At 71.8% G+C, this 115,343-nt stretch carries 96 protein-coding genes and 1 pseudogene (2 of these 97 running past the window's edge); 30 read left to right on the plus strand and 67 right to left on the minus strand.

Annotated features, from left to right (window positions below):
- On the plus strand, nt 1-590 hold the 3' end of the coding sequence (locus ABTW95_RS06170; RefSeq protein ID WP_500225127.1) for an acyl-CoA synthetase. 970 nt of this gene lie to the left of the window's left edge; the window shows 590 of its 1,560 coding nt (coding positions 971-1,560); the start codon falls outside the window, past its left edge; the stop codon is at nt 588-590.
- Nucleotides 591-680: 90 nt separating this feature from the next.
- Nucleotides 681-2,411, plus strand: a complete 1,731-nt coding sequence (locus ABTW95_RS06175) for a tannase/feruloyl esterase family alpha/beta hydrolase (RefSeq protein WP_500225129.1) — start codon at nt 681-683, stop codon at nt 2,409-2,411.
- A 124-nt stretch (nt 2,412-2,535) separates the two neighbouring features.
- Here ABTW95_RS06175 and ABTW95_RS06180 read toward each other — a convergent pair whose 3' ends face one another.
- From ABTW95_RS06180 to ABTW95_RS06210, 7 genes are read right to left on the minus strand one after another with little or no spacing between them, the layout of a single operon-like run.
- Entirely contained in the window at nt 2,536-7,953 is a 5,418-nt protein-coding gene (locus tag ABTW95_RS06180; protein ID WP_500225132.1) for a non-ribosomal peptide synthetase/MFS transporter, read from the minus strand.
- Entirely contained in the window at nt 7,950-9,092 is a 1,143-nt protein-coding gene (locus ABTW95_RS06185) for a 2-oxo acid dehydrogenase subunit E2 (protein ID WP_500225134.1), read from the minus strand. Before ABTW95_RS06185 ends, ABTW95_RS06180 begins: the two co-directional genes overlap by 4 nt.
- Nucleotides 9,085-10,080, minus strand: a complete 996-nt coding sequence (locus ABTW95_RS06190; RefSeq protein WP_500225136.1) for an alpha-ketoacid dehydrogenase subunit beta — start codon at nt 10,078-10,080, stop codon at nt 9,085-9,087. Before ABTW95_RS06190 ends, ABTW95_RS06185 begins: the two co-directional genes overlap by 8 nt.
- A complete protein-coding gene (locus ABTW95_RS06195; protein WP_500225139.1) occupies nt 10,080-10,991 on the minus strand; it encodes a thiamine pyrophosphate-dependent dehydrogenase E1 component subunit alpha in 912 nt (303 codons plus the stop codon). The genes ABTW95_RS06190 and ABTW95_RS06195 overlap by 1 nt, the downstream gene beginning before the upstream one ends.
- 3 nt (nt 10,992-10,994) lie before the next feature.
- The gene (locus ABTW95_RS06200) at nt 10,995-12,248 is read right to left on the minus strand and encodes a glycosyltransferase family 4 protein (protein WP_500225141.1); all 1,254 of its coding nucleotides are present in this window, start codon (nt 12,246-12,248) and stop codon (nt 10,995-10,997) included.
- Nucleotides 12,245-13,522 carry a glycosyltransferase gene (locus tag ABTW95_RS06205; protein ID WP_500225142.1) on the minus strand — a complete coding sequence of 426 codons (1,278 nt, stop codon included), beginning with the start codon at nt 13,520-13,522 and terminating at the stop codon, nt 12,245-12,247. The genes ABTW95_RS06200 and ABTW95_RS06205 overlap by 4 nt, the downstream gene beginning before the upstream one ends.
- An 11-nt stretch (nt 13,523-13,533) precedes the next feature.
- Complete coding sequence (locus ABTW95_RS06210; protein WP_500225144.1) at nt 13,534-13,833, minus strand: phosphopantetheine-binding protein; 300 nt, start codon at nt 13,831-13,833, stop codon at nt 13,534-13,536.
- Between the two features lie 624 nt (nt 13,834-14,457).
- Between ABTW95_RS06210 and ABTW95_RS06215 the strand changes: the two genes are divergently transcribed.
- Entirely contained in the window at nt 14,458-16,269 is a 1,812-nt protein-coding gene (locus tag ABTW95_RS06215; RefSeq protein ID WP_500225146.1) for a glycoside hydrolase family 15 protein, read from the plus strand.
- Nucleotides 16,266-16,754, plus strand: a complete 489-nt coding sequence (locus tag ABTW95_RS06220) for a hypothetical protein (protein ID WP_500225149.1) — start codon at nt 16,266-16,268, stop codon at nt 16,752-16,754. The genes ABTW95_RS06215 and ABTW95_RS06220 overlap by 4 nt, the downstream gene beginning before the upstream one ends.
- A 28-nt stretch (nt 16,755-16,782) precedes the next feature.
- Here ABTW95_RS06220 and ABTW95_RS06225 read toward each other — a convergent pair whose 3' ends face one another.
- From ABTW95_RS06225 to ABTW95_RS06260, 8 genes and pseudogenes are all read right to left on the minus strand, one after another.
- Entirely contained in the window at nt 16,783-17,619 is an 837-nt protein-coding gene (locus tag ABTW95_RS06225; protein ID WP_396449626.1) for an SAM-dependent methyltransferase, read from the minus strand.
- Between the two features lie 112 nt (nt 17,620-17,731).
- Nucleotides 17,732-18,211, minus strand: coding sequence for a MerR family transcriptional regulator (locus ABTW95_RS06230; protein WP_396449625.1), 480 nt, complete (start codon nt 18,209-18,211; stop codon nt 17,732-17,734).
- Nucleotides 18,212-18,221: 10 nt separating this feature from the next.
- Nucleotides 18,222-19,082 carry an SDR family NAD(P)-dependent oxidoreductase gene (locus ABTW95_RS06235; protein ID WP_396449624.1) on the minus strand — a complete coding sequence of 287 codons (861 nt, stop codon included), beginning with the start codon at nt 19,080-19,082 and terminating at the stop codon, nt 18,222-18,224.
- A 156-nt stretch (nt 19,083-19,238) separates the two neighbouring features.
- A complete protein-coding gene (locus ABTW95_RS06240) occupies nt 19,239-20,195 on the minus strand; it encodes a LysR substrate-binding domain-containing protein (RefSeq protein WP_396449623.1) in 957 nt (318 codons plus the stop codon).
- A 301-nt stretch (nt 20,196-20,496) separates the two neighbouring features.
- Entirely contained in the window at nt 20,497-21,696 is a 1,200-nt protein-coding gene (locus ABTW95_RS06245) for an NAD(P)/FAD-dependent oxidoreductase (protein WP_500225156.1), read from the minus strand.
- Between the two features lie 86 nt (nt 21,697-21,782).
- Nucleotides 21,783-23,158: pseudogene (locus ABTW95_RS06250) on the minus strand (MFS transporter).
- Nucleotides 23,159-23,735: 577 nt separating this feature from the next.
- Nucleotides 23,736-24,326 (minus strand): TetR/AcrR family transcriptional regulator, encoded by a 591-nt coding sequence (locus ABTW95_RS06255; RefSeq protein WP_396449619.1) that lies wholly within the window; start codon nt 24,324-24,326, stop codon nt 23,736-23,738.
- Nucleotides 24,327-24,711: 385 nt separating this feature from the next.
- Entirely contained in the window at nt 24,712-25,281 is a 570-nt protein-coding gene (locus ABTW95_RS06260; protein WP_396453164.1) for a dihydrofolate reductase family protein, read from the minus strand.
- A 140-nt stretch (nt 25,282-25,421) separates the two neighbouring features.
- Between ABTW95_RS06260 and ABTW95_RS06265 the strand changes: the two genes are divergently transcribed.
- From ABTW95_RS06265 to ABTW95_RS06275, 3 genes are all read left to right on the plus strand, one after another.
- Complete coding sequence (locus ABTW95_RS06265; RefSeq protein WP_500225157.1) at nt 25,422-27,662, plus strand: AfsR/SARP family transcriptional regulator; 2,241 nt, start codon at nt 25,422-25,424, stop codon at nt 27,660-27,662.
- Between the two features lie 51 nt (nt 27,663-27,713).
- Complete coding sequence (locus ABTW95_RS06270) at nt 27,714-28,280, plus strand: tetratricopeptide repeat protein (RefSeq protein WP_500225158.1); 567 nt, start codon at nt 27,714-27,716, stop codon at nt 28,278-28,280.
- An 889-nt stretch (nt 28,281-29,169) separates the two neighbouring features.
- Nucleotides 29,170-29,928 carry a hypothetical protein gene (locus tag ABTW95_RS06275; protein ID WP_500225160.1) on the plus strand — a complete coding sequence of 253 codons (759 nt, stop codon included), beginning with the start codon at nt 29,170-29,172 and terminating at the stop codon, nt 29,926-29,928.
- Nucleotides 29,929-29,941: 13 nt separating this feature from the next.
- On the opposite strand, the gene ABTW95_RS06280 is transcribed toward ABTW95_RS06275, so the two are convergent.
- The 7 genes from ABTW95_RS06280 to ABTW95_RS06310 form a co-directional block, all read right to left on the minus strand.
- Complete coding sequence (locus ABTW95_RS06280) at nt 29,942-30,727, minus strand: hypothetical protein (protein ID WP_500225164.1); 786 nt, start codon at nt 30,725-30,727, stop codon at nt 29,942-29,944.
- 3 nt (nt 30,728-30,730) lie between these two features.
- Nucleotides 30,731-31,528, minus strand: a complete 798-nt coding sequence (locus ABTW95_RS06285) for a polysaccharide deacetylase family protein (RefSeq protein WP_396448845.1) — start codon at nt 31,526-31,528, stop codon at nt 30,731-30,733.
- Nucleotides 31,528-32,823, minus strand: coding sequence for a polysaccharide deacetylase family protein (locus tag ABTW95_RS06290; protein WP_500225167.1), 1,296 nt, complete (start codon nt 32,821-32,823; stop codon nt 31,528-31,530). The genes ABTW95_RS06285 and ABTW95_RS06290 overlap by 1 nt, the downstream gene beginning before the upstream one ends.
- Before the next feature lie 21 nt (nt 32,824-32,844).
- Nucleotides 32,845-34,386: a polysaccharide deacetylase family protein gene (locus ABTW95_RS06295; RefSeq protein ID WP_500225169.1), complete on the minus strand. Its 1,542-nt coding sequence runs from the start codon at nt 34,384-34,386 to the stop codon at nt 32,845-32,847.
- Nucleotides 34,379-35,740 carry a glycosyltransferase family 2 protein gene (locus ABTW95_RS06300; RefSeq protein ID WP_396448842.1) on the minus strand — a complete coding sequence of 454 codons (1,362 nt, stop codon included), beginning with the start codon at nt 35,738-35,740 and terminating at the stop codon, nt 34,379-34,381. The genes ABTW95_RS06295 and ABTW95_RS06300 overlap by 8 nt, the downstream gene beginning before the upstream one ends.
- On the minus strand, nt 35,737-36,975 hold the full coding sequence (locus ABTW95_RS06305; protein WP_396448841.1) for a nucleotide sugar dehydrogenase: 1,239 nt from the start codon (nt 36,973-36,975) through the stop codon (nt 35,737-35,739). The genes ABTW95_RS06300 and ABTW95_RS06305 overlap by 4 nt, the downstream gene beginning before the upstream one ends.
- A 931-nt stretch (nt 36,976-37,906) precedes the next feature.
- Nucleotides 37,907-38,899: an LLM class flavin-dependent oxidoreductase gene (locus ABTW95_RS06310; protein WP_396448839.1), complete on the minus strand. Its 993-nt coding sequence runs from the start codon at nt 38,897-38,899 to the stop codon at nt 37,907-37,909.
- A gap of 67 nt (nt 38,900-38,966) precedes the next feature.
- On the opposite strand from ABTW95_RS06310, the gene ABTW95_RS06315 reads away from it, so the two are divergent.
- A complete protein-coding gene (locus ABTW95_RS06315) occupies nt 38,967-40,130 on the plus strand; it encodes an acyl-CoA dehydrogenase family protein (protein WP_396448838.1) in 1,164 nt (387 codons plus the stop codon).
- Nucleotides 40,131-40,168: 38 nt separating this feature from the next.
- Here the strand turns inward: ABTW95_RS06315 and ABTW95_RS06320 are convergent, their stop codons facing one another.
- The 3 genes from ABTW95_RS06320 to ABTW95_RS06330 are packed head-to-tail and all read right to left on the minus strand — an operon-like array spanning nt 40,169 to nt 44,449.
- Nucleotides 40,169-41,326 carry a CaiB/BaiF CoA transferase family protein gene (locus tag ABTW95_RS06320; RefSeq protein WP_500225173.1) on the minus strand — a complete coding sequence of 386 codons (1,158 nt, stop codon included), beginning with the start codon at nt 41,324-41,326 and terminating at the stop codon, nt 40,169-40,171.
- On the minus strand, nt 41,323-42,960 hold the full coding sequence (locus ABTW95_RS06325) for a thiamine pyrophosphate-binding protein (RefSeq protein WP_396448836.1): 1,638 nt from the start codon (nt 42,958-42,960) through the stop codon (nt 41,323-41,325). Before ABTW95_RS06325 ends, ABTW95_RS06320 begins: the two co-directional genes overlap by 4 nt.
- A gap of 40 nt (nt 42,961-43,000) precedes the next feature.
- The gene (locus ABTW95_RS06330; RefSeq protein WP_396448835.1) at nt 43,001-44,449 is read right to left on the minus strand and encodes an aldehyde dehydrogenase family protein; all 1,449 of its coding nucleotides are present in this window, start codon (nt 44,447-44,449) and stop codon (nt 43,001-43,003) included.
- 82 nt (nt 44,450-44,531) lie between these two features.
- On the opposite strand from ABTW95_RS06330, the gene ABTW95_RS06335 reads away from it, so the two are divergent.
- The gene (locus ABTW95_RS06335; protein ID WP_396448834.1) at nt 44,532-45,719 is read left to right on the plus strand and encodes an amidohydrolase family protein; all 1,188 of its coding nucleotides are present in this window, start codon (nt 44,532-44,534) and stop codon (nt 45,717-45,719) included.
- On the opposite strand, the gene ABTW95_RS06340 is transcribed toward ABTW95_RS06335, so the two are convergent.
- From ABTW95_RS06340 to ABTW95_RS06405, 14 genes are read right to left on the minus strand one after another with little or no spacing between them, the layout of a single operon-like run.
- Nucleotides 45,716-46,411, minus strand: coding sequence for a GntR family transcriptional regulator (locus ABTW95_RS06340; protein ID WP_396448833.1), 696 nt, complete (start codon nt 46,409-46,411; stop codon nt 45,716-45,718). The two genes, ABTW95_RS06335 and ABTW95_RS06340, sit on opposite strands and share 4 nt — an antisense overlap.
- Nucleotides 46,412-46,444: 33 nt before the next feature.
- Entirely contained in the window at nt 46,445-47,101 is a 657-nt protein-coding gene (locus ABTW95_RS06345; protein ID WP_500225180.1) for an SRPBCC domain-containing protein, read from the minus strand.
- Nucleotides 47,102-47,104: 3 nt separating this feature from the next.
- Nucleotides 47,105-47,797, minus strand: a complete 693-nt coding sequence (locus ABTW95_RS06350; protein WP_500225181.1) for a (2Fe-2S)-binding protein — start codon at nt 47,795-47,797, stop codon at nt 47,105-47,107.
- On the minus strand, nt 47,790-48,611 hold the full coding sequence (locus ABTW95_RS06355) for an FAD binding domain-containing protein (protein WP_500225184.1): 822 nt from the start codon (nt 48,609-48,611) through the stop codon (nt 47,790-47,792). The genes ABTW95_RS06350 and ABTW95_RS06355 overlap by 8 nt, the downstream gene beginning before the upstream one ends.
- A complete protein-coding gene (locus ABTW95_RS06360; protein WP_500225186.1) occupies nt 48,608-50,938 on the minus strand; it encodes a xanthine dehydrogenase family protein molybdopterin-binding subunit in 2,331 nt (776 codons plus the stop codon). Before ABTW95_RS06360 ends, ABTW95_RS06355 begins: the two co-directional genes overlap by 4 nt.
- A complete protein-coding gene (locus ABTW95_RS06365) occupies nt 50,935-51,690 on the minus strand; it encodes a cysteine hydrolase family protein (protein WP_500225188.1) in 756 nt (251 codons plus the stop codon). The genes ABTW95_RS06360 and ABTW95_RS06365 overlap by 4 nt, the downstream gene beginning before the upstream one ends.
- The gene (locus tag ABTW95_RS06370) at nt 51,687-52,892 is read right to left on the minus strand and encodes an amidohydrolase family protein (protein WP_500225192.1); all 1,206 of its coding nucleotides are present in this window, start codon (nt 52,890-52,892) and stop codon (nt 51,687-51,689) included. The genes ABTW95_RS06365 and ABTW95_RS06370 overlap by 4 nt, the downstream gene beginning before the upstream one ends.
- A 4-nt stretch (nt 52,893-52,896) precedes the next feature.
- Nucleotides 52,897-53,277, minus strand: coding sequence for a RidA family protein (locus ABTW95_RS06375; protein ID WP_396454603.1), 381 nt, complete (start codon nt 53,275-53,277; stop codon nt 52,897-52,899).
- A gap of 46 nt (nt 53,278-53,323) precedes the next feature.
- On the minus strand, nt 53,324-54,439 hold the full coding sequence (locus tag ABTW95_RS06380; protein ID WP_500225194.1) for a LeuA family protein: 1,116 nt from the start codon (nt 54,437-54,439) through the stop codon (nt 53,324-53,326).
- Nucleotides 54,440-54,482: 43 nt separating this feature from the next.
- The gene (locus tag ABTW95_RS06385; protein WP_396448824.1) at nt 54,483-55,499 is read right to left on the minus strand and encodes an LLM class flavin-dependent oxidoreductase; all 1,017 of its coding nucleotides are present in this window, start codon (nt 55,497-55,499) and stop codon (nt 54,483-54,485) included.
- A gap of 30 nt (nt 55,500-55,529) precedes the next feature.
- A complete protein-coding gene (locus ABTW95_RS06390) occupies nt 55,530-56,351 on the minus strand; it encodes an ABC transporter permease (protein ID WP_396448823.1) in 822 nt (273 codons plus the stop codon).
- Nucleotides 56,348-57,124 (minus strand): ABC transporter permease, encoded by a 777-nt coding sequence (locus ABTW95_RS06395; protein WP_396448822.1) that lies wholly within the window; start codon nt 57,122-57,124, stop codon nt 56,348-56,350. The genes ABTW95_RS06390 and ABTW95_RS06395 overlap by 4 nt, the downstream gene beginning before the upstream one ends.
- A gap of 8 nt (nt 57,125-57,132) precedes the next feature.
- Nucleotides 57,133-57,957, minus strand: coding sequence for an ABC transporter ATP-binding protein (locus ABTW95_RS06400; protein WP_396448821.1), 825 nt, complete (start codon nt 57,955-57,957; stop codon nt 57,133-57,135).
- Between the two features lie 56 nt (nt 57,958-58,013).
- Nucleotides 58,014-59,036, minus strand: coding sequence for an ABC transporter substrate-binding protein (locus tag ABTW95_RS06405; protein ID WP_396448820.1), 1,023 nt, complete (start codon nt 59,034-59,036; stop codon nt 58,014-58,016).
- Nucleotides 59,037-59,186: 150 nt separating this feature from the next.
- Here ABTW95_RS06405 and ABTW95_RS06410 point away from each other — a divergent pair, with 150 nt between their 5' ends.
- Nucleotides 59,187-59,840: a GntR family transcriptional regulator gene (locus ABTW95_RS06410; protein ID WP_396448819.1), complete on the plus strand. Its 654-nt coding sequence runs from the start codon at nt 59,187-59,189 to the stop codon at nt 59,838-59,840.
- Nucleotides 59,841-59,848: 8 nt separating this feature from the next.
- Here ABTW95_RS06410 and ABTW95_RS06415 read toward each other — a convergent pair whose 3' ends face one another.
- From ABTW95_RS06415 to ABTW95_RS06430, 4 genes are all read right to left on the minus strand, one after another.
- Nucleotides 59,849-60,046 carry a hypothetical protein gene (locus tag ABTW95_RS06415; protein WP_396448818.1) on the minus strand — a complete coding sequence of 66 codons (198 nt, stop codon included), beginning with the start codon at nt 60,044-60,046 and terminating at the stop codon, nt 59,849-59,851.
- A gap of 194 nt (nt 60,047-60,240) precedes the next feature.
- Nucleotides 60,241-61,452, minus strand: coding sequence for a glycosyltransferase (locus ABTW95_RS06420; protein WP_500225199.1), 1,212 nt, complete (start codon nt 61,450-61,452; stop codon nt 60,241-60,243).
- A 167-nt stretch (nt 61,453-61,619) separates the two neighbouring features.
- Nucleotides 61,620-63,062, minus strand: a complete 1,443-nt coding sequence (gene pntB, locus ABTW95_RS06425) for a Re/Si-specific NAD(P)(+) transhydrogenase subunit beta (RefSeq protein WP_396448816.1) — start codon at nt 63,060-63,062, stop codon at nt 61,620-61,622.
- A 3-nt stretch (nt 63,063-63,065) separates the two neighbouring features.
- Nucleotides 63,066-64,598, minus strand: coding sequence for a Re/Si-specific NAD(P)(+) transhydrogenase subunit alpha (locus ABTW95_RS06430; protein ID WP_500225202.1), 1,533 nt, complete (start codon nt 64,596-64,598; stop codon nt 63,066-63,068).
- Between the two features lie 390 nt (nt 64,599-64,988).
- Here ABTW95_RS06430 and ABTW95_RS06435 point away from each other — a divergent pair, with 390 nt between their 5' ends.
- Nucleotides 64,989-66,263 carry a cation:proton antiporter gene (locus ABTW95_RS06435; RefSeq protein ID WP_500225205.1) on the plus strand — a complete coding sequence of 425 codons (1,275 nt, stop codon included), beginning with the start codon at nt 64,989-64,991 and terminating at the stop codon, nt 66,261-66,263.
- Between the two features lie 78 nt (nt 66,264-66,341).
- Here the strand turns inward: ABTW95_RS06435 and ABTW95_RS06440 are convergent, their stop codons facing one another.
- The 3 genes from ABTW95_RS06440 to ABTW95_RS06450 form a co-directional block, all read right to left on the minus strand.
- Nucleotides 66,342-66,851, minus strand: coding sequence for a PepSY domain-containing protein (locus ABTW95_RS06440; RefSeq protein WP_500225206.1), 510 nt, complete (start codon nt 66,849-66,851; stop codon nt 66,342-66,344).
- A gap of 101 nt (nt 66,852-66,952) precedes the next feature.
- A complete protein-coding gene (locus ABTW95_RS06445) occupies nt 66,953-68,233 on the minus strand; it encodes a sensor histidine kinase (RefSeq protein ID WP_396448812.1) in 1,281 nt (426 codons plus the stop codon).
- On the minus strand, nt 68,230-68,916 hold the full coding sequence (locus ABTW95_RS06450) for a response regulator transcription factor (RefSeq protein WP_396448811.1): 687 nt from the start codon (nt 68,914-68,916) through the stop codon (nt 68,230-68,232). Before ABTW95_RS06450 ends, ABTW95_RS06445 begins: the two co-directional genes overlap by 4 nt.
- Before the next feature lie 99 nt (nt 68,917-69,015).
- Between ABTW95_RS06450 and ABTW95_RS06455 the strand changes: the two genes are divergently transcribed.
- From ABTW95_RS06455 to ABTW95_RS06465, 3 genes are all read left to right on the plus strand, one after another.
- On the plus strand, nt 69,016-69,510 hold the full coding sequence (locus ABTW95_RS06455; RefSeq protein ID WP_396448810.1) for a hypothetical protein: 495 nt from the start codon (nt 69,016-69,018) through the stop codon (nt 69,508-69,510).
- A 439-nt stretch (nt 69,511-69,949) separates the two neighbouring features.
- Entirely contained in the window at nt 69,950-71,536 is a 1,587-nt protein-coding gene (gene ctaD, locus ABTW95_RS06460) for an aa3-type cytochrome oxidase subunit I (RefSeq protein ID WP_500225439.1), read from the plus strand.
- 41 nt (nt 71,537-71,577) lie between these two features.
- A complete protein-coding gene (locus ABTW95_RS06465; RefSeq protein WP_396448808.1) occupies nt 71,578-72,168 on the plus strand; it encodes an Rv1733c family protein in 591 nt (196 codons plus the stop codon).
- A gap of 43 nt (nt 72,169-72,211) precedes the next feature.
- On the opposite strand, the gene ABTW95_RS06470 is transcribed toward ABTW95_RS06465, so the two are convergent.
- The 4 genes from ABTW95_RS06470 to ABTW95_RS06485 are packed head-to-tail and all read right to left on the minus strand — an operon-like array spanning nt 72,212 to nt 76,325.
- Nucleotides 72,212-73,129 carry an NADP-dependent oxidoreductase gene (locus ABTW95_RS06470; RefSeq protein ID WP_500225211.1) on the minus strand — a complete coding sequence of 306 codons (918 nt, stop codon included), beginning with the start codon at nt 73,127-73,129 and terminating at the stop codon, nt 72,212-72,214.
- A 24-nt stretch (nt 73,130-73,153) separates the two neighbouring features.
- Nucleotides 73,154-74,512 carry a glucose-6-phosphate dehydrogenase gene (locus ABTW95_RS06475; protein ID WP_500225214.1) on the minus strand — a complete coding sequence of 453 codons (1,359 nt, stop codon included), beginning with the start codon at nt 74,510-74,512 and terminating at the stop codon, nt 73,154-73,156.
- Nucleotides 74,509-75,420: a glycoside hydrolase family 15 protein gene (locus ABTW95_RS06480; protein ID WP_500225216.1), complete on the minus strand. Its 912-nt coding sequence runs from the start codon at nt 75,418-75,420 to the stop codon at nt 74,509-74,511. The genes ABTW95_RS06475 and ABTW95_RS06480 overlap by 4 nt, the downstream gene beginning before the upstream one ends.
- Nucleotides 75,421-75,443: 23 nt before the next feature.
- On the minus strand, nt 75,444-76,325 hold the full coding sequence (locus ABTW95_RS06485) for a LysR family transcriptional regulator (RefSeq protein WP_396454066.1): 882 nt from the start codon (nt 76,323-76,325) through the stop codon (nt 75,444-75,446).
- Between the two features lie 72 nt (nt 76,326-76,397).
- Here ABTW95_RS06485 and ABTW95_RS06490 point away from each other — a divergent pair, with 72 nt between their 5' ends.
- From ABTW95_RS06490 to ABTW95_RS06515, 6 genes are all read left to right on the plus strand, one after another.
- Nucleotides 76,398-77,594 carry a thiolase family protein gene (locus ABTW95_RS06490; protein WP_396453036.1) on the plus strand — a complete coding sequence of 399 codons (1,197 nt, stop codon included), beginning with the start codon at nt 76,398-76,400 and terminating at the stop codon, nt 77,592-77,594.
- Complete coding sequence (locus ABTW95_RS06495) at nt 77,591-78,286, plus strand: 3-oxoacid CoA-transferase subunit A (RefSeq protein WP_396453038.1); 696 nt, start codon at nt 77,591-77,593, stop codon at nt 78,284-78,286. The genes ABTW95_RS06490 and ABTW95_RS06495 overlap by 4 nt, the downstream gene beginning before the upstream one ends.
- Nucleotide 78,287: 1 nt before the next feature.
- Nucleotides 78,288-78,920, plus strand: a complete 633-nt coding sequence (locus tag ABTW95_RS06500; RefSeq protein ID WP_396454068.1) for a 3-oxoacid CoA-transferase subunit B — start codon at nt 78,288-78,290, stop codon at nt 78,918-78,920.
- Nucleotides 78,921-79,162: 242 nt separating this feature from the next.
- Nucleotides 79,163-80,008, plus strand: coding sequence for a peptidoglycan-binding domain-containing protein (locus ABTW95_RS06505; RefSeq protein ID WP_396453041.1), 846 nt, complete (start codon nt 79,163-79,165; stop codon nt 80,006-80,008).
- A 48-nt stretch (nt 80,009-80,056) separates the two neighbouring features.
- Complete coding sequence (locus ABTW95_RS06510) at nt 80,057-80,944, plus strand: peptidase inhibitor family I36 protein (protein WP_500225222.1); 888 nt, start codon at nt 80,057-80,059, stop codon at nt 80,942-80,944.
- Nucleotides 80,945-80,976: 32 nt separating this feature from the next.
- Nucleotides 80,977-81,918 (plus strand): peptidase inhibitor family I36 protein, encoded by a 942-nt coding sequence (locus ABTW95_RS06515; RefSeq protein ID WP_500225224.1) that lies wholly within the window; start codon nt 80,977-80,979, stop codon nt 81,916-81,918.
- 43 nt (nt 81,919-81,961) lie between these two features.
- On the opposite strand, the gene ABTW95_RS06520 is transcribed toward ABTW95_RS06515, so the two are convergent.
- Nucleotides 81,962-82,924: an NBR1-Ig-like domain-containing protein gene (locus ABTW95_RS06520; RefSeq protein WP_500225443.1), complete on the minus strand. Its 963-nt coding sequence runs from the start codon at nt 82,922-82,924 to the stop codon at nt 81,962-81,964.
- 233 nt (nt 82,925-83,157) lie between these two features.
- Entirely contained in the window at nt 83,158-87,069 is a 3,912-nt protein-coding gene (locus ABTW95_RS06525) for a CHAT domain-containing tetratricopeptide repeat protein (protein WP_500225226.1), read from the minus strand.
- Nucleotides 87,070-87,555: 486 nt separating this feature from the next.
- Here ABTW95_RS06525 and ABTW95_RS06530 point away from each other — a divergent pair, with 486 nt between their 5' ends.
- Nucleotides 87,556-88,515, plus strand: coding sequence for a hypothetical protein (locus ABTW95_RS06530; RefSeq protein ID WP_500225228.1), 960 nt, complete (start codon nt 87,556-87,558; stop codon nt 88,513-88,515).
- Here ABTW95_RS06530 and ABTW95_RS06535 read toward each other — a convergent pair.
- A complete protein-coding gene (locus tag ABTW95_RS06535) occupies nt 88,512-89,201 on the minus strand; it encodes a TetR/AcrR family transcriptional regulator (RefSeq protein WP_396454072.1) in 690 nt (229 codons plus the stop codon). The genes ABTW95_RS06530 and ABTW95_RS06535 overlap by 4 nt on opposite strands.
- Before the next feature lie 170 nt (nt 89,202-89,371).
- Here ABTW95_RS06535 and ABTW95_RS06540 point away from each other — a divergent pair, with 170 nt between their 5' ends.
- Nucleotides 89,372-90,610 (plus strand): oxygenase MpaB family protein, encoded by a 1,239-nt coding sequence (locus tag ABTW95_RS06540; RefSeq protein ID WP_396454073.1) that lies wholly within the window; start codon nt 89,372-89,374, stop codon nt 90,608-90,610.
- 463 nt (nt 90,611-91,073) lie between these two features.
- Here the strand turns inward: ABTW95_RS06540 and ABTW95_RS06545 are convergent, their stop codons facing one another.
- A complete protein-coding gene (locus ABTW95_RS06545) occupies nt 91,074-91,412 on the minus strand; it encodes a HEAT repeat domain-containing protein (protein ID WP_500225233.1) in 339 nt (112 codons plus the stop codon).
- Between the two features lie 29 nt (nt 91,413-91,441).
- Nucleotides 91,442-92,287 (minus strand): helix-turn-helix domain-containing protein, encoded by an 846-nt coding sequence (locus ABTW95_RS06550; protein WP_396449008.1) that lies wholly within the window; start codon nt 92,285-92,287, stop codon nt 91,442-91,444.
- Between the two features lie 479 nt (nt 92,288-92,766).
- Between ABTW95_RS06550 and ABTW95_RS06555 the strand changes: the two genes are divergently transcribed.
- On the plus strand, nt 92,767-93,402 hold the full coding sequence (locus tag ABTW95_RS06555; RefSeq protein WP_396449009.1) for a hypothetical protein: 636 nt from the start codon (nt 92,767-92,769) through the stop codon (nt 93,400-93,402).
- A 145-nt stretch (nt 93,403-93,547) separates the two neighbouring features.
- On the plus strand, nt 93,548-93,799 hold the full coding sequence (locus ABTW95_RS06560; protein ID WP_396449010.1) for a DUF397 domain-containing protein: 252 nt from the start codon (nt 93,548-93,550) through the stop codon (nt 93,797-93,799).
- Nucleotides 93,800-93,885: 86 nt separating this feature from the next.
- Here the strand turns inward: ABTW95_RS06560 and ABTW95_RS06565 are convergent, their stop codons facing one another.
- Nucleotides 93,886-94,536 carry a lytic polysaccharide monooxygenase auxiliary activity family 9 protein gene (locus tag ABTW95_RS06565; protein ID WP_500225237.1) on the minus strand — a complete coding sequence of 217 codons (651 nt, stop codon included), beginning with the start codon at nt 94,534-94,536 and terminating at the stop codon, nt 93,886-93,888.
- Between the two features lie 113 nt (nt 94,537-94,649).
- Entirely contained in the window at nt 94,650-95,081 is a 432-nt protein-coding gene (locus ABTW95_RS06570; RefSeq protein WP_500225239.1) for a MarR family winged helix-turn-helix transcriptional regulator, read from the minus strand.
- A 50-nt stretch (nt 95,082-95,131) separates the two neighbouring features.
- Between ABTW95_RS06570 and ABTW95_RS06575 the strand changes: the two genes are divergently transcribed.
- The 3 genes from ABTW95_RS06575 to ABTW95_RS06585 all read left to right on the plus strand — a co-directional run bounded on the left by ABTW95_RS06575 (nt 95,132) and on the right by ABTW95_RS06585 (nt 98,756).
- The gene (locus ABTW95_RS06575) at nt 95,132-96,265 is read left to right on the plus strand and encodes a substrate-binding domain-containing protein (RefSeq protein ID WP_500225244.1); all 1,134 of its coding nucleotides are present in this window, start codon (nt 95,132-95,134) and stop codon (nt 96,263-96,265) included.
- 89 nt (nt 96,266-96,354) lie between these two features.
- The gene (locus ABTW95_RS06580; protein WP_500225246.1) at nt 96,355-97,752 is read left to right on the plus strand and encodes an APC family permease; all 1,398 of its coding nucleotides are present in this window, start codon (nt 96,355-96,357) and stop codon (nt 97,750-97,752) included.
- Complete coding sequence (locus tag ABTW95_RS06585) at nt 97,749-98,756, plus strand: acetamidase/formamidase family protein (protein ID WP_396449014.1); 1,008 nt, start codon at nt 97,749-97,751, stop codon at nt 98,754-98,756. The genes ABTW95_RS06580 and ABTW95_RS06585 overlap by 4 nt, the downstream gene beginning before the upstream one ends.
- Nucleotides 98,757-98,855: 99 nt before the next feature.
- Here ABTW95_RS06585 and ABTW95_RS06590 read toward each other — a convergent pair whose 3' ends face one another.
- From ABTW95_RS06590 to ABTW95_RS06610, 5 genes are read right to left on the minus strand one after another with little or no spacing between them, the layout of a single operon-like run.
- Nucleotides 98,856-99,920, minus strand: coding sequence for a tellurite resistance/C4-dicarboxylate transporter family protein (locus tag ABTW95_RS06590; protein WP_396449015.1), 1,065 nt, complete (start codon nt 99,918-99,920; stop codon nt 98,856-98,858).
- 1 nt (nt 99,921) lies between these two features.
- Nucleotides 99,922-100,665, minus strand: a complete 744-nt coding sequence (narI, locus tag ABTW95_RS06595; protein ID WP_500225250.1) for a respiratory nitrate reductase subunit gamma — start codon at nt 100,663-100,665, stop codon at nt 99,922-99,924.
- Nucleotides 100,662-101,282 (minus strand): nitrate reductase molybdenum cofactor assembly chaperone, encoded by a 621-nt coding sequence (gene narJ / locus ABTW95_RS06600; RefSeq protein WP_396449017.1) that lies wholly within the window; start codon nt 101,280-101,282, stop codon nt 100,662-100,664. Before narJ ends, narI begins: the two co-directional genes overlap by 4 nt.
- Nucleotides 101,279-102,907 carry a nitrate reductase subunit beta gene (gene narH / locus ABTW95_RS06605; RefSeq protein ID WP_396449018.1) on the minus strand — a complete coding sequence of 543 codons (1,629 nt, stop codon included), beginning with the start codon at nt 102,905-102,907 and terminating at the stop codon, nt 101,279-101,281. The genes narJ and narH overlap by 4 nt, the downstream gene beginning before the upstream one ends.
- The gene (locus ABTW95_RS06610; RefSeq protein ID WP_500225256.1) at nt 102,907-106,632 is read right to left on the minus strand and encodes a nitrate reductase subunit alpha; all 3,726 of its coding nucleotides are present in this window, start codon (nt 106,630-106,632) and stop codon (nt 102,907-102,909) included. Before ABTW95_RS06610 ends, narH begins: the two co-directional genes overlap by 1 nt.
- A 331-nt stretch (nt 106,633-106,963) precedes the next feature.
- Here ABTW95_RS06610 and ABTW95_RS06615 point away from each other — a divergent pair, with 331 nt between their 5' ends.
- A complete protein-coding gene (locus ABTW95_RS06615) occupies nt 106,964-107,443 on the plus strand; it encodes a GNAT family N-acetyltransferase (RefSeq protein ID WP_500225257.1) in 480 nt (159 codons plus the stop codon).
- A 3-nt stretch (nt 107,444-107,446) separates the two neighbouring features.
- Here ABTW95_RS06615 and ABTW95_RS06620 read toward each other — a convergent pair whose 3' ends face one another.
- From ABTW95_RS06620 to ABTW95_RS06630, 3 genes are all read right to left on the minus strand, one after another.
- The gene (locus tag ABTW95_RS06620) at nt 107,447-109,537 is read right to left on the minus strand and encodes an MMPL family transporter (RefSeq protein ID WP_500225260.1); all 2,091 of its coding nucleotides are present in this window, start codon (nt 109,535-109,537) and stop codon (nt 107,447-107,449) included.
- 48 nt (nt 109,538-109,585) lie between these two features.
- Entirely contained in the window at nt 109,586-110,005 is a 420-nt protein-coding gene (locus ABTW95_RS06625; RefSeq protein ID WP_396449022.1) for a hypothetical protein, read from the minus strand.
- A 210-nt stretch (nt 110,006-110,215) separates the two neighbouring features.
- Nucleotides 110,216-111,436, minus strand: coding sequence for a hypothetical protein (locus ABTW95_RS06630; protein ID WP_500225262.1), 1,221 nt, complete (start codon nt 111,434-111,436; stop codon nt 110,216-110,218).
- A gap of 208 nt (nt 111,437-111,644) precedes the next feature.
- Here ABTW95_RS06630 and ABTW95_RS06635 point away from each other — a divergent pair, with 208 nt between their 5' ends.
- On the plus strand, nt 111,645-112,214 hold the full coding sequence (locus ABTW95_RS06635; RefSeq protein WP_396449024.1) for a hemerythrin domain-containing protein: 570 nt from the start codon (nt 111,645-111,647) through the stop codon (nt 112,212-112,214).
- Nucleotides 112,215-112,221: 7 nt separating this feature from the next.
- Here ABTW95_RS06635 and dacB read toward each other — a convergent pair whose 3' ends face one another.
- Together dacB and ABTW95_RS06645 are read right to left on the minus strand one after the other, a co-directional pair.
- Nucleotides 112,222-113,766 (minus strand): D-alanyl-D-alanine carboxypeptidase/D-alanyl-D-alanine endopeptidase, encoded by a 1,545-nt coding sequence (gene dacB / locus ABTW95_RS06640; protein ID WP_500225265.1) that lies wholly within the window; start codon nt 113,764-113,766, stop codon nt 112,222-112,224.
- Between the two features lie 59 nt (nt 113,767-113,825).
- Nucleotides 113,826-114,296, minus strand: coding sequence for a MarR family winged helix-turn-helix transcriptional regulator (locus ABTW95_RS06645; RefSeq protein ID WP_396449026.1), 471 nt, complete (start codon nt 114,294-114,296; stop codon nt 113,826-113,828).
- 93 nt (nt 114,297-114,389) lie between these two features.
- On the opposite strand from ABTW95_RS06645, the gene ABTW95_RS06650 reads away from it, so the two are divergent.
- Nucleotides 114,390-115,343, plus strand: the 5' portion of a protein-coding gene (locus ABTW95_RS06650) for an amidohydrolase family protein (protein WP_396449027.1). Its footprint extends 111 nt past the window's final position; the window shows 954 of its 1,065 coding nt (coding positions 1-954); its start codon is at nt 114,390-114,392; its stop codon lies off the right edge, out of view.

Genomic DNA, 115,343 nt, shown 5'->3' on the forward strand with positions numbered 1-115,343 from the left:
GCGTCGACTCCCCCGAGGGGATCGCCCGGCTGGCCTCGGCGGGACGAGCGATGTACCACGTCGACCTGTCCGTCCGCGACGCCGACGGGAACGCCCTGCCGCCGGGCGAGACCGGCGAGATCTGCGCCTCCCAGCCCGGGCAGATGGTCGGATACGTCGATGCCGGGCGGGACGCCGAGGCGATGCAGGACGGCTGGGTCCGGTCCGGCGACATCGGCTACATCGACGACGACGGCTACGTGTTCATCGTCGACCGCAAGAAGGACATGATCGTCACCGGCGGCTTCAACGTCTTCCCCCGCCAGATCGAGGACGTCCTGATCACCCACCCCGCCGTCGCCCAGTGCGCCGTCATCGGCGTCCCGGACCCGCGGTGGGGCGAAGCGGTCAAGGCCCTCGTCGTCACCCGGCCCGACACCCCGGTCGAACCCGGCGAGCTCATCGACCTGGTCAAGAAGCACAAGGGCAGCGTCTGGGCGCCCAAGAGCGTCGACTTCGTCGACTCCCTGCCCACCAACCCCTCAGGAAAGATCGACAAGAAGTCGCTGCGGGCACCGTACTGGGCGGGCCGCAGCCGCCAGGTCAACTGACGACACCGGCACCCGCCCAACACCGCCACCCGTTCCGGCCGCAGCAGAGGAGTCCCCTGCTGCCACCCCCGCGGAAGGACACCACCCCACATGATTCGCGTAAGCCTGCCCAAAAACAGACCCATTCTCCTGATCGTCGGCAGCCTCACGGCCGTCCTGCTGGCGGTCACCGCAGCCCAGGCCCTCACCGGTGGAACACCGGCCAATGCAGGGGCACCGACGGCCGCTGCGATCTCCTGCCGGCAGCTCACCGCCCTGGACCTCACCGGCCTCCCGGACGCACCGACAAAGATCATTTCGGCGACGCCTGTGGCGGCGGGCCAGGGCAAGCCCGCGTACTGCCAGGTCAAGGGCTACGTCTCGCCGCAGGTCCAGTTCGAGCTCCGGCTCCCGGAACAGGCCTGGACCGGACGCTACGTACAGCTGGGCTGCGGCGGCTTCTGCGGATTCGCCGACCCCGACAACCCCAACCACTCCGTCCCCGGCGGATGCGCACCCCCCGACGACGGGCACGTCGTCATCGGCGCCGGCGACAGCGGCCACATCGGCGCCGACGCGTTCGACGCCGTCTGGGCCCACTCCGACCCGCAACTGCGCATCGACGCCGGATACCGCTCCGAACACGTCACCGCGCTGGCCGCCAAGGCCGTCACCAAGGCCTACTACGGGCAGGCCCCGCGGCACTCCTACTTCGCCGGATGCTCCAACGGCGGACGGCAGGCGCTGATGGAGGCCCAGCGCTACCCCGACGACTTCGACGGCATCATCGCCGGCGCCCCCGGCAACAACCTCGTCGCACTGGCCGGGGAGTTCTTCCCCTGGATCGCCACCGTCAACACCGACCGCGACGGCCACCAGATCCTCGGCCCCGACCAGCTCCCCCTCCTGCAGAGCAAGGTCATGGCCGCCTGCGACGCCACCGACGGCCTCAAAGACGGCCTCATCGGCGACCCCCGCGACTGCGACTTCGACCCCGCCGCCCTGCGCTGCCCCACCGCCTCGCCCCAGCCCACCTGCCTGACCACAGACCAAATCGACGTGGTCCGCAAGTTCTACCAAGGCCCGGTCGACGCCCACGGCAGGAAGCTGTTCCCGGCCGGCCTCGCCAAGGGCAGCGAGGCGGCGTGGCTCGGCTACGTGATCGCACCCCAGGGCCGGACCGGCGGCCTGGAAGCCCTCGGGTACAACTACCTGAAGTACTTCGGGTCCTGGAACAACCCGCCCGCGTCCTACACCCTGCAGGACCACCGCTTCGACCTGCGCACCTTCAAGAAGCTCCGCGAGATGAGCGGCATCTACGACTCCACCGACCCCGACCTGACCCGCTTCCGCGACCACGGCGGCAAGCTCATCATGTGGCACGGCTGGTCCGACCCCGCCATCCCCACCGAGAGCACACTGGCCTACAACCACGCCCTCACCCGGCGGATGGGCGGGATGAAGGCCACTCAGACCTTCGCGCGGACGTTCCTGTTCCCCGGCGTCTTCCACTGCGTCAACGGCTATGGACCCGACACCTTCGACCTGTTCACACCCCTGTACGACTGGGTCGAGAAGGGCGCCGCCCCGCAGAAGATCATCGCCGCCGAGAAGGACGGGGACAAGATCGTCCGGACGCGGCCCGTCTACCCCTATCCGATGCGGCCCGAGTACACCGGCACCGGAAGCATCGATGACGCCGCCAACTTCACCGGCGTCATGCCCGGCAAGCAGCCCGACGACCGCTACCCGTGGGCCGGCGCGCCCTTCCGCTCCGGCTACCAGCAGACCTGCCACTGGGAGGGCACCAAACTGAAGTGCACCCGGTCTCCGTCCACCTGAGACCTTCCAACATCAGGACCGTCAGGCAGGACCGCGGGAGCGCGCAGGCCCACTGCGTAGGCGTGACATGGCCGGCGCGCCCCGCGGTCTCGCCTGAACCCGGGCATCCCCGCCCGGACGGAGGTCAGGACGTGGTTCGGCTCTGTATGGTGCGGAGGCCGACCAGGTCGTCGGGTTCGGCGTCGGGTGTGTCGCGGTCGAAGTGGGCGAGCAGGGGATGGCGCAGCGCGGCGGCCGTCCAAAGGGCCATGCCCAGGCCGCACAGGACATAGAGCAGGCCGATGCCGCGGCCCTCTCCGGTGCCCAGCAGCCCGCCGACCGTGCCGGCCAGCGGGCCGTCGGGTTCGAGCAGCGGGTTGAAGAGCGCGGGGGCCAGCGGCGCCACCAGCACCAGTCCCAGGGGCTGGGTGGACATGGCGAGCATCTGGTTCACCGCGATCACGCGGGCGTGGAAGCGGTGCGGGACCTTGGTGTGGATGACGGTCATCCAGATGCCGTCCACCACGGCCATCGTCAGGCACATGCCGAAGACGCCGGCGGCGATGACGGGCAGCGCGGGGCGCAGCCCGGCGACCGTGCAGCAGCCCGCGAACAGCAGCGCGAACAGGAGCATCCCGCGCATGCGGCGCAGCCTGGGGCCGCCCCACAGGGCCATCAGCGCCCCGCCGGCCGTCGCGCCGATGCCGGCGATCATGGCGATCCAGCCCGCGTCCGACAGCGTGCCCGCCGACAGCGCGAGCGGTGAGATCAGCACGAAGACCGCGGCCAGGAAGATGTTGAGAACGAAAAAGTAGACGACCATGGCGCGCAGTCCGGGCCGCCGCCACAGGTAGTGGAAGCCGTACCGGACCTCGGCCGCCAGGCCCTCGCGCGGGCGCCACGGCAGGGTGTCGGGGAAGCGCACGAGCGCCAGCACGCCGACCGCCGCCACATAGCTGACCACGTCGATGGTCAGGATGGCCGACAGGCCGACCGTCGCCATCATCCCCACCGCGACCACCGGGACCAGGAAGCGGGCCACCCCCATGGTGAACTGCACGACGCCGTTGGCGTGCCCCATGTACTGCTTGGGGATCAGTTGCGGCACCGCGGAGCCGTACGCGAGCCGCTGCGCGGTGAGCGCCACCGACAGGACGCAGAGCAGGGCGTACAACGGGATCGCGGGCAGGCCGCCGGTGCTCGCCAGGACGACCAGCAGCACCCCCTGCACGCCGCCCGCCACCAGGCCGGACGCCAGCAGCGCCCGCCGCCTGTCGGTCCTGTCCACCAGGGCGCCCAGCAGCGGCGCGGCCAGCAGGCCCGGCACCAGGGCCACCAGCGCGAAGACGGTGAAGCGCAGCAGCGAGCCCGACTCCAGGTAGGTCCACATCGGGATGGCGTACTCGGTCAGCGCCGTACCGATCATGGAGACCATCTGGCCGGCCGCGACCCCCAGGAACCGCCCCATGCTGGGCCGCACCTCGTCCGGCGTGCCGGAGGAGACCGCCGGTCCGGCGGACGCGGTGTCGTCGACGGCCTGCAGCCACCATGTGGCGTCCGGCCCCCGGCCGGGGGCGGACAGGTCCCGGTGCACCGTGGTCACGATCTCGGCGAGTTCCGCGGCCCGGTACTTCAGGAAGTAGTGCCCGGCCTCGTCGATCACCACGAGCGCGGTGGTGCCGGTGAGGAAGCCCCACTCCCGGTAGCGCTCGCGGTAGAACTCGGTGCCGGGATCCCGCTCCCCCACCACCGAGATGACGGGCGCGGCGAGCGGTGGCACGCCCCGGTCGAGCAGCCCGGTGAAGTACTCCTCGGCCTGCTCGGCGTCCGCGCGCATCGCCCTGACCAGGAACCGGCGCTGCTCGGCGTCGGCCTCGGTCAGATCGGCCCCGATGGCCTGCAGCCAGTTGGCGTAGACGGTGTCGCTGCGCAGGCGCTCGATCCGCAGCGCGCGGAACAGCGGCCCGAGCACCCGCCCGCGGGGCCGGGCGAAGGGGAACACGCCGCCGAGGTACACCGCGTCGATCCGGCGCCCGGCGGCCTCGACGCGGCGGGCGATCTCGATGGCGAGCGCCCCACCGGGACCACAGTGCCCGTAGACGACCAGAGGCCCGCGGATCCGTTCCAGGATCTCCGCCGCGCAGCGCTCCGCGACCTCCTCAAGGGGCCGCGTCTCCTCCTCCACGGCGACGTCGTGGCCCGGCACCGCGACGGAGTAGAGCGCGTGCCCCTCCGGCAGGGCGTCCGCGAGCGGCTGGAAGACCACCGCGTTGGCGCCGCCGTAGGGCACGCACACATACGAGACCTCGGCGGACCCGGTACGGGTCAGCTCGTGCAGGAGCGGCCGTTCCGCGTCGGGTCCGGCGGCGAGCCGCGCGACGCCCCGCACGGTCGGCTTGTCGAACAGCTCCACCACGCTGACCGGGCGGGCGCCCGGGGGCAGCGCGCGCCGCAGCCGCGCGACCACCTGCGTGGCCAGCAGGGAATGGCCGCCGAGGTCGAAGAAGTCGTCCAGCGCCCCGATCCGCTCAATGCCCAGCACATCGGCCCACACCTGGGCGACGACGCGCTCGATCGGCCCCTCCGGTTGGACGAAGGCCGTCACCTGGTCGGATCGGTCGTCCACCGGGTCGGGCAGCCGCTTGCGGTCGACCTTGCCGTGCGCCTGCAGCGGGAAGCGCTCCAGCCACACGAACCGGCTCGGCACCATGTAGTCGGGCAGCCGCCCGGCCAGCCGGGCCCGCAGGTCGCCGGCCGGGAGGCGGGCCGTGCCCTCCAGGTAGGCGATCAGCCGGTCGTTCCGGACCGTCGCCACCGCCTGCACCACGCCCGGGCAGGTCGCCAGCGCCGCCTCCACCTCGCCGAGTTCCACCCGGTAGCCGCGGATCTTGACCTGGTGGTCGCGGCGGCCGAGGAACTCCAGGTTCCCGTCCGGCAGGTACCGGCCGAGGTCGCCGGTGCGGTACAGCCGGTCGCCGGGGGCGCCGAACGGGTCGGCGACGAACCGTTCCGCGGTGAGCTCGGGCCGGCCCAGGTAGCAGCGGGCCAGCCGGTCGCCGCCCAGGAAGATCTCGCCGGTCACGCCGGGCGGCACCGGGTGCAGGTCCTCGTCCAGCACGTACGCCCGCGCGCCGGGCAGCGGGCCGCCGATCGGGGCGAGCGTGCCCGCGGGGCCGTCCGCGGTCACCCGCCAGGTGGTGAGGCCCACCGTGGCCTCGGTGGGCCCGTAGTGGTTGAACACCTCGCATCTGCCGTATCCGGCCAGCTCGCGCAGCCAGGCGGTACGCGACGCCTCGCCGCCGACGATGAGCGCCCGGCGCGGCAGCAGCGCTTCGGCGCCGACCTCGTCGGCGAGCGCGGCGAGGTGCGACGGCGTCATCTTCAGGTAGTCGATGCCGGCCTCGGCCATGGCGGCGGCCAGCTCGGCGCCCGAGGACCGCTTGGGGATCATGTGCAGTCGGCCGCCGGTGGCCAGCGCAAGGTAGAAGGTGGTGATGCCGAAGTCGAACGTCAGCGACTGGAGCAGCCCGAACGCCGACCCGGGCCGGATGCCGAACCGCTGCCGCACGCCCTCCAGGTAGTTGACGATCTGCCGGTGCTGCACCGCGACGCCCTTGGGCGTCCCGGTCGACCCGGAGGTGTAGATGACGTACGCCAGGTCGTCCGGCCCGGCGCCGTCGTCCAGCGGCTTCTCGGGGAGGTCCTCCACGGGGAGGCCGTCTTCGCCGATGAGGACGATCCGGGCGCCGCAGCCGGTGAGCCCGGGAGCCAGTCCGGGCGTCGTGATGACCACGGGCGCGCCCGCGTCGGACAGCATGTACTCCAGCCGGGACGGCGGCAGCTCCGGATCGAGCGGCAGGTACGGCGCACCCGCCTTCAGCACGCCGAACACCGCGATCGCGGTCTGCACGCTCTGATCGAGGCACACGCCGATCGGGACGTCCCGCCCGGCGCCGAGCCCGCGCAGCCGCCGGGCCAGCCGGGTGGCGCCCCGGTCGAGCTCCGCGTAGCTCAGCGTCCGCTCGCCGAAGGCGACCGCCGGGGCGTCCGGGGTGTCGCGCACGTGCGGTTCGATGATCCGGTGCAGCCCGGTCCACGGCGGGCGGACGGCGCCGGTCGCGTTCCATTCCCGGACGACCCGGTCGTGTTCCCCGGGGCCGAGCAGCTCATGGTCGCCCAGCCGGGCCAGCGGCGCCGCCTCGATCGAGCGCAGCAGCGTCTCGAACCGCGCGGCCAGGTCCTCCACGGCCTCCGCGGCGAACCGGTCACCGCGGAAGCGGAAGCACAGCTCGAACTCGCCCGGCAGCTCCCGGACGATCAGCGCCAGGTCGAAGGCCGCCTCGTCGAGCGGCCGTCCCCAGCGTTCCACCGCCGGCCCGCGCCAATCCGGATGCTCGGCGTGCGCCTGCTGGTGGATGACGGCGCTCTGGAACAGGCTTCCCGACCGGCCGCCGCGGCCGGCGGACAGCCCGGAGACCAGCTCGTCGAACGGCAGCTCGTGCTGCAGGGCGCCGCCGAGCGTCGCCCGCACCCGGGCCACCGCCTCCCGGAAGGTCAGCTCGCGGCCGAGCCCGGTGCGCAGCGGCAGCAGGTTGATGAAGCAGCCGATCAGCGGCTCCAGTTCGGTGCGCCCGCGGCCGCCGGTGACCGAGCCGACCGTGACGTCCCGCTCGCCGGTGAGCCGCATCAGCAGGACCTTGTACGCGGTGAGGAAGGCCGCGTACGGCGTCGTCCGGGGGCCGCCCGCCGACCGCACCGCCTCGGCCAGCGAGGCCGGGACCGTGGCGACCACCTCCGCCGTGCGCGCCGGGCCGGGCTCACCGGTGCGCAGCTCGGTCGGATCGGCGGACAGCCGGTCCTTCCAGTAGTCCAGGCGGCCGCGCCGGACGTCACCGGTCATGCGCTCCCGCGACCAGGCGGCGTAGTCCGCGTACTGGACGGGCAGCGGCGGCAGGTCGAGCGGCGTGCCGTCCCGGTGGGCCTGGTACGCGGCGGCGATCTCGCCGATGGCGTTGTCCACCGACCAGCCGTCGGCGTTGATGTGGTGCCAGACGAACAGCAGCCGGTGCTCCTCGGGCGCGAGCCGGTAGAGGTGCACGCGGAACAGCGGTGCGCGGGCCAGGTCGAAGCGCTCACCGGCCGCGAGCCGGGCGAGGTCGCGGGCGCGGTCCTCGCGCGCGGCCGCGGGCAGGTGGCTCAAGTCCACCAGTTCGACCGGCGGCTCGATCTCGGGCGCGATGCGCTGGTACGGCTCGCCCTCGACGTCCACGATGGCGGTCCGGAGGATCTCGTGCCGCCGCACGAGGTCGCCGACCGCGGCGCGCAGAGCGTCCGGATCAAAGGCGCCGCGCAGGCTCAGCCCGGCCGTGACGTTCGCGACGCCGTCCGGGTCGACCTGGGCGGCCAGCCACATCCGGCGCTGCTCGAACGAGCAGGGCAGCATGCCGCCGTCGCGCGGCCGCGGCCTGATGCCCGCGCTCTCGGCGGCGCGGCGCTGGGCCAGCAGCCGTGCGAGCGCGGCCTGGCGTTCGGGCGACAGGCCCGAGACGTCGGTGGTCGTCACGCCGACGCTCCTTCCAGCGCGGTCCGCAGCGCGTGCAGGAATTCGAGGGCGTCCCGGCCGTTCACCAACCGGTGGTCGTAGGCCAGGCCCAGCGTCACGGCCGTCCGCGCGGCGACCTCGCCGTCATCGGTCAGCACGAGTTCCTGATGGGGCGCGCACAGCGACAGCGCGCAGGCGTGGCCGGGATGCACGATCGGTATGGCGAGCAGCGCGTCCGTGTCGGTGTTCAGTGCGATGACGATGTTGCCGCCGGCGAGGTCCTCTTCGGTGAAGGACCCGCGCAGCGCGGTCATCCGGAACCGCATGGTGGTCTCGGCGATCTCCCGGAGCGTGCGCCTGGCCGCGTCCCGGACGACCGGCACGTACAGCCCCTTGCCGACGTCGACGGTGACGCCGATGTCCGGCCGCTCCGAGAGCCGCACGTCCCGGCCGTCCACCGGCTCGGCGAAGAACATCGGGAACGTCGCGTGCAGCCCGGCCACCGCCTGGACGACCAGCTCCGGCAGCCCGACCAGTGCGCGCAGCTCCCGGGTGAGCGCCTTGCCGCGGGCCAGCGCAGGCCCGGCGTTCACCTTGATCGCGGTGAACGCGGCGGGAATGGTCTGCCGAGAACGTTCCACCGTGGCCGCGACCGCCCGCTGCACCGCGGGCAGCGGCCGGAGCGCCGGCGTCCCGCCGCCGATCAGCTTCTCCACGTCCGCGCGCCGGACCAGTGCGAGCCCCAGGGCCCGCACCCGCTCCGGCTCGATGGCATGCTCGTCGATCAGCGCCCGCGCGGGCGCCGTGATCACGGGACCCGTCCCGTCGGCGTCCACGGCGGCCGCGGTCTTCGCGACGGGCTCCGCAGCCGGCTCCGGGGCCGGCTCCGGGGCCGGCTCCGAGGCGGGCTCCGGCTCCGGCTCCGCGGTGGAGTCGCCGATGCGGGCGACGAGTTGGCCGGGGGCGCAGGTCGCGCCCTCCGGAAGCAGGCGGCGCAGCTCGCCGGAGGTCTCGCAGGCGAGTTCCTCGGCGGCCTTGGAGGTCTCGACGACCAGCAGCGGGGCGCCCTCGTGCACCACCGCGCCGTCCTCGGCGAGCCATTCGACCAGGACGTATTCGGTGTCGTTGTTGTTGAGCTTCGGCACGCGGATCTCAGGCACGTACGGCCTCCTGTACGGCGCGGCGGATGTCGCCGTCCTGGACCAGCACGTCGCGTTCCAGGTGGGCGGCGGTCGGGATGACGCTGTCGGCGGAGGCGACCAGGCGGACCGGTCGCCGCAGGCGGCCCCACAGGTGCTCGTGCAGCCGGTGCGCGACCTCGGCGCCCCAGCCGGCGCCGGGCGGCCCGTCCTCGGCGACCACCACCGCGGTGGTCCGGCCCGGCAGGGCGGCTGCCAGGGCGTCGTCCAGCGGATGGAGACGGCGGGGGACCAGCAGCACGCAGCTGACCTCCTCTTCGAGCAGCAGCGCCCGCATCGCGTCGAGCGCCCGGTGGGCGAGTCCGCCGGGCGCGATGAGCACGCAGTCGCAGGTCTCCGGATCGTCCGCGTAGACCCTGGCCACGTCGCCGAGCACGTCGTAGCGGAACAGGCCGTCCACCGCGCCGCCGGTGAAGACCCGCCGGGTGTAGAGGACCTTGTCCTCGAAGAGCAGGCACGGCTCGCCCAGCGCGAGCATCGTGTCGAACAGGCCGCGGTGGTCGTCGAACGGCGACACCTCGAACACCGACAGGCCCGGGATCCCGATGAAATGCTTCTGCAGGCTCTGGCTGTGGGTGGGCCCGTACCCCCGGTGGCCGCCGGTCGGGCAGCGGATCACCAGCGACAGGCCGAGCCGCCGCCCGTACATCGTGACCGACTTGGCGGCGAAGTTGAGGATCTGGTCGAAGGCGAGCGCCGCGAAGTCGGAGAACATGATCTCCACGATCGGCTTGTCTCCGGTCAGCGCCAGCCCGCCGGCGACCCCGACGACGCCGCCCTCGCTGATCGGGGTGGCCAGCACCCTGCCCGGGAACCTGCTGGACAGCCCTTTTGTGATTTTGAAGGCGCCGCCGTACGGGTCCAGCACGTCCTCGCCCAGCAGGTGGACGCGGGGATCGTCGAGGAGCACCCCGTGCAGGGCCGCGTTCAGACTCTCCGCGACACGCATCACCGCTCCCACACCGACGGCGGGCGGCCGAGGACCTCGTCGGCGACGAGGTCCACGAACCGGCGGGCCTCGTCGTCCAGCCGGCGGAAGCCGTCGGCCGCCGCGTACCGCGCGTACCAGTCCCGGGCCTCCAGACGCCGGACCTCCTCGGCCGGGCGGGTGTCGTCGCCCTTGCTGTGCGGGCCCAGCCGCCGGGTCTCGAACTCCAGCACCAGCGGCCCGGCGCCGTGCCTGGTCTCCTCGACGAGCGGGCCGACCTCGGCGCGAATTCGCACCACATCGTCCGCGGCCGTCCGGTGGTGGCGGGCACCGAACGCCGCCGCCCGAGCGCCGATCGTGCCCGCCATCTGACGACCGGTCGGGGTGGACTGGGCGATCCCGTTGTGCTCGGTCACCACCACCAGGGGCAGCCGCCACAGGCAGGCCATGTTGAGCGCCTCGTAGACGGCGCCCTCACCCCACGTCCCGTCCCCGATGTAGGCCAGGGCGAGCGCTTCCGGCTCGGCCCGGTCCAGGTGCAGCGCCACGCCCACGGCGACCGGCAGGCTCTGCCCCTGGACGCCGCTGGACAGGTAGCGGTCCCGCAGGATGTGCTGGCTGTCGCCCACCCCGGAGCAGACGGCGCCCTCCCGGCCCATGATCTCCGCGAGCAGGCCGTACGGGTCCCGGTACCGGGCGAGGTAGTGACCGTGGCCGCGGTGGTTGCTGAAGACGTGGTCGGCCTCGCCGAGCAGCGGGGCCAGGGCCACCGGGATGTACTCCTGGCCGATGCACGTGTGCGTGGTGCCGTGCAGCAGCCCGCGGCCGTACAGTTCCAGGAGCTTGCGTTCGAAGTGCCTGATGAGCAGCAGCAGGCCGAGATCGTCGTCGAGGAGTTCCGCGGGGACGGGAGCCAGCAGTTCCGGTGCCATGGATCAGCGCTCTTTCGTCAGTAACCGGGCCAGGGCGGCGAGGCGGTGCCCGTCGGCGGGGAGTCCGGCATGCCGGACCGGGGGTTCCGGGGCTGCGGGGGTCAGCCGGCGCAGATAGGTCTCCAGGGCGCCGCTGTCCAGCGACGAGACGAAGGCGGTCGCGGCCGTGCGGGACTGTTCCGCGATGGTGGAGTGGTGGGCGGGGTCGTCCAGCGCGCGCACCGCGGCGAGCCAGGGCGCCGGGTCCTGGGCGAGGACGGCGGGCTCCGGGCGCTCCTGGCCTTGGCGCGCCGCGTAGCCGCCGATGGGCCGGACCGGGAGCAGGTAGGGGACCCCGAGCTTGGCCTCGGCCAGGCCGCCCACGTCCGCGGCGAGCACCGGGATGCCGCGCAGCATGGCCTCCACGGCGGTGTACCCGAACGTCTCGTCCCACAGCGAGGGCATGACGACCATCCGGGCGTGCGCCAGGACCTCGTCGATGTCGTCGCGGGCCTCCAGGATCCGGACGTTGGGCCGCCGGGAGAGCTCCGCCCGGTCCCGTTCGGTGGTGCCCCAGGTGGGGACGGCGGCGAACGGACGCTCGGGCAGCGCGTCCGCCAGCGCGAGGAAGATCGCGATGCCCTTGTAGCCGGACGGGTTGACCATGGTGATCGCGTCGCCGCGGTGGCGCGGGTACGGGCCCGGGCCGTAGACGTGCGGGCGGATCAGGGTCGCCGGGATTCCCGCCTCGGCCATCAGGCAGCGACGCGCCGCCTCACTCACCGCGACGACCCCGGCCGCCCTGCGGAGCAGCCGGGTGCCCGCCTCACTGGGGTAGAAGGCCCGCGCCCCGAACGGCAGTTGCTGCAGGGTGTGCGCGAGGTAGACGACCCGGCCGGGGGTGGCGTGCTCGGCGGTCCCCAGCATCAGCAGTCCCGGATCGTCGGACGGCACCAGCGTCCAGTCCGGGCGCACCGACGCGGCGACCTGGCGCACCCGCGCCGCCAGCCGCGACGGCTCGACCACGAAGTGCGCCCGTACGCCGGCGACCTCCGCGACGACCGCCTCGTCCGTCACGGCCTCGGGCCTCACACCGCGGTCGGCCAGCCGGACCAGCAGCTCGCCGACGGTGCAACGGCGCAGCTGCCCGCTGAGCGGCGCCACCACGTGGCAGTCGTGGCCCCGCGCCGCCAGCTCCTCCATCATGATCCGGTTGGACTTGTTGGCGCCGCCGTGCGTGCGGTGGAAGAACATGTTCTGGGCCAGGAGCACTCTCATCGGCGCCCCTCCATCCGCCGTAGCAGTTCCCTGCGCTGGACCGGCGGCAACCGCCGCAACCGCTCCCTCAGCGGCTCGGCCGCCCCGGGCTCGGGGAGTGGCGCTCCCCGGGGGTCGCGGCCGCGCTCCAGCAGCGTTTCGATCTCCCCGGCGGCCGCCTCCGCGCCATCGCCGGGAACCGCCTGGATCGGGGGTTCCTGGGACGGAGCGACCGAAAGCAGAGGCGCGATCTCGTCCGGAGTCCAGGCGCCCTGCGGGAGCCAGCGGGCCAGCCCGAGCGCGGCGAGGCGCTCGGCGTTGTCCGGGCGGTCGACGCCGTGGGCGAGGATGACCTGCGGTGTCCGGGCCGCCAGCGCCCGGGCGAGGGTACCGATCCCGCCGTGGTGCAGGACGACGCCGACCCTCGGCATCACCTCGCGGAACGGCAGCGCCGGGAACCAGCGCACGCCCTCCGGAAGGGTCTCGGGGACCAGGTCCCGGTGCCGTACGACCAGCAGCGCCGGACGCCCGGCGCGCGCGCAGGCCGCGACCGCGGTCGGGTAGAACTCGGGATGCAGCATCCGTCCGGTGCCACCGGTCACGAGCACGGGCGGTACCGGCCCGGCGAGCAGTTCCTCCGCCCGGGCGGGGATCGGCCGCGGCCGATCGTCCGCGAGCGGGAAACCGGTGAGGCGGACCCGGCCGGGAGAACGCGCACCGGCCCGGTCGAACCACGCGGGCCAGAGCCCCAGCTCAAGATCGGCCGAGTGGAAGTACTCCGCCCAGTCCACGTCCGGCGATAACCCCGCCGCCGCCCGGACCTTCTCCAGTCCCTCCCGCAGCACGGTCGCGTACAGGTGCCGCGCGCCCCGGGCCGCCATGATCTGCACGGGCGAGACCGCCACCCAGGCCGCCGGCGCGCCCAGGCGTTCGGCCGCCATCAGTACCGACACCGCGGAGGTGTGCCGTCCGACGAGCACCGTCCGGCCCGGTGCGTGGCGCTCCGCGATCGCCCGGAACTCCAGCAGCGCCTGCCCGAACAGCCCGTGCCGCTCGTAGAACTCCAGCCATCGGCCCGGCGCCTGCCCGGCGAGCAGGCCCGTGGTGTCGCCCAGCTGGCGCTCGTACTCGGCCGCGGTGTCGATCGGCGCGAAATCCAGTCCCGCGCCGAGAGCGGCGGACGCGTACGGTGCGTGCGTGATGAGCGTGACCTCGTGACCGCGGCCGCGCAGGGTCCGGCCGAGGCGCACGAACGGCAGCACGTCGCCGTCTGAGCCGTGGCTCACGAGGAGCATGCGGGCCACAGTCAGTGTTCCCCGCCGTCGGCGAGCAGCCGGCGCACTTCCTCGTCGGAGAGCTGGTCGAGTTCGTTCAGCAGTCCGTCCAGCTCGGTCTTGTCCACGCCCGCCAGCAGCGCCTCGTCGACGGCCCGGGCCGCGGCGCTCACCGTGAGGTCCTCGGCGAACAGCACCTCCACCGGCAGCTCGACGCCGTACGTCTCCTCAACGCGCGCGATGAACTGCACCAGGGTGAGCGACCGCCCGCCCAGTTCGAAGAAGTCCTCATGGACCGAACCGGGCGGCTTCCCCAGTAGATCGGTCCACATTCGGATGACGGCCGCTTCGGTCGGCGTTATCCCCGTCTTTGACATGCCCGTCTCTGACATACCCGTGACACCCCGCTTTGGCCCCGGCATTTCGCTCGTGGGAGCGCTCCCATGGCGGAGCTTAAGGCATCCGCGTCCAATGCGACAAGATTGAGCATGTTTCCAGCCGGCAGGATTGGAACGATCTATTTCGCCTTCCACCTGCTTATTTGCGGTTTCGATTTTCTTGTGATCCCGAACCGGTGACTCGCGTGGCCGAACCCGTACATTGAATGCCCGGGATCGCCACTGTTTCACCAGCTCAAGCGGCCCTGATCCCGACAAGGGCGGCCGCGTAGGGGGTCCTCCGCTGGGCGCTGGAGATCATCGGCCTGCCTGCGCCCGTGCTTTGCGACCGGACGTGCGCTGAGCGTGGTGTCCGGTCGCGGCACCGTAAGAGCACCGAACGAAACGGCTCCTGGGCGGCGGGCTCAATCCAGCACCTTCTGGGGACGGTGGCGGTAAATACGGGAAGACTTGACGTCACACGGGGAGGAGTCGGAAGCAACGGGCCGTGACCAGGTGAGACGATGGTTCCATGGAAGTCGGCGGCCCTCATGGTGACGCCTCGTACGGTCCGGGCACATGACAGCCTTTCGGAGCGGCGGCTACGCCGGGCTGCGCGACTACGCCGTAGTCGGGGACGGGCGTAGTGCCGCTCTGATCGCCGCCGACGGGTCGGTGGACTGGCTGGGAATGCCGGACCTGGACTCCCCCTCGGTGTTCGCCGCGATCCTGGACCCCGTCCGGGGCGGGCGCTTCCTGCTGGAGCCGGCGGAGCCGTTCACCGTCGCGCGCCGGTACCTGCCGGGCACGAACGTTCTGGAGACCACCTTCACCACCGGCCTGGGCTGTCTGCGGGTCACCGATGCGCTGACCTTGGAGGGCGACGGGACGCTGGGACCGATGCGGGAGCTGCAACGGCGTCTCGACGGCGTGGCCGGGACCGTGCCCGTGCACTGGAGCGTGCAGCCGCGGTTCGGTTACGGTGCTCACCGTCCACGCATCACGAGACGCGCCGGTGTACCGGTGGCGGAGGCGGGCGGGGACGCCCTCGCCGTCTGCGCCTGGGACGCGGGTGAACCGGAGTGCGCCGACCAGGCGATCAATGGCCGCTTTGAAATGAGAGAGGGCCGGCGAGCGCTGCTGGCGATTCCGTTCGCACACCAGGAACCGCTCGTCCTGCCGACCCGTTCAGAATGCGATGCCCGTATGGAGCACACCATCGCGTCCTGGCACAGGTGGTCGGGGGAACGTTCGTACGAAGGCATGTGGCGCGACGCCGTGCTGCGCAGCGCACTGGTGCTCAAGCTCCTGGTCTTCGCGCCCTCGGGAGCGATCGCCGCCGCGGCGACGTCCTCACTGCCGGAGCACATCGGAGGCGAACGCAACTGGGATTACCGCTTCTCCTGGGTCCGCGACTCGGCGTTCACCCTCGACGCGCTATTGCGGCTCGGATGCTCCGCCGAAGCGGATGCCTACTTCTGGTGGCTCATGCACGCCACCCAGCTCACACATCCGCGACTGCGGGTGCTCTACCGGCTGGACGGCGGGCCCGACACGCCGGAGCGGATACTCCCCCTGGACGGGTACCGCGGTTCCAGACCGGTGCGGATCGGCAACGCGGCGGGCGTCCAGGACCAACTGGACACCTACGGTGAGCTGATGCAGGCCGGCTGGCTGCACGCCGGTGCCGCCGGACGGCTGGACGCGGACATAGCCCGGCGCCTGGCCGGGCTGGCCGACTTCGTCTGCGCCGCCTGGCGGTCGCCGGACTCGGGGATCTGGGAGGTTCGCAGCGCTCCCCTGCACTTCACGCAGTCGAAGATCATGTGCTGGGTCGCGCTCGACCGTGCCATCGACCTCTGCGAGCGCGGCCTGATCCCCGACCGCGGCTCGGATCGCTGGCGACTCGCGCGCTCCCAGGTGCGCGATTTCGTCGAGACGCGCTGCTTCTCCCCCCGCCGCCGCTGCTACACGCGCTCCGCCGGCAGTTCGGAACTGGACGCCGCCGTGCTCCTCGGCCTTCTCCACGGTTACTCGCATCCCGGCGATCCCCGCATGCGCGCCACGGTCGACGCGGTGGCACAGGAACTGAGGCACGGTCCGTTCGTCGACAGGTACACCGGCGAGGACGGGGTGAGCGGCACCGAAGGCGCGTTTCTGGCCTGTTCTTTCTGGCTGGCCGAGTGCCTCGCCCGCACCGGGCGCCTCGCCCATGCCGTCGCGCTGATGGACGACCTGATCAGGCTGGCCAACGACGTCGGCCTCTACGCCGAGGAGATCGATCCGGACACCGGCGCCTTCCTGGGGAACCTGCCCCAGGGGCTGAGCCACCTGGCGTTGATCCGCGCCGCGTGCACCATCGACTCGGTAGCGAGGAAGGCAGGCAGGTGAGCGCCGGGGGAACCGCCGCGGGCGCGTTCGTCGGCACACTGGTGCTCACCACCGTTCTGCGCACCGCCAGCGAGTTCCAGCTCACCCGGATGGACCTGCCGTTCCTGCTGGGCACCGCCGTGACCGGCGACCGGGCCCGCGCCAAGGCGATCGGCTACCTCATGCACTTCGTCAACGGGGAGCTGTTCGCGTTCGTCTACTACGCCGTCTTTCTCGCCATCGGCCACGCCGGCTGGTGGCTCGGGGCACTCTTCGGTCTCATGCACGGAATCTTCGCCGGCACCGCGCTGGTGAACGTCCTGCTGCCGTTGGTCCACCCGCGGATGGGCAGCCCTGTGACGAGTGCTCCCAAGACCGCCCTGCTGGAACCTCCGGGCTTCTTGATGCTCAACTACGGGCCCAGCACGCCACTGGTCACCGTCCTCGCCCACGTGGCCTTCGGAGCAATAGTCGGAGGTTTCACTTCGCTCGGCGGCCATGAATGATCCGCGTAGCAGCCCCCTTGTGTGTGCTTCATGCTCCCTTCCGGGCGACCCCGCAGAGGGCGTCCACCTGTGTTGGCGTGCTACCGATGTCGTAGTCGTCCGGCCGCCAGGCGGAGGTGGGGACCACACCTGGTTCCAGGACTTCCAGTCCTTCGAAGTAACGCGCGATCGCTTCCGGGCTGCGCAGGTGGTAGGAACTGGCGGAGTTGGCGTTGTAGGTCTCGATCGCGTGGTTCAGTGCCGGATTGGTGTTCGTGCCATCGCTGAGCGCCAGGTAGCTGCCCTCCGGCAGCGCGTCCAAGAGCCGGCGCACGATCCCCCATGGGTCATCGGAATCGGGGATCTGACCCATGATGCCCAGAAGGGTGAGCGCGACCGGCCGGGTGAAGTCCAAAGTCCTGGCGGCCTTTTCCAGGATCAGGTCGGGGTCGCGCACGTCGGCCTCGATGTAGTCGCAGGCCCCCTCTGGCGTGCTGGTGAGCAGTGCCTGAGCGTGCACCAGGACCAGCGGATCGTTGTCGACATAGACGATCCGGGACTCGGGCGCCACCCGCTGGGCGACCTCGTGAGTGTTGTCCACGGTCGGCAGGCCGGTGCCGATGTCCAGGAACTGCCTGATCGAGGCCGGACCCGCCAGGAACCGCACCGCGCGTGACAGGAAACGGCGCTGCAGCCGCGCCAGCAGCGCGATGTCGGGGAACATGCTCACGATCATCTCGCCGACTTGGCGGTCGGCGGGGTAGTTGTCCTTGCCGCCCAGCAAGAATCCCCAAACCCGCGCCGAGTGCGGGCGGTCGGCCTGGAGCCGAGCGAACAACTCGTCCTTAGGCACGCCTTCGGTATCCCCAGAGGAATGGTCGGTCATTCCTCCAGTCTCACACGGACCGCCACGGCAGGCCGGCACGAGCTTCGGAAACGCATACTCCACCGCAACGGCCTTCCGTCTTCAGTGGGGGTGGCCGCAAGGCTTCGGCCTTCTATGACAGGCGGGAGTCTGGGCCGGCGGCTCCGCCGTACGTGGCGATCTTGTGTTCGGTCGCCACGAGGGAGAGCGTGAGTTCTCGCATCTTGCGGCGGATGATGTCGCGGTGTTCGAGGAGCATGTCGAGGCGCTCGGGGACGGTGTCGTCTCCCGCGTCGACAAGGGCGATGTAGTGCTGGAGGTCGCGCATCGGCATCCCGGAGAGCCGCATCCTGGTGAGGAAGACGAGGCGGCGCACCGTGTGGGCGTCGTAGACGCGATGGCCGTTGGCGTCGCGGTCCACCTCGACCAGGTGCGCGCGCTCGTAGTAGCGCAGCGTGTGCGGCGAGATGCCGAGAAGGTCCGCGACCTCCGCGATCGTCATCGGCTCGGTGACGTCGGCCGCGTCGGTGAGGCGATGGATCGCCTCGACCGGCAGCGGGTCACCGTCGTCGAGCGCCTCGAGTATGCGCGTCACCAGGTCGTCGGTGGCCATGACGACCAGCCTAAACGGGGCGCACCGACGCCTCGACGCCTTCGAAGTCGGCGCTTCTGGCAGTGTCGGCCCACCGCTCGACCTCGGCCAGACCGCGCTGGTACACGCCCGAGATCCGCTCGACCGCCTCACGCCCGAGCGGCAATCGCAGCGGGACCTCGTCGCTGTGGGCGATGGACACGATGATCTCCGCCGCCCGCGCGGGGTCGCCTTCCTGGCGGCCGTCGACCCCGGCCATGTCCGCGCGGATGGGGGCGAGCATGTCGCGGTAGGTCTCGGACGCCGCGGCGAACTCCAGCACGTCGCCGGCGTTGAAATCGGTGCGGAAGCGGCTGGGTTCGACGAGCATCACGCGGATGCCGAACGGCGCGACCTCCCCGGCCAGCGCCTCCGACCAGCCTTCGAGGGCGAACTTCGACGCGGAATACGCCGACACGCCGGGGAAGGACATCCGCCCGCCCTGGCTGCTCATCTGCACGATCGTCCCGGTGCCGCGCTCGCGCATCGCCGGCAGCGCCGCGCGGACGAGCGCGGCGGGGCCGAACAGGTGCAGGTCCATCAGCTCGCGCAGCTGCGCGTCGCCGACCTCCTCGACCGCTCCGACCAGCACCCGGCCCGCGTTGTTGACCAGCACGTCGAGCTGCCCGAAACGGTCGAGGGCGTCACGCACGAGGTCTGCGGCGGCGCCGGTGTCCCGGGCGTCGTGCTTCACGACCAGGAAGGTGTCGGGGTACTCCGCCTCCAGGTCGGTCATGCTCTCCGGGCGGCGCACCGCCGCGACCACACGATCGCCCTTTGCCAGCGCCGATTCCGCCAGTGCGCGTCCGAAACCGCGGGACGCGCCGGTGATGATCCAGGTCTGTGTCGTCATGCCGGTGACGCTAGGGGTTCGAGCGCGCTCGAACGCAAACCGTCCCGCATCGGACGACGCCGCGAACCCGTCGAGCGAGTGGGATCAGCAGACGGCGCCCGGGACGGACTCGCCCGCGACCGAGCCGAAGGCGTCGGGTTCCAGTCACCTCGCGACTCATCGAGAGCCACTAGCGGTCTTCTGTTCCAGATTCTCCCCGGCCGTGATCGCGACAGCGCAGGTGTGCAGGTGCTCCAGCATCAGCCGGGCGGACGGCGTCAGCGGGCGCCGGGCCGGCAGGGTGACGCCGACGGAGCGTCGTACCGACGGCAGCGGCACGGACAGGGGCGCGAGGTCCCGGTCGGTTCGTGCCACCAAGGCCGGCAGGGCGGCGATCATGTCGGTGTCGCGTACGAGCGCGCGCACGGTGAGGATCGAGGTGCACTCGACCCGGTTCTCGGGCAGCCGCAGTCCCTGCCCGCGGAAGACCTCCTCCAGTTCGCGGCGCAGGGAGGTCTGCTCAAGCGGCACCACCCACGGGTACGTCAGCAGATTCGCGAGACTCAGGTCGGGAACGTCATGGGCGGGATGCCCGGCGCGGGCGACAAGCCGGACGGGCTCGCTGTACAGGGTGATCTGGCGGAGCGCGGGCTGGTCCTCGATCACGTTGAGGCGGCCGAGGATCATGTCGATCTCGCCGTCGAGCAGCCGGGGGACCTGGCTGTCGAAGGTGGCCTCCTGCACGATCACGGTGATGCCGGGCCGGCTCGCCTTGAGCGCCGCGATGGCCTTGGGCAGCAGCACGCTCGAGCCGGCCAGCAGGGTGCCGAGCGTGACGGTGCCGGCGTCGCCGTGGGCGAGTCCGTGGATGCGCTCCTCGGCACGCCGCAGCTCGGCGAGAACCGTGCGGGCGTGATCGAGAAAAGCGTCTCCGAACAGCGTCGTATGCACCCCGCGTGGGCCCCGGACGAACAACTCGACGCCGAGGATCTGCTCCAGCTCACGCAACGTGCGAGTGACCGCGGGCTGGGCCAGGTGCAGGTGCTCGGCGGCGCGGAGCACGCTGCCGTGTTCCGCGATCGCCACGACGAGGACGAGGTGCCGGAGTTTGAGGCGTCCGTTCAGCAGGTCCATCGAACGCGACCTCCTATTATTGGATGGTGATAGTTCACGCGGAAACTCGCATTGGCACGTTATAGCCACCCCACTTCATCACACCTGATGTCCGGCATCCGCCGGATCATGTCGGGCGGCGCCCGCATGAGCCACCACATGCTGCCCCCCGGCACAGCCGTGTCCTGGTCCGCGCCGACTCGTCCCGGCCGCCGACTTGCGCGGGCATGGCCAGCGGCCAGGGGGAATGAGCGTCGCGGACCAGGGCACGGTGCTGAAGATCCCTCGCTGAGCCCGGCGAGGGATCTTCAGCGCCGGACCATCAGATCCGGGCGCCGGCGGGACGGACGCCGACCCGGTAGTCGGCGACGCGCAGGATCTCATCAGCGTCGTCGAGCGGTGGGTAGATCCGCTCCCGGTTCGTGGCCATCTTGCGGGCCTTCGCCTTCTCGCCGGTGCTCTCGATCATGCGATCCCAGCCGCTGGTCAGCACCGCACCGGCCGCGCCGAGATCGACGCAGCACGCGTACGGAGCCGGGCTGAACTCGGCGAGGGGCAGCCCGAGCAGGTCGGCGACGGCGTTGTGGCCGGCGTACTTGCCCAACGGTATGGCGTGCTGACACGACTGCAACACCAGGTGGCCCGGATCGGCTTCGGCCGCGGCGGTGTCCCCGGCCGCGAACACCTCGGGCGCCTCGGCGACACGGAGGTGTTCGTCCACCCGCAGCCGATCCAACCGGTCGCGCCAACCCGGGATCTGCGCGGTCAGCGGGCTGGCCTGGACGCCGGCCGTCCACACGACGGTGCCGGCCGCCAACTCCGAGCCGTCGGTGAACCGCACCCTTCCAGGCTCGACCGAGGCGATGCTCTGGCCGAGCCGCACCTCGACACCCAGCCGGTCCAGCGCTTCGGTGATGGCCGGCCGAGGACCGGGGCCGAGGTCGGGACCCACCGTGTCGGCTCGTTCGACCAGCACGACCCGCGGCCGGTCGGCCGGGCCGCTCATCTCGGCCAGCCGGCCGACCATCTCGGTGGCGACCTCCAGCCCGGTGAAGCCGGCGCCGACGACCACGACGGTCCAGCGGCCCGGGCCCGGGGGGCACGTGCGCAGATGCTCTTCGAGGGCGACGGCGGCGTCCACGGTGTCGACGGAGTGCAGGTGCTCGGCACCGGGCAGGGCAGGGCGGCGCAGCCGGCTGCCCGCGGCGAGAATCAGCCGGCGGTACTGCGACTTGATGCTGCGTCCGTCCGCGTCGACGGCGGTCACCGCCCGGTGCACGGTGTCGATCGTGGACACGGTGGCGGCCACGCGGTGCACGCCGATCGGGCTGAGGATCCGGTCGAGCGGCACCCTCATCAGATGCGGGTCGGCCTCGTACAGCCGTGGGCGGATCACCAGATCGTCGCCCGGAGCGACGAGAGTGATCGACAGGTCCACGTCGTTGTCGGTGCGCATCCGGGCGGCGGCCGCGGCGCTCCACACACCGGCGAAACCTCCGCCGATGACAAGAACGTCCTCCACTGGGGGGCTCCCTTCAGTTATCGGATCTTACGTAGGGTGGCCGACACGGTTCATCACGTGTCGGCCACCCACGGAGTGGAAGACCATCAGTGAGCCGGCCGGACGAGAGGCGCCCCATCGGCCCGCGCTTCGGCCGCGCGTCGGCCCCGGTCGACAACGGGTGCGATCCGGAACAGGCCGATCGCGGCGGCGATGCTCACCACGCAGACCACTACGAGGTAGACACTGATCGGGGTGGTGGTACCGTACGCCGCGAAGAGTGCTGTGGAGATCAACGGTGCCGTGCCGCCGAGGAGTGAGCCGAGCCCGAGGATGACACCCATGCCGGAGTACCGCATGGCCGTGGGGAAGACATCGGCCATGATGCTGCCTTGCAGGGCGTGGGAGATCGGCGTGGTCAACGCCATGCAGAGGAAGGCGACCATCGCCGACGTCGTGGTGCCGAGATCGAAGATCGGGAAATACGCTGCGGCCGCGAGCAGCAGGACGAAGCTGCCGAAGAGGAACACCTTCCGCCGCCCGTGCGTGTCGGCGACGCGTGCCCAGACAGGGATGGATGCCAGCCAGAGCAGGCTGCCGACGGTGATACCCAGCAGGAGCGTCTGACGGTCCAGGTCGAAATGCGTCGGGCCGTAGGACAGCGAGAACGCCGTGAAGACGTACGAGCAGCTGGAGGCGGCGGTGACCATGAACACGGTCAGGATGATCGCTAGCCACTGGCCGCGCAGCGCCGCCCATCCCGGTATGGCGATGACCTCTCCGGTCTTGCGAACCGACTCGAAGCTGGGCGACTCAGCGATGCGCAGCCGGATGACGAGGCCGACCACGATCAGCACGGCGCTGAACAGGAAGGGCACTCGCCACACCCATGCGGTGAACGCCTCGGCCGACGACAGGGAGGTGGTGAGGAAGTAGACGAGATTCGCCAGAACCAGGCCCGCGGGGACCCCCATCTGGGGGAACCCTCCGAACAGGTTGCCGCGGTTGCCCGGCGCGTGTTCGACCGAGATCAGGACGGCGCCGCTCGACTCACCGCCGAGGCCGATCCCTGGAGCAGGCGCAGCACCACCAGCAGGATCGGAGACCACAGCCCGATGGCGGCGAACGTGGGAAGGACACCGATCAGTGTGGAGGCCGCTCCCATGGTGAGCAACGAGGTGACAAGCGTCGCCTTCCGCCCGATCCGGTCGCCGAAGTGCCCGAAAAGGAGCCCGCCGAGGGGCCGGGCGAGGAAGCCGACGGCGAAGGTCGCGAAGGCCGCGAGCGTTCCGGACGTCGGGCTGAGGCTGGAGAAGAACTGCTTGTTGAACACGAGCGCTGCCGCGGTACCGTACAGGTAGAAGTCGTACCACTCCAGAGTCGTCCCGATCAGGCTGGCGATCGCGACTCGGTTCGGTCTGGATGTGGGGGTCAGTGATTCGGGTGTGCCAGGCGATCTGATCATGGCGTTTGCCTTTCGCATGGAGACTTGACGTGTACGGCTAGCGGCCGCCCCCCTGAGCGCTGATGTTGTGCTTGGCTGATTGCTAGACAAGTGTTAGACCAGGCGATATACACGTCAAATAGCTTTTTGGCGTTCAGCCATAACGAGACGTTCATGTCGGATCGCATCACACGGGCGCGTCAGTCCTGGGATGGCGCGGTCAGGAGTCGCCCGGTGACGCCGGCGAGCTAGCCGCGGTGGCGGAACTGTGATGCCACCCGGCTGGGGCCGACGGCTCGCGTGACCTGTCGGCCGGCCCGCCGGCACGAGGGCCTTGGTTCGGCCATATGGCCACCGTACTACCGTTCGTCCTGCCGTGGACCTCATCCTTGCAGGTCAAGCGGTATGTTCGTAATCACTGAGAGTTGCACCCCCCAGGATCACCCGCCGCGCACCGCGGCCTCCGGCAGGTTCGCGACCATCGCGTGGGCATCGGACCCGGCGTCGGCGTGCCCGGGCACCTGCCGGCGCCGGAACAGCATGCCCGGCCGGCGGGCCGCATCAGACCGGCCGCCGGCCCCAGGCCGAATGGCTACGGCTCGCGCTATCCCCTCTGTCAGGCGACGAGGTGGCGGGCGAGCTGATGGAGATGCGCACGGAATCTCCGCAGAGTGGCCGGTTCGGTGGGCTCGTGGCGCACCCCGGAGGTATCCACGATGCCCTTCTGGGAGAAGGCCAGGATGGTATAGGCGAATGTGCGCATGACCATTCCGGCGTCCAGATCATCGGCAATTGCCCTGCGAAACAAATTTATGGTCCGGCCGAGTTCGGGACCGCCGAACATGTCGTCCAGCCGGGGGATGTCGCTGGCGTCGGACAGCCAGCGCTGCATCCACAAGGCCCCGAGTTCCGGAGTCTCCATGCACAGATCCAGGTACTCGTCCAGCAGCAGGATCAGGCCGTCCAAGTCTGGGGTGTAGACGGCCTCGATGGCTCGGATGCGGTTGATTCGCCGCCAGTGCGCACGCTGCAGTACCGCCATGTAGATGTCGCGCTTGCCACCGTAACGCTCGGTGACCTCTGCGAGATCGACGCCGGCCGCTTCCGCGATCATCGTGTTGGTCACCGAGTCATAGCCGAGCCTGCCGAACAGCCTCCCGGCCACGGAGAGCAGCAGGTCGTCGCCTGGTTCGTCATTGCGGACCATGATGTCCCCCGGAGATCAGTCCACTTACCTCCCGCCCATGCTATGGGAAACTCCGCAAGTAAAATGCCGGCAAATCCGTCCTCAATTTTATAGAAAGCCGTACCCCAGGCCGGTGGAGTCACGAAAAAGGCAGAATCCGATTAGAACTGTCGTTGGGTTTGCGTTTAAGGAGGTGTGGACCCCCTCGCATGAGGACGAAGCCGCGAGCACACCGCAGGCCGACACGGCACAGAACGTCGAGCACGCCTGACCCTGCCACCGCCCAGTCAGACGGTCCGCGGCCGGATGGTCCGCGGAGTCATCGAAGGGGACGGGCGCGACCCGTTGGCCGCGCCCTTCGCTGCCGAGAACGTCCTACATCGATCTCGGACCTTCAATCCGTAGGTCAGTAACGGACGCGGTAGCGGATGTGGGTGGCCGCGGGGGTGTCGATCACTTCGACGATCTCCAGTTCGACCTCCGCCGGCAGGACGTCGAACAGCCGGCGGCCACCGCCCAGCAGCACCGGGACCAGGTGGACCTGCACCTCGTCCAGCACCTTGGCCTCCAGTGCCTGCTGCGCCGTGTAAGCACCGCCGCGCACCTGCACGTCCCGGTCCCCGGCGGCGGCCTTGGCCTGGGCCATCGCGCTCTCGATCCCGTCGGTCACGTACGTCACCATCGGATAGCCCCAGCGGGCGGCCGGCCCGGGCGGCCGGTGACTGGGCACGAAGATCGGCAGACCGCCGTGATCGCCGCCCCAGTGGTCCATGAGCTCGGCGGTCCGCCGTCCCGCGAGGACCGCACCCGCCGCCTTCCATTCGGCGTTGAACCGCCCGACGGGATCGGACGGGCCGCCGGCGCCGGCGTCGGCCCACTTGTGCAGCCGCTCGCCGTCCTCGCCGCCGAGGAAATCGTCGGGATCGGCGATGTAGCCGTCGAGCGACATCGACATGTCGAGCACTGACACGGCCATGTCAACCTCCAGTGGTGTCGATCCGAACCGGTGAGGCGAAGATCGGCCCGAACCGGAGAGGTCCGGAATGCTCGCCAGCCTGGCGATGGCGGGTGGCAGAGTTGTGACACTCGGGTGAAACTTGCCACTGGTGCAAGGGGGTGACGTTCCGCATGCTGACCGTCGACGTGCTCGGGCCGCTGCGCGTCACCGTGGACGGGCGGCCGGTGGAGCTGCCGGCCGGGCGGCTGCGCGCGTTGCTGGCCGTGCTGGCGATGTCGGCGGGCCGCACCGTCCCGACGAGCAGGTTGGCGACCGCGGTCTGGGGCGCGGACACGCCCGGAGACCCGGGGACCAACGTCCGGACGAACGTGAAACGGCTGCGTCGCGCCCTGGGTCCGGCGGCCCCGCTGGTCGTGGCCGGGCCGGGCGCATACCGGCTCGCCGTCGACCGGGACGGTGTCGACGCCCTCCGCTTCGGCTGCCTGCTGGACGAGGCCGCCGCGACGCCCGACCCCGTGGTCGAGCAGTCCCGGCTGGCCGCCGCGCTCGCACTGTGGCGCGGTACGCCCTTCGACGGAATCGCGTCCGACTGGCTGGAGCAGTCCGTGGCGCCCGCGCTGCAGGAGCGGTATCTGACCGCGCTGGAGCGGCGGGTCGATCTGGGCCTCGCCGGCGGAGCACCCCCCGGCCCGGCCGAACTCGCCGAGTTGGCCGGGTTGGCCGAGCGGCATCCGCTGCGCGAATCCCTCTGGGCGCGGCTGCTGCGGGTGCTGGACGCGGCCGGCCGTCCCGCCGAGGCGCTGGAGCGGTACGAGTTGATCCGGCGGCGGCTGGCGGACGAGCTCGGCGCCGACCCCAGCCCTGAACTGCGGGAACTCCACGCCACCCTCCTCGCCGGCGGCGTCCCGCGCGGTGGAGGCGCGGCACCCAGGCAGTTGCCCGCCGCCATCGATGGTTTCGCCGGGCGGGTGGCGGAGCTGGCGGCTCTGGACGCGCTCCTGCGCCCGCCGGACCGGGCCGGGCCGGACGGGACGAGGGCCCGGTCGCCGCTCACCGCGGTGATCACCGGCACGGCCGGGGTGGGGAAGACCACGCTGGCCGTGCAGTGGGCGAACCGCGTCGCCGACCGCTTTCCGGACGGTCAGCTCTGCATCGATCTGCGCGGATACGGCCCGTCGGGAGAGGCGGTGTCCTCGGCGGCGGCCATCCGCGAGTTCCTCGACGCCCTGCAGGTTCCGCCGCAGCGGATCCCGGAGGGCCCGGCCGCCCAGGCGGGGCTGTACCGCAGCCTGCTGGCCGGGCGGCGGATGCTGATCCTGGTGGACAACGCCCGCGACGCCGACCAGGTCGTCCCGCTGCTGCCCGGGACGCCCGGCTGCCTGACCATCGTCACGAGCCGCGATCAGCTGGCCGGGCTGGTCATGAGCCATGGCGCGCATCCGATCACCCTGGGGCTGCTGCCGCCGGACGAGGCCAGGCGGTTGCTGGCTCTCCGGCTGGGCGCCGACCGGATCACCGCCGAGGCCGAGGCGGCGGAGGACATCGTCGCTCGCTGCGCCGGGCTGCCGCTGGCGCTGGCGATCGTCGCCGCCCGCGCCGCCATCCATCCGGCGCACCCGCTCGCCGCCCTCGCCGACAAGCTCCGCGACGGCCTCAGCGCCCTGGAGAGCACCGCCGACATGCGGGCGGTCTTCTCCTGGTCGTACGAGGCGCTGAGCGACCCGGCGGCACGGCTGTTCCGGCTGGTCGCCGGGCTGCACCCCGTCCGGGACGGCACGATCGCGACCGCGGCGAGCCTGGCGGGCGCCCCTGCCTCGCGGGTGCGCGCGCCGCTGGCCGAGCTGACTCGCGCCAACCTGCTCAGCGAGCACGTCCCCGGCCGCTATTCGTGCCACGACCTGCTGCGCGCCTACGCATCCGAGCTCAGCCAGGCCCACGACACGGACCGGGACGCCGCGCGATGCCGCTTGGTGGACTACTACGTCCACACGGCAAGCGCCGCCCAGCGGCTGGTCGGCGGAGATGTGGAGGACGGCATGGGCGCCGGCGCCGCTGCGCCCGGCGATCCGGGTGTCCGCATGACCGACTTTCCGGGACGCGATGAGGCGATGGCCTGGTTCGAGGCAGAGCGTCCGGCCCTGCTCGCCACCCTGGGTCTCGCCGAGGACCTTCGCCTTGACCGGCAGGTCTGCCGACTGGCCCGGGCATTGTTCGTGTTCCTGCACGGACGGGGCCACTGGCACGACCGGGCGGAGACACAACGAGCCGCCGTGGCCGCCGCGGGACGGCTGGGCGACCCGGTGGAGCAGTCGCGCGCGTACCGCAACCTGGCCTTCGCGCTGGCCGACCTCGGCCGCTTCGACGAAGCCCACCGCAGCCTCGACCTGGCCCTCGAATGATCGCATGACGACCTCGCCGGACAGGCATGGACGCATTACCGCCGCGACATCGTGTACGCCCTCCAGGGCCGGGAGGCCGACGCGCTCGACGCCGCGCGGCGCGCATACGAACTGTTCGACGAGCTGGGCGATCAGGTCGGCCGGGCCATCGCGCTCACCGACCTGGGCTGGTACCAAGGCCGCCTGGGAGACCACGGCCAGGCGCTTGAGTTGTGCGAGCAGGCCCTAGTCCTGCACCAGAAGCTCGGAAACCTCGCCTATGAGGCACACGCGTGGTCGTGCCTGGCCGACGTCCGCCTCCGGATGGGCGACCCCGCCCGGGCCATCCCCTGCTACCACCGGGCCGTGGATCTGTTCCGGAGATTCGACGACCCGTACGCCGAGGCCAGCACCCTCGCCCACGTGGGCGCCTGCCACCACCTCGCCGGCGACCTCGAAGCCGCCCGCGAGCAGTGGCGCCGCGCGTACGCCCTCCTCGGCGACCTCGCCTCCACCGCCGTCGACCAGATCCACACCCAACTCACGATCATCGATACGTCCGCCGCCGACGCGTTCCGCCGGCACCTGGACCCCTCGCCGGAGGTTGAGCGACGCCGGGTCGCCACGGGGAACTCTTGACACCCGCCGAAACCCCGCGACTACGTGCGCACGAAGCCTGGGCTCGCTTCCCTCGGGGCATCGGCTCGGCCGCATGGAGCGGGCGTCTTCGAAGGCATCGGCATCTTCGCCCATCTACCCACGGTGCCTCGTCGTCGCGGAGGCCGAATTCGCTTAGGATCTGGGGTTGGCACTGTACGCCGCATGACTGGGTGAAGGCCGATCGGGCGCGGTCCATTGCCGGGGCCGTCCATACCCTGTTCTCGGCGGCCAACGGCTCATGGGCGCTCTGCCGCAGCCCGGGACCGCTGACCGAGCGCGGGAAGAATGGATAGGTCCGAAGGGCCGGCAATCTTGCTGACCGCTTGGGCGGGCCATTCGGCGACACCGAATCGGATTTGGCAGCGAATGCTGAGCGCAGCTAGCCATCGCAGAACTCTCGTGTCGAATCCGCGGACGAGCCTGTTCTGATCGAGTGATCGCGCTGGACGCTTCAGCCGGGAAGCCTGCGCGACGCCGAGGACGTAGACCGGCGAATGGGCGGTGGCTGTCGGCGTCCGCACTTCACAGACGGCCAGGTCAGATGACTGGGAACCCGCCGGCAACGGAACCCGGTGCGGTCACCGCGGAACGGGATCACAGCCTCCTCGATACCAGATGAACGGCCGAACGTGGCCGCAAGGGAATAATCGTGTATAACGGCGGGGATACGCGTGTGCACCAGAGGGCAGACACAACCCCTAGGGGAGGGATCGTGGAGCCCTATACCAATGGTCTCCTGAAACAGATCGAACGGCTGACCCGGGAGAATGCCAAACTGCGCAGCGAACTGGTCGTGACGCGGTTATGGAATCCGCCCGCGGAGCTGGAACGCGCCTTTCAGAATGCCTGCGGCTGGACCTGCCTGTCAGTGCCCGCGACGGAGGACGGCCCCGCCCCGACGCTGATCCTGGTCGCCGGGCCGACGCCGGGCGCCGACCCGCTGGACGCGGAGGCCGCCGGACGCGTGTGGCGGTACCTGCTGACCGCCGCGCCGGTCCGCGGCCGGATCGGGCCGTTCGCCCGCGCCTCGATGCCCGCCTGCCTGCTGGGCTACCTGGGGAAGCAGGGCGGACGTGAGGCCATCGTGCTCAACACCGACCTGGCGCACCGGCAGCTGGCGCGCGCGGCCCGGTTGCTGTGGTCCGAGGCGAGAGTCCGGCAGCCGGGTCCGTACCTGCTGCTGACGGCGCCGCTCTTGTACGCGCTGGGCGCGAGCAGCGCCAGGAGCGCGCTCGCGACCACGGTCCCCGCGGCCATCGTCGCGTGCGTGGCGCTGACTCCCGGCCACGCCCCCGCCGATACCAGGCCCGCCCCGGCCGTGAGCGGCCCGTCATGGGGGCGCGACCACCTGGAGCGCGCCGTCCCGCGCAAGCCCCCGCCCTCCGCGGGCGAGCCCGGGACCCCCCGGCCGTCCCGCCGGGCGGCGCCGACGCGGCGGCCGGGCCGGCCGCCCGCATCGATCCGGACACCCGCACCGCGCTGGTCGGCGGCTCCGCCCACGGGATCCCCGGATACCGGCGGCGCACCGTCACCGCCCGCTGGGCCTTCGCCGCCGGAGACTCCTTCCGCGTCTCCCTCCTCGACCGGGCCTCCGCCGGAACCGGCCAGTCCGCCGGCCGGGGAGTGAGGACGCCGCGCCGTCAGGGCAACGGGTGGGCGCGCAGGGCCCGGAACTCGAACTCGCAGTTGTCGGCGCGCAGGCCGATCGAACCGGGGCGGGCGATCGGGGGGCCGTGCGCGCCGTCGTCCACGGCCTCCAGCAGCCGGCGGCCGTCCCGGGAGACGGTGATGGTGACCCGTGCACGTCCGCCGGAGGTGATCCGCACGTCGAACGACTGCCACATACCGAACCGGAAGCGGTTCTGGACCTGGCCGAGCGTGACGTAGGTCCCGCCGTTCTCGGTGCCCCCGGTCAGCTTCTTCTTGACCACCAGCAGGCCGTCCCGCCGGTTCAGGGAGGCGACGTAGAGCTCGGTCTGGTCCTGGCGGCGCAGCATCAGGTGGACGCCGTCGGTGGGCCTGGTCGGTGCGCGTCCGCCGCCGTCCACGAACCGCAGGGTGCGAATCCCCAGCGTGACCTGGACGTCCCCGAAGTCGGTGCGGCGGGTGTTCATCCGGAACACGCTCGACCCGGTGCCGGCCGAGGACCGGGCGTCCGGAGCGGCCCGGTCGGGCGGTCCCGACCAGCCGGCGCCGTCCCGGACGAAGAGGGACCCGCTGGTCACGTCCCAGTCCGGGGACCGGCGCGCGCCGGAGGCACGGGGATTCCAGTGCGCGAACTCGTTGGTGACCAGCCGGTCGGGACCGGAGGTCGCGGGCGCGAAGTCCCCGCCGCCCGAGCCGGCGCCGCCGGTCACCGACCAGGCCAGCGGCGGGAGCGCGGCGGCGGCCAGCGCTCCCGCGACGACGGATCGCCGTGCGCGCATCCGCTACCCCGCCTCGAGCGCCGTGCAGAGGCCGCGTGCGCGGAGCCCGGTGATGATCGCCGGCAGGGCCCGGATGGTGGCGGCGGAGTTGGCGACGCCGTCGTGCATCAGCACGACCGAGCCGGGCACCGCCTCGTCCAGGACGGTGGCGGCGATGTCGGCGGGCCGACGCCCCCGCCAGTCGTTGGTGTCGACCGACCAGCGGACGGTCCGCAGCCCGAGTGCGCGGGCCTGGCCTTCCACGGTGGCGTCGGTGCTGCCGAACGGCGGCCGGAACAGGGTGGGGCGCGGTGCGCCCGCGCGTGTGATGGCGGCGTCGGTGTCGGCGAGCTGCCGGCGGACGGCGGCGGCGTCGAGGTCGGCCATGTGCGGATGGTCCCAGCTGTGGTTCTCGGCGAGATGCCCGCCGGCGACGACCGCCCGGACCAGGTCCGGGCGGGCGGCGGCCTTCCTGCCCATCATGTAGAAGACGGCGCGGACGTTGTAGGCGCGCAGCACCTGCAGGACCTGCGGCGTGTAGACGTCGGGGCCGTCGTCGAAGGTGAGTGCGACCCGTCCGCGCCTGCACACGTTGGCGGTGCCGGCGTCCCGGAGCATCGCGCGGGTGACGACGGTCTCGGCGCGTTCGGCGTCGGCGCCGGCCCGGTGCGGGGACAGCGAGTCCCGCGCGAGCGGCGTGACCGCGGCGAGCGCGAGGACCCCAAAGGCCAGTTCGGTCAGGTGGCGGCGCACCTGCCGGCGCGGCCTCCGCCCGTCGCCGGCGGGACGCGCGGGTCCCGCCGGTGTCCTCCCTTTCCTCATCAGCCCTCGTCCAGGAGGGAGAAGTCGTCGACGGTGAGGGCGCCGACGCCGGCCAGCGCGACGCCGAAGCTGATGTTGGTGGCGCCCTCGGGCACGGCGGGGGTCGTGACGACCGTCTGCCGCCAGGTGCTCGTCTGCTCAAGGGCGGGACCGTTCGTCCAGAACGTCCATACTCCGGTGGCGCTGCGGTAGTAGATGCTCATCTTGGTGCGCACCTCAGACGACCACGTGCCCTTGTACCAGACCCCGAGCCGGTAGCTGTGACCCGGTGTCGCGGCGGGTGCGCAGGTGCCGGCGTCCTGCCTCGTGACGAGTTTCCGGTCGCCGTCGGTGCGTGCGGTGACGGTGACCCGCTCGGCGTACTGCCCGGTATGGGAGTCGTTCGTCCGCGACCAGGCGTAGGTGTTGGTCCCGTACCCGCCGAGCTGGAAGCAGTCGGGGACGTCGCCGGTCGCGTTCTCCAGCGACGGGTTCTGGACGCTCGCCGGCGAGGGCGGCCCGTCCACCGGCGGCTGCGTGCTCCCGCCGACGACCTGGTCGACCGTCTTCACCGTGGTGCCGTTCGCCGCCCTCGGCGCCAGCCAGTCGAGGAACGCCGAGAGGGTGGACGGGCTCGTGGCGTAGGTGTCGTCGCAGCCGTCGCAGACGTGGTGGATGACGAGTTGCACCCATCCGCCGCCGTGCGCCTCCGCCTGCGTGACGGTGTTCTTGAGCTGGGCGAGCGTGGTGCCGGTCTTGACCGAGTCGGGGGTCTGGGTGAAGTAGGCGTCGGCGGGCGGGACCGTCTCGGCGTAGCCGCATCCCTGGCAGCCGCCCGGCGAGACGACCCCGCCGACCGTCCGGGCGCTGTTGTAGCCGCAGTCGCGCACCGCCTGCTCGACCGCCCCGTCGGCGTTGCCGTACGGGTAGGCGAAGTTCTTGACGGTGAAGCCCATGTTCAGGAGCGCGGCGCGGTCGCCGCAGATCTGCCGCCGCTGCTCGGCGGCCGGCAGCGCGGGCAGGTCGGCGTGCGTGATGGTGTGCCCGCCGATCTCGTTCCCGGCGGCCTCCAGCGACGCGAGCTGCGCCTGCGTCATGTAGCCGGGCGCACCGACACGCGCGCTGTTGATGAAGAACGTCCCCTGCATTCCGTGGCTCGCGAGTGCCGGACGGGCGTTGTGGTACTGGTCCTGCACCCCGTCGTCGAAGGTCAGTGACACGATCGTGCCGGTCGCGGCCCGCGCGGGCGCCGGGACGAGGACGAACGCGGTGACCAGCGCCGCGGCGAGGAGGTGAAGCCAGATTCGTGGATGCATCGTGGGTCTCCCATGGTTCGGTCAGCCCGCGCGGAGCGGGTGGAGCGTCGGTTTGCGGTAGGTCAGCGTGTGCCGCTCGCGCGCGGCGATCTCGAACGTCAGCCCGCCCTCGCCGAGCCGCGGGTCGATCGCGGCGCGCAGCGGCCTTCCGCCGGCCACCGAGACGGTGAGCCGGATCCCGCGCACCTCGATCCGGACGCCCCGCGCCCCCGCGACCGGCGCGATCGGCGTCCGGCCGAGCACGGTCGGGCGGCGCTCCCCGTCGCGCTCTCTGACCAGGGCGGACGCCGCGCCGACGACGACCTCGACGCGGCCGCGGTGGCGGGTGCCGGCGCCGTCCCGGACGGCGATCACCGCGCTGGTCCGCGGGTCGATCCCGGAGACCGACGCGGTCATCCGGTAGTCCGTCCACTTGCTGGTGTTGACGCCGCGCAGCAGGCAGCTCCCGTAGCCGCCGGCGGTGACCCGCAGATCGGACGCGTCGCGCCGGCACGCCGCGTGGTCGCCCGTCCACGGCAGCGCCGACAGGTCCCGCGGCAGCGGCATGGGGACGGCGGCGCGGATCATCTCCAGCAGGTCGGCCACCGACGTGGTGGAGCGGACGCCGATCCGGTCGAGCGCCCAGCGCGGTGAGCCCGCCGTCAGCGCGTCCACAGGACCGGTCGGGACGTCCTCGCCCACGAACGCCTCGCCGAACCCGGCCCGCCGCAGCAGCGCGGGGAGTTCCTTCGCGATCCGCGGGTCGTTGCCGGAATCCCCCGCCTTGCCGAACGGGTAGGAGAACGCCCTCACCGGGTGCCCGAGCGTCTCGCGGAAGAACCGCTGGCTGCGCGCCAGATCGCGGCGGACGCGGGCGCGCCAATGCCCGATCGTCTCCCGCTTTCCGTCCACGAGGATCAGGTTCGGCATCGGCGCGGCGACGTCGCCGGGGACCGGGACGAGGTCGTGCGGCCCGTCGCCGTGCGACCCGAACTCCCAGCGCCCGGTCGCGGCGAGGTCCTCGACCTGCCTGGTCGACAGGTAGTAGGACGGCGTTCCCGGCTGGACGATCTTCCCGGTCGCCAGGAAGCCGACCGCGGTGAAACCGTGCTCCTTCAGGACCGGGTCGGCGGTCGTCCAGTCGGTGAGCTGCCCGTCGTCGAAGGTGATCAGCATCGCGCGCGGCGGCAGGCGGACCGGCCGCCGGGCGAGCAGGTCCTCCACGTCCCGCAGCCGGACCGTCCGGTACCCAGCCGCCGCCAGCACCGCCATGTGCCGGCCGAACAGCTCGCGCGACAGCGTGCTGCCGGCACGGTCGGTGTCGGAAACCCCGTGATAGGTCAGGACGAGCACCGACCCCGGATAGCGGGGCAGCGCGGCAGCGGCCCGCACCGCCGCCGGGTCCGGCCGGACGGCCGGCGCGGACCGCTGCCCCGGGTCGAAGGGGCGGCTCAGCGTCACCCACGTGACCAGCGCGAGACCGAGCGCGCACAAGAACGCCAGGCCGGTGAACGCGCGGAACAGCCGGGTGGACCTGCCGGGCGCCGGCCGGTCCCACGGCGCGGGCTCCGCCCGCTCAACCATCGTTCACCGCCGCGCCGTGGACCTGCACCGGGCGCTGCGCGAACGGCGGCGCGGACGCCGGCGCGTCCCGCGTCCCCCACTTCCCGTCCCGGATCCGCGCGATCGCCCACAGCAGCTGCGGCGAGAACGCGACGTAGAAGAACGTCCCGGCGAACGCGTAGATCCACATTCCGTCGTCGCGGAGCATCCGGTAGGTCAGCGCGTACCCCATCGAGACCAGGTACAGGCCGAGGAAGTAGATCATCGGGAAGCGGCCGCCGGCGATCGGCGTCACCAGGCTGTACAGCACCACGAGCGGGCTGAGCAGCCCGGCGATCGTCTGCACGGCGATCGACGGCAGGGCCCGCGTCCGGCTCCGCCACACGTGCGCCAGCAGCAGCGGCCCCTCCCGGCTCCACGACTTCTTCCAGCGCAGCTGCTGCCGGAAGAACTTGCGGTACCGGTCGGGCGCGTCCGTCCACGCCTGCGCGCGGGCGTCGTAGCGGGTCGTCCAGCCCGCCTTGATGACCCGGTTGGTGAGCGCCCGGTCGTCGCCGTAGGTGCATTCGACGCCCAGGAACCGCTGGTGCTCCCAGGCGTCGAGCAGCGGCGCGATCGCCGCCCGCCGGTACGCCGCGAAACAGCCGGAGCAGCAGGTGACCGCGCCCAGCACCGACTCGGCGCTCTTGAGCAGCTGGAACGACACGTAGTAGCGCGCGGCCTGCATCCTGGTCAGCACGTTCTCGTCCGCGTTGCGGACGTGGGTGAGCCCGGAGATCGCACCGACCTTCTCGTCCGCGAACCCCTGCACCAGCAGCCGGACCGAGCCCGGCGCGGGCATCGAGTCGGAGTCGACGAACACCAGGATCTCCGCCGACGTCGCCCGGATCCCGGCCGCCATCGCCGCGCGCTTGCCCTTGTTGCCGCCGAGGTCGACGCACCGCACCCGCCCCTTCGGATACCGCGCGGCGGCCTTCCGCATGTGCTCCCAGGTGTCGTCGGTGGACCCGTCGTTCACCACGACGATCTCCAGCTTGTCGTCCGGATACTCCAGCCCGATGCAGGAGTGGATCGTCCGTGCGACGGCCTCGCCTTCGTTGTAGGCGGGGACCACGATCGCGACGGACGGGACGATGCCCGCGTCGCGGGGCGGACGGTAGAACGCCGCGAGCGCGAACCTGCTGATCACGTAGCTGCTGACCAGCACCGTGTACGCGGACAGCAGCAGGTTGCCGCGCAGGTACGCGACCTTCACGCTGACATGCCAGACGATCATGCCGCAGATCACGCCGACCCAGGCCAGCGCCCCGAGCGACACCAGCCGCGCCGTCCAGGGCAGGCCGCCGAAGGGGATCCGCGGCCGGCGGCGGGTCACAGCGCCACGCGCCGGGCGACGCCGGGGAAGCGGTACGTCGCGTCCAGCAGCAGCTGGTCCTCGTGCAGCCAGCCCAGGTCGAGGGACTGGTGCGGAGTGTGGGCGATCACCAGGTCCGCCGGGCCCGGATCGACGCTCGCCAGCTTAGTCCCCCCGCCGGTGACCAGCTCGGGCACCAGCGGATCGTGGTACGCGACCCGCGCCCCCGCCGCGAGCAGCCGGTCGATGATCTCCAGGGCGGGCGACTCGCGCAGGTCCTCGACCTCCGGCTTGTAGGCGACGCCGAGGACGAGCACGTCCGAGCCCGCCAGGCCGCGCCCCTGGTCCGACAGCACCTGCCGGGCCCGCTCCACCACCCGTCCCGGACGCATCGCGATGGCGTCCATCGCGGCCGACACCAGCGGGGTGTGCAGCCGGTCCCGCTTCAGCTGCCACAGCAGGTAGTGCGGGTCGCACGGGATGCAGTGCCCGCCCGCCCCCGGACCGGGGAAGAACGGCAGGTACCCGTACGGCTTCGTCGCCGCCGCCTCGATGACCTCCATGACGTCCAGCTCCAGCAGCCGGCTCGCATCCGCGAACTCGTTGACGAGCGCGATGTTCACGGCCCGGAACGTGTTCTCCAGCAGCTTGGTCATCTCGGCCGCCTCCGCCGACGACACCGTGTGCAGCTCGCCGGTGCACCGGCCGAGCAGCGCCGCGGCCCGCGCGGCGCACCGCGGCGTCACGCCCCCGACCACCCGCGGCACGTCCTCGTGCGCGTGCCGGTCGTTGCCCGGGTCGATCCGCTCCGGGCTGAAGGCGACGAACACGTCCGTCCCCACCCGCAGCCCCCGCGCGGTCAGCGGCCGCGCGAGCAGTTCCTTCGTCGACCCCACGTAGCTGGTCGAGGTCAGCACGATCGTCTGCCCGGGCCGGGCGTGCTCGGCGGCCGCGCCGCACGCGCCGGTCAGCGCCCCGAGGTCCGGGACGAGATGCCGGCTCACCGGCGTCGGCACACAGATGATCACCGCGTCCGCCCGGGCCGTGCCGGCGGGCTCGGCGGTGACGGTGAATCGCTCTCCGGCCTCCCGCAGCCTCTCGCGGTCGCTGTCCAGCAGGTCGACGCGGCCCGTCCGGACGGCCTCCAGCCGGCCCGGATCCAGGTCGACGCCGAGCACCCGCAGCCCGGCGGCGTGGAAGGCGAGCGCGGTCGGCAGCCCGACATAGCCCAGCCCGACGACGGCAACGTCGTACACCGATGAATTGGTATGCGAAGACTCGGTGGGCGAAGCGGCGAAAGACATGCCAATGATCTCCTCGTGTGAACTCCTGCCGTGCAAATTCCTCCGCCGCGCGGCGGTCATGCAGCGGACGGACGGAAATAGTCGAGCCGTTCCTGAAAGACGGACAGATCCTGGCGACTGGTCGCGGGGTCTTGCCCCGCCTTTCCCGACGGGCGTCCTGTGTTTCAATCTCCCCGGAACGGCAGCCGATCAGAAAGAGCGCAAAACCCGCATTCACGGGTTCCACGTGTTTTGACGCCTCCAAAGAATGGCGGCGATCTGAAGGGGCTTTTCGGGGTGATACAAAGCCGTCCGCCGTCCTCCCGGCGCGTTCTCACCCGGCCGTGCCGAGCAGCCGGGTCCGGGTCGGCGGCGGGGGTCGGCCCGTCACGAGGATGATCTGGAGGCGGTGTCCGGGTGCCGGGCCTCCGCCGGCGCCCCGGCCACCAGTGCGGCTTCCAGTTCCCGCCCGTTCGTTCCTTCTGCCTCGTCACCGCCCGGATGCGGGTCGGCCGAGCCGCTCGGCGATCGCAGCCGTCCCATGGCCGCCGACGCACACCGACCCGGGACGCCATTTCGACCGGGGCGATTCAACTGAGCGGATACGAATGCGTTTCCGGCGCCGGCAGCATTGCGTCCATGACGTTTTCCCAGCCGCCTTGGAACTCGATGAGTTCTAACTCGCAGAGGGCATGATGATCTGCCGCTTCCTTAATAGCAGCCATCGCTCATCACATGCGCACATGGGCATGCAGTATCGGCGCCCGGTCCACTGTGGGCGACGCGGGCATCGTGGTTTCCAGGCACCGGACGCCCGACCGCGACGACCATCCCGCCATCACGGGCACGACCAGCCCGCCATTACGGGACAGCCACTGGCACGGAGCGGGAACGCCGGGGCGGGCTACAACTGGGCGGCTATTTCGGCGAACGTGCGGATGGGGGTGGCCCGGGTCTCGCCGGGGCGGACAAACGGGACGATCGACACTTGGTCGATCTTCAGCTCGGCCATTTCGGCGAGCCGGTCGCGGCATTGGTCCGGGGAGCCGGCGAGAGCGAAGAGGTCGACGAGTTCGTCCGGGACGATGTCGGCGTGGCTCGCCTCGGTGTCCATGTGGTGGTAGTAGTCGTAGCCGTCCCGGATGCGGTCGATGGCGGCCTGCAGTGACGGGTCGACCGCCGCGGGGAGCGGCCGGATGCACACCCGGGCGACGTGCGCCCTGGCCAGGTCGCGGGCGCGCACCGGGTCCTCGTCGATGGCGGTCGGCGTCCACAGCACGATGTGCAGGTCCGACAGGCTGCGGCCGGACTCGCGGGCGCCCTGCTCGATGGTGTCCAGTGCCGCGGTGATGAACTCGCGGGCGGTGCCGACCAGGACGATGACGCCGTCGGCGATCCGGCCGGCCAGCCGCAGGATCTTCGGCGCCGACGCCGCGATGTAGACCGGGACGTCGACCGGCTCGGCGAGGTAGGCGAGATGGTATTCGGCGCCGCTGTCGGGCTCCCGGACCGCCTCGCCGCGCAGCAGGGAGCGCAGTTCCGCGACCGCCTGCTCCAGTTCGGCGAGCGTGAGCGGCTTGAGCCCCATGGTCCGCAGGGAGGAATCGCCGGTACCGATGCCGAGGGCCACTCGGCCGCCGGTGAACTCGGCGAGGCTGGCCCATGTCGAGGCCAGCAGAGACCGGTGCCGGGTGACCGCGTTGGTCACCCCGGTGCCCAGCACGACCCGTTCGGTTCCGACCGCGGCCGCGCCCATCGTGACGGAGGACTCGCGCCAGATGTTCTGCGAGTCGCCGAACCAGACGTTGTCGTAGCCGAGGCTCTCGGCGAGCAGCGTGTGGTCGCGGATGGCACCCACCGGCTCCGTGGGGAAGAGCCCGACACCTTTACTGAACACGGCAACACTCCTGTATTATGAGTACTGTATACAATGTAGGATAAGCCGCCTCGGAAGGGAAGCACCCATGGCTCCGGGTCCACGCGCCCTGTTCGATCTGGACAAGCTCCTCACCGACGACGAACGGACGGTGCGCGACGCTGTACGCCGGTTCGCCACGGACAAGGTGCTCCCCCGGGTGCCCGACTGGTTCGAGCGGGGGATCCTGCCGCGCGAGCTCGCCACCGAATGCGGGGCGATGGGCCTGTTCGGCATGCACCTGCAGGGCTACGGCTGCGCCGGGATGACCGCGGTCGAGTACGGCCTGGCCTGCATGGAGCTTGAGGCCGTGGACAGCGGGCTGCGCAGCCTGGTCTCGGTCCAGGGTTCTCTGGCGATGACCGCGATCCACAGGTTCGGCACCGAAGAGCAGAAGAACCGGTGGCTGCCGAAGATGGCCGCCGGGGAGGTGGTCGGCTGCTTCGGGCTCACCGAACCCGACCACGGCAGCGACCCGGCCGGCATGCGCACCAGGGCGACCGCGTCGGACGGGGGCTGGGTGCTCAACGGCACCAAGATGTGGATAACGAACGGCGGCATCGCCGACGTCGCCGTGGTGTGGGCCCGCACCGACGAGGGCGTCCGCGGCTTCCTCGTCCCGCGCGACACGCCGGGGTTCACCGTCCGCGACGTGACGAGGAAACTGTCCCTGCGCGCGTCGGTCACCTCCGAGCTGGTGTTCGAGGACTGCCGGGTGCCGGCCGCGAGCCTCCTGCCGGGCGCCACCGGTCTGCGCGGGCCGCTCAGCTGCCTGAACGAGGCCCGCTACGGCATTCTGTGGGGCGTGCTGGGCGCCGCCCGGGCATGCTTCGACGCGGCCAGAGAGTACGCCCTGACCCGGGAGCAGTTCGGCCGGCCGATCGCGGGATTCCAGCTCACCCAGCGCAAGCTCGTGGACATGCAACTGGAGCTGACCAAGGGGCTGTTGCTGGCACTCCACCTGGGCCGGCTCAAGGACTCCGGAGAGATCACCCCGCAGCAGGTCAGCATGGGCAAGCTGAACAACGTGCGTGAAGCCCTGGCCATCGCCAGGGAGGCGAGGACCATCCTGGGCGCCAACGGGGTCACGCTGGACTACCCGGTGATCCGGCACATGAACAACCTCGAATCGGTCCTCACCTACGAAGGCACCAACGAGATCCAGACGCTCATCGTCGGTCAGGAACTGACCGGCCTGCCCGCGTACAGCTGAGCGGCCGCCCTGTCCCCCATGCCGGTGGCGCGGCAGGGCTACGCCCCCGATGCCTGGTTCGCCCGGAGCCAGTCCAGGACTTCCTCGGTGTGCTCGCCGAGCCTCGGCGGCCGCCGGGCACTGGTCGGGCTGGCGCCGTCCAAGCGGATCGGGCTCGCGACCTGCGGCACCGTCCCGTCGCCGTCGTCCAGCTCGCGGACCGGACGCAGGCCGAGCCGCTCGGCCAGCGCGAAGGCCTCGTCGACACCGTTCACGGGGCCGGAGGGGATGCCGGCGTCGGCCAGGCGGCGAAGGACCTCGCGGGCGGGCAGCGGACGGAACACGCGGTCCAGCGCGGCGAGCAGCTCCTCGCGGTTGGCCACCCGCGCGGTGTTGGTGCGGAACCGCTCGTCGGCGGAGAGCTCCGGGCACCCGAACGCGGCGCAGAGGGCGGCGAACTGGGCGTCCGTGCCCACGCCCACCGCGACCGGGCGGTCGGCCGTGTGCAGCAGCTCGTACGGCGCGATGCTCGGATGCGCGTTGCCGAGCGCGGCCGGCGCCTCCCCGGTGCACAGGTAGGCCGACGCCTGGTTGACCAGGCCGCTCAGCAGCGAGGAGAGCAGGTTGATCTCGACATGGCCGCCGCGCCCGGTCCGCTCGCGGGCGCGCAGCGCGGCCAGCACGCCGATCGTCGCGTGCAGGCCGGCCAGGACGTCGACCAGGGCGACGCCGACCTTCATCGGCTCGCCGCCGGGCTCCCCGGTGATGCTCATCAGGCCGCCGACCGCCTGCACGATGAAGTCGTACCCGGGCAGGTCGCGGCCGCCCTCGGAGCCGAAACCGGAGATGGAGCAGTACACGAGCCCCGGGTTCGGCCCGGCCAGCTCGTCGTAGCCGAGCCCCAGCCGGTCCATGGTGCCGACCCGGAAGTTCTCCACCAGCACGTCGGCGCGGGCGGCCAGCTCCCGCGCCGCCGCGCGCCCCCGTTCGTCCCGCAGATCGAGCACGACGCTGCGCTTGCCCCGGTTCACCGACAGGAAGTACGTGCTGTCCTCGCCGTGGAACGGCGGGCCCCAGGCACGGGTGTCGTCTCCGCCGCCCGGCCGTTCCACCTTGATCACGTCGGCGCCCAGATCCGCCAGCGTCATCGTGGCGAGCGGGCCGGACAGGACCCGGGAGAAGTCGGCGACGACGACCCCGTCGAGCGGACCCGTCATTCGAACCACCGCGGCGAGGTGGTGCGCGGCGGCTGCAGGGCGGTCCGGGTGATCACCAGGCCCGGCAGCCCCGACGCGAGCGAGTCGCGGAGCGCCTTCTCCAGTTCGGCGCCGACCCCGTCCGCCTCCCTGACCTCTATACCGAACGCGTCGCCGAGCGCCCCCCAGCGCGGGCTGTTCAGCTCGACGCCCCGGATCGGGTCGCCCGCGGCCTCCTGGTCGTAGCGGAGCATGCCGTACGCGGAGTCGTCGACGACGAGCACGGTCACCGGCATCCGGTACTGCGCCATCGTGGCCAGCTCCCCGGCGGCGAACAGGAACCCGCCGTCGCCGCAGACGGTGAGCACCTGCCGCCCGGCGGCGGCCGGTCCGAGGGACGCGGGCAGGGCGAAGCCGAGCGTGCCCCAGCCGACCGGGTACTGCAGCCGGCGGGCCCCGCCCACCCGGCCGTAGCCGCCGTACCAGTAGCCGGGCACGGCCATGTCGCACACGACCACGGTGTCGTCGGTGATCGCCGCCTCGACCGAGCGGAGGAACGCCACCGCGTCGGCCGAGCGGGGGTCGCCGGCGAGACGGCTCCAGACCGCCTCCCGCACCGCCCGCAGCGACCGTCCCGTGCCGGCGTCCCGGGCGGGGACCCGGTCGAGGACGGCGGAGAGGACGCCCGCGGCGTCGCCCAGCACCGCCAGGTCCGGCCGGTAGTTCTTGTCCAGGTCCGCCGCGGAGCAGTTGATCACCGCCAGCTCGGGCGGCATCGGCATCCGCCAGTTGCGGGTCATCATGCCGTCGAACCCGGTGCCGACCGCGAGCATCAGATCGGCGCCGGCGACCAGTTCGGCGACCTCCGGCTCGTGCGGCGGCAGCCCGACCGCGCACGGGTGGTCGCCGAGCACCCCGCGCGCCGCGTACGTGGTGATCACGGGGGCGTCCAGCCTTTCGGCGAGGCGGGCCAGCTGCGGCTCCGCCCCGGACTGCAGGACGCCGCCGCCGGCCCAGATCACCACCCGCTCGCGGTCGGCGAGCAGCCGGGCCAGCCGTGCCACGTCCGCGGCGCCGGCCTGCGCCCGCCGCGGCGCCGGCGGCGCCGGCGGCAGCTCGGCGGGCTGCGACAGGACATCGGTCGGGACGTCCACGTACACCGGCCCCCGCGGCCAGGCCAGCGCCGTGGCGGCCGCCTCGCGCAGCGCCTCGACGGCGGCCGCGGCGGTCCGCGGGCGGTAGACGGCCTTGGCGAGCGGTTCGAAGAGCCCCGCCTGATCGCGCGACTCGTGCAGCGCCCCGCGGACCGTCCCGGGGCGGGCCAGCGGGCTGGGGATCTCGCTGGCGACCAGGACGACCGGGGTCCCGCAGGCCGCGGCCTCGCCGAAGGCGCCGACCGCGTTGGCGGCGCCCGGCCCGGTGGTCACCAGCGCGGCGCCGAGCCCGCCCGTGGCGCGGGCCAGGCCGTCCGCCGCGTAGACGGTGGTCTGCTCGTGGCGCACCCCGACGATCTCCGGCATCCCGGGCGACCAGTCCCGCCAGAAGGCGAGGTTGTGCACGCCCGGCAAGCCGAAGATCCGCGTGACCCCCAGTTCGCCGAACATCTCCAGGTACCGCCGCGCGACGGTGGCGGCGGAGCCCTCAGTGCTGCTCAATCGTCCCCCCGGGTGGTCGTCGTTCCGCGCGCGGGCACGGTCAGCCCGCACGCAGGTACACGGTGGTGGTGCTGGTGTAGAAGTCCCGCGCGGCGCGGCCCTGCTCCTTCGGGCCGTAGCCGCTGTCCTTCGTGCCGCCGAACGGGACGTGCGGGTCCGCGCCGGCGGTCTCGGAGTTCACGTGCAGGACTCCGACGTGGAAGTCCTCCATCGCCCGGAGCACGAAGTCGAGGTCGTTGGTGAACACCGCCCCGGAAAGGCCGAACGCACTGTCGTTGGCCAGCCGGATGGCGTTCTCGCGGCCGTCGGCCCGGACGACGCTGAGCACGGGGCCGAACACCTCGTCGCGCCAGACGGAGGAGCCCGGCTCGGTCAGCCGCAGGACGGTGGGCGGCACGAAGTAGCCCTCGGCGCGTTCCCCGTCGGTGTACGGCGTGCTGCCGGTGATGACCTCGGCGCCATCGGCCACCGCGCCTTCGACGGCGGTCAGGATGTCGTCGCGGGCGTCCGCCGACACCGCGGGCCCGAGATCGGTGTCCGGCCGCAGGGGGTCGCCGACGCGCAGGCCCTCGACCAGCCCGCGGATCCGGTCCAGCAGCGCGTCCTCCACCGCCGCGTCGACCACCAGCCGGGACGTGGCCGTGCACTTCTGCCCGGTGGAGCGCATCGCGCCGGCGACGACCTCGGCCGCGGCATGGTCAAGGTCGGCGTCGGCCAGCACCACGGCGGCGTTCTTGCCGCCCATCTCGGCCTGCACGGGCTTGCGCAGCCGCGCGCAGACCTCCATCAGCCGGGTGCCGACCTCGGTGGAGCCGGTGAAGCTGAGCGCCGCCACACCGGGGTGCTCGACCATCCGCGTCCCCAGCGCTCCCGGCCCGACCAGCAGGGACAGCACGCCGTCCGGCAGGCCGGCCTCGGTGAGCGTCTCGGCCAGCCGCATGGCCAGCAGCGGGACGAGGCTGGCCGGCTTCCACACCACCGCGTTGCCGTGCACCAGGGCCGGGGCGATCTTCCAGGCCGGGATGGCCGCCGGGAAGTTCCACGGGGTGATCACCGCGACGACGCCGAGCGGGCGCCGCACCACCATGATCGATTCGCCGCGCCGGGGCGAGGAGTAGATCTCGCCGACGTCCCGGTGCGCCTCACCGGCGTTGAACCGGAAGATCTCCGCCGCCCGCCGGATCTCGCCGACCCCTTCCGCGAGGGTCTTGCCCTCCTCCCGCGTCAGCTCCGCGCCGTACTGCTCGGCCCGCTCGTCCAGGATCCGGGCTGCCGCGTCCAGCACTCCGGCCCGCTCGTGCATGGGGGTCCGCCGCCACTCGTCCGCGGCCGCCGACGCCGCCGCCACCGCCTCGTCGAGGTCGGCTCCGGTGGCGACCGCCAGCTCGGCGACGACCTCCCCCGGCCGCGCGGGGTTGCGCGACTCGGACCGCGGCCCGGCGCCGTCGCGCCAACGACCGGTGATCAGCTGCCGAACCCGGACCGCCATTCGCCCTCCTTGCGCCAGGGGGTCTTCCGATCAACGTTGTATCACGTATACATTCTCCACTCAACGGTCGAACGGAGGAACCATGGCGAAGGCATCGTCGGTGACGCTGGTGACCAACATCGGGACGCTGGTCACCGGTGAGGCGAACGCCCCGTCCGTGCACGACACCTCGGTATTGATCGAGGACGGCGTGGTGGTCGCGATCGGCGAGGACCACCCCCGTCCCGGAACCGTCGTCGACGCCAACGGGCAGACGGTGATTCCGGGCCTCGTCGACGGGCACGTGCACCCGACGGCCGGCGAGTGGACCCCGGCGCAGAACTCCACCGGCTGGGTCCGCAACTACCTGCAGGGCGGCACCACCACGATGGTGTCCGCCGGTGAGCTCCACGTACCCGGGCTGCCGTTCGAGGAGCTGTCGCCCGAACTGGTGCTCGGCCTGGCCACGCTGTCCCGCCGGACGATCGGCACCTTCCGGCCGTCGGGGGTCAAGGTGGACGCCGGGACGGTGCTGCTGGTGCCGGGCCTGCGGGAGGGCGACTTCGACCGGATGGCCGAGGCCGGCATCCGGCACCTGAAGTTCATCTTCTACGACTGGTCCAGGCTTGAGGACGGCGAAGCCGCCGACTACGTGACCTGGGCGCACGAGCGCGGCATGGTCGTGAAGATGCATTCCGGCGGCGTGTCCCGGTCGGGTTCCAGCCGGATCGCCGGACACGAGCTGGTGACCGCCGTACGGCCGGACGTCGTCGCGCACATCTCCGGGGGGCCGATCCCGATGCCCGACGAGGAGATCCGCGGCGTCATCGACGACCTCCCCGAAGCCGCCATCGAGGTGTGCAGCTCGATGAACTACCGCTCCACGAAGGTGACCGTCGACCACCTCGTCGCCACCGGCGCCCTGGACCGGCTGACGCTGGGCACCGACACCCCCGGCGGAACCGGGGTCATCCCGCGCGGGATGCTGCGCAACATCTGCTACCTGGCGAGCATGTGCGGGCTGGCGCCGGAGGACGCGGTGGCCGCGGCGACCGGGAACACGGCGCGGCTGCACCGGATCGCGGGCGGGGTGCTCGCGCCCGGCCGGCCGGCGGACCTGGTGGTGCTCGGTCCCATCCGGGGCTCGGCGGCGCGCGACGGGCTGGAGTCGTTCGCCCTCGGCGACCTGCCCGGGATCTCGGTCGTGCTCGTCGACGGCGAGCCGCTGGTGGACGGACGCAGCGAGCAGACCCCTCCCGCGCGCGACCCCGCCACCGTCCGCCGCGGTTAGTCGCCGCCCGCCGTCCCCGCGACCCGGGGACCGTCGCTCGCGGCCTGCCGGAGCCAGTCGACGATGGTCCCGCGATGCTGCGCCAGCAGGCTGAGCAGGGTGTCGGTGTCCCTGGCCCGGGCGGCCGCGAGGATCGGATCGTGCCCGGCGCTCATGCCGCGCCGGCCCGGCCGGGTGCGCAGGTAGCGGGACCGGTAGAGATCCGAGGCGTCCCATGCCTGGCGGAGTATCCGGGTCAGGCTCGGCATCTCCGCGGCCCCGTACAGCGAGAAGTGGAACCGGCGGTGCGCCTGGCCCCAGGACGCCAGGTCGTCGGCCCGCTCGTGCCGGTTCATCTCGGCGAGCGCGTCGCTCATCTCCGCGACCACCTGATCGGTGATCTTCGGTGCGCCGGCGCGCACCGCCTCGTCTTCGAGGATCTCGCGGAGCCGCTGGAGTTCCAGGAGCTCCTCCTCGGTCAGCTGGGTGACCTGGTAGCCGTGGTAGGCCGCGTAGCTGACCAGTCCTTCGCTCTCCAGGAGGCGCAGGGCGTCGCGCACCGGTACCCGGCTCACCCCGTACTCGGCGGCCAGCTGGTCGGGGAGTATCTGTGCGCCCGGGGAGAACCTCCCGGCCAGGATGGCTCTGCGGATCTCGGCGAAGACGGCCTCCTGCGCTGTCTTCGGACGCTTGCCGCTCTTCGCCGCTGCCATCGGGCCTCCTGACGACGGTTCGTCCGATCTCCGTCACCGTCCGGTACGAGCAAGCGCGGTCCGGCGGGGCCAACATGGTATCGGGTGCCCGCGCCCGGCTCGCCCGGCGAGCCGCGCGCAGCACGCTCCGGCGCAGAAGCCGGCGACCGCCGTCAGCGCCAGCCTGACCCGCCGGTCGGCGAGGGCTCCCCTGGCCAGGGCCGGCAGGAACGACAGGACGGCGAGCGCCTCGGCGGTGTCGTCCGGCGACGCACCGGAGAGGTACCGGTCCAGGTTCCGGGTGAGCTGCTGGATCAGCCGCTCGGTGACCAGGTCGGCCGCCCCGTGCCCGAGCTGGGCGATCCGCCCCGACATCTCGACGTCCGTGTCGAGCCGGATCTCCGTCTCCGACGGCGTCACCGGGACCGCGGCGCCCTTCATCCGCATCCGGACCTGCCCCTGGGCACCGCCGCCCGCGGCGGTCAGCGTCACGGTCCGCCGGGACGCGTCGACCTCCGCCAGCTCGGCCGTTCCCGCGAAGACCGCCCGGATGCTGCCCAGGCGGACGGTCAGGTTCCCGTGATGGACCCCGTCCTCGACCGAGGTGACGGACGCGCCCGGCAGGCATCCGGCGACCACGGTGAGATCGGTCAGCGCCTCCCACACCGGGTCGATGGGATGGCCGACCCGGAAGACCTGCTCCAGTTTCACCGCTCACCTCCTCCGGCGGCGCAGAGCCGCGGCGCCCGCGAGCGCCCCGGCGGCGAACACCGCGACGTGCGCCAGCACCTCGGCGGCGACGGCGGCCGGCCTGCGCTCCCCGGGGTCCGGGGGCGGCCCGCCGACCGGCGCCGGAGTGAGCTCGGGCGGTCCGGTCAGCTCCCCGGCGTCCAGGCCGGTCTGCACGGCGTCCGCGCCGGGCAGCGCCACCGCCCCCTCGGCCCAGACGGTCAGAACCGCGTCGACGATGCCCTGATAGCCGGTGCACCGGCAGATGTTGCCGCTCAATCGCTCCCGCACGGCATCCTCGTCGAGGCTCCCGCCCCGGGTCGCGGCCAGGAGTTCGGTCGCGGCCGCGACGAATCCCGGCGTGCAGAAGCCGCACTGCAGCCCGTGCTCCTCGCTGAGCGCCTCCTGCAACCGGGACAGCCCCGAGGCCGGGGAGAGCCCTTCGACCGTCCAGACCGCGCCCCCGTCGGCCTGCGCGGCGAGCGTGGTGCACGTGCGGGCGGTGCGCCCGTCGAGGAGGACCGTGCAAGACCCGCAGACGCCCTGCTCGCATCCGAGGTGCGTCCCGGTGAGGCCGAGCCGGTCGCGCAGCAGGTCGGCCAGCGTGGTCCTCGGGTCCACCCACAGGTCGGCAGGAGACCCGTTGACCTGCAATGAGACCCTGAGACGTTCAGCCATGGCCCCTGGCACCTCCCCTCCTCCGGGCCGCCAGGACGGCCCGCTCGACCGCCGTCCGGCGCAGTGGCCCGTGCTCCCCCTCGTCGTCCTGCAGCAGTGCGGCGAGCGTTCCGGCGGCGGTGTCCGGCCCGTCGGGCGGGCGAACGCTCGCCACCCGGTGACCGCCGGCGCCGAAGGTGACCGCCACGGCGGGTTCCGCGTCGCGGTCCGGCAGCCGGACGGCCGCGCCGGCGAGCGCGAAGTCGCCGGTCCGGCGGGCGATCTCGTAGAACCCGGTCTGGCCGCCGCCCGGCGGGACGCGCAGCCAGGTGATCATCTCGTCCGCTTCGAGCACGGTCTCGTAGGGGCCGAGGACGAACTCCCGCGCCGGGACCTCCCGCGTACCGGCCGACCGGGACTCCACCAGCACCGTGGCGTCGAGCAGCATGGCCGCGGCCTGCAGCTCACCGCTCGGGTCGGCGTGCGCGAGGCTCCCCGCCAGCGTGCCGCGATGGCGGATGGCCGGGTGCCCGATGTGGCGGGCCGCCTCCGCCAGCACGGGCGCCGTCCGCGTTATCAGGGGGTGTTCGGCCACGACGTGGTGGCGCACCAAGGCGCCGATGTACAGCTCGCCGTCCACCATGCCGAGGCGGTTGAGCTCGGCCAGGCGCCCGATGTCGATCAGATGGCTCGGCCGGGCGATCCGCAGGTTCAGCATCGGCACGAGGCTCTGCCCTCCGGCGAGCAGGCGGGCGTCCTGCCCGGCCTCCGCGAGCATGTCCAGCGCCTCGGCCCTGGTGTCCGCCCGGAGGTAGGCCAGCTCGGCGGGCTTCACCGGGGCCTCCGCAGCACCGACGGGTCCAGCGGCGTGCCGTCCATGTGGGTGCGGCCGCCGGTGGCGTCGTCGGCGGCACTGGCGATGGCCGCGTACCCGGGGATGATGCCGCTCTCCCCCACCCCCCGCACGCCCAGGGGGTTCATGCCGCTGGGGACCTCCACGTGCGCCAGCCGCATGCGCGGCACGTCCGTGGTGGACGGCAGCAGGTAGTCCATCAGCGTCGTCGTGAGCGGCTGACCGGACGGGTCGAACTCGAACCGCTCGAACAGGGCACCGCCGACGGCCTGGGCCACACCGCCCATGACCTGCCCCTTCACGATCGACGGGTGCAGCGACCGGCCGCCCTCGTCGACCGCGATGTAGCGCAGCACGCGGACGAGGCCCGTGTCCTCGTCCAGCGCCACCACGGCGGCGTGCGCTCCCGCGGTCCAGGTCACCGTCCGCGGGCGCCAGGTGTGCTCCCGCTCGATCAGCGGCGCGCCGGCGGAGCCCGCGGTGGAGCCCCCGGCGGCGTCCTGCCGCTCCTCGGCCAGCGCCAGGGCCAGCTCCTGCCAGGTGACCTTCGTGTCGGAGTCCGGATGGTAGAACCCGAACTCGTTCAGCCGCACCTCATCGGTCCGCCAGTGGTCGCCGTACAACCGGGCCAGCTCCCGCTTCGCCTCGTCCACCAGTCCGGCCGCCGCCGCGGCCACCGCCGGTCCGGCGTTGGCGGCGGACCGGCTGGCGTAGCTGCCGATCCCCTCCCCGGTGATCCCCGTGTCCGCGTGCGTGACCTCCACCGCTTCCAGGGGCACGCGCAGTTCGTCCGCGGCCACCTGCGCCAGGGTGGTCTCGTGGCCCTGCCCGCTCGACGAAGCGCCGGACGACACCTCGAAGCCGCCCGACGGCAGCAGCGCGACCCGCCCCACCTCGAACGGCCCGAGCCCGGTGCCCTCGGTGAACATGGCGTAGCCGGTGCCGAGCCGCTCCCCGTCGCGGAGTTCCTCGCGGGACAGCGCGTCCAGATCCATGCGCTCCACCTCGGCCACGCAGCGGTCGAGCAGCTCCCGGTAGTCGCCGCCGTCGTAGACGATCGGCTGGCCGTCGTGGTAGGTCGCTCCGACCCGGTACGGCAGTTCGCCGGCGCCGATCACGTTGCGCCGCCGGATCTCCACGGGGCTCAGTCCGAGGACGGACGCGGCCCGGTCGAGCAGCCGCTCCATGGCGAAGCACGCCTCCGGCCGTCCGGCGCCGCGGTACTGCGTCGTCGGAGTCTTGTTGGTGAGCACCGCCCGGCCGGTGATGTCGAACGACGGGACGCGGTACGGGCCGAGACCATGGATCGCGCCGTTCGCGGTGACGCCGCCGAGCCAGAAGTTGTGCGCGCCGATGTCGACCACGAAGTCGTCGGTGTACCCGAGGATCCGGCCGTCGTAGTTGAGCACGAGCCGGTTGCTGTGCCGGCGGTCCCGGGAGTGCGCCGTGGCCACCAGGTGCTCGGCCCGGTCCTCGACCCACGCGACCCGGCGGCGCAGATAGCGGGCCAGCACGCAGGCGACCAGCTCCTCGCCGTAGATGTTGGCCTTGGTGCCGAACCCGCCGCCGACGTCCGGGACGCTGACCCGCAGGTCCGACCGCGGCCACCCCAGGGCCTTGCACAGAGCGGTGCGCACGTGGTGCGGGATCTGGCTGGAGGTGATCAGGTGGACGCTCATGGACTCGATGTCGAAGTCGGCGATGACGCCGCGGGTCTCCAGCGGCACGCCGGAGTGCCGGCCCACCCGGTACGTGCCCTCGACCACGACCGGGCCTTCGGGCACGGTGCCCTTGGCGAGCCGCAGCGATGCCGCGACGTTCCCTTCGCAGCCCGGCCGCACCGGTGGGGCGCCCTCGGCGAGCGCGTCCGCCACCGTGTACACGCCGGGCAGGTCCCGGTACTCGACCTCGACCCTCTCCGCGGCGTCCTCGGCCAGATACCGGTCGGTCGCCACGACCACGGCCACCGGTTCGCCGACGTAGCGGACGCGGTCGACGGCGATCGCGTCGACCCGCAGCGGCGCGGTCTGGAACCCGGTCGCCTCGGCGAACCGCGGGTCGGGCAGGTAGATCGGCAGCAGCGGCCCGGCCATCCGGGCGAACGTCCGCCCGTCCAGCACCGTGACCACGCCGGGTGAGGCGAGCGCCTTCGCCGCGTCGACGCGCACGATGGACGCCGACGCGCGCGGGCTGCGCACGAAGGCGAACTGCAGCGCGTCGCCGACCAGGTCCGCCAGGAAGGCGCCCTCGCCGCGCAGCAGACGCGGATCCTCCCGGCGCGCGACGCTGGTCCCGACGAGACGCCTCATGGAACCCGCCCGGCGTCGGGGTCCCATTCGGCGCAGGCGAACGGTTCACCGGCCGCGCACGCGTCCATGTAGCCGGCGGTCTCGGCGCAGTCGGTCACGTTGGCGTAGCGCATGTCCATGTCGAACAGCGACACCTTGTGCGGGACGGGAGTGCGGTCGAACACCGCCTCGTGCGGGACGAGAACGGTGAGGCCGGCGCCGAACGCGTCCAGCACCGTGGCCCGCACGCAGCCCCCGGTGGCGCACCCGGTCACGATCAGCGTGTCCACCTCGCGGCGGCGCAGCTCATCGAGCAGCGGGGTTTCGTACAGCGCGCTGGCCGACGGCTTGGTGAACACCAGCTCGCCGTCCCGCGGCGCGATGTCGCGGTGGATGTCGCTCACCCACGCCGGCGCCGAGACCAGCTCGGACGCCCGCCGGTTCTTCCCCGTCCACAGGCCCCGGTCGGCGGCCATCCTCGAATAGCCGACCGGCACACCGGTGCGGCGGGCGTGATCGATCAGCTCCCGGATCCGCGGGAGCGCCCGCCACGCGGCATCACCGCACGCGTTCGGGAACCGGTCGAGGACGCCGGGCAGGCTCATGTCGCCGTCCCCGTCTCCGGTGAACTCGTAGGTCACGTCGACGACCACCAGGGCGGGCCGCGTGCCCGGCACCGCCCGGCCGCCGTACCCGGCGGCCAGGTGCATCCGCCACTCGTCCGGACCGACCACGTCGGCCCACGGTGCGATCCGCGTCGGTGAACTGCTCATGTCGTCTCCAGGGTCGGCAGGACGGCGGGCGGCGGGGTGTAGCGGCCGGGAAGAGCGGCGACGCTCCCGCCGCTCACCACGGCGCCGACTCCGACGATTTCCCCGGCCTCCAGCGCGTCCGCCGCGGTCGAGTGCGCCGATCCGCGCACCGGGCCGACCAGCAGCAGGTCGGCCGGGCGGCCCTCGGCCAGCGCACCGCCGGGGATTCCGTGCGCCTCGGCGACGTTCGCGGTGCCGCAGCGCAGCGCGGTCGCGGCGTCCACCCCGCCGAGGCCCGCGATGGCCGCGATGACCTGGAGCGGGCCGCGCGGCATCGTGCCGTTGCCGCCGGGCGTGTCGGTGCCGACCGTGATCCGGTGCAGCTCGCCGCGTTCCCACAGCATCCCGACCAGGTCGCGCAGCACCCGCAGGTTCCCGCCGAGGATCAACTCGATGCGGCAGTCGGTCCGCTCCACGATCGCGGCGAGCGCCTCGTCGTCCATCGGAATCGGGCCGCCGTTGGCGTGCGCCAGCACCCGCGGCGCCACCGCGGCGACGAGGTCGGCGTCCGCTTCGAGGCTGTGCCCCTGATAGGACGTCCCGCCCGCGTGCATCTTGGTGACCAGACCGAACTCGTCGGCCCACTTGCCGTAGGCGGCGACCTCGTCCTCCCACCGCCGCCCGGCGAACGGATAGTAGATGTACTTGACGCACTTCCCGCCGGCCTCGGCCACCTGCCGGAAGCATTCCCGGTCCATGCCGGGCACCGCCAGCAGGGTCCCCGCGTAGACGCGAGGCGGGGCGGCGATATTGCCGAACGCCCACGCCGAATGGGCGGCGAGCCGGGTGGCTGCCTCGGGCGTCAGCTCGGCGGAGCTGAACCCGGGGAACGTCAGCTCGCCCGCCGACACCATGGCGGTGACCCCGGCGTTCAAGTAGGTGTCGGTCCACCCGTGACCGGGCGGCACCACCGACACCGCCCCCGCCACCGGGTGCACGTGCCCGTCGATGAGCCCGGGAACGGCGGTCAGACCGGCGGCGTCGAGCACGGCCACCTGCTCGCCGTCCCGCTCCAGCTCGTGCAGCGCGGCGCCGGCCCCCTCCCCGATCGCCAGTATCCGGCCGTGCGCGCACAGGAGTTCGCCGTCGGCACGCCAGCCCCACGACGGTTCGGCACCGAGCAGCCCGCCGAGGTTGCGCACGTGCAGCGCCGGGGTCACCATGGCCTCACTTCCCCAGGTACGCGACGGCGTCGAGTTCGACCTCGCCGATTCCGAGCGCGCCCGCCTGGATCGTCGTCCTGGCCGGGTAGGGGCTTTCGAAGAACTCCTCGAACGCCTTGTTCATCCCTGCGTAGTCGGCGAAGTCGACCAGGTAGACGTTCACCTTCACCACCGACGTCCGGTCCGCGCCGCGCGTGGCGAGCACCGCCTCCATGTTCTCCAGGCACTGCCGGGTGGACGCGACGATGTCGCCTTCGACGATCTCGCCGCTCCGCGCTCTGGCGACCATGCCGGACACGTGGAGCCAGTCGCCGGCGACGACGCCGTGCGACAACGGCACCTTGGGCGCGGCCATGGTGTCGGCGTTGAACTTGTCCAGGGTCATCTCGTGCCGCCTTCCTCTTTCCGCTTGCAGTTCCCCATGCCGGGAGTCAGTTGCCGGCCTGGGCGCGGACCGCTCGCACCAGGTCCGCGGTGCTGAGCACGCGCCGGTACTCCTCGGCGGTGTCCTTCAGTGCCTCGACCAGCCGTCCGACGTCGACCTTCGCGGCGTCGATGCGCAGCTCCGCCAGCAGGTGCTCCACGGCCTGCCGGCCGGAGGTCTTGCCGAGCACCACGCCGGAGCGGCGGCCGACCCGCTCCGCCTCGACCGGCTGGGCGGCCAGCGGGTCCTTGACGTACCCGCTGATCGAGATGCCGGAGACGTGCCGGAACGAGTTCTTGCCGGTGATCGCGCGGTTGTCCTGCAGCCCGAGCCGCATCAGCTCGGCCGCCCGGATGAAGCTGTGGCCCAGCCGGTCGACGGCGAGTCCGGTCTTCACCCCGAGCAGCACCTCCAGGGCACCGGCCACCTCCTCGGTCGCGGTGTTGCCCGCGCGCTCGCCCACCCCGGCGATGCTGGACGACACCGCGTCCGCACCCGCCTCGACCGCGGCGATCGCGTTGGCCGTCGCCAGCCCGAAGTCGTCGTGGAAGTGCACCTCGATCGGCAGCCCGAACTCGTCCTTGCACCACCGGACCAGGTCGGCGGCCACCTTGGGCGTGCCGACTCCGACGGTGTCGACGACCCTGATGGCGTCGATGAGCCCCAGCCGGTTCAGCTCGCCGTAGATCGCTCGGAGGTCTTCCCTGTCGGTGCGCAGGGTGTCGTAGGCGCTGGCGTAGGTGACCAGCCCGTGCTCCTTGGCCCTGGTGTGCGCCGCGACCGCCGCGTCGACCATCTGCCGCACCGACCAGCCGAACTTGGCCTTCAGCTGGTGCGGGCTCACCGGGCTGGAGACGACCACCCCCCACAGGCCGCAGTCGGCCGCCATGTCGACGTCGTCGACCCTCGCCCGGCAGACGCCGAGGGTCTCGGGGATCGCCCCGCTCTCCACCACCGCGGCGATCGCCTCGCGCTCGCCGGCCGAGATCGCCGGGGTGCCGATCTCGGCCCGACGGACGCCGACGTCCCGCAGGATCGCGGCGATGGCCTTCTTCTCCGCCGCGCCGAGCACGACGCCCGGCTGCTGCTCTCCCTCACGCAACGTGCAATCGCTGATCAGCACGGTCCCTCCCGCTCCCTTCCCTGCCTCCCGGTCCGCTCCGCGCTCATGCCAGCCAGGAATCGTTGAGCAGCTTGTTCAGCCGGGCCACCTGGTCGTGGACGTCGCGTCCCATCACCACGAGCCCGATCTCGTCCACGGGGAGCCGTGCCGCGGCGTTCAGGCCGGCGAGCACCTGGTCCTCCGTTCCGGCGATGGCGAAGTCGCGCAGCACCTCGACCGGCAGTTCCTCGCCGTGCCCGCTCCCGTGCGACATGTGGTGGGAGAAGTCGTAGCCCGCGCGGATGCGCTCCCGGGCCGCGTCCACCTCCGGGCTGGTGTCGAACGCCAGCGGGTGCCGCAGGATCGAGGCCACCCAGGGCCGCACGTCCGCCCAGGCCCGCTCCTCTTCGCCGATCGCGCAGGCCACCCACAGCACCGAGTGCAGCGTCGCCGGGTCCTTGCCGGCAGCGCGGCGGCCGGCCGCGACCCGCTCCAGCACCTGATCCACCGCGCCGGGCACGATCCCCGGCACGATGATCGCGCCGTCGCCCAGCTCTCCGGCCAGTTCCAGCGTCTTCGGCCCGCTGCCGCTGAGCAGGATCTCCACCTGCCGGGGCGGCCGATCCCAGGACACCTCCGGGCCGTCCGGCCCGGTGTCGGCGGCGGCGTCGGCGAGCAGGGTCCGCATGCCGTGCACCGCCGAGCGCAGTTCGGCCAGCCTCGCCACCCCGCCGTTGAGCCGGCGCAGGGCGCTGTCACCGACGCCGATCCCGAGCCGGACGCGGCCCGGAGCGTACTCGTCGAGGGTCTGGACGGTGGACGCGGTGACGGTCCAGTGCCGGTTCACCGGGTTGGTGACCGCCGGCCCGTAGCGCAGGGTCTCGGTGGCGGCCAGGCACAACGCGATGGTCGCCCAGCACTCCCGCCAGATCAGCGGGCTGTCACCGATCCACAGCGTGTCGACGATGCCGCCGTCCAGCTCCCGCGCGAGATCGATCGTCGCCCTGGTGTCCCTCGTCGGGTAGTAGCCGACGCTCACCAGGGGACGCACCGGATCCCCGACCGGCTCGTTGCTTCGCACCACAATGCCCTCCCGATTCCCGGTCGTCGTTCAACGCCAGCGGCGGGCCATCCGCCGCTCGAGCGCCCACAGGCTCGTGGTCCCTGCCAGCGAGGTGATGATCAGCAGGAGCACCGCGGCCCCCATCAGGTCGTACTGCGCCAGCGTGTACTTGGAGATGATGATCTGGCCGAGGCCGCCCTTGGAGCCGATGATCTCGGCGAAGACCACACCGACCAGGCTGAGGCTGAACGCCAGCCGCAGCCCGACCGCGAGCGAGGGCAGCGCGGCGGGGATGTCCAGCTTCAGCAGCCGCTGATGCCACGGCATGGACAGGGACCTGGCCACCTTGCCGTAGATCGCCGGCACCGCGGCCAGCGCGCCGCCGAAGTTGATGATCACCGGGAACACGCCGAAGATGAACCCCATCGTCACCTGGGACGCCGAGCCCAGCCCGAAGACGAGCATCAGCACCGGGTAGATGGCGATCTTGGGAATCCCGTTCAGCGCCAGGATGGCGGGCTCCAGCGTGCGCCTGGCGAGCGCGGACAGGCCGATCAGCGCCCCGAGGAGCACACCGGCGATCACCGAGAGCACGAACGCCGTCAAGCCGTCCACCGCGGTCTTGCGGACCGCGTCGGTGAACTCCTCCGAAGAGAAGTTGCCGGCCAGGACCCGCACCGTCGCCAGCGGATCCGGCACCACGAACAGCGCGAGGGACAGCAGATACCAGACGGCGACGGCGACTCCGAGGACCACCAGCGGACCGACGGGGATCCTGCCGCGCCGGCCCGCCGGCCGGTCCCGCCGCGACGCGAGGGCCGCCGCCTCTTCCCGGGTCGCCACCGCCGCGGTGGCGCGGTCGCCGCTCATCCGTGGTGCCTCAGCGACACCGCGCTCACCGCGAGGAGCGCGGTCACGACCACGAAGGACAGCGCGAGGGTGGCCGCGAGGAACAGGTACATGCTCGGCACGTTGAACGTCTCGTACTGGTACCGGACGGCATAGCCGAGCCCTTCACTACTGACCATGAACTCCATCCCGATCGTGCCGACGAGGCTGTAGACCGCCCCCACCCGCGCACCCGTGAAGATCTCCGGCAGCGCCCCCGGCAGTTCGATCCGGCGGAACCGCAGCAGCGGGGGCATCTGCAGTGCCAGGCCCACCATCTTGTGGATCTCCTTCTGCTCCCGGAACCCGATCCAGGTGTTGAGCGCCACCGGGACCGAGCACATCACCGTGGAGATCGCGATGATCGGCCACGAGTTGATGCCCAGCAGCACCAGCAGGAACGGGTAGAACACCACCAGCGGCACGGCGTAGAAGGCCAGCAGGTACGGCTCCAGCGCGCGCCCGACGACCGGCAGCCGCCAGAACAGCACGCCGAGCCCGAAGCCCAGCAGGCACCCGGCCACCAGTCCCGCCAGCACCCGGACGGTCGTGACCGCCAGGTGGTCGAGGAAGGTCGCCGGGGCCGGGTCGCTCAGCTGGGTCTGCGCCCCGATGATCCTCCCCACCTCGGGGAAGGTCCGGGTGTCCACCAGGCCCGACTCCGTGGCGAGCCACCAGCCCGCGACGATGAGGACCGCCAGGGCGAAGAAGGTGAGCACCTGCGACCAGAGTGCTCGGAACAACTCCCGCTGCATGATCCCCCCTACCTCGAGCTGAGGAGATGCTCGCGCTCGTCGAAGGCGCGCTGCGACTCCTTCTGCAGCACGCTCCAGATGCGCGCGCTGAGATGCTGGTACTCGTCCGTGCTGAGCAGCTCGGGCCCGCGCGGATACTCGAACGGGACCGGCAACCGCTCGCGGATCGTCGCCGGCCGGTAGGACATCACCCAGACCTCCTGGCTGAGCAGGAGGGCCTCCTGGATGTCGTGGGTGACGAACAGGACGGTCTTGTTCGTGCTCTGCCACATCTGCAGCAGCTCGACACCGATCATCAGCCGGGTCTGCGGGTCGAGCGCGCCGAACGGCTCGTCCATGAGCAGGACCGACGGGTCCAAAGCCAGGGTCCGCGCGATGGCGACCCGCTGGCGCATCCCGCCGGACAGCTCCCTCGGGTAGGCGTGCTCGAAACCCGTCAGCCCGACGAGATCGATCATCTCCCTGGCCCGGCTGATCTGGGCGGCCTTGCGCATGCGCTCGACCTCGAGGCCCAGCCGCACATTGTCGATCACCGTGCGCCAGGGCAGTGTGGAGTCCTCCTGGAACACCACGCCGATCGAGCGGCGCGGGCCGCGGACGGGTTCCCCGTCCACGGACACCGCGCCGGTCGACGGCTTGACCAGCCCGGCCACGATGTTGAGCAGCGTCGACTTGCCGCAGCCGGACGGACCGACGATGGAGACGAACCTGCCCTGGCCGACCGCGGCGTCGATGGGCGACAGCGCGTGCGTGGTCCCGCCGCCGCGTAGGCCGAAGGTCTTCGACACTCCTTCGATCAGCAGATGCGCTTCTCTCGGCTCGGACTTTTCCACTGCGGCGTCTCCGTTCGGTCTTGCTGCGTATCAGGCCGGGCAGGGCCAGGACGAGGTCAGAGCTCGGCCTTGGCGTCCCCCGGCAGGTACTGCTGGTCGAAGATCTTCTTCCAGTCGATCGGCCCGGAGACCTGACCGGACAGGTTCATCAGCTCCGAAACGGTGTCCAGCGCCTCCGGCACCGTCTTGAAGGAGTAGATCTCCTCGGCGGGGATGCCGGCGTCCGCGATGCTCTTCTCGATGATCGCCGCGTCGATGTTCATGATCTTGCTCAGCGCGGGGGCCATCTTCCCCGGATCGCCGGCGATGTCGCCGAACACCTTCGACATGGCGGCGAAGAACGACGGCATCGCCTCCGGGTTCTTCTCCGCCCACTCCTTGTTCACCACGACCATGTCGGCGGGGAACCAGGGCAGCGTCTTCGGAGCGTCGATGACCACCTTGGCGCCGTCGTTCTGCACCTTCTCGGTGATGAACGGCTCCATGGCCCATCCGCCGACGACCTGGCCGCTCTTGCTGGCCGCCCAGTTCTCCCCCATGCCGCCGGCCGGGACGATCTCGCTGAACTTGATGTTCTGCTTCTTCTCGATCCCCGCCAGCAGCAGGTTCACCGTGGCGCCGGGCACCGAGCCGCCGATCTTCTTGCCGTTGAGGTCCGGTACCTCCTTCGGACCGATCCAGTAGAAGCCGTTCCGCGGCGCCCACAGGCTGACGATCTTCACTCGCGGGTCGCTCTGCGCCGCGAGCACCGACGCGGCCGGCGAGCCGATGGCGATCTCGGCGTCCCCGGTGCTCAGCGCACGGAGGGTGTTGCCGCCGCCGGACGCCGAGGCGAACTCGACGTCGAGCCCCGCGTTCGCGAAGTCTCCGCGATCGGCGGCGATCTTCAGCGCCGCCATGAACGGAAGCGTGTCGATCAGCGTCGCGGTGATCCGGACCTTGGTCCGCCCTCCCTCACCGCTGCTGCCGCCGTCGTCACCCGATCCGCATGCCGTGACCCCCAGCACGAGCGTGGCCGCCGCCAGCACGGCCCCCGCTCGTGTCCGGGCCCTCCACCACCTGCTCGTGAGCTCTCCCATGACAACCTCCCAGTTGCATATCGGGTAATGTATATGAGATCCATTCCATGTCAACGGTGTCTTGCCCGGTTCGACCGAGTCCCTCGGCCGGCGGATGAGATCATCGGGGGCGACGCACTACCCGGCCGCTACAGCAGACAGGGGAGAGCCGTGGTTTTCAGACGACCGCTGACGGCCCAGGCGGCGGTTCTTCAGGAGTTGAGGCGGTCGATCCTCGAAGGCGAGCTCAAGCCGGGCACCCAGATCGTGCAGGACGCCTTCGCCGAGCGACTGGGGCTCAGCCGGGTGCCGGTGCGGGAGGCGCTGAAGATCCTCGAAGGCGAGGGGCAGGTCCGCTACTCACCGCATCGCGGCTACTTCGTGACCGAGCTGGACATCAGCGAGCTGCTGGAGATCTACCGCATCCGCGAGCTGCTGGAGACGGAGACCGTCCGCAGGGCCGCCCCCAGGTTGACCGACGAGGATCTGAACCGGCTCTCCACTGCCATCGACGGCATGGCGGCGGCGAGCGAGGCCACCGACATCGTGGCGCTCACCAACGCCAACCGCGAGTTCCACTTCGTGCTGTTCAACCCGTCCGGCATGCCGCGCTTCGTCCGGATGATCCGGCAGCTCTGGGACGCCTCGGACCCGTACCGGTCCCTGTACTTCGCCGACCCCGACCACCGCGACGTGGTGGACGCCGAGCACCGCGGCATCCTCGACGCCGCACGTGAACGCGACACGGAAGCCCTCGTCCGCCTGCTCAACGAACACCGGGACCACGCGATCGCGGGCCTCAAGAAGGTGCTCGACCGCTCCTGAAGGCACGCTCACGTGCTCGGCTCGGGAACCTTGCAGTTGGCGGTGGGGTTGAGACCGATGTAGTTGAGCGGACCGGACGCCCAGGTGATTCCGATGGTGGCGATCTTGGCGCAGCTGCCGTCGAAATGGGCGTAATAGTGGCGCTGTCCCGCGGCGAGCGCCCCTATGATCAGCCAGGCGACGAGCATCCACCGTCCGGACCTCATCGATACCTCCGGTGCCCACGTCGCCGACCCTGGGGTACGACAGTAGCGACAAGATCGCCCATAGTTAAGCAGGTCGGACCAGGTGTGTCATCTCATCCATGTCTCGCGCGGCCGCCGCGTCCCCGGCGCCGCTCCGCGGACCGGCCTCGGTGGACCAACCTGGGCGGACCGCTGCGCCCGGGGCCGGCAGCCGCCTATGCGACGGGTCCGGGCGTGCCGGTGAGGGCGAGCAGGCGGTGGGCCGCGGTCAGCGTGCCGTCGGAGTCGATCGTCGGTGCGACGGCACGCGCGGTCGGCGCGGCGTCCAGCGCTTGGCCGAGGGCGTCGCGCAGGCTGCCGGCGGGCGGGACAGACGCGCCCAGCCCGAGGCGGCGGACGCGCTCCGCGTGGTAGTGCTGGTCGAACATCTGCGGCAGGATCACCTGCGGTGTCCCGGCCCTGGCGGCGACGGTGGTCGTCCCCGCGCCCCCGTGATGGACGACGGCCGCCACCCGGCGGAAGAGCGCCTGCTGGTTGACTTCGCCGATCGAGAGGCAGCCGGGGTCGCCGGCGACGGCGGCCAGGTCCGCCCAGCCGCTCGAGATCACGACGCGGCGGCCGATGGCACGGGCCGCGTCGAGCACCTTCGCGACGATGCCGTCCGGGGCGCGCATGCTGCCGAGCCCGAAGTACACCGGCGGTTCGCCCTCGGCGAGGAACGCCTCCAGTGCGGGGTCCAGCGGGCGGGTGTCGTCGAGCAGCCAGGCCCCGGTCTGCAGGACGTCCAGGCCGGGCGGGCCGGGCCAGGGCGCGAGGACCGCGTCGGCCGCGAGCCATGGACGGCCGGTGAACAGGTGGGAGCGCACGTCCGCGACGGGTTCGAGGCCGAGCCGCCGGCGCTGGTCGTTCAGCGGAGCCCGCCACAGGGCGTTCCAGCGCTGCTCGTCCTCGGCCCAGAGCCGTTCGGCGTCGACCGGCCCGTCGGCGCGGCTCTGCCCGAGCATGCCGAACACCGGCGGCGCGTGATGCGGGGACGGCAGCGTGATCGGCGCGAACGCCGCGTACACGTACGGGACGCCCGCCGCCTCGGCGACCGAATGGGCCGCGATCGCCAGCGCTCCCCCGCCGACCACGGCGTCGCACCCGTCCGCCGCCGCCTGGACGGCCCGGAACTGGTCGGCGACCGTCCCCTCGATCATCCGCTGCCGCTCCCGCGGTGTCGGCACCGTCCCGGCGCCGGCCCTGGCGGTCTCCCGCAGCCATGGCCCCACCGGCACATAGGCCACCCCGAGCGACTCCGCCCAGGTCTGAAAGTCCGGCGGCGCGCACACCACCGCGCCGTGCCCGAGCCGGCGCAGCCGGACCGCCAGCGCGATCACCGGCTGGGCCTCGCCGCGCGAGCCGATCGTCGACAGCAGAACCCGCATGCCAATCCCCCTTTCGCGCCCCGGTTCTCGGTGCGCGAGCAGCGATTCTGCCCGCCGACCCGGCTCTTGCCGCAAGCCCCCGCCTGCGCTGGACAATGAAGTGGCAGGAGATGCCGGCGAACCCCTCAGCCGAGCCTGGGGACGATCCTGAGTCGGTGCTCCCAGGGTCAGCCGGGTACCGGGGTCAGGCGTTCCAGGCTGCGGAGGATGCCTTCGACCTGGTCCTTGGCGTCACCGAAGAGCATCTGGGTGTTGTCGCGGAAGAAGAGCGGGTTCTGGACGCCGGCGTACCCGGTGGCCATGGAGCGTTTGAACACGATGACCTGCCGGGCGTTCCAGACCTCCAGGACGGGCATGCCGGCGATCGGGCTCGCGGGGTCCTCCTCGGCGGCCGGGTTGACGATGTCGTTGGCGCCGATCACCAGGACGACGTCGGTGCCGGCGAAGTCGTCGTTGATCTCGTCCATCTCCAGCACCAGGTCGTAGGGCACCTTGGCCTCGGCGAGCAGCACGTTCATGTGGCCGGGCAGGCGGCCGGCGACCGGGTGGATGCCGAACCTGACCTGGACGCCGAGGTCGCGCAGCCGCGCGGTCAGCGCGGCGACGGGGGTCTGCGCCTGGGCGACGGCCATGCCGTACCCGGGAACGATGATCACCGAGGAGGCCGCGGTGAGCGCCTCGGCGGCCTCGGCCGCGGTGATCTCCCGGTGTCGGCCCTGGTCGGCGCCGGACGCGGCGGGCGCCTCCAGGCCGAACCCGCCGGCGATGACCGAGAGGAACGAGCGGTTCATCGCCCGGCACATGATGGCCGACAGGTAGGCGCCCGAGGAGCCCACCAGCGCGCCCACGATGATCAGGAGGTCGTTGCCGAGCAGGAACCCGGACGCGGCGGCCGCCCACCCGGAGTAGCTGTTCAGCATGGAGACCACCACCGGCATGTCACCGCCGCCGATGGAGGCGACCAGGTGCCAGCCGAGCAGGAGCGCCAGCGCGGTGACCGCGGCGAGCTGCCACATCCGGGGCTCCGCGACGAAGGCGACCGTGAGCGCGGCGAACACGGCGAGCGCCGCGACGTTGAGCAGGTTCTTGCCCGGCAGCATCAGCGGTGCGGACTTCAGCCTGCCCGACAGCTTGCCGTAGGCCACGACGGAGCCGGTGAAGGTGACGCCGCCGATGAGGACGCCGATGAAGACCTCGGCGCTGTGGATTCCGAGCATGCCCTCGCGGGCGAGCGCGGCGGCCTCCGTCCCCTCGGGACGGTGCTCGACGTGCAGGTAGCCGCTCCAGCCGACCAGGACCGCGGCCAGCCCGACGAAGCTGTGCAGCAGTGCGATGAGCTCCGGCATCGCGGTCATCTCCACCGACCTGGCCCGCTGCAGGCCGATCAGCGCGCCGACCGCGATCGCGGCCACGAGCAGCCCGAACGCGGGGAGGTCGATGCCGTCGTCGATGGTGAGGGCGATGGTGGCGGCGAGCGCCACGACCATCCCGAGCATGCCGTAGGTGTTGCCGAGGCGCGCGGATTCGTGCCGGGAGAGCCCGGCCAGCGCGCGGATGAAGAACAGCGCCGCGACGATGTACGCCGCGGTCGCGGCGGTTGCGACCGTCATTGCCTAGCTCCTGATGAACATGGCGAGCATGCGGCGGGTGACCGCGAATCCGCCGAAGACGTTGATGCTCGCGAGCAGGATCGCCGCGAGCGAGAGCGCGGTGATCGCCGCGTGTCCCGTGCCCATCTGCACCAGTGCGCCGACCACGATGATCCCGGAGATCGCGTTGGTCACCGACATCAGCGGGGTGTGCAGCGCGTGGTGGACGTTCCCGATCACGTAGTAGCCGATCACGATGGCCAGCGCGAACACCGTCAGGTGCACCTGCAGCGCCGCCGGCGAGACCGCGATCAGGCCGAACACCGCGGCGGCCGCGGCGGCGGCGCCGACCCTTCGCGGCACCGGGTTCCTCCTGGCCGGCGGGTCCTCCGCCGCGGGCTCCGGCCGCGCCGGCCCCACGGCGGCCGGCGCCGCGGACACCGCCACCGGGGGCGGCGGCCAGGTGAGCTCCCCCTCGCGGACGACGGTCATCGAGCGCTGCACGACGTCGTCGAAGTCGAGGACGAGCCGGCCGTCCCGCTGCGGGGTCATCAGCTGTATCAGGTTGGCCAGGTTGGTGCCGTACATCTGGGACGCCTGCGCGGGCAGCCGCCCGGCCAGGTCGGTGTAGCCGAGGATGACCACGCCGTTGTCGGTGACCACCCGCTCGCCGGGGACCGTCCCCTCGACGTTGCCGCCGTTGGCCGCGGCCAGGTCGACGATCACCGACCCGGGCCGCATCGTCGCCACCATCTCGGCGGTGATCAGCTTCGGCGCGGGCTTGCCGGGGATGAGCGCGGTGGTGATGACGATGTCGACGTCGCGGCACTGGTCGGCGTACAGCGCGGCGGCGCGGACGTTGTAGTCGTCCGACATCTCCTTGGCGTAGCCGGTGCTCGGAGCGTCGTCCGGCTGGGCCTCGGCGACGGCGAGGTACTCGCCGCCGAGCGAGCGCACCTGGTCGGCGACCTCCGGGCGCGGGTCGGTGGCCCGGACGACCGCGCCCAGGCTGCCGGCCGCGCCGATCGCCGCGAGCCCGGCGACGCCGGCCCCCGCGACCAGCACCTTCGCCGGCGGGACCTTGCCCGCCGCGGTCACCTGGCCGGTGAAGAACCGCCCGAACTCGTGCGCGGCCTCGATCACCGCGCGGTACCCGGCGATGTTCGCCATCGAGGAGAGCACGTCGAACGACTGCGCCCGGGAGATGCGCGGAACCGCGTCCAGGGACAGCGCCGTGATGGGACGCCGGGCGAGGTCCTCCACCAGGTCCGGCCTGAACCGGGGGTTCAGCAGGCCGATCAGCGTGGCGCCCGGCCGCAGGGCGTCCAGCCGCGCGGGTGAGGGCTGGGTGACGCACAGGACCACGTCCGAGGCCGCCGCGTCGCCGATCGCGGCGCCCGCGTCCTCATACCGGTCATCGGGGAAGCCGGCTCCCGCGCCGGCTCCGGACTCGACGATCACCTCGTATCCGAGCTTCTGCAGTCTGGTGACGGTGTCCGGTGTCACCGCCACCCGCCGCTCGCCGGGCGAATCCTCCTTGAGAACTCCAACGATCATGACAACCACCTCGTATCTCTCCCGCGTCAGCGCCGGGAGCGCGCAGTACGTGGCATCGCGCCGGGTCGCCGGGGGGCGCCCGCCGCCGGCCCGGACGCGGACGAGCGGACACCGCCAAGTATCTCGGCATCAAGCTAATTCTGCCGCGAGCGGGACCGTTTCCGCTATGCACTGTGTGCCAGTCTTGGCTCCGAAAGTTGGGCACTTGCCCACTGTCCTGCGGGAACGCCGCAGCCCGGTTGCGCCGCGCGCACGGCCGCCCACGACGAGGCCGGCCGCGCCCGCGGCGGGATCCGGCATGGAAAGCGCCTCCGAAACCCGTTAGGGTCATGCCCTGGTGAGCCGGGAAGTCTGGTCGGCAGTGCTGCCGCCGACCCTGGAAAGACTCGCATGACGGATCTGCTGCTCTCCTTCGCCGCCATGCTGCTGCTCGCGGTCCTGGTGTCGAGCCTGGCGCACCGAACCGTGCTGTCGACGGCGGCGCTGTTCCTGGTCGGCGGCTTCCTGCTCGGCGACGGCGTCACCGACCTGATCTCCCTCCGGCCCGGAGACCCGATCGTCTCCCGGCTGGCCGAACTCGCATTGTTCGCGGTCCTGTTCACCGACGGCATGCACGCCGGCTGGCACGACCTGCGCAACGCCTGGCGGCTGCCCGGACGCGCCCTGGGCTGGGGCCTCCCGCTCACGCTGGGCATCACCGCGGTCTTCGCGCACTACCTGGTGGGCCTGGGCTGGGTGGAGTCGCTGCTCATCGCGGCGGTCCTCACCCCGACCGACCCGGTGTTCGCCGCCGCGCTCGTCGGCAACGAGAAGGTGCCGCCGCGGCTGAGGAACCTGCTCAACGTCGAGTCCGGGGTCAACGACGGGCTCATCCTGCCGTTCGTGGTGGTGTTCCTGGCCATCGCCCAAGGCGAGGAGGACCTGCACCTCGGTGAACTGGCCGGTGAACTGGCCGGCGGGCTGGCCATCGGGGTGGCGATCCCGTGGGCGGCGATCATGTTGGAGCGGACCCGCTGGTTCGCGATCGCCCCCAAGTACGAACCGCTGAACGCGGTCGCGATCGGCCTGCTGGTGCTGGCGACGGCGCAGGCCACGCACGGCAACCTGTTCCTGGCCGCCTTCGCCGCCGGGGTCACCGTCGCCACCATGGGACGCGGCCACCGGGAGGCGTTCGAGGAGTTCGGCGAACTGGTCGCCGAACTCCTCAAGCTCGCCGCGCTGCTGGTGTTCGGCGCGCTGCTGTCGCCCGAGTTCCTCGGGGACGTCGGCTGGGCGGGCTGGGCCTTCGCCGTTCTGGCGCTGGTGGTCGCCCGGCCGGTCGCGATCTGGGTGTCGTTCCTGCGGTCGCGGCTGACGATGCGGGAGCAGGCCGCGGTGATGTGGTTCGGGCCCAAGGGCTTCGCCTCGGTCGTGTACGGCCTGCTGGTGCTTGAATCGGGGATCGCGGCCGGCGACCACATCTTCCATCTCGTCGGCGCCACCATCGCGCTGTCGATCCTCGCGCACTCCTCCACCGACATCCTCGTCGCCCGCAGCTTCGACGACGAACACGAGGTGCCGACCTGGCACGGCAGAGCCCGCGCACGCCTGCAGAAGACCCGCCGCACCGCGCCGGCACGGGACACGGCCGATCCACCGGCGGACGCCGACGAGCGCCCGGAATGACCAGGGCGACGCGGCGGAGCGCCGCCCACGGGCCTCGCGGACGGGCGGGGCCGTGGGCGGCGCGTCCGTGTCCGGGCTTCAGTCGTCGTGGTGACCGCCGTGGTGGCGGCCCCGGTCGTCGTGCCCCCGGCCGTGGCCTCGGTCGTCGTGGCCACGGTCGTCGTGGCCACGGTCGTCGTGGCCACGGTCGTCTCGGCCTCGGCCTCTGTCGTCGTCGGTCCTGTGCCTGAGCACCGTCCCGGTCCGGACGTCGATGTGGATGTCGTGTTCGACCCCGTTCACGATCACGTCGACGTCCCAGACGGTGCGGCCGTGCTCGGTCTCGAGTTCGACCGACTCGATCCAGCCGCCGGGGACCACCCGCAGGGCGATCCGCGCGGCCTCCCCGGAGTCGATGGCCCCCGGCGCCCTCGGCGTCACCGGCGCCTTCGGCGCGGCCGGCGTCGACGGGCTCGCCGACGGCGCCACCGCAGCCGCGCGGCCGGTCCCGCCCGGCGGTGTGCTCCCGCCCCCGTTGGCCAGGGCGACTCCGCCGCCGAGCACGATCGCGGCGCCCGCGACCCCGGCGATCAGTGTGGTCCTCCGCATCTTGCGACCTCCTTCTCCGGGCCCCCGCTTCAGGAGTCCGTGCCACCGAGAGGTTCGCCCGAACGCGGATAGGGCCGCGCTACCGCGTCCCTAAGGTCGCGCTAAGGATTGCCGAGGTCGAGTTCCACCACCGCGCCGCCCTCCGGGGAGCGGCCGACCGACATCGTCCCGCCCGAGTCCTCGGCGGCGCGGCGGACGATGTCGAGGCCGAGGCCGCTCGACCCGGACCCGCTGGCCCCGCGCTCCAGCGACCGGGGCGAGTCGAAACCGGGTCCCTCGTCGGCGACGGTGAGCCGCGCACCGCCCGCGGGCACGGCGTCCAGGCGGATCGTGAAGGCCGTCCCCTCGGGGGTGTGGGCGAAGACGTTCTCGATCAGCGCGTCGACGGCCGCAGCCAGGTCGTCGCGGCCCAGCGCCACATGCAGGGGCCCCGGCGGAAGCCGGGCGGTGAGGCGCCGGTCCTGGTCGTCGGCCAGGACCGTCCAGAACCGCACCCGCTCGGCGACGACCTCGGTCGCGTCGCAGCCGGCCGCCGCGGCCGCCGCGGGCGCCGGGCGGCGGGCGTCCTCGATGATCTGGGTCACGGCCCGCTCCAGCGCGTCGACCGAGGCGCCGACCCGCGCGGCCTCGCCGGGGTCCCGCAGCGTCTCGACGTCCAGGCGCAGCGCGGTGAGCGGGGTGCGCAGCCGGTGCGACAGGTCGGCGGCCGCCTCCCGCTCCTGCGCGAGCAGCTCCCGGATCCGTCCGGCCAGGTGGTTGAGCGCGGCCGACACCTCGCGCAACTCGGCGGGGCCCGCCGGCCGTGCCCGCGCGTCGAGGTCCCCGGCGGCGAGCCGGTGCGACACGACGGCGAGGTCGTGCGTCGGCTGGACGAGCGATCTCGCCATCCGCCAGGCGACCGCCAGGCTCAGCCCCAGCAGGACGACCCCCAGCGCCGCGAGGATCAGCCAGGCCCGCATCACCCCCCGGGTCAGCGCGGCGTCCGGCACGAACGTGCGGACGACCGCGGTGCCGTCCGGCAGGCCCTGGACGGCCACGAGGATCTCCCGCCCGCCCGGCGCCTGCGCCGTGAGGCTGCCGCCGCGGGCGGCCAGGTCGACGGCGGGCGACCGGGGCGCCGGGCGGCCGAGGACGGTCCCGCCGGGGAGGAACACGGTGACCGGCCACTCCCCGGTGCCCGCGCCGGCCTGGTCGAGGGCGTTCGCGAGCGCGGGCCGGTCGAGCGTGGTCACCAGCGCGGCCACCGACTCGGCCGCGATCGTCGCGGAGCTCGTCGCCCGGTCGGCCGCCACGGTGCGGACGAGCAGCGCGAGCGGCACGAGGAACGCGAGCAGGACCAGCGACGTCGTGGCCGCCACCAGCAGCGTCAGCCTGCGGCTCATGGGGCCGGATCGACGAGCTTGACGCCGACGCCGCGCACCGTGCGCACGTACCGCGGGTCCTGCGCGGTCTCGCCCAGCTTGCGGCGCAGCCAGGACAGATGCACGTCGACGGTCTTGTCCGCGCTGCCGTACACCGTCCGCCACACCTCGGTGAGCAGCTCCCGCTTGCTGATCACCTCGCCGGGGCGCTGCGCGAGATAGTGCAGCAGGTCGAACTCCTTCGGGCTCAGATCGAGCGGGACGCCGTCGAGCGACGCCACGCGGGTGCGCGGCTCCACCCGGAGCCCGCCGACCACGAGGGCGGGGTCGCCGGCCTCCTCCTGCCGGGCGCGCCGGAACACCGCGCGGATGCGGGCGTCCAGCTGCGCCGCACCGAACGGTTTGACCACGTAGTCGTCGGCGCCCGCGTCGAGCACCCGCACGATCTCCCGCTCGTCGTCGCGCGCGGTCGCCACGATCACCGGCACCCGGCTGACCGCGCGGAGCATGCGCAGCACCTCGCCGCCGTCGAGATCGGGAAGGCCGAGGTCGAGCACCACCACGTCGGGCCGCTCTTCGACGGCCTGCTTGAGCCCGCTCATCGCGGTGTTCGCCGAAGCCACGGCGTGGCCCAGCTCTCCGAGCGCCCGGACGAGCGTGGTCCGGATCTTGGCGTCGTCCTCGACCAGCAGCACCTGTGCCACGTATGCACGGTAACCCGCGGAATGTGCCGTGAACTGCCCCGAACGGACGTTACCGCCGTCTTAACCTGGCCTTAGGAATGGGCGGGCGATGATGGGGCCATGAGGCGACGGGTCCTGCTCGGCATCGCCGGCTGGCTGGTGGCGCTGGTGGCGGCGACCACCGTCGGCATCGCCGCGATCGGTGTGCTCGAGGACGGCATCACCGGTTCGCGGGCCCAGACGCTCGACCGGGACAGCGTCAGGCAGGGGCTGAGCAGCCCGGCCGTTCCCGCGACCGCCTCTTCCAAGCCGCCCACCGGAACCGCTGCGCCCGCGTCTCCGGGCGACGAGGTCACGAAGGTCCTCCGCACCGAAGGCGGCAGCGTCACCGCGAGGTGCGCCGCGGGCCGGGCCCGGCTCGTCGCGTGGAGCCCGCGGCAGGGCTTCGAGGCGGAGGACGCCAGGCGGGGCCCGGCGCGGGAGGCGTCCCTGAAGTTCGAGTCCGACGACGCCGAGTACGAGGTCACGGTGACCTGCGGACCCGACGGCCCGACCGCGAGCTCCCGCAAGGACGACGGCCACCGCCGCGGTCACGGCGGCCGCGGCCGCGGCTGACCGGCCGCCCGCGCCTCCGCTGATGGCGGCACCGGCCCGGCCGCCGGGCCTTCCGCAGGGCACCGGCATCACCGCAGGGCCGCGCTGATCGCCTGGACGTCTCGGGCCGCGATTGTCAAGGGCTACAGGGCCCTCGGGTTCGGGACCTTCGCCCATGTCTTCGCGAATCGCGGTGCTCCACCCTTCGAGGTGCTCCGGCAGGCCATCCGGGACGGGTGCTCCGGGGGCGGGTCCGCCGTCCCGGGAACGCGCGCGTCCCCCATGGAGCAGGGATGGAGCGGGGAGAGCCGGATCAGGCCGGTGCTCCCGACCCCGGAGACGGCGCAGAGACCAGGAAAAGCGGAGATGGCCATTGACTCTGGAGAATGAACACGCCGCGCCCGTCACCGCCGGCCGCGGCGAGGTCGTCCGGACCCGCAGCGCGCGGCAGGGGTCGGCGATCGTCTCGTGGATCACCTCGACCGACCACAAGGTGATCGGCTACATGTACATGGTCACCGCGTTCGGGTTCTTCCTGATCGGCGGGCTGATGGCGCTGGTCATCAGGGGCGAGCTGGCCAGGCCGGGGCTGCAGCTGACGTCCAACGAGCAGTTCAACCAGCTGTTCACCATGCACGGGCTGATCATGCTGCTGCTGTTCGCGACGCCGATGCTGGTCGGGTTCGCGAACGTGCTGGTGCCGCTGCAGATCGGCGCGCCCGATGTGGCGTTCCCCCGGCTGAACATGCTCGGCTACTGGCTGTTCCTCTTCGGCGGGCTCATCGCCGCCGGCTCGTTCCTGACGCCCGGCGGCGCGGCGAGCTTCGGCTGGTACATGTACCCGCCGCTGTCGGACTCGACGTACAGCCCCGGGATCGGCGCCGACATGGGCATCATCGGGCTGACGCTGGGCGGCGTCGGGACGATCCTCGCCGGGGTCAACTTCATCACCACGATCCTGTGCATGCGGGCCCCGGGCATGACGATGTTCCGGATGCCGATCTTCACGTGGAACATCCTGTTCACCAGCTTCATGATCCTCGCGATCTTCCCGCCGCTGGCGGCCGTGCTGATCGCGCTGGAGGCCGACCGGAAGCTGGGCGCGCACATCTTCGACCCCGCGCACGGCGGCGACCTGCTCTTCCAGCACCTGTTCTGGTTCTTCGGCCATCCCGAGGTGTACGTGATCGCGATTCCGTTCTTCGGGATCGTCTCCGAGGTGATCCCGGTGTTCTCGCGCAAGCCGGTGTTCGGGTACATCGGCATGGTCGGGGCCACGATGGTGATCGCGGGACTGTCGATGTCGGTGTGGGCGCACCACATGTTCACCACCGGCCAGGTGCTCCTGCCGTTCTTCTCGTTCCTGACGTTCCTGATCGCCGTCCCGACCGGGATCAAGTTCTTCAACTGGGTCGGAACCATGTGGCGCGGCCAGCTGACCTTCGAGGCGCCGATGCTGTTCTGCGTCGGGTTCCTGGTGACGTTCCTGTTCGGCGGGCTGACCGGAGTCATGCTCGCCTCCCCGCCGATCGACTTCTCGGTGAGCGACACCTACTTCCTCGTCGCCCACTTCCACTACACGCTGTTCGGCACGGTGGTGTTCGCGATGTTCGCGGGCTTCTACTTCTGGTGGCCGAAGATGACCGGGAAGAAGCTGCACGAAGGCTGGGGCAAGGTGCACTTCTGGACCCTTTTCATCGGCTTCCACACCACCTTCCTGGTGCAGCATCTGCTGGGCGTGCAGGGAATGCCGCGGCGGTACTCCGACTACCCGGAGGAGTTCACGTTCCTCAACCAGGTCTCCTCATTCGGCGCGCTCCTGCTCGGGATCTCGACCCTGCCGTTCCTCTGGAACATCTGGCGCACGGCGAAGCAGGCGCCTCTCGTGGGCGTCGACGACCCGTGGGGATGCGGCGGCTCACTGGAATGGGCGACCTCGTGCCCGCCGCCGCGGCACAACTTCCACCGCATCCCGCGCATCCGGTCGACGCGTCCCGCGTTCGACCTGCATCACCCCGAGTACGCCGCGAAGATCGAGGGTTCTTAGCGGCGGGCGCCGTGAGCGGGCACAGGCTGGGGAACCCGGGCATGGGACGCTTCGAGGCGCTGCTGGGACGGCTCAACCGGAGGCGTCGCGTCCTCGGCTTCTGCCGCAGCGGGCTGTGGCGGGCCGAGGACCGCGTCCAGCTGGCCGCCGGGGTCGTGCTCTTCATGCTGTTCGTCATCGCCGGACCCGTGGGGGCCGGTTTCGCCGCGCACGCCGTCTACGACGCGGGCGTGCGCGCCGAACAGCACCAGAAGGCGACCCGCCGGCAGGTGACGGCGACCGTGGTGCGGCCCATGGGCGACCCGGACGGCCCGGGCCCGGCGCCGCCCCGGACCGCCGTGGTCTCCTGGACCGACCCCGGCGGCGGCCGGCGCAGCGCCGGCGCCCTCCTCGGGCTCAGGCACCGGACCGGGGAGACCGTGCGCGTCTGGGTGGACCGGTCCGGCCGGACGACCCATCCGCCGCAGAGCCGCTCGACCACCGGCCTCAGAGCGACGATCGTCCTCGTCACCGTCCCGATCCTCGCGGGGGCGCTCGCGCTGACCCTCCACCGGCTTCTGCGCGCGGGCCTCGACCGCTTCCGCTACCGCCGATGGGACCGCGAGATCAGCCACCTGACCCCGCACCTGTGAAGGACCGCCGCCCGGCCGGCCGCGATCTCACCTGCGCGCGCGCTCATGCGCGGACGCGAATTATCGTCTTGCCCTTGCGGCGTCCGGTCGAGTCGAGGGTGGCGACGGCGTCGTCGAGGGGCGCGACTTCGCCGATGTTCGTGCGCAGCCGTCCGTCGCGTACTCGCTGGACGATCTCGGCCAGCTGGGCACGGTCGGACTCCACGACGAAGTCGATCGCCAGGCCGTCGGCGGGCCGCGCCTCGGGCGGGCCGACGACGGTCACCAGGGTTCCTCCGGCTCGGATCAGGCGCGCGGATCGCTTCTGGACGTCGCCGCCGATGACGTCGAACACCAGGTCGACGCCGCCGGCGTCTTCCAGCGCATCGGTTCCGAGGTCGACGAACTCTGCCGCGCCGAAGTCGAGCGCCTTCTGGCGGTCGGCGGTGCGTCCGGTGCCGATGACGTAGGCGCCGGACTCGCGCGCGAGCTGCGTCGCCATCGACCCGACCGCGCCGGCGGCGCCGTGCACGAGGACACTCTGCCCCGCCTGGAGGCGGCCGTGCCGGAACAGTCCCTGCCACGCGGTCAGCCCTGAGATCGGCAGGCTCGCGCCCACCGTGAAGTCGACGTCACCCGGCAGGGGCGCGAGGTTGCGCGCCTCGACGGCCGTGTACTCGGCCAGTGTGCCGTCGCGGTGCCAGTCGGTGAGGCCGAACACCCGCTGTCCCACGGACAGGCCCGTCGTGCCGTAGCCGAGGGCGGTGACCACTCCGGCCAGTTCGTGGCCGGGGATCGACGGCGTCCGGTCGCGGTCGCTGCGATCGGCCCAGGTCGAGGGCCACGCCAGCTCGGTCGGGACGAATCCCGCCGCGTGGACCTGGACGATGACGTCGTTGATCGCCGCCGGCGGCTCGGGCCGCTCCGTCAGCGTCATCCCGGCCGTTCCCGCGGCCTCGTCCGTCACCACGATCGCCTTCATCCGGCACCTCCATGTGCGCTGTGTTCAGGTGGCTGGGCCGGTGGTGCCTGCCGGGTATTCCTGGAGGGGAACCAGGTCCTTGGACCAGGCGGACATTACCGGGGTCAGGACCCGCCATGCCTCTTCCGCCTCGTCGCCTCGGATCGACAGGGCCGCGTTGCCGTGCAGGACGTCCAGGAGCAGCCGGCCGTAGGCGGGCAGGTCGGGGGTCTCCATCTGCGCGGTCATGGTGAGAGGGGTGAGGGTTCGCGCGCCGGAGCCGATGGCGTTGAGCCCGAGCGTCATGTCCTCCGGGTCGAGCCCGAAACGGAGCACGTTGGGAACGGCCTCGCCTGTGTGGCCGAAAGGCAGGTGCGGCACGGGACGGAAGTGCACCGCGACCTCTTTGCGGTCGTCCTTGAGGGCCTTGCCGCTGCGGAGCCGGAAGGTCGTGTCCGACCAGCGCCAGCTTTCCAGGTGCAGTTCCACCTCGGCGAAGGTCTCGGTGCGGTTGTGAGGGTCAACGCCGTCCTCGTCGATGTAAGCGGGGACGTCCCGGCCGTTGATGCTGCCTGCGAGGTAGCGTGCCCGGCGGGTGTGGCGTACGGCGTCCTGGTCGGTGAAGGGACGCACTGAGCGAAGGACGTCCATCTTGCGGTCGCGGAGGTCGCGCTCACCGAGGCTTAGCGGCGGCTCCATGGCCACTAGGCACAGGACCTGGAGCAGATGGTTCTGCACCATGTCCTTGAGGGCGCCGACACCGTCGTAATAGCCCGCTCTGCCCTCAAGGGCCAGGGACTCGTCCCAGACGATGTCCACCTCGGAGATGTGCGCGCTGTTCCAGATGGGTTCGAGCACGCGGTTGGCCAGGCGGCTGCCGAGCAGGTTCTGGACGGTGGTCATGGCCAGGAAGTGGTCGACGCGGAACACGGCCTGCTCCGGGACGACCTCGGCCAGCAGCCGGTTCAGCTCCCGGGCGGTCTCCAGGTCTTCACCGAAGGGCTTCTCCAGGACGATCCGGCTGCCCGGCGGCAGGCCGGCGCCGTGCAGGGCGGTGATGCCGCCGGGGAACACCGCCGGGGGAAGCGCGAGGTAGAGGGCGACCGGCCCGTCACCGGCGATGAGGTCGGAAAGGTCGGCGGGGTCGGTGGCGTCGGCCTGCCGGTACCGGGCCGTGCCGGCGACCCAGCGGCGCGCGTCGGCGGGCGCGGAGCCCGCGTGGCGGTCGAGCTGCTCGGCCGCCCACACCCGGAACTCCCGGTCGTCCCGGTCTCCGCGGTCGGCGCAGACCAGGTCGAAGCCGTCGGCGAGGTGCCCCGCCGCCCGCAGGGCCGCCAGGCCCGGCAGCAGGTAGCGGGCGTTCAGGTCGCCGGTGGCGCCGAAGATCACGAGCCGTTCGATCATGCCGTGTCGCCTGCCTTCGCGCGGGCGAGGGTGACACCGCCGAAGATGACGCCGATGTGGCTGAACGCCTGGGGGAAGTTCCCCATGAACGCGCCCGTCGACGGGTCGATCTGCTCCGGCAGCAGCCCGAGCGGGCTGGCCCGGGCGCAGAGCGAGTCGTACAGGTTCTCGGCCCGCTCGATCTGGCCCTGCAGCGCGAGGTTGTCGACCAGCCAGAAGCTGCACAGCAGGAACGCGCCCTCGTCGCCGGGCAGGCCGTCCGGCGACTGGTCGTGCAGGTAGCGGTAGAGCAGGCCGTCCCCGGCGGACAGGCGTTCGGCGACGGCCGCGGTGGTCGCCGTCATCCGCGGATGCTCGGCGGGGACGACCTTCCGCAGGGGAAGGGCGAGGAGGCTGGCGTCGAGGCTCCCGCCGCCGTCGAGGTGCTCGCTCAGGCACTGCGCGTCCTCGTCCCAGGACTCCTCCAGGATGAGCCGGCGCAGCTTGCCGGCCGCGGCGCGCCACGTGTCGACGGGGCCGGGGAGGCCGAGGCGTTCGCCGATGGCGGCGGCCCGGTCCAGCGCCACCTGGCACATCCCGGCCGAATAGGTGAAGACCCGGCCCTCGCCGCGCACCTCCCAGATGCCCTGGTCCGGCTGCCGCCACGCGGTCTCGGCGGTGGAGGCGAGCTCGGCCAGCTTCGACCAGAGCGGCGGCTGGAGGTCGCCGCCGGACAGCAGCCACTGGTCGGCGCAGTCCAGGACCTCGCCGTAGATGTCGTGCTGGCGCTGGTCGGCGGCGCCGTTGCCCCACCGGACGGGGGCCGAGCGCCGGTAGCCCTCCAGGCCGGGGTCCCGGACCTCGCCGGGGACGGGTTCCCCGCCGAGGGTGTACATGATCCGCGGCTGCCGGCTGTGCTCGCGACGCATTACCCGCTTGCGCGGGGCTCCCGTCAGACGATCTCCCGGATGAGGGAGACGGCCCGGGCCAGGTGCGGTTCGGTGCGGTCGGTGCGGTGCGCGATCGCCAGCTCGACGTCCACGGCCGGACTCGCCAGCGGCCGGTAGGCGACGCCTTCGAGGGCCAGGGCCGTCACCGGTTCCGGGACGACGGCGACGCCGAGCCCGCCCGCGACCAGGGTGATCAGCGTGGAGGTCTCGCCGACCTCGTGGCGGATCCGGGGTTCCGCGCCGGCGTCGCGGAAGAGCCCGACCACGACGTCGTACATCACCGACCGCCGGTCGGCGGAGTGCACGATGAGGCCCGCGCCCGCCAGGTCGGTGACCGCCAGCTGCGGGAGGGCGGCCAGGCGGTGGTCGGCGGGAACGGCGACGACGAGCCGGTCCCGGCGCAGCGGCAGCACGGTCAGCGAGGGGTCGGCGCTCGGCGGCCGCAGCAGGGCCAGGTCGATCTCGCCGGTCCGCAGGGCCGTGGCCTGGTCGGGGGCCAGCATCTCGCCGCGGAAGGAGAAGTCGACGCCGGGCAGCTCCATGGACAGGCCGCGGGAGATCGCGGGCAGCAGGCTGTAGGTCGCCGACCCCACGCAGCCGATGGCGAGATGGCCGACGGCGCCGGCGGCCACCCGGCGGGCCTCGTGCGCCGCCTCGTCCACCTCGCCGAGGATCTTCCGGGCGCGGACCAGGTAGGCGCGGCCCGCGTCGGTGAGGTCGACCCGGCGCGTGGACCGGTGCAGCAGGGTCACGCCGAGCTCGGCCTCCAGCCGCCGGATCGCCTGCGACAGCGGCGGCTGCGCCATGTTGAGCCGCTCGGCGGCCCGGCCGAAGTGCAGTTCCTCTGCGACGGCGATGAAGTACCGCAGGCGACGGAGATCCATCGATAGTTCGTCTCAATCAGTGCAAATATTGATACTTCACTGTATCAAGGGAGGCCGCCTAGCCTCGGAGCCATGAGCTCCTATCTGTACTCCGCCGTCCGGACGCCGTTCGGCCGGTTCAACGGCGCGCTGTCCGGCGTCCGCCCGGACGACCTCGCGGCCGGCGTGATCACCGCGCTGCTGGACCGGGCGCCGCGGCTGGACCCGGCGGCGATCGGCGACGTCGTCTGGGGCAACGCGAACGGCGCGGGCGAGGAGAACCGCAACGTCGGCCGGATGGCCGCGCTGCTCGCCGGGCTGCCGACGAGCGTGCCGGGCACGACCGTCAACCGGCTGTGCGGCTCCAGCCTCGACGCGGCGATGATCGGCTCCCGGGCGATCGAGACGGGCGACGCCGACGTGGTCCTGGCGGGCGGGGTCGAGTCGATGACGCGGGCGCCGTGGGTGCTGCCGAAGCCCGCCAAGGGCTTCCCGGCCGGCGACCTCGCCGCGGTCTCGACGACGCTCGGCTGGCGCCTGGTGAACCCGCGCATGCCGAAGGAGTGGACGGTCTCGCTCGGCGGGGCCAACGAGATGCTCCAGGAGAAGTACGGCGTCAGCCGCGAACGCCAGGACGCCTTCGCGCTGCGTTCGCACCGGCTCGCGGCGGCCGCGTGGGACGAGGGCTTCTACGACGACCTGACCGTCCCCGCCGGGGAGCTGAAGCGCGACGAGGGGATCCGCGCCGACACCTCGCTGGAGAAGCTGGCGAAGCTCAAGCCCAGCTTCCGCCCGGACGGCACCATCACCGCGGGCAACGCCTCGCCGCTGAGCGACGGCGCGTCCGCGCTGCTGCTCGGCTCGGCGGCCGCCGCCGACCTGATCGGCCTCGACCCGCTCGCCCGCATCGCCGGGCGCGGCGCGTTCGCGCTCGACCCGCAGGAGTTCGGCTACGCCCCCGTCGAGGCGGCGAATCGCGCCCTCGCGCGGGCCGGGATCGGCTGGGACCGGGTCGGCGCGGTGGAGCTGAACGAGGCCTTCGCCGTCCAGTCGCTGGTCTGCGTCGACGCCTGGGGGGTCGACCCGGAGATCGTCAACACCCGGGGCGGCGCGATCGCGATCGGCCATCCGCTCGGGGCCAGCGGCGCGCGCGTGCTGGGCACGCTCGCGAAGGTGCTCCGCGAGCGCGGCGAGCGCTGGGGCGTCGCCGCGATCTGCATCGGGGTCGGGCAGGGCCTGGCCGTCGTCCTGGAGAACACGGACGCGGCGAGCGCGGGAGCCGGGGCGTGAGCCGCACCGAGATCGTGGAGAGCGTCGACGAGGCGGTGCGCGGCATCGAGGACGGGAGCACCGTCCTGGTCGGCGGCTTCGGCTTCGCCGGGATGCCGTTCGACCTCATCGACGGGCTGATCCGGCAGGGCGCGAAGGACCTCACCATCGTGTCCAACAACGCCGGGAACGGGGACGTCGGGCTGGCCGCGCTGCTCAAGGCCGGGCGCGTCCGGAAGGTGGTCTGCTCGTTCCCCCGGCAGAGCGACTCCTACGTCTTCGACGAGCTCTACCGGGCGGGGAAGATCGAGCTGGAGATCGTGCCGCAGGGCAACCTCGCCGAGCGGATGCGCGCCGCCGGCGCGGGCATCGGCGCCTTCTACTGCCCGACCGCGGTGGGCACCCCGCTGGCCGAGGGCAAGGAGACCCGGACCATCGACGGGCGCGAGTACGTCCTGGAGTACCCCATCAAGGGCGACGTGGCGCTGATCAGCGCCCACCGGGCCGACGCGATGGGCAACCTCGTCTACCGCAAGACGGCCCGCAACTTCGGGCCCGTCATGGCGACGGCCGCGACCACCACGATCGTGCAGGTGGGCGGGATCGTCCCCGTCGGCGGCATCGACCCGGAGACGGTCGTCACGCCCGGCATCTACGTCGACCGCGTGGTGCGGGTCGAGGCCCGGCACTACACGGTCCAAGGAGCGCGCTGACATGTCCCTGACCCCGGACGAGCTGGCCGCGATCGTCGCCCGCGACATCCCGGCCGGCTCCTATGTCAACCTCGGCATCGGCCGCCCCACCAAGGTCGCCGACCACCTCCCGGACGGCTCGGGCATCGTGCTGCACACCGAGAACGGCATGCTCAACATGGGGCCCGCCGCGGCCGGCGACCAGATCGACCCCGACCTCACCAACGCCGGGAAGGTCCCGGTGACCGAGCTGCCCGGCGCGTCCTACTTCCACCACGCTGACTCCTTCGCCATGATGCGCGGCGGCCACCTGGACGTGTGCGTGCTGGGCGCGTTCCAGGTCTCCGCCTCCGGGGACCTCGCCAACTGGAGCACCGGCGCGCCCGACGCCATCCCGGCCGTCGGCGGCGCGATGGACCTCGCCATCGGCGCCAAGCAGGTCTTCGTGATGATGACGCTGTTCGACAAGAAGGGGCGGTCGAAGCTGGTGCCCGAATGCACCTATCCGCTGACGGGCGTCGGCTGCGTCAGCCGGGTCTACACCGACGTCGCCGTCATCGACGTCGGCCCGGACGGGGCGTCGGTCAGGGAGACCTTCGGCGTCACGGTCGACGAGCTGCGCGACCGGGTGCCCGTCCCCCTCAAGGCGGCCTGACGGCCGCACCCCGTCGCATCGGCCCGACGAACGCGCGTCCCGGTTCCGCCGATTCCGCGGGACCGGGCGGCGCGCCGGACGCCGCGCCCCCGCGCGTCAGCGCGTGTCAGATCGTGTCCGGCTGTACGGGAGTGGCAGGCGTACAGGCTGACAACAACGATCTTCTTGTGAACGGCTGAGCCATGGGTGACCGTGGTCTCCGCCGCGGGCTCCGCTCCCTTCGCCCGCACTAGGAGATCACGATGAAGCTGCCGTCATACGCGGCCGCCCTCCTGGCGGCCGCGCTGCTCACTCCCCTGGCCGGGGCGTCGGGGGCGCCGGCCAGGGCCGCCGACGCCAAGGCCCTCCCCAGCGTGGACATGGAGGCCACCGTCAAGGCGGCCCAGATCGACCCGCGGCGGGCCGACGACACGCTGACGCCCGGCGCCAAGGCGAGCGTCCTGCTCGTCGAGCGGGCGCTGCGCGACAGGAACCTCCTCGACGACCGGTGGGTGGACGGCTACTTCGGCACCACCACGATCGCGGCCTACGCCGAGTACCAGAGGTCGCTCGGCTACTCCGGGCTCGACGCCAACGGGCTGCCCGGCAGGACGTCCCTCACCAAGCTGGGAGCGGGCCGCTTCACCGTCACCCGCGCCATCGGCCCGGGCGCCCGCGTGACCGCCGGCGACGGCGCCGTCATCAACACCCGGACGCGGGACATGCTCGCCGAGGCGGAGCGGCTGCTCGGCCGCCGCCTCGTGCTGGAGCAGGGGTCGTACAACCCGGGCGGCGACCCCACGTCCGCGGGCACCCATGACGGCGGAGGCGTCGTCGACATCTCGGTCGAGGGGATGAGCTCCGCGACCCGCACCGCGGCCGCCCGCGCGCTGCGCCGGGTCGGCTTCGCCGCCTGGGTGCGCAGCCCCGCCCAGGGCGACTGGCCGTGGCACATCCACGCCGCCGCCATCAGCGACACCGACCTCTCCACCCAGGCCCAGCACCAGACCGGCGACTACTACCTCGGCCTGAACGGGCTCGCCGACCGGAAACCGGACGACGGCCCGAAGGTGGCCATCCGCACCTGGGAGGAATACCAGCGCCGCTGACCTCCCGCCCGTGCACCCGCCAAGATCCGCGAACGAAGGAGATGAAGGATGAGCACGCTCAGCAAGGTCTTCACCGCGACGACGGCCGCCATCGCGCTCGGCGGCGCGGCGGCCGCGCTCGCCTCGCCCGCCTCGGCCGCCGCCCGCAACGGCGTCTGCGAGAGCGGGGAGTTCTGCTACTACTACAACAGCAACAACGCCGGGTCGGTCTCCGACTTCACCGGGTCGGTCGCCAACTACGGCACCGAGCAGCCGTCCTGCTACGACTTCAAGGGCGCGGGCAACGGCAAGGGGCAGTGCATCAAGAACAACGCCGCCTCCGTCTGGAACCGCAGCAGCAAGACGGTCCGGGTCTACTACAACAGCAACTACGGCGGCACCTACCAGGACTTCAAGGCCGGCGCCAAGGGCAACCTCAACTCCAGCCTGAAGAACCAGAACGCCTCCCACCAGTTCTCGCCGTCCTCGCGCACGAAGATGACGACCGGGCTGTACAAGGCGAGCGGCGGCCGGATCACCTGCGGCTTCGACGGCTACACCTCCACCCCCGGCCGCCACGAGGGCATCGACATCGCCCGCGGCATCGGCTCGGACGTGCACGCCCTCGTCAGCGGCAAGGTCATCTACATCGCGCGCGGCGCCAACGGCAGCGGCGGCCTCTCCACCATCTCCATCTACAACTCGTCGCTGAACAAGACCGTCATCTACCTGCACTCCGCGCCGCGGTCCTCGCTCGCGGTGGGGCAGTCGATCAGCCGCGGCCAGGTCATCGCGGACGAGGCGTGGCGCGGCGTGTCGTCCAGCTCGGCCGCCCACACCCACGTCGAGATGCGCCTCGGACGCCAGACGCACGCCGCCAAGAGCGTCGGCGACCCGACCCTGGACAACCCGAACCCGACCTCGTTCTGGCACTCCCAGGGCTACAACATCGCCTAGCGCTCCCGGTCCCCCAGCAGAGGAAGATGACTGTGTCGAAACGAACTGCACGGCTGATCCCGCGGCTCACCGCGGCGGGCGCCGCGGCGGCGCTCGGCGGGACGGTGCTCATCCCGGCCACGGCCGCGGCGGCGGCCGGCCGCAACGGCGTCTGCGAGAGCGGCGAGTTCTGCTACTACTACAACAGCGACAACGCCGGGTCGGTCTCCGACTTCACCGGGTCGGTCGCCAACTACGGCACCCAACAGCCGTCCTGTTACGACTTCAAGGGCGCGGGCAACGGCAAGGGCGTCTGCATCAAGAACAACGCCGCATCTGTCTGGAACCGCAGCAGCAAGACGGTCCGGGTCTACTACAACAGCAACTACGGCGGCACCTACCAGGACTTCAAGGCCGGCGCCAAGGGCAACCTCAACTCCAGCCTGAAGAACCAGAACGCGTCCCACCAGTTCCTGAGCTCCGGCCCGACCGGATGCAAGACCGACGGGACGGACAGCAAGCTGCCCACGACGATCCTGGTGTACCGGGTCTCCCTGAACCGGGTGGACCGGGTGGCGTTCAAGACCTACGTCAAGAACGTCCTGCCCAACGAGTGGGTGCCGAGCTGGCCGAAGGAGTCGCTCAAGGCCGGGGCGATGGCCGTGAAGAGCTACGGCTGGTACTGGGCGCTACACTCGACGCGCAAGACGTCCGACGGCCGGTGCTTCGACGTCTACGACACCACGTCGAGCCAGGTGTACAAGCCGGGTTCGGCGCAGGCGTCGACCAGTTCCGCGGTGGACGCGACGTGGGGCACCCGGATGACCCGCGGCGGAAAGATCCTGCAGGCCCACTACTGCTCCACGACGACGGCGTGCGGCGGATGGGTCACCGGGGACTGGATGTCGCAGTACGGCTCCCGTGACAAGGCCAACGCGGGCTGGAGCTACTCCAGAATCCTCAAGGCCTACTACAGCGGGATCACGCTCTCCTGACCGCCCCGCGATGGTTCCCCGCCGCGCCCGCCGCGGCGGGGAACTACCGTCCCTCGACGATGACCTGGAAGTTGACCGGCCGGTTTCCGGGGAACGCGACCTTTCCGGAAGCGTCCACCATCTTAAACCGCACATAGCACAGGCCGGGTTTGCGCGGCGTGGTGATCTGAGTCCTGATGTCGACCATCTTCCCCGGCCGCGTATCGTCGATCGGCACATCGGAAATGGTCTGGCATTGGTCGGCCTGCTGCGGAACGTCGAGCCGGCGCAGCGAATACCCCTCCCACGGCACCTTCCCGACGTTCTTCAGCCGCCACACCTTGGTCACGGTCTTCCCGCCGGCGACGCGCGTGCAGTCGGGCAGCGTGATGTCCGCGATGAACGCGGCCGCGTCGCCCTTGTGCGTGGGCGGCGCGGGCGGCGGATTGGTCTGCTGCACCGGGCAGTCCGCCGGGGAGAGCGCCGCCTTCGCCTTGCTGCCGGCGGGTTTCGCGCCGTCCCCGGAACCGCGGTCGACGGCGACGAGGACGATCACCGTCCCCACGCCGACGACCGCCGCGGCCAGCGCCGCGATGGCCGGCCCCCGCAACCGGGACCGCTCCGCCGGAGCCGCGCTCTCCTCCGGGGGCGGGGGCGCCGGATCACCTCCCGAAGCGGCTTCCGGCGACCCGATGGCCACGTGCACGGCGCCGGATTCGGCGGCGCTCCCGGCGGCGAGATCGCCCCGCGGGGCTCCGGCCCGTCCGGCGCTCACCGACCTGACCGCCCGGTTCGCCGCCTCCCACCGCTCGCGGAACTCCTCCGGGTCGGCACCGCACGCCTTGACGAACTCGGCGGTCGTCCCCCAGCTGGGGAGCCGGTTGCCCTTCGTGGCCTCGTGCAACGTCGTGTGCGAGATCGCTCCCGACCGCCCGGACATCTCCCGGAAGGGCGGATTGCCGACCGATTCCCGCAGTTCCCGCAGAGCCGCCGCGAAGTCCTCGATCGCCTCCGCCTGTGCACGCATGTCGTCCACCGGCCGAAGCTAACAGCGCCCCCACCCTCCCCTCAACCTCACCCCGATACCGCGGGTAACGGCGACCACTCCGGCCCTTCAAGATCATCAACACAAGCGCGCCGCCCCCAGAGGGCGTCCCCGCACAAAACCCCAGCATGATCGCCCCAAGCCCCTTTCTCACCCACGAGACATCGAGGCGAGCGGCCCCTTTTAAGGTGAAATTCCGATTTTCACATCCCCGGCTAGGCCCCCGCGTGGATGTGCGCGGCCCACAGCGTCGGGGTGATCGGGTAGGTGTCGCGCACGGCACGCACGGCCTGATGCAGGGCGTACGCGGCCCGGTTCGCGTCCAAGGCGCCGTCAGCATCGTGCAGTGCCGCGTAGAAGTCGTCGGCGATGGTCACGGCGCAGGCGTCGTTGATGGGCCACAGCGTGCCGATGACGTGCGGGAAGCCCGCGAGTTGGAACGCGGAGGCCAGGTGGATGGCCTCGTCCAGGAGGTCGGTCCGGGAGGTGAAGGCGGTGCTGCACGCCGAAAGGTAGGCCAGCCGCGCGTCGTCCAGAGACACCGTTTCCAGTGCGGCGACGGTTAGCGGGTCCTCACGGTGGTCGTGCAGCAGAAGCCGGCTGCGCGAGGGATCGACCGGGTCGTTGTGGCCGTGGCAGGCGAAATGCGCGATCGCGCAGGCGGTCAGATTCCGCAGGACGCCGGACTTCGTCGGGACCGGACGATCGGGGCGGGGCGCGTCCTCGTCCGGCTCTTCCAGCAGGACGGGACCAGGCAGGCGAGCGCAGAGCATGTCCACCTCGGCCCGCACGTTGGGCAACTCGCCCTGCCCGGGGGTGGTCGGCATCGCCACGATCAGTGAGCGGTCCACCGGACGAGGCGTGGCCATGGCGCGACGGGCGTGGGCCAACGCGCCGACGGTGGGTGTGTAGGAGGAGACGACCCTGTCCATCACCGCGCGGTGGCCGGGATCGGGGGCAAGGGAGTAGTGGCCGGCGGCATGGATCGGCAGCAGGCTCAACAACCCGCCGGGCGCCCACCACACCCTGGGCCACTCCTGGCCGGACGCGGGCGGACGACGATGGCCCAGCGTGTCCAGGACGGGTTCGGCGGCCGTGTCCCACAGCCAGCCCAGGATCTCCCGGATCTCCGCTTGGGCGGCGGTACGGTCGGCACCGGTGTCGGTGGCGGCGGCCAGCGCCCGGTGGAAGGCGATGATCCGGTCGATCACCTCGTCGTGGGCGAGACGCGGCAACTCCAGCGCGGTGACGCCCGTCCCGGTCAGCAGCAGGGCGTCGCTGCGGCGGCGGCCGATGTTGAAGACCGCTACGGGACCGTCCGCGGCCTGGGCCATCAACTGCTCGGGGGCCGGGGGACGGGCGAAGCCGGCGAAGCCGTCCAGCGCCCGGATCCGAGCCAGCAGCCGGGTCAGCTCGGCAGCCGCGTAGCGCCGGTCCCGCAGCCGCCGCGCGCCGCCTCCGGCGTCGGCGTCCTCGCCGCCCGGTTCGCCGTCACCCGGCTGCGCGGTCGCGGGCGGTCCGGTCGGAGGGCTCAGCGGTTCGGTGGGCCGGTCCAGCAGGTCGCGCAGCCGGACGAACTCCTCGGCCAGTTCCGGGTGGCGTCGCCGCAGGTCGGTCAGGTCGCTGCGGGTGCTCAGCGTCTGGCTCAGCAGGACCGCCCGCGCTCCCTCGAGCGCGCGAAGCGCCCGCACCGGCCGCTCGTCGTCCGGGGCGGCGGGATCGGACAGCACCGCCTCAGCCGCCTCGGCGGCCAGCCCGGCGAACGCGCTGATCGCATACTGCCGGTCGTCCCGTTCCAAGTGGCGCGGGGCGACCTCGGGCAGCAGCCGCACGATGCCCTCCAGCAGATCGGCCGCCTCGGCGGCCCGCGATCCCGCCATGGCCAGCGAAGCGGCCGCACGTCCGGTGTGGACGCGCGTCGTCGGCGCGGCCGTGCGGATCCGGGCCGCCTCCGCGTAGGCCGCCAGGGCGGCTTCCCGGTCGCTCGTGTCACCGGTGCGCCCGAACCTCGTCCTCAGTGCGGTCCCCAGGTTGCTCAACATCGCGGCGCGGTCCGGGTGATCGGTGGGGACGAGCTCCACCGCCTCCTGCGAGACCTGGACGGCGGCGTCCACATCGCTCATGTCCCCGGTGTGCTCGAACCGGGATTCCAGCATGGTGCTCAGGTTGCTCAGCAGCCCGGCACGGTCGGGGTGGTCGGCGGGAGCGGCCTCCACCGCCCGCCGTCCGGCCAGGACGGCGGCGTCGAGATCCCGCCGGTCCCCGGTCCGCTCGCCCCGGGTCTTCAGTGCGTTGCCCAGACTGCTCAAGCGCCAGGTGCGGTCGGGATGATCGGGGGGCGTGGCGTCCGCCGCCTGCCGATAGGCGTCGACGGCGGCATCGAGGTCGTGCGCCTCGCCCGTCCGCTCGAACCGGGCGCTCAGCGCACGCCCCAGGCCGTTCAGGCGCGCGGCCCGATCGGGATGGTCCGCCGGCATGGCGCCCACTGCTTCTCGCGCGACCCGCACGGCGGCTTCCAGGTCATCCCGCGCACCGGTGCGCTCGAATCGGTCCAGCAACGCGCCGCCCAGGTTGCTCAGGCGCCCGGCGCGGTCGCGATGGCCGCCGGGCGTCGCTTCGGCCGCCCGCCGGCAGACGCGGACGGCGGCATCAAGATCGTCCACATCGCCGGTGCGCGCGAACCGGGCACGCAGCAGACCTCCCAGCTGGGTCAGATACAGAGGGTGGGCGGGATACCCCGCCGGTGTGGCGTCCACCGCCTCCCTGGACACCTCGATGGCGGCGTCCAGATCGGCCTGCATCCCTAGGCGCCTGAATCGAGCCCACCGCGCCGCGCCCAGATTGTGCAGGACCTTGGCCCGGTCAGAATGATCGAGGGGGATGTCTGTCCCCGCCCGCTCCTCAACCCTTATGGCCTCGTCCAGGGCGCGCATGTCTCCGGTGCGCGAGTACAGCACGCGCAGCGTGCTTCCGAGGTTGCTGAGCCGGATGGGGAGGTCGGGGTGACCTGCGGGCGTGGCGTCCACCGCCCGCCGGCCGACCTGGACGGCGGCGTCCAGATCGGTAAGAGCATCCGTCCGCTCGAACCGGGCGCGCAGCGCGTTCCCCAGGTTGCTGAGGATCGCGACGCGGTCGGGGTGGTCGGCGGGGACGGCCTCCGCCGCCCTCCGGCCGGTCTCGATGGCGGCGTCCAGATCGTTCGCGTCCCCGGCGTGCTCGAACCTCGACCGCAGTGTGATCGCGAGATCGTTCAGGTGGGCGGCGTAGTCGCGGTGGTCGGCGGGCGTGCTCTCCACCGCCTGGCGGTATGCGTTGACACCGGCGCTCAAATCCGCCCGGTCCCCCGTCCGGTCGAAGCGAGCGCGCAGGAAGTCGCCCAGAATGCTCAGCCGGCCGCCCCGGTCGGGATGGTCGGTTGGCATGGCCTCCACCACCGCTTGGAACGTCTCGATGGCGGCGTCCAGGTCGGCTGGGGCTCCGGCCCGCTTGAAGCGCGTCCACAAGGAGATCCCGAGGAGTCCCAGGGCCACGGCCCGCTCCGGGTGGTCCGCAGAGTGGGCCTCCACGGACTGCCGGCCGGCCAGAACGGCGGCATCCAGGTCGGCCGGATTCCCGTACCGCTCAAACCGAGCGCGCAGCGCGTTCCCCAGGTTGGCCAGGCGCCCGGGGCGGTAAGGGTCGTCGGTGGGAGTCGCGTCCACGATGAGTTGCCAGAGCCGCGCGGCGTCCACCAGGAAGTTCTGTCCGCCGGATCCGGCCAGGTCATTCTGCAGCCAAGCCGTTGCGGTGGAGACCGCCTCGGCCGCCAGAATGGGGAGGAGCGGTTCCGGCACTTTCGTGTTGCCGGTGATGAAACAGGGGAGGAACATCGCGATCGACGCGTCCAGATCCTCCCGGTCCTCTCCTTCGGGCAGAGCGCTGAAGCGGTACCAGTGCAACCAGCCGAGCAGGAACCTGGCATTCAGATCACCCCACAGTGGGTTTTCCTCCTGCTGAAGGGCCTCGGTGAGTTCCCGGACGTCGGCGAGTGCCGGGCCCTCCTCCAGCACCAGCGAGAATTCCCGCGCATCCGAGGCGCGTTTTAAGATCACCCGGATGGCCGCGAGGAGTTCTTCCCATTCCGCCAATGTCTTTCCCTCCCCCGAATCCTGCTGAACAATGACGAGATCAGCCCAGCCCCCGAGGAGAAACGACTTGCCCGAGAATCCTCACAGGTCCGCCGATGAGATCTCCGACGCCCTGGCATGGGTCTGCGCAAGGATAGAGGACATCCGCAGGGATCTGCGCTATGGAGCCGATTCCGGCCAGACCGGCGATCCGGAGCCGCTGAAGCGGGTACTCGATTCGTTCCGCGCGGGATCGGACCTGGCCGACCCGCTGCAAGGGCTTCACCATGCCCTTCTGCGGGTTGGCGACCCTTTGGGGGTGTGGGGGCACGTCCGGCCCCATTCTCGTAGCGTGACCCTAGCGGGGGCCGACAATGGGACGCCCTATGAACCGGTCTACCGATGCCCCACTGGCCGATGTGCGGGCCGCACCCCGGACAACACCACCGAATTCCCTCTCGTCTGCGCCATGACAGGCCGCGAATTGCTTCAGGAGACCCTGTAGACATGGGCGGGTTCCTGGGCGAACTCAGCAAGAAACTCGCCGAACGTTGGCTGACGCTACTGGTGCTTCCCGGCGCGCTCTACCTGGCCGTCGCGGCGATCGCCCGGACGCTGGGCAGGGCGGGCCCGGCCCACGCGCTCGATGTCGGACGGGTCACGGCGCAGGTGACCGCCTGGGCGAAGGACCCCGCCGCCACGACGGCCGGCGGGCAGGTGGTCCTGGTGGCCGGGATTCTGGCCGGCGCCGCCGCAGCCGGGCTGGCCGCCCAGGCGCTGGGATCAGGGGTCGAGCGCCTGGCGCTGGCGTCGGGCTGGCATGGCTGGCCCCGCCCCCTGCGTTCCCTCGCGCAACGGCGTGTCGAGAACCGCCGGAAACGCTGGAAGGACGCCCATGACGACTACCACCGCCTTTACGGTGAGGCCCGCACCGCGCTGAGCGGGGCGCAACCGGATCAGCAGGAGGTGGAGAAGAAGAGGAAGAAACGCCATGCGGCCTTCCGGACCCGCACCCGTATCGCGCTGGAAGAACCGGACAGGCCCACCTGGATGGGCGACCGAGTCCACGCCGTCACCCTCCGGCTGCGCCGCGACCTGAACCTGGACCTGCCGACCGTCTGGCCGGTCCTCTGGCTCCACCTCCCCGACACCGCCCGGTCCGAGATCACCGCCGCCCGCCAAGCCCTGGCCCGCGCCGCAACGCTGGGCGGGTGGGCCGTCCTCTATCTCCTGTTGCTGTGGTGGTGGTGGCCCGCGCTGCCCATCTCCGTAGTGGTGGTGGCCATCGCGTGGCGGCGCACCCGGACGGCCGTCAACGCCTACGCGACCCTGGTCGAGGCGGCCGTCCGCCTCCACGTCCGGGACCTGGCCGAGCAGATCGGGGTGGACCCTGCCGGGAAGCACCTGCCTGCGCTGGGAGACACGCTCACCCACCGGCTGCGCTCCGAGCCGCCCGGCCCGGTCTAGGCGAGGTCAGGCGGGGTCTGGGGTGGGGGCGTGAGCATGGGGACGAGGAAGCGGCGGGCCAGGGCGGCGAGTTGGGCGTCGTCGTCCAGGTCGATGAGGTGGCTCGGGATCGCCAGGAAGGACGCGGAGATCCGGACCATCAGTTCGGCCACGTGGTCGATGTCGAGGTCGTCCGGTACGTTGCCGGCGCGCTGCTCGCGGCGGAGCTGGCCCGCGACGAACTCGCGGACGGTGGCCAGGGTCCGGCCGCCGTCGCTGATCATGGACGGGACGACCAGGTCGGGTTCGGTGGCGATCAGGCCGCCGATCAGGGGGTTGCGCCGGATGGCGCGCAGTGAGCTGACGAAGCCCAGCACCACGCGGTCGGCGACGGTCTCGGCCTGCTGGATGTCGATGAGGAACTGGTCGAAGTACCGGCGGAACTCGCGGCGCACCACGTGTTCGACCAGGGCGTCCTTGGTGGCGAAGCGCCGGTAGACGGTGATGCGGGAGACGCCGGCGCGGCGGGCCACGTCCTCCATGGTGGAGCGCTGGATCCCCATCCGGGAGAACTGCTCGTAGGCCGCGTCGAGGACGCGCGTCCTGGTCTCGTCCCGGTCGTCGATCTGCTCGACGGCGTCGGTGTAGGCGCGTGCGAGCACCGACTCCCGGCCCGGCTCCGCCAGGAAGGACAGCACAGAAACCACGGCTCCTCCTGAGACGACCGATTGTGCACCAATCGTTCACCGCCGTCACGTCAGGTCTTGTGATGACGGACACGTTGTGCTGTCATTGGCGCTGTTACAGATGATACCTCGAAACGGCTCATGTTTCACCGTATCAGCGGAGGTTCCCTCGGCCCCGGAGGAGCGAAGGCATGGAGAGACCCAGCAGGCGGAACGTGCTGGTGGCGGGCGGGACGCTCGGCGCCTTCGGCGCGCTGAGCACCGCGACGCCCGCCTACGCGTGGACGTGGTCCCCGAAGGGATCGGTCGTCGGCTACGGCGAGGGCGCGAACCCGAGGTGGGTGTGGGATCCGGAGTGCGACGAGCTGGTCGCCTCGCTGATCGACGGCGGCGCCGTGCCCGAGGTCAACAAGCTGCTGAAGAAGTGGACCAAGAACGGCCAGGCCCTGCCGAGCGGCCTGCCGTCCGACCTGCGCGCCTTCATGGAACGCGCCCGGGAGCTCCCGTCCTGGGCGGACGAGTCCCAGCTCGCCAAGGCATTCGAGTTCAACGAGAAGCGCGGGCTCTACCTCGGCGTCACCTACGGCTTCGCCAGCGGGATGATGAGCACGGCCATCCCGAAGGAGGCGCGCGCGGTCTACTACTCCAAGGGCGGCGCGGACATGCGGGACCGCATCACCAAGACCGCCAAGCTCGGCTACGACATCGGCACCGAGAAGGCGTTCGACGACGACGGCGAGATGATCGCGACGTGCGTGAAGACGCGTCTGGCCCACTCGGGCGTGCGGCACCTGCTCCCCAAGTCCCCGTACTGGACGAAGGTCGCCGACGAGGAGATCCCGATCAGCCAGGCGGACATGATGGTCACCTGGCACAGCCTGCCGACGACGGTCATGAAGCAGCTGGCCAAGTGGAAGGTGCCGATCCCCGCCGACGAGTCCGCGGCCTTCCTGCACTCCTGGCAGCTGACCGCGCACATGCTCGGCATCAAGGACGAGTACATCCCGAAGTCGTGGGACGAGGCCGACTCCCAGGCCGCGCAGGTCCTGGACCCGATCCTGGCGCCCACCCCCGAGGGCATCAAGCTCGCCGACATGCTCCTCAACCTGGCGTCCTTCATCGACCTCGGCATCCTGAGCAAGCCGATCCTCGGCGCGCTCACCCGCTACGTGCTCGGCGACGAGATCGCCGGCTGGCTGAAGATCCCGCGGGAGCCGGTATGGGACCCGATCTTCGAGAACCTCTGGCCGCCGTTCGTCGCCGTACGTGAGGGCATCCTCGACATCACCGACGCGCCGAAGCAGTTGCGGCAGGTCTACTGGCTGTTCGACGAGATCATCCGTCAGGTGGTCCTGTTCGTCCTGTCCGGGGCGAACTACCCGATCAGCATCTCGATCCCCACCACGAACAACCCGAACTACCCGTCGTGAGGACGTCCTGGTCTCCCCCGATGGCCAGGACGCCGTGAGCCGACTCCGGGCCCGGAATCCGTTGGATTCCGGGCCCGAGGCGTTTCGGTCGAGCGTGTCGACACAACACCCCGGACTATCGCGACATGTGTGACACTTGGGGCAATCGAGGCACCTCCCTGATCATGGCGCTCGGCCGTGAACGGGGACGGTCGCGCCGCACCGGCAAGTGGAAGCTGACGACCACCAAGTACTGCCTGGGCGGACGCGGCCTCTGCAGCAGCTCGAAGGGCGCGAGCGCCAGCTGGACGTTCACCGGCCGCACCGCGGGGCTGATCTTCACGGCATCGACGGCCTGGTCTACCTGCGCCGACAGGCCGGCGGTGCGTCGTCGGCCGCGTGGAGCACCTCTAGCTGGGCGAAGGTGAACCCCGCTCCTCTTCCACCAGGGCACCTTCACCCCGGCCCAGGCCGATCGGCGCGGCTAGGCGATCCAGCCGTCGGCGCGCGCCTGGTCGAGGGCCTGGTCGGCCTCCCGGCTGTCGAGCATCTCCAGCCCGCGCACCGCCCAGAACCGCAGCGACTCGTCCGGGCTCTCCAACTGGCCGCGGAACACGTCCAGCGCCTTCGCGGAGCGGGCCTCGGCCAGCAGCTCCAGAAGCCAGCACCGCAACTCCCGGTCGCGCTCCGCCTCGAACTCGGCGATCAGCTCATCGACATAGGCGTCGGCGTGCTCGCGCAGGAAGTCGAACGCACCCTCCCGCCCCCGCGGATCCGCCCCCCGCATGCCCTGCATCGCCTGATCGAACCGCCGCCGCGACATACCCCGACCCTACGACCCCCCACCGACGCTCAGGCCCCCCAGACCCGCTCGACGGTGCGCTCGATCAGCCTCACCGACTCCGCCGGGCCGAGGCTCCGCCGGGACAGCCAGTCGAAGACCCGCCGGTGCTCGTACGTGACCGTCTCGTCCTGGACGAGGCTCATCGGGTGAATTTCGCTGTGCACAACGGTGGGAAAGACGATCTCGAAGGCGGGCGCGAACTCCAGGAGCGTGAACGCGTGGAGGACCGCGCTGTGGTCGGCCCGCAAAGGCAGTATCCGCAATTCCATATTGGGCAGATCCGCAAGCTCCATCAGCCGCTCGAGTTGCCGCCGCATGATCGTCGCGTCACCGACCAGGTGCAGGAGCACGGCCTCATCCAAGATCACTGACAACCGCAGCGAACGCGGCTCCTGCAGGAGTTCCTGGCGTTTCATGCGAACTTGAAGATCTCGTTCGATGATCGCCGGAGGTGCGGGGACGATCTCCGCCCAGCCTCGGATCACACAGCGCGCGTAATCCTCCGTCTGCAGCAGGCCCGGCACCACCTGCGCCTCATAGGCGAGCGCGAGGTCGGCTTCGTCCTCCAGCGCACAGTACGCGGCCTGGTCCTGCGGCAGGCCGGGGAAGCGCGTCCACCAGCCGGGCCTGGCGGCCTCGCGCGCCAGCGCGAGCAACTCGGTCAGCGCGTGGTCTTCAGCTTGGTAGAGCCGGAGCATGCGCTTGATGTCGGCTTCGCGAACCCCGATTCGCGCCGTCTCGATACGGGAGACCTTGGATGCGGACCAGCGCAGCCTCCGGCCGACCGTCTCGGTGCTGAGACCGCTGTCCTCACGCATGCGGCGCAGCGCGACGCCGAGGCGCCGCCGGCGCACGGACGGAGCTTGAGATGTCGGCACGGCCCACTCTTCTCAAGGACCGCCAGGAATGGCGAAGACCACACCTGGCGACCGGATCTTGAATTGCTCGCCAACCGGTCAACTGTCCCGACGCGAAACCAACGGTGCATGTTGCACTGCAGATATTACCTCAAAACTCGGTGTAGCCGGATGAGAATTTCAGAACGGTGTATCACTCAGAGGATAGATTCCCATGAACGGCCGGGTGCATCAAGCCGTGCATGATGCACGGGTCGTACATGTCGGGCATATTGGGTGCAAGGGGAGTAGGTCGTCGCGGGCTCGCCGGCCCGGGGCGAAGCATCGCGTCGGTGCCCGCGATCGCAATGGCGCGGTATCGGGACATGCCACCTCACCGGTGGCCACGTCTGCGTCGTGGACGACATGTCCGCCGACTGGGGATGGGAGGACCAACCTTGCCCCTCTGCGGCCCCCTTCACCGGAGCATCCTGGCGTTGGACCTGGAGAGCTCGTCGACCCGCACCGATCTGATCAAGGTAGAGCTCAGGAACCAGCTCTACCTGCTGCTGCACCGGGCCATGCGGTCGGCCGGCATCGACGAGCGGCTCTGCGAGCCCATCGAAGATCGCGGCGACGGCGTCCTCGTCCTCGTCCAGCCGACGGACGAGGTGCCGAGGTCGCGTCTGCTGGACCCGTTCATCCCGGTGCTCGCGCGGCAACTGGAGGACTACAACGCCGCGCTGCGGCCCGCCGATCGTCCCGCGCACCGGCTGCGCATGCGCGCGGTCATCCACGCCGGGGACGTACTCCGGGACGACCACGGGCCGTTCGGCGCGGAGATAGACGCCGCCATCCGGCTCCTGGACGCCGAAGCGGTGCGGTCGGCCCTGCGGGGCACCGACGCCCCGCTGGTCCTGGTCGTGTCCCAGCAGATCTATGAGGCCATCGTCATCCATGGATATTCCGGCCTGTGTGCGCAGTCGTATCACCGCGCGGTCGAGGTCAACGTCTGCGGTCTCGCGCGCTACGGCTGGATCCACGTGCCGGACGTCAGCGAAACCGACCCGCTCGCCCACCTCCACGACTTGACGGACGTAACGATTCCGCAAACGGTCTCTCATCAGGTTTGAAACCGGGAGCACTTAGCGCGTCCGTGCGCATTCCTTACGCGGATCCGACATTATTGAGTCCTGCCTGCGGCCGCGCTCTCACCCGACAGCAAGGGGCGAGAGCGCGGTTGTGTTTGGCCACGTCAGAACAAGGTAGGGAACTCTCATGATCATGGCGGACGCCGAATGGCCCGAAGCGCGCACTCGTCCGGCAGGCCCGGACCCGGAGCGGAACTGGCGAAAGAGCCGGTTCTGCGGGGCGAACACCGGTTGCCTTGAGGTGAGTCCTCTCGGTGCCGGGGTGATCGGCGTCCGCGACAGCGTACTCGACGAGTCGAGTCCCGTGATCGCTCTCGACCGGGACGCCATGGCCGGCTTCTTCGGGCGGATCAAGGCGGGGCAGCTCGACCTGAAATAGAACCGATCATCCGTCTGGATGAGAATTGCAGAGGCCCGGAAGTGCCGCGCTGAGCGGTCTTCCGGGCCTCTTGTTGGAAAGGGCGGTCAGCGGAAGTTGACGTCGCTGCAGATGTAGTAGGCCTGGTCCATGTGGGATGCCTGCCAGATCGTGAAGACGACGTGGCGGCCGGTGCGGCCGGGGGCGGTCACGTTGCTGATCACGTAGTTGTTGCTCGGGGCGTAGCGGCCGGTCTGGCGGACGAGTTCCAGGTCGCTCCAGCGCAGCGGCTGCGTGAGGGCGTCGTAGCCCTGGCGGGTCACGTAGACCAGGAAGTAGTCGGCGCCGTGGCTGGCCTGGTCGTACAGGTTGATGGTGAAGGTGTTGCCGACGTCGGTCGTCTTCCATGGGCCCACCGCGTCCATGGAGCGGTAGCGGGCGCCTTCGGTGAGGCCGCCGCTGCACAGGTGGCCGTCAGGGACGGCGGCCTGGTGGTCGCCGCCGACGTTGTTGCGGTAGAGGCCGTTCCAGTTCCACATGGCGTTGGGGTTGTCCTGCCACGCCTGCCAGCACATCGGGTCTTCCTGCTGCATGGCGGGGTTCTGGAAGTCGTCGCCCCAGCGGTCCCAGCAGCCGTAGTTGCGGGAGGCGGGGTTGATGACCGAGCCGTGGGCGGACGCGGTGCCGACCCACGGGAGCGGGAGGAGCAGCGCCGTGAGGAGGAGCGTGAGGGCACGGCGTGTTCGGGGGTGTCGCATCGCGCGTTCTCCGTTCCGGTAGCGGGGTTGCCGGACTGGAAGCGCTTCCAGAGGAAGGCTAACCCGGCGCGCGACAGCGAGTCATGCCGGCTGTGAAAGCTTTCACGGGAAGATCAGCGGAGGTTCGTCCAGAGGCGGGAGAGCAGGGCGGACAGGTCCTCGACGACCTCCCGGCCGTGCGTCGCGGCGAGGGTGCGCTCGTGGGCCTCGGCCAGGGCGTCGAGGCGTTTCAGCTTGTCGCGGCCCAGGTCGGAGACGTGCACCGAGACGCGGCGGCGGTCGCGGGTGGAGTGGGAGCGGTAGAGGCAGGCGGAGTCGACCAGGCCGTCCACCAGGCGGGTGAGAGTGGGGTGCGGGATCTCGACGACGGCCGCCAGCTCGCCCATCGACATGTCGTCGGCGTCGGCGAGGGCGCGCAGCACCCGCCACTGCTCGACGGTCGCGTCCTCCTCCTCGAGGGCGGCGCCCAGGTCGCGGGCCAGGGCTCGCTGGGCGCGGGTCAGGAGGTCGACGAGTCCGGCGCGCGTGTCCTGCTGCTCTACCACGTGCGCCTCCCCTGTTCGGCCGTCGGTCCAAAGAGCATACTTGCCACGTCATGAGCGATTCGGTGGTGCGGGACGGCACGGAGCTGCTGGTCACCGGGCCGGACGCCGGGGTGCTCCGGCTGGGGCTGCTGCTGCCGCTGTCGGGGCCGCTCGGCCTGACCGGGCCGTCCGGGCTGAGCGCCGCCCGGCTCGCCGCGATCGAGGTCAACGCGGCGGGCGGGGCCGCGGGCCGGGCCGTCGAGCTGGTGCCGGTGGACGCCGGGCGCCGGCCGGACGCGGTGGCCGCCGAGGCACGTTTCCTCGCCGACGCCGGACTCGTCCAGGCGTTCGTCGGGTTCCACACGAGCGACGTCCACCGGGCTCTGGAGGCGGCGCTCGGGGGCCGGGTGCCGTACGTTTTCACGCCGCCGCACGAGGGCGGGCCGAGACGGGCCGGTGTGGTGCTGCTCGGCGACTCGCCGGGGCGGCAGCTCGGGCCCGCGATGCACTGGCTGTGCGAACGGCTCGGGCTGCGGCGGTGGGCGCTGGTCGGCAACGACTACATCTGGCCGCGGTCGGTGCACCGGGTGGCGTCGCGGCTGGTCCCGTCGCTCGGCGGCGAGGTGGTGCTGGACCGGCTCGTCCCGTTCCCGCTGGCCGCCGGGGACGATCCGGAGGCGGGCTTCGAGGAGCTGGTCAGCGCGCTGGTGCGGGCGGGCACGGAGGCGATCCTGCTCAGCCTGGTCGGACGGGACCTGGCCGTGTTCAACCGGGTGTTCTCCGCGTCGCGGCCGGCGTCCCGGGTGGTGCGGCTGTCGGGGGCGCTGGAGGAGAACGTCCTGCTGGCCGCCGGCGGCGACGAGACCGGGGAGCTGTACTCGGCGATGCGGTCGTTCGCCGGGCAGGGCGACGAGCGGCGGATCGCCCTGGCGGAGCGCTACCGGGCCGCGTTCGGCGAGGGCGCGCCCGTGCTCGACACCTACGCGGAGGGCTGCTACGACGGCGTGCACCTGGTGGCGGCGCTCTCCGCCGCTGACCGGCTGAGCGTCCGCGAAGGGCGGGCCGCGGCGGCGCGGCTGCTGGCCGGCGAGGGCGACCGGCTGACCCGGCTGGCCTGGTCGGCGGCGCCGCTCGGCCCGCCGCGCGCGGATTCCTACCTGGCGCGGGCGGACGGCCTGGACCTCACCGTGATCGCCCGGCTGTAAGCCTTTCCGGCTGAAATCTTTTCATTTGAAAAGAAACGCTCTAGGGTCGCTGACGGCGCGGAGGCCCGGCCCCGCGCGGAGGAGGGACCATGAGCGTCGAGGCGGCGAAACCGCAGGGCATCGAGCAGTACGGCTACAAGCAGGAGCTGAAGCGCTCGCTCGGCTTCCGGGACCTGGTGGTCTACGGGCTGATCTTCATGGTGCCGATCGCGCCGTTCGGCATCTTCGGCAGCGTGTTCCAGGGCGCGGGCGGCATGGTCGCGCTCGCCTACGCCATCGGCATGCTGGTCATGCTGTTCACCGCCGCGTCGTACGCGCAGATGTCGCGGGCGTTCCCGATGGCCGGCTCCGTCTACACCTACGCGGGACGCGGTATCGCGGCGCCGGTCGGCTTCCTGTCCGGCTGGATGATCCTGCTCGACTACGTCCTGGTGCCGGGCCTGCTGTACCTGATCGCGAGCGTGGCGATGAACTCGCTGGTGCCCGCCGTCCCGGTGTGGCTGTGGCTCGTCGGGTTCGTGGTGCTCAACACGGTGGTCAACTTCTTCGGCATCGAGATGACCGCGCGGATCAACCGCATCATGCTGCTCGCCGAACTCGCCGTCCTGGCGGTCTTCCTGGTGGTGGGCGTGGTGGCGCTGGCGCAGGGCGAGGGCGACGGCGGCGGCTTCACCCCGATCTACAACGGCGACACGTTCTCGTGGGGCCTGGTGTTCGGCGCGGTGTCGATCGCCGTGCTGAGCTTCCTCGGCTTCGACGGGATCTCGACGCTGGCGGAGGAGAACCGCGAGTCCGCCCGCGCCATCGGACGGTCGATGGTCGCCGCGCTCGTCCTGGTCGGCCTGCTGTTCATCGTCCAGACGTGGGTGGCGTCGCTGCTGGTGCCGGACGCCGACGGGCTGATCAAGGACGGCGACCCCGACGGCACCGCCTTCTACGATGCCGCCCGGGTGGCGGGCGGCGCCTGGCTCGCCAAGCTGACCGCGCTGGCCACCGCGATCGCGTGGGGATTCGCCAACTCCCTCGTGGCGCAGGCGGCCACGTCCCGGCTGCTGTACGCCATGGCGCGCGACCGGCAGCTGCCCCGGTTCCTCGCCAAGGTGCACCCGAAGCGGCGCGTCCCCGTCAACGCGACGCTGCTGGTCGCGGCCGTCTCCCTCGCCCTCGGCCTCTACATGGCCGAGCGCGACGACGGCATCACCCTGCTCAGCTCCCTGATCAACTTCGGCGCGATGACGGCCTTCCTGACGCTGCACGTGTCGGTCGTCGTGCACTACGTGGTGCGCTCGGGCAGCCGGGACTGGTGGCGGCACCTGGTCGCCCCGGCCATCGGCTTCCTCATCCTCGGGTACGTGGTGATCAACGCGAAGGTCGCCGCGCAGAAGCTGGCGTTCGTGTGGCTGGCCATCGGGGTGGCCGTCCTGATCGCGCTGCTCGCGACGCACCGGCGCCCGGCCCTGGCCGGCATCGAAGAGGAGGACGAATGACGCTCAACGTGGTCTCGCTGGAATCCGAGCCCGGCTACGCCTTCGGCGGGCGGGAGGCGGCCCTCACCGTCGCCCCCGGCACCGTGGTCGAGCTGGCCACCGAGGACTGCTTCGGCGGCGCGGTGAAAGGGGTGGGCGACCTGCCGAGCCAGGTGTGCACCTTCCCCTACCTCAACCCCGTGACCGGCCCCATCGCCGTCGAGGGCGCCGAGCCCGGCGACGCGGTCGCGGTGCACTTCGCGGACATCCGTCCCGCCCGCGACTGGGCGGTGTCCACCACGTTCCCGCACTTCGGGGCGCTGACCGCGACGCACGCGACGGCGATGCTGCATCCGGCGCTGGAGGAGCGGGTCTGGCTGTACGACGTCGACGCCGAACGCGGCGTCTGCCGCTTCAACGCCCGCAACAGCGACCTCTCCATCGAGCTGCCGCTGGACCCGATGCACGGCACCGTAGGCGTCGCCCCCGCCGCCAACGAGGTGATCATGAGCATCACCCCCGGCGCGCACGGCGGCAACATGGACACCCCGGAGATGCGGGCGGGCACGACGGCCTACTTCCCGGTCAACGTGCCGGGCGGGCTGATCTCGCTGGGGGACGGCCACTGCCGCCAGGGCGAGGGCGAGGTCTGCGGGACGGCGGTCGAGGCGGCGATGAACACCGTCGTGGTCGTGGACCTCGTCAAGGGCGCCGCTCCCCCGTGGCCCCGCCTTGAGGACGACGCGTACCTGATGTCGACGGGCTCGGCCCGCCCCCTGGAGGACGCCTTCCGGATCAGCCAGCACGACCTGATCACCTGGACGTCCTCCCTCCTCGGCCTGGACGAGCTGGACGCCTACCAGCTCGTCAGCCAGGCGGGCCTGGCCCCGGCGGGCAACGTCGTCGACACGAACTACACGATCCTCGCCAAGCTCCCCAAGACCGCCCTGCCGGGGGTGTCGGCCTACGACGGCGTCCACGCCCGCCTCCGCGAGACCGCCGCCGCCTACCTCGCGCAGCGCTGAAACCAAGCCGGCGAGGTCAGGGGAGGATGTGGCGCTCGCAGGCGGCGGCCACCGCCGGGCCGGCGTGCGCGGACGCCACCCGAGCCGCTGGTCCCGGCATCAGCCGGCCGGTTGATGCCGGGGCAGCCCCAGCGTCCGCACCAGGTGGACGAGCATCGCGGCGAAGGTGACCGCCCAGACGGCCAGGGCGACCCAGGTCTCGTACCTGCCGATGCCCTCGACGATCGGGAGGCGGTCGGCGACGCCGAGGTACTGGCCGGCGACGCCGTACATGCCGAGCGGGAAGACGACGCTCCACAGGGTCGCCTCGTAGCGGAGCGGGACGCGGTGGGTGACGTGCCGCCACCAGCCGGCCGCGACCAGCGGGAGGATCAGCCAGCTGCCGAACGCCCAGAACACGACGGACGTCCCGGCGATGAGGCCGCGGGTGGCGTTCACCATCGGCGCGTCGGCCATCTCCACGATGCGGGCGCCGGCCACCACGGTGATCGCGGTGGCGCCCATGGCGACCCAGTACGGCGGGGTCAGGTCCACCGGGCGCAGCGGGTAGATGAGCAGCCGCGCGGCGACGAAGACGCCGGCGGCGGCGTACAGGATCGCGCCGACCGACCAGGAGCAGACGGCGAGCAGCGCGAGCTCGCGGCGGCCGGGGTCCACCACCGGCTCCAGGATGGCGGCGAGCACCGCGACCGACTGGCTGGCCACGACCCAGATGAACCAGGTGCCGTTGGCCCCCGCCACGACGGGGCGGTCCTCGCGGCCGAGCACCGCGGTCCAGGGCACGACGTAGCCGAGGACGAGCCAGGCGAGGCAGCCGACGATCAGCAGCCCGAGCGCGACGCCGTGCTGCCCGGTCACCGCGATCCGGGTGCCGAGGACGTCGGTGCCGGCGACGAAGGTGAAGAACCCGAACCCGCGGCGCGGGTCGGTGAAGTCGGCGCGCAGCTCGGCGGGGAAGGCGATCGCCCGCCACACCGTCGCCGCGACGAGGACGGCGTAGCAGACGATCGCCGTCCACAGCATGAGGTCGGACAGCAGGGTCAGCCCGTTGGTGTGCACGCCGATGGAGACGATGCAGGTCCCCATGACGAGAGCGAAGTATCCGGGATTGAGCGTCGCTACGGCCTGTTTTACGGCGTCCAAGCGATGTGGCTGGGTGGTCACATCAGTACGGTACGCCGATCTTGCGCCACTTCCGGCCGCCGGTCCCCGGTTCGCGGGGCGGCGCGGCGCGGCGGTCGCGGTAGACGACGTAGGGCCGCCACAGGTACCACAGCGGGTAGCTCCACGCGTGGACGAGCCGGCTGAACGGCCACACCGCGAAGATCATCCAGGCGGCGGTGGCGTGCACCTGGTACATCACCGGCGCGGCGGCGATCGCCCGGTAGTCGGGGGTGCCGGCGAACAGGCTGCGGAACCACGGGGACACGGTGGTGCGGTAGTCGTAGCCGTGCCCGAACTGCTGGACGCCGAGCGTCAGGTAGATGCCGAGGACGCTGATGATGCCGAGCAGGATCAGCGCGAGGTAGTCGACCCCGCTGGTGGTGGCGCGCACCCGCGGCACGCCCATCCGGCGGAAGATCAGGATGGCGGCGCCGATGAGCACGCCGATCGCCGCGACCGATCCGGCGATGCCGGAGAACAGCGTGTAGGCGCGCTCGGGGATGCCGAGCCACTCGGTGAACGACTTCGGGATGAGGATGCCGATGACGTGCCCGGCGATGGCGGCGAACGTGGCGTAGTGGAACAGCGGCGCGCCCCATTTGAGGAGCCGGCGCTCCTGCAGCTGGGTGGAGCGGCTCGTCCAGCCGAACTGGTCGTAGCGCCAGCGCCAGATGTGCCCGACCACGAAGACGATCAGCGACGCGTAGGGCAGGATGATCCACCACCACAGGTCCCAGTTGGTCATCGGCGTCCTCCCGCCCCGGTTCCGTCCAGGTACCCCGGCGGGGCGAACGGTTCGAGCCCCACCTCCTCGTCCGGCGGGCCCTTCTCCCACGCGTGCCGCACCACGGCGAGGTCGCGGCGGGTGAGCCGCGGCAGTCCCGCGCAAACCGCGTCGACGACGCCGGCGTAGGGGGTGCCCGCCTCATGCAGGGCCTTGCGCAGCAGTTCCAGGTCGGCGCGGTGCCGCCGCAGCAGCTTCTCGCCGGCCGGGGTGAGCGCCGCGAAGTCGAGGACGAGGGGCAGGTAATCCGGCAGTTCCTCGTCGGACGGCTGGAACCCCGCGACGCGGTACGCGGTCTTGAACGCCAGCATCGCCATGCCGCGCTTGCGGGTGTCGCCGTACCGGTAGTAGGTGAGGTAGAGCGCGCAGCGGCGCCGCAGGTCGAACGTCTCGACGTAGTGCTGCGCGACCTCGCCGGACGGGGTGGCGCCCAGCCAGCCGAGGAACCGCGCGAACGCCTCCCGGGACGCCTTCGGCCCGGTGCCGGACGCGGCGGCGCCGAGCTGGTCGAGCCCCTCGAACAGCGCCTCCGTCGGGTACTGCAGCAGCACCGACGCCAGCTTGTAGGGGCCGCTCACGTCGCGCCCCCTTCGGGGAAGAGGTGGGGCGCGTCGCCGCGGCCGTCCCAGCCGAGCAGGTTGAAGTGCGTCCTGCCGTCGTCGCCGCGGAACGTGCCGGCGCCGCCGCGGACCTCGCCCGGATGGAAGCTCTCAACGCTCGGCGGGCCGTTCCCGCCCATGCCGGGGCCGCCCTCGGTGTCGAGGCTGCAGAACAGCTGCTCGTGCTGGGCCATGAGCCGCCCGGCGTCCTCGGCGTGCGCCTTCGGGACGACGTAGCGCTCCTCGTACTTGGCGATGGCGAGCAGCCGGTACAGGTCGTCGAGCTCCTCCGGGGTGGAGCCGACCGACGCGGGCAGGTCCTCGCCGAGGTCGCGGCCGAGCTGCGCCGCGCGCTGGACGGCGCGGACGGCGGCGAGCTTGCGCAGCACGTCCCGGACTGTCTCGGCCTTCCCCGCGGTGAACAGGTTGGCGAGGTACTCGATGGGGATGCGCAGCTCGTCGATGGTGGCGAACACCCGGTCGGGGTCGTCGGCGTCGTAGCCGGCGGAGTGCGCGACGTCCGCGACCGGGGACAGCGGCGGGATGTACCAGACCATCGGCAGCGTCCGGTACTCCGGGTGCAGCGGCAGCGCCACCCGGTGCCGGACGGCGAGCGAGTAGACCGGGGAGCGCTTGGCCGCCTCGATCCAGTCGGCGGGGATGCCCGCCTCGGCCGCCTCCCGCTGCACCTCCGGATCGAAGGGGTCGAGGAACACCGACAGCTGCGCCTCGTAGAGGTCCTGCTCGTCGGGCGTGGCGGCGGCCTCGGTGACCTTGTCGGCGTCGTAGAGGAAGAGGCCCAGGTAGCGGAGCCGGCCGACGCACGTCTCGGAGCAGATGGTCGGCTGCCCGGCCTCGATGCGCGGGAAGCAGAGCGTGCACTTCTCCGCCTTGCCGGTGCGGTGGTTGAAGTACACCTTCTTGTACGGGCAGCCGGACACGCAGAACCGCCAGCCGCGGCAGCGGTCCTGGTCGACGAGCACGATGCCGTCCTCCGCCCGCTTGTACATCGCGCCGGACGGGCAGGACGCGACGCACGACGGGTTGAGGCAGTGCTCGCAGATGCGCGGCAGGTAGAACATGAACACCTGCTCGAACTCCATCTTGACCCGGTCCTCGATCCCGGCGAGGTCGGGGTCGTCGACCGCGTGCTCGGGCGCGCCCGCGAGGTCGTCGTCCCAGTTGCTGCCCCACTTCAGGTTCATGTCGCGGCCGGTGAGCGCCGAGATGGAGTGCGCGCTCGGGTTCGGCGTGCCGAGCGGGGCGTGGATGACCGTCTGGTAGTCGTAGGTCCACGGGTCGCCGTAGTCGTCGATGGACGGCAGGTTCGGGTTGTAGAAGATGGCGAGCAGCTTGCTGAGCCGCCCGCCGGCCTTGAGCTGGAGCCGGCCCTTGCGGTCGAGCGTCCAGCCGCCCTTCCACTGCTCCTGGTCCTCGTACCGGCGCGGGTAGCCGAGGCCGGGCTTGGTCTCGACATTGTTGAAGTACACGTACTCGGTGCCCGGGCGGTTGGTCCAGGTCTGCTTGCAGGTGACCGAGCAGGTATGGCAGCCGATGCACTTGTCGAGGTTCATCACCATCGCCATCTGCGCCATCGGCCGCATCAGAACTGCACCTCCTGGGAGCGCTTGCGGATCACGGCGACCTCGTCCCGCTGGTTGCCGGTCGGGCCGTAGTAGTTGAACGCGTAGCTGAACTGGCCGTAGCCGCCGATCAGATGGGTCGGCTTGATCACCAGGCGGGTCAGCGAGTTGTCGGAGCCGCCGTGCCAGCCGGACAGCTCCGACTTCGGCGTCATCAGGTGCCGGTCCATCGCGTGGTACATGAAGACCGTGCCGCGCGGCATCCGGTGCGTGACGACCGCCCGGCAGGCCACCACGCCGTTGCGGTTGTACGCCTCGATCCAGTCGTTGTCCCGGACGTCGATCTTCGCGGCGTCGGCCGGGCTCATCCAGATGACCGGGCCGCCGCGGAACAGCCGCAGCATGTGCAGGTTGTCCTGGTACTCCGAGTGGATCGACCACTTCGAGTGCGGGGTGAGGTACCGGACGGTGACCTCCGGCCGGCCCTCCTCCCGGACGCCCAGCTCACCGGAGAAGTGCCGGACGTAGCTCAGCGGCGGCCGGTAGGTCGGCAGCGCCTCGCCGTACTCGTGCATCCAGTCGTGGTCGAGGAAGAAGTGCATCCGCCCGGTGAGCGTGTGCCAGGGCTTCTTCCGCTCGACGTTGACGGTGAACGGCGAGTATCTCCGTCCGCCCGACTCGCTGCCCGACCACTCCGGGCTGGTGATGACCGCGCGCGGCTGCACCTGGGTGTCGGTGAACGAGATGTGCTCGCCGGAGCGCTCCTCGGCGAGGTCGGCGAGGTCCATCCCGGTCCGCTCTTCGAGCGCCTCCCAGCCCTGCAGCGCGACACGTCCGTTCGTGGTGCCCGACAGCGCCAGGATCGCCTCGGCGAGATGCACGTCCCTGGCCAGGGACGGACGGCCGTCCCCGACCCCGCCGCGCACGACGCCGTTGGCCTCGCGCAGGTACTCGACCGCGCCCGCCGGCTTCCACGTGACGCCCTTGTTGGACGTCCCGAGCGTGTCGACCAGCGGGCCGAGCGCGGCCATCTTCGCCGCGACCGCCGTGTAGTCGCGCTCGATCGTCACGAGCTTAGGCATGGTCACGCCGGGGACCGGTTCGCACTCGCCCGCCCTCCAGTCCAGGACCCGGCCGCCCGGCTGCGCCGTCTCGTCCGGGGTGTCGTGCATCAGCGGCACCGGGAGCACGTCGGTGCGGGTGCCGAGGTGGACGGCGGCGAGCCTGGAGAACTCCTCGGCGATGAGCCGGAACGCGTCGAAGTCGGTGCGCGACTCCCACGGCGGCGCGATCGCCGGGTTGAACGAGTGCACGAACGGATGCATGTCCGTGCTGGACAGGTCGTGCTTCTCGTACCAGGTGGCCGCCGGCAGGACGATGTCGGCGTACGTGCACGAACTCGTCATCCGGAAGTCGATGGTGGTGAGCAGGTCGAGCTTGCCGCGCGGCGCCTCGTCCCGCCAGGCCACCTCGGCGGGGCGCAGGCCGGGCGGCGACTCCTCGGCCCGGACGGCGTCGTCGGTGCCGAGCAGGTGCCGCATGAAGTACTCCATGCCCTTGCCCGAGGAGCCGAGGACGTTGGCCCGCCAGATCGTCATCACCCGCGGCCAGTTCCGCGGCGCGTCCGGGTCCTCGCAGGCGAACCCGAGCCGGCCGGACTTCAGCTCGTCCACGACGTGGTCGGCGACGGGCCGCCCCGCCCGCTCGGCCTCGTCGGCGAGGTCGAGCGGGTTCCGGTCGAACCCCGGATGCGACGGCGTCCAGCCGAGCCGGGACGCCTGCGCCACGCAGTCGGCGAACGTCCGCCCCCGGAACAGGCCGCGGCCGAGCGGGCCGGCCATCTCGCCGGGTCCGAACGTCTCGTACCGCCACTGGTCGGTGTGCAGGTAGAAGAACGAGGTGCCGGTCATGTGCCGGGTGGGGCGCTGCCAGTCCAGCGCGAACGCCGCCTGCTGCCAGCCGGTCAGCGGGCGCACCTTCTCCTGCCCCACGTAGTGCGCCCAGCCGCCGCCGTTCACGCCCTGGCAGCCGCACAGCATCGTCAGCGTGAAGAACGCCCGGTAGATCTGGTCGGAGTGGTACCAGTGGTTCGTCCCGCCGCCCATGCAGATCATCGACCGGCCGCGCGACAGTTCGGCGTTGCGGGCGAACTCCCGCGCCACCCGGATCGCGGCCGCCGCCGGGACGGAGGTGATCTCCTCCTGCCAGGCGGGCGTGTTCGGCTGCGCGGCGTCGCCGTACCCGTCCGGCCAGTCGCCGGGCAGCCCGTCGCGCGGCACCGCGTACTGCGCCATCAGCAGGTCGAACACCGTCGTCACGAGCCGTCCGCCGACCCGCGTCGCCGGCACGCCCCGGCGGACGACCGCCCCGCCCTCGGTCTCGCCGATGTCGAAGCGCGGCAGGTCGACCGGCACCGCGTCCTCGTGCCGCCCGTACAGGGTCAGCAGCGGGTCGACCTCGCCCAGCTCCAGGTTCCACTTCCCCATCCCCGACTCGGTGTAGCGGAACCCCAGCGACCCGTTGGGCGCGACCGGCTCGCCGGTGCGGGCGTCGAGCAGCACGGGCTTGTGCGCGGCGCCCTCGCCGGCGTCCCCGAGCTCGGCGGCGGTGAGGAACCGGCCCGGGCGGACGGCTTCGCCGTGCTCCTCCAGCGTCACGAGGAACGGCAGGTCGGTGTAGGTCTTGACGTACTCGGTGAAGTACGGCACCTGCCGGTCGCGGAAGAACTCGGTCAGCACCACGTGGCCCATCGCCATCGCCAGCGCGCCGTCCGTGCCGGGCGCCGCCGCGAGCCAGTCGTCGGCGAACTTGGTGTGGTCGGAGTAGTCGGGCGAGACGACCACGACCTTCTGCCCCCGGTAGCGGGCCTCCGTCATGAAGTGCGCGTCCGGGGTCCGCGTGATGGGCAGGTTGGTGCCCCAGATGACCAGGTACGACGAGTTCCACCAGTCGCCGGACTCCGGCACGTCGGTCTGGTCCCCGAACACCTGCGGCGACGCGATCGGCAGGTCGGCGTACCAGTCGTAGAACGACAGGATCGTCCCGCCGATCATCGACAGGAAGCGCGTCCCGGCCGCATACGACACCATCGACATGGCCGGAATGGGGGTGAACCCGACCACCCGGTCGGGCCCGTACTCCTTGACCGTGTGCACGTGCGCGGCCGCGATCATCTCGGTGACCTCCGGCCACGACGACCGGACGAACCCGCCCTTGCCGCGCGCGGTCTTGTACGCGGCGGTCTTCTCGGGGTCGCCGGTGATCTCCGCCCAGGCGGCCACCGGGTCGGCGTGCCGCTGCCGCGCCTCCCGCCACAGCGTCAGCAGCGGACTCCGCACATACGGGTACCGCACCCGCGACGGCGAGTAGGTGTACCAGGAGAACGACGCCCCGCGCGGGCAGCCGCGCGGCTCGTACTCCGGCGAGTCGGGGCCGACCGACGGGTAGTCGGTCTGCTGGGTCTCCCAGGTGATGATGCCGTCCTTGACGTACACCTTCCACGAGCACGACCCGGTGCAGTTCACCCCATGGGTGGACCGCACCTCCTTGTCGTGCCGCCAGCGCTCCCGGTAGAACTCCTCGGCCCCGCGCCCGCCCCGCCGGTTCAGCATGCGGTAGTCGTCCGACGGCTTGCCGGGGACGAAGAACTGCGCCTGCCGCAGGAGGCTCTCGACGGGCTCCCCTTTCGGCAGCAGCGGTGCCAGCAATCTCCGGGGCCGCTCCCCGTCCTGCGTCACCGATGACATGCCACCACCTCGCCTCACGGATCCCGGAGCGCGTGCGCGATCACAACTACCCGGGCCGGAACACCCCCAACCACCGAGCCGCCATTCATACGAAACCTCGATGTAAAAATGCCCGCCCCAGCACCATCCCCAGCACCCGCGCGGGCTGCTCGGTCACCGTCAAGTCCGGGGCCGCCCGGCGGCCCGCACCTCGCGGGCCCTCCGTCAGCTCGGGCTCGACTCTGGTGTGCATAGTCACAGTGGCCTCGGTGCGGCCTGGATCATGGCGTTGGTGCGCTTTTGTCGCTAGCTTCGACGCGCGATGGGTGATTCGGGAACGGGCGTCCGTGCGATGCTTCCGCAGGACGCAGAGCAAGTGCTGGCGATCTATCAGGCCGGTCTGGACACTGGAGATGCCAGTTTCGAGACCGTCGCGCCCGCGTGGGAGGTCTTTGACGCGGGCAGGCTCCCCGAGCACCGGTTCGTTGCCGTCGGCGGTGACGGCGGAGTGCTCGGCTGGATCGCCGCGGCGGCGGTTTCGGAGCGGTGCTGTTACGCCGGGGTCGTCGAGCACAGCGTCTATGTGGCCGCGGAGGCTCGGGGGCGTGGTGTCGGCAAAGCGCTGCTCGAGGCGTTCATCGCCTCCACCGAGGCCGGCGGGATCTGGACGATCCAGACGGGCGTCTTCCCGGAGAACACCGCGAGCCTGCGGCTCCACCACGCGGCCGGGTTCCGCACGGTCGGGACGCGTGAGCGGCTCGGGCGCCACCACGGGCGCTGGCGCGATGTCGTGATGCTGGAGCGGCGGAGCGGCAGCGCGGGTGTCGACTGAGTCTCAGCGGCGGGACAGGACACCGGGCCACCAGGTGGGGGGTCCCGCGTCCCGCACGATGGCGGGGACCAGCAGCGAGCGGACGAGCAGGGTGTCCATCAGGACGCCGAACGCCACGATGAACGCGATCTGGACCAGGAACGCCAGCGGGATGACGGAGAGGGCCGCGAACGTCGCGGCGAGCACCACGCCCGCCGAGGTGATGACGCCGCCGGTCGTGGTGAGCCCCCGCAGGACGCCGTCGCGCGGGCCGTACCGCAGGGACTCCTCGCGCGCCCTGGTCATCAGGAAGATGTTGTAGTCGACGCCCAGGGCGACCAGGAACACGAACCCGTACAGCGGAACCGACGGGTCGGTGGCGGTGAAGCCGAGCAGGTGCTGGAAGACGAGCGCGGCGACGCCGAGGGTCGCCAGGTAGTTGAGCGCGACGGTCGCGACGAGCAGCAGCGGCATCACCAGGGAGCGGAGCAGGACGATCAGGATCACCACGATGATGCCGAGGACGACCGGGATGATGACGGTCCGGTCGTGCTCGGCGGCGGCCAGGGTGTCGGCCTGCTGGGCGGTGTAGCCGCCGACGAGCGCGCCGGCCCCGGGAACGGCGTGCAGCCTGTCCCGCAGGCGGTCGACGGTGTCCCGGGCGGCTTCGGTGTCGGCGGCGGACTGCAGCGTGACGTCCACCAGGGCGCGGCCGTCGACCACGAGGGGCGCCCCGCCCCGCGTCCGGGGCCTGACCTCCGAGACGCCTTCGACCTGGCCTGCGGCGTCGACGACCTGCGGCAGCGCGGGCGCGTTGGTGAGCACCACCGCCGGGTTGCCCGACCCGCCGGGATAGTGCGCGTTGAGGACGTCCTGCGCCGTCACCGAGGGGGCCTCGCCCACGAACGTCTCGCTCAGCGGCACCCCGTGCGTGCGGAGGGTGGGCATGAACGCGGCGCAGGCGACCAGCACGATCAGGGAACCCGCCCAGACGCGGCGCGGACGGTGGTCCAGCAGGCGCGCGACCCGCTCCCAGACGCGGTGCCTGGACGCCCCGTCGCGGTCGGGGTGCGGCCGGGCGGGCCAGTACACCGAGCGTCCCAGCAGGAGCAGGACGGCGGGCAGGAAGGTGAGCGCGCTCAGCAGCGCGCAGGCGATGCCGATGGCGCCGACCGGCCCGAGCGCCCGGTTGTTGGACAGGTCGCTGAGCAGCAGGGCGATCAGGCCCATGGCCACGGTGCCGGCGCTAGCGGCGATGGCGCCCGCCGACCGGCGCCACGCGTGCAGCAGCGCCGCCGCCTGCGGGGCACCGCCGGCGAGCTCCTCGCGGAACCGGGCGGACAGCAGCAGCGCGTAGTCGGTGCAGGCGCCGATGACCAGGATCGACAGGATGCCCTGCACCTGGCCGTCCACCGTCACCGTGTCCTGCTTCGCCAGGTAGTAGGCGATCGCGCTGGCGAGGCCGAGGGCGAACACCGACCCGAGGATGATCACAAAAGGGAGCAGGAGGCTCCGGTACACCAGCAGCAGGATCAGCAGGACGACGAGGACCGCCACGCCGATGAGCATCGTGTCGACGCCGGAGAACGCGTCGGACAGGTCGGCCTGGGTGGCCGCGGGTCCGGCCACGTACGCGCGGGTCCCGGGGACCTTCGCGGCGGCCGCGCGGATGTCGTCCACCGTGTCCTTGCTGTGCTCGCCCACATCGGACCGGACCTGCACGACACCGGTCAGCGCCGCCCCGTCCTTCGACGGCACGACCGGGGACGGCGCACCGGTGACGTAGGGGATGCCCCGCAGCGAGGCGAGCGTGCGCTGCGCCGCCGCCCGCTGCTCGGCCGAGACGCCGCCCTGCCTGGCCGTCCACACCACGATGGCGGGGATCGTCTGGTCCTTCTCGAACGCGGCCTCCTGTTCGAGGACCTGCGTCGATTCGGCGCTCTGCGGCAGGAACGACGACTGCTCGTTGGTGGCGACCTCACCCAGCTTGCCCGCGTACGGGCCGAGCGTCCCGCCGATGACCAGCCAGGCCAGCAGCAGCGCCACGGGCAGGATCCAGCGGACGGCTCGCGATGTGACCATGACCTTCCCGGCGGCGTCGAGGCGGACCCCCACCTACCTTCCCGGACGGAGGCGGGCAAACATGATCGCCGCCGGTGCGGGTCAGGCCCCCGCCGGGGCGGGGAGGGTCGGCCACACGAACGCGTGCGTGTACCAGGCGGCCGCGCCGCCGACCGCGCGGCGCCGGCCGTAGGTGACGGCGATCGCCGCGAGGTGCGAGCCCGGGCGGCGGTCGGCGGCCGAGTCGTGGATCTCGCCGAGCAGCAGCCGCGCGGGCTGGTGGAGCTCCAGCCGCAGCACGAGCGGGCCGCGGCAGCGGGTGGCGGTCCGCGTCGCGAGGTCCTGGATCAGCGGCGCCACGCGGTCGGCGAGGCCGGCCGCGGCCGGGCCGAGACCCCACGACTGCAGGGCGCCGCGGATGATGCCCCGGACGTTGCCCACGGCCGCCCGGCCGCTCGGCAGTTGCCAGCGTCCGGCGAGCAGGTGCGGTTCCGGGGTGGCGGGCGCGGGGACGGTGTTCATGTACCTCTCCGATCACGAACATGCTCGGGCCGACGGGCCCTCCCGGCCGGCGAGCGCGGGGCCGGAGCACAGTCGTAGCCTCTTGTGCCCGGTCTCCCCGTGCTCATGCACCGTATGCGAGGTCTACCCACGCAGGGGCCCGTCAGACCATTGTCGGCGGATCCGCGCTCCAGCGGGAGTCGTCGAGCGGTTCGGCGCGCCCTTCGTTCATCACGGCTGCCGGGCGGGCTTGTCGCGGAGCCGCTCGACGGGGTGCGGGCCGTCGGTCTCCAGCCGGTACTCGTCGCCGAACTTGTCGCGGTGCTCGTCGATGACGCGCTCCTGCGCGCCCCGCTCGGCGTTGATCCTGTCCTGGTACGCCTCGAACCGCTGGTGGGCCTCCTGGACGTACCCGGTGCCGAGCGTCGTCCAGTCGATCTGGGTGGCGAGCAGCTCGCGGACCAGCTCCTTGTTGGGCTCGAAGGTGACCGGCTCGGGCAGCTCGGGGGCCAGCACGCTCTCCGGGTCGCGGCCGTCGTGGCGGCGCATCAGGTCGCAGGCGATGCGCAGATGCTCCAGTTCCATGTTCAGGTGCAGCTCCCAGATGCCCTTGACGCGCGGGTCTGTCTCGGTCTGCATGAACGAGTAGTACATGTAGCACTCGTTGTACTCGTGGTTGACCAGCCGCTCCCACCAGGTCTCGCCCGGGTCGACCAGCGACTCGTAGTGCGTGACGTGCTCCTCCTCCACCAGGCCGATCTCCTGGTAGAGCTGCCGGGCGATCGGCTCCATGTAGAGCGGGCCCATGTTCATGTAGAAGTTCATCGTCTGCTGCTCGGCCGACATGATGGTCAGCGCGTGCAGCTTGGAGATGGGCGCGGCGGCGTTGCGGTCGTAGGGCTGGCGGACGTTGTCGATCGGGTCGCGGTGCTGCAGGTATCCGGGCCGTCCCGGCATGACCTCGGTGAGCTGGTCGACGATCTTCTCGGCCTTGCGGTGCTCGATGATCTCGTACAGGTTGGCGTACCGGTACAGGTGGTCGAAGTCCTCCAGCAGCCCGAAGTTGTAGGACTGCTTGAGGTAGGGGTCGGGCTCCATGCGGGCCACCCACCCGGTCAGGTCGACCGCGACCTGCTCGTAGGCCAGCGTGGTCTCCAGGACCGACGCCTGGCCGGGCAGCAGCCAGTTGACGACCTTCTGCTGCTGCGCCTCTATGTAGCGGACGCTCGCGAGCTGCTGCTTGACCTCGGGGTCGGGGCTGATCCGGGCGAAGTGGTGGCTGAACATGATGGCCTCCACCTCGATCCCGTTCATCGCGATGATGCGGCACCGGGTGTAGGGATCGGAGTGGTCGGGGTCGACCGGCGCGACGTCCAGCTGCGCCCAGTTGCGCAGCTGGTCCTCCAATGGGATGCCGCGGTGCTCGAGCGGGTTGAAGGCCACCAGGCTCACCCTTTCCTTCGGCTGTCGGACTGCTGTGGACTGCGCCCCTACCCGGGGAGCCCGGTTCCGCACGGGCTTCGCGCCGTGATTCCGGATTGCCGACGGGGTTTTTGCTCATGCCCCGTCCACGGCCCGCTTACCGGGGGCGGCCCGGGGTACCCCACCCGTCCGGCCGTCGTCGGGACGGCACGCCACCGAGGGACCAAGGAACACACCGATGCAGACCACACCCCGCAACGCCGAGACGACCGGAGACGTCATCGACCTGCTGAGGGCCCAGCACGGGCGGATCAGGGACCTGTTCGACGAGGTGATGGGCTCCGACGGCGACGAGCGGAGGAAGTCCTTCCAGGAGCTGGTCAAGCTGCTCGCCATCCACGAGACGGCCGAAGAGGAGATCATCCACCCGGTCGCCCGGCGGCTGCCCGGCGGCGACGGCATCGTGGACGAGCGGCTCGCCGAGGAGCGCCAGGCCAAGGAGCTGCTGTCGGAGCTGGACGGCATGGACGTCGACGACCCGCGCTTCATGAAGTCCCTCGACAAGCTGCGCATGGACGTGCTGACCCATGCCCGCGCCGAGGAGCGCTACGAGTTCGACCGGCTCAAGGACGAGTTCAGCCCCGCCCAGCTGAGGGGCTTCGCCGCCGCCGTCCGCGCCGCCGAGGCCACCGCCCCCACCCACCCGCATCCGGGCACCGAGACGGCGACCAGGAACATGCTGGCCGGGCCGTTGGTCGCGATGGTCGACCGGGTCCGCGACATGATCCGCGACGCGCGGGACAGGTGACCGCCGGTCAGCAGCGCTTGATCCAGGAGCACTCCACCTGCGGGCCCGCCTGCGTGGTCCTGGTCCGCAGTACGGACGAGGACGTGCCGCCGGCGAGGCGGACCGCGATCCTGTCCTCGATGTCCTTGGGCGCGCCGCCCGCGTAGCCGTTGAGGATCACCGAGAAGACCAGCCGGCGCCCGGCCTTGTCGGTCACGTAGCCCGACAGGGCCGTGGCGCCGGTCAGCGTGCCCGTCTTCGCGTGGACGTTCCCGGCGGCGGGCGTACCGCGCATCCGCGACGTCAGCGTGCCGCCCACCATGCGGTCGGGGTCGCCGGCGACCGGCAACGCCCGGTACCAGACCGGGAACCAGCGCGCCTTCCGCACCCGGCCGAGCGCGGTGCTCACGTCCCCGGCGGTCGTGCGGTCGAGCCGCGACAGCCCGGACCCGTCGGCCATCTCCAGCCGCGCGGACGGGACGCCGAGGGAGCGGGCGTACCGCTCGATGACCGGGAGCCCGGCGTCCCAGCTGCCCTCGCCCTTCGCCTTGCGGCCGATCGCCTTGACCAGGATCTCGGCGATCATGTTGTTGCTCAGCTTGAGGAACGGCACCATCAGGCGGGACAGCGGCATGGACTCGCGGGAGGCGATCCGCGCCGCCCGTGCGGGCGTCCGGCCGCGCCCGGTCGTGCCCTTCACCTGGACGCCGTGGGCGCGCAGCGCCTTGCGGAACACGTCCGCCGCGTACATCGTCGGCTTCCGCACCGTGCGCAGGGTGGTGAAGGTCGTGGCGCCCGCCGGATAGGAACCTGTCACCACGAGGGTGTCGCTGCCGTTGGCCCGGTCGATCGACAGCGTGGACGACGAGCCCGGCCGTCCCGTGACCGCCCTGTTGTCGATCTTGAGGACGTCCGTGGCCGGGGCGAGCCCGACCCGGACGGGCTCCCCCTTCTCGCCGGGCGTGACCGACACGCTGACCGAGCCGGTGTCGAAGTCGTCGTTCGGCGCGACGTTGAGCGCGGAGATGGGCGCCGCGTAGTAGTACTGCAAGTCGGTGGGGTCCCAGTGGGACGGCGTCCGGACGTCGTCGAACCAGGTGTCGTCCGCGACCAGGTCGCCCTCCACCCGGCGGATGCCCTTCGCGGCGACCTGGGCGGCGAGCCGGTCGTAGTCGGCGGCGCGCATCGTCGGGTCGCCGGTGCCCTTCAGGTACAGGTCCCCCTTCACCGACGGACCGGACACCTTTCCGGCGTGCACGCTCGTGCGGAACCGGTACCCCGTCCCGAGCAGCGACAGCGCCGCGCTGGAGGTGTAGATCTTCAGGTTCGAGGCCGGCAGCACCGGCGCGGCGGCCCCGCGCGAGTACCGCACCGCGCCGGTCCGCGCGTCGCGCACCACCGCGCCGACTGCGGCGCCGTCGAGCCGCGGGTCGGCGAGGATCGCGTCGAGGTCGCTCCGCAGGTCGCTTCGCAGGTCGCCCGGCGCGGCCGCCCGTGCGGGGACGGCCGGCGCGGTGAACGCGACGGCGCCGGCGAGCAGCACGGCCGAAACGCGCACGACATGATCATGCATGGGGAGAGCGTAAACGAAGACCGCACACGAGTCAGCCGTTCCAGTAAACCGTGGCTTTGCTAGCGGGGTGCGGGCTCGGCCAGGCGGCGGAGCAGGGCGACCAGCCGGTCGCGTTCGTCCGGCCGGAGCCGGCCGAAGAGCCGCTCGCCCACCTCGGCGCCGGCGCGCCGCCCGCTCTCCAGCGTCCGGCGGCCCTCGGCGGTCAGCGTGATGGAGTGCGCGCGCCTGTCCTCCGGCACCCGCTCGCGCCGGACCAGCCCGCCGCGTTCCAGCTCGTCGACGATGCGCACCATCGTGGACTTGTCGATGCCGGTCAGGTCGATGAGGCGCCGCTGGCTGGACGGCCCGTACATGTCCAGGGCGACCAGCATCGTGAACTCGCGCACGTCGATGCCCAGCGGGCGCAGCTCGTCGTTCATCGCGGCGCGGCTCCGGCCGTGCGCGGCGGCCAGCAGCATGCCGAGCCCCACGTGCCGCGCGGCGGCGTCGCCCTCCTCGGCCAGGATCCGTTCGAGCAGGTCGTCCAGCATGGCCTCATGGTAGGGCGTCCTGATATAGTCTCATCTGAGACTTTCTCTAGTGAGAGTAGCGTGGGCGGCGCAACGAGCAGAGGGAGAACACCCATGCCCGACATGACCCGCCGGCGCGCCCTTCAGCTGTCCGGCCTGGCCGCCGCCGCAGCGACGGTCGCCGTGCCACGGAGCGCCGCGGCCGCCCCGGCCGCCCCCAAGACGTCGCGCGGCAGGATCGACACCCACCACCACGCCGTCCCGCCCGCCATGCGGCGCTGGGCGGTCGAGCAGGGACTGATCCCCGAGACGGGCGGGCCGTCCTGGGCCCAGTGGACCCTGTCGAGCACGCTGCGGACCATGGACGCCAACGGCATCGCCGCGGGCGTGGCGTCCGCCCCGGTGCCCGCCGAGGTCTTCCTCGACCGGGCGGCGGCCGCCTCGGGCGTCCAGGTGTGCAACGAGTCGCTCGCCGAGCTCGCGCGCGACCACCCGACCCGGTTCGGCTTCTTCGCCAACGTGGCGATGCTCCACCCGGACCTGGCCGTCGCGCAGGCCGCCCACGCGCTGGACGACCTCGGCGCGGACGGCGTCCTCCTCAACACCTCCGCCGACGGCCGCTACCTCGGCGACCCGATGTTCGAGCCGCTGTTCGCCGAACTCGACCGGCGCCGCTCGGTCGTGTTCGTCCACCCGGTCGCCCCCAAGGGGATCGTGGAGGCGCCGCAGGTCGGGGACTGGCTCGCCGACTACCTGCTCGACACCGTCCGCACCGCGCTCAGCCTCATCGCCGCCGGCACCCTCGACCGCCACCGCCGCGTGTCGGTCGTCCTGTCCCACGGCGGCGGCTTCCTGCCGTACATGGCGGGCCGCGCCGAGCGCTCGCACCGGGAGGACGACGGCCCGTACCCGGGGAACATGCGGTCGGCACTCCGCCGCTTCCACTACGACACGGCCCTGCCGACCTCCCCTTACGCCAGCCCGACCCTGCTCAGCGCCGTCGGCGCGGACCGCGTCCTGTTCGGCACCGACTGGCCCGCCAACACGGCCCCCGAGGTCGCCCTCAAC

It is taken from the genome of Spirillospora sp. NPDC127506, from assembly GCF_040302145.1.
GTDB lineage: Bacteria > Actinomycetota > Actinomycetes > Streptosporangiales > Streptosporangiaceae > Spirillospora.

Bases quoted from the DNA above. Each gene is read 5' to 3' on its own strand.
- ABTW95_RS06175 (WP_500225129.1), top strand. From the start codon at position 681: ATGATTCGCGTAAGCCTGCCCAAAAACAGACCCATTCTCCTGATCGTC.
- ABTW95_RS06190 (WP_500225136.1), bottom strand. From the start codon at position 10,080: ATGCGTGTCGCGGAGAGTCTGAACGCGGCCCTGCACGGGGTGCTCCTC.
- ABTW95_RS06195 (WP_500225139.1), bottom strand. From the start codon at position 10,991: ATGGCACCGGAACTGCTGGCTCCCGTCCCCGCGGAACTCCTCGACGAC.
- ABTW95_RS06200 (WP_500225141.1), bottom strand. From the start codon at position 12,248: ATGAGAGTGCTCCTGGCCCAGAACATGTTCTTCCACCGCACGCACGGC.
- ABTW95_RS06205 (WP_500225142.1), bottom strand. From the start codon at position 13,522: ATGCTCCTCGTGAGCCACGGCTCAGACGGCGACGTGCTGCCGTTCGTG.
- ABTW95_RS06210 (WP_500225144.1), bottom strand. From the start codon at position 13,833: ATGTGGACCGATCTACTGGGGAAGCCGCCCGGTTCGGTCCATGAGGAC.
- ABTW95_RS06215 (WP_500225146.1), top strand. From the start codon at position 14,458: ATGACAGCCTTTCGGAGCGGCGGCTACGCCGGGCTGCGCGACTACGCC.
- ABTW95_RS06225 (WP_396449626.1), bottom strand. From the start codon at position 17,619: ATGACCGACCATTCCTCTGGGGATACCGAAGGCGTGCCTAAGGACGAG.
- ABTW95_RS06230 (WP_396449625.1), bottom strand. From the start codon at position 18,211: ATGGCCACCGACGACCTGGTGACGCGCATACTCGAGGCGCTCGACGAC.
- ABTW95_RS06235 (WP_396449624.1), bottom strand. From the start codon at position 19,082: ATGACGACACAGACCTGGATCATCACCGGCGCGTCCCGCGGTTTCGGA.
- ABTW95_RS06240 (WP_396449623.1), bottom strand. From the start codon at position 20,195: ATGGACCTGCTGAACGGACGCCTCAAACTCCGGCACCTCGTCCTCGTC.
- ABTW95_RS06255 (WP_396449619.1), bottom strand. From the start codon at position 24,326: ATGGTCCGCAATGACGAACCAGGCGACGACCTGCTGCTCTCCGTGGCC.
- ABTW95_RS06260 (WP_396453164.1), bottom strand. From the start codon at position 25,281: ATGGCCGTGTCAGTGCTCGACATGTCGATGTCGCTCGACGGCTACATC.
- ABTW95_RS06280 (WP_500225164.1), bottom strand. From the start codon at position 30,727: ATGCGCGCACGGCGATCCGTCGTCGCGGGAGCGCTGGCCGCCGCCGCG.
- ABTW95_RS06285 (WP_396448845.1), bottom strand. From the start codon at position 31,528: ATGAGGAAAGGGAGGACACCGGCGGGACCCGCGCGTCCCGCCGGCGAC.
- ABTW95_RS06290 (WP_500225167.1), bottom strand. From the start codon at position 32,823: ATGCATCCACGAATCTGGCTTCACCTCCTCGCCGCGGCGCTGGTCACC.
- ABTW95_RS06295 (WP_500225169.1), bottom strand. From the start codon at position 34,386: ATGGTTGAGCGGGCGGAGCCCGCGCCGTGGGACCGGCCGGCGCCCGGC.
- ABTW95_RS06315 (WP_396448838.1), top strand. From the start codon at position 38,967: ATGGCTCCGGGTCCACGCGCCCTGTTCGATCTGGACAAGCTCCTCACC.
- ABTW95_RS06320 (WP_500225173.1), bottom strand. From the start codon at position 41,326: ATGACGGGTCCGCTCGACGGGGTCGTCGTCGCCGACTTCTCCCGGGTC.
- ABTW95_RS06330 (WP_396448835.1), bottom strand. From the start codon at position 44,449: ATGGCGGTCCGGGTTCGGCAGCTGATCACCGGTCGTTGGCGCGACGGC.
- ABTW95_RS06335 (WP_396448834.1), top strand. From the start codon at position 44,532: ATGGCGAAGGCATCGTCGGTGACGCTGGTGACCAACATCGGGACGCTG.
- ABTW95_RS06340 (WP_396448833.1), bottom strand. From the start codon at position 46,411: ATGGCAGCGGCGAAGAGCGGCAAGCGTCCGAAGACAGCGCAGGAGGCC.
- ABTW95_RS06350 (WP_500225181.1), bottom strand. From the start codon at position 47,797: ATGGCTGAACGTCTCAGGGTCTCATTGCAGGTCAACGGGTCTCCTGCC.
- ABTW95_RS06360 (WP_500225186.1), bottom strand. From the start codon at position 50,938: ATGAGGCGTCTCGTCGGGACCAGCGTCGCGCGCCGGGAGGATCCGCGT.
- ABTW95_RS06365 (WP_500225188.1), bottom strand. From the start codon at position 51,690: ATGAGCAGTTCACCGACGCGGATCGCACCGTGGGCCGACGTGGTCGGT.
- ABTW95_RS06370 (WP_500225192.1), bottom strand. From the start codon at position 52,892: ATGGTGACCCCGGCGCTGCACGTGCGCAACCTCGGCGGGCTGCTCGGT.
- ABTW95_RS06375 (WP_396454603.1), bottom strand. From the start codon at position 53,277: ATGACCCTGGACAAGTTCAACGCCGACACCATGGCCGCGCCCAAGGTG.
- ABTW95_RS06390 (WP_396448823.1), bottom strand. From the start codon at position 56,351: ATGAGCGGCGACCGCGCCACCGCGGCGGTGGCGACCCGGGAAGAGGCG.
- ABTW95_RS06395 (WP_396448822.1), bottom strand. From the start codon at position 57,124: ATGCAGCGGGAGTTGTTCCGAGCACTCTGGTCGCAGGTGCTCACCTTC.
- ABTW95_RS06405 (WP_396448820.1), bottom strand. From the start codon at position 59,036: ATGGGAGAGCTCACGAGCAGGTGGTGGAGGGCCCGGACACGAGCGGGG.
- ABTW95_RS06415 (WP_396448818.1), bottom strand. From the start codon at position 60,046: ATGAGGTCCGGACGGTGGATGCTCGTCGCCTGGCTGATCATAGGGGCG.
- ABTW95_RS06420 (WP_500225199.1), bottom strand. From the start codon at position 61,452: ATGCGGGTTCTGCTGTCGACGATCGGCTCGCGCGGCGAGGCCCAGCCG.
- pntB (WP_396448816.1), bottom strand. From the start codon at position 63,062: ATGACGGTCGCAACCGCCGCGACCGCGGCGTACATCGTCGCGGCGCTG.
- ABTW95_RS06430 (WP_500225202.1), bottom strand. From the start codon at position 64,598: ATGATCGTTGGAGTTCTCAAGGAGGATTCGCCCGGCGAGCGGCGGGTG.
- ABTW95_RS06435 (WP_500225205.1), top strand. From the start codon at position 64,989: ATGACGGATCTGCTGCTCTCCTTCGCCGCCATGCTGCTGCTCGCGGTC.
- ABTW95_RS06440 (WP_500225206.1), bottom strand. From the start codon at position 66,851: ATGCGGAGGACCACACTGATCGCCGGGGTCGCGGGCGCCGCGATCGTG.
- ABTW95_RS06445 (WP_396448812.1), bottom strand. From the start codon at position 68,233: ATGAGCCGCAGGCTGACGCTGCTGGTGGCGGCCACGACGTCGCTGGTC.
- ABTW95_RS06455 (WP_396448810.1), top strand. From the start codon at position 69,016: ATGAGGCGACGGGTCCTGCTCGGCATCGCCGGCTGGCTGGTGGCGCTG.
- ABTW95_RS06465 (WP_396448808.1), top strand. From the start codon at position 71,578: ATGGGACGCTTCGAGGCGCTGCTGGGACGGCTCAACCGGAGGCGTCGC.
- ABTW95_RS06470 (WP_500225211.1), bottom strand. From the start codon at position 73,129: ATGAAGGCGATCGTGGTGACGGACGAGGCCGCGGGAACGGCCGGGATG.
- ABTW95_RS06475 (WP_500225214.1), bottom strand. From the start codon at position 74,512: ATGATCGAACGGCTCGTGATCTTCGGCGCCACCGGCGACCTGAACGCC.
- ABTW95_RS06480 (WP_500225216.1), bottom strand. From the start codon at position 75,420: ATGCGTCGCGAGCACAGCCGGCAGCCGCGGATCATGTACACCCTCGGC.
- ABTW95_RS06485 (WP_396454066.1), bottom strand. From the start codon at position 76,325: ATGGATCTCCGTCGCCTGCGGTACTTCATCGCCGTCGCAGAGGAACTG.
- ABTW95_RS06490 (WP_396453036.1), top strand. From the start codon at position 76,398: ATGAGCTCCTATCTGTACTCCGCCGTCCGGACGCCGTTCGGCCGGTTC.
- ABTW95_RS06500 (WP_396454068.1), top strand. From the start codon at position 78,288: ATGTCCCTGACCCCGGACGAGCTGGCCGCGATCGTCGCCCGCGACATC.
- ABTW95_RS06505 (WP_396453041.1), top strand. From the start codon at position 79,163: ATGAAGCTGCCGTCATACGCGGCCGCCCTCCTGGCGGCCGCGCTGCTC.
- ABTW95_RS06510 (WP_500225222.1), top strand. From the start codon at position 80,057: ATGAGCACGCTCAGCAAGGTCTTCACCGCGACGACGGCCGCCATCGCG.
- ABTW95_RS06520 (WP_500225443.1), bottom strand. From the start codon at position 82,924: ATGCGTGCACAGGCGGAGGCGATCGAGGACTTCGCGGCGGCTCTGCGG.
- ABTW95_RS06530 (WP_500225228.1), top strand. From the start codon at position 87,556: ATGGGCGGGTTCCTGGGCGAACTCAGCAAGAAACTCGCCGAACGTTGG.
- ABTW95_RS06540 (WP_396454073.1), top strand. From the start codon at position 89,372: ATGGAGAGACCCAGCAGGCGGAACGTGCTGGTGGCGGGCGGGACGCTC.
- ABTW95_RS06545 (WP_500225233.1), bottom strand. From the start codon at position 91,412: ATGTCGCGGCGGCGGTTCGATCAGGCGATGCAGGGCATGCGGGGGGCG.
- ABTW95_RS06560 (WP_396449010.1), top strand. From the start codon at position 93,548: ATGATCATGGCGGACGCCGAATGGCCCGAAGCGCGCACTCGTCCGGCA.
- ABTW95_RS06565 (WP_500225237.1), bottom strand. From the start codon at position 94,536: ATGCGACACCCCCGAACACGCCGTGCCCTCACGCTCCTCCTCACGGCG.
- ABTW95_RS06575 (WP_500225244.1), top strand. From the start codon at position 95,132: ATGAGCGATTCGGTGGTGCGGGACGGCACGGAGCTGCTGGTCACCGGG.
- ABTW95_RS06580 (WP_500225246.1), top strand. From the start codon at position 96,355: ATGAGCGTCGAGGCGGCGAAACCGCAGGGCATCGAGCAGTACGGCTAC.
- ABTW95_RS06585 (WP_396449014.1), top strand. From the start codon at position 97,749: ATGACGCTCAACGTGGTCTCGCTGGAATCCGAGCCCGGCTACGCCTTC.
- narI (WP_500225250.1), bottom strand. From the start codon at position 100,665: ATGACCAACTGGGACCTGTGGTGGTGGATCATCCTGCCCTACGCGTCG.
- narH (WP_396449018.1), bottom strand. From the start codon at position 102,907: ATGCGGCCGATGGCGCAGATGGCGATGGTGATGAACCTCGACAAGTGC.
- ABTW95_RS06610 (WP_500225256.1), bottom strand. From the start codon at position 106,632: ATGTCATCGGTGACGCAGGACGGGGAGCGGCCCCGGAGATTGCTGGCA.
- ABTW95_RS06615 (WP_500225257.1), top strand. From the start codon at position 106,964: ATGCTTCCGCAGGACGCAGAGCAAGTGCTGGCGATCTATCAGGCCGGT.
- ABTW95_RS06625 (WP_396449022.1), bottom strand. From the start codon at position 110,005: ATGAACACCGTCCCCGCGCCCGCCACCCCGGAACCGCACCTGCTCGCC.
- ABTW95_RS06635 (WP_396449024.1), top strand. From the start codon at position 111,645: ATGCAGACCACACCCCGCAACGCCGAGACGACCGGAGACGTCATCGAC.
- dacB (WP_500225265.1), bottom strand. From the start codon at position 113,766: ATGCATGATCATGTCGTGCGCGTTTCGGCCGTGCTGCTCGCCGGCGCC.
- ABTW95_RS06645 (WP_396449026.1), bottom strand. From the start codon at position 114,296: ATGCTGGACGACCTGCTCGAACGGATCCTGGCCGAGGAGGGCGACGCC.